General features: G+C 64.1%; 114 protein-coding genes and 1 tRNA gene (1 of these 115 running past the window's edge). 56 read left to right on the forward strand and 59 right to left on the reverse strand.

The window, feature by feature from the left end:
- Both P8Q88_RS11240 and astD read left to right on the forward strand, forming a co-directional pair.
- Positions 1–558, forward strand: the 3' end of a protein-coding gene (locus P8Q88_RS11240; protein ID WP_278324483.1) for a protein adenylyltransferase SelO family protein. The gene continues 855 nt to the left of window position 1, outside the view; only the last 558 of its 1,413 coding nucleotides appear in the window; its start codon lies off the left edge, out of view; its stop codon occupies positions 556–558.
- A gap of 63 nt (positions 559–621) precedes the next feature.
- Positions 622–2,034 (forward strand): succinylglutamate-semialdehyde dehydrogenase, encoded by a 1,413-nt coding sequence (gene astD / locus P8Q88_RS11245; protein ID WP_278323924.1) that lies wholly within the window; start codon positions 622–624, stop codon positions 2,032–2,034.
- A gap of 30 nt (positions 2,035–2,064) precedes the next feature.
- Here astD and P8Q88_RS11250 read toward each other — a convergent pair whose 3' ends face one another.
- Positions 2,065–2,775, reverse strand: coding sequence for a hypothetical protein (locus P8Q88_RS11250; RefSeq protein ID WP_278323925.1), 711 nt, complete (start codon positions 2,773–2,775; stop codon positions 2,065–2,067).
- Between the two features lie 226 nt (positions 2,776–3,001).
- Entirely contained in the window at positions 3,002–3,508 is a 507-nt protein-coding gene (locus P8Q88_RS11255; protein ID WP_278323926.1) for a glycine zipper 2TM domain-containing protein, read from the reverse strand.
- 174 nt (positions 3,509–3,682) lie between these two features.
- Here P8Q88_RS11255 and rarD point away from each other — a divergent pair, with 174 nt between their 5' ends.
- Positions 3,683–4,585 carry an EamA family transporter RarD gene (rarD, locus tag P8Q88_RS11260; RefSeq protein WP_278323927.1) on the forward strand — a complete coding sequence of 301 codons (903 nt, stop codon included), beginning with the start codon at positions 3,683–3,685 and terminating at the stop codon, positions 4,583–4,585.
- On the opposite strand, the gene pyrC is transcribed toward rarD, so the two are convergent.
- Together pyrC and P8Q88_RS11270 are read right to left on the reverse strand one after the other, a co-directional pair.
- Complete coding sequence (gene pyrC, locus P8Q88_RS11265; RefSeq protein WP_278323928.1) at positions 4,563–5,600, reverse strand: dihydroorotase; 1,038 nt, start codon at positions 5,598–5,600, stop codon at positions 4,563–4,565. The two genes, rarD and pyrC, sit on opposite strands and share 23 nt — an antisense overlap.
- 10 nt (positions 5,601–5,610) lie before the next feature.
- The gene (locus P8Q88_RS11270; protein WP_278323929.1) at positions 5,611–6,435 is read right to left on the reverse strand and encodes a patatin-like phospholipase family protein; all 825 of its coding nucleotides are present in this window, start codon (positions 6,433–6,435) and stop codon (positions 5,611–5,613) included.
- A gap of 38 nt (positions 6,436–6,473) precedes the next feature.
- Here P8Q88_RS11270 and ygfZ point away from each other — a divergent pair, with 38 nt between their 5' ends.
- Together ygfZ and P8Q88_RS11280 are read left to right on the forward strand one after the other, a co-directional pair.
- Positions 6,474–7,211 (forward strand): CAF17-like 4Fe-4S cluster assembly/insertion protein YgfZ, encoded by a 738-nt coding sequence (ygfZ, locus tag P8Q88_RS11275; protein ID WP_278323930.1) that lies wholly within the window; start codon positions 6,474–6,476, stop codon positions 7,209–7,211.
- Positions 7,212–7,270: 59 nt separating this feature from the next.
- Positions 7,271–8,365, forward strand: a complete 1,095-nt coding sequence (locus tag P8Q88_RS11280; protein ID WP_278323931.1) for a S41 family peptidase — start codon at positions 7,271–7,273, stop codon at positions 8,363–8,365.
- 9 nt (positions 8,366–8,374) lie between these two features.
- Here P8Q88_RS11280 and P8Q88_RS11285 read toward each other — a convergent pair whose 3' ends face one another.
- On the reverse strand, positions 8,375–8,974 hold the full coding sequence (locus P8Q88_RS11285; RefSeq protein ID WP_278323932.1) for a TetR/AcrR family transcriptional regulator: 600 nt from the start codon (positions 8,972–8,974) through the stop codon (positions 8,375–8,377).
- Positions 8,975–9,087: 113 nt separating this feature from the next.
- Here P8Q88_RS11285 and P8Q88_RS11290 point away from each other — a divergent pair, with 113 nt between their 5' ends.
- A complete protein-coding gene (locus tag P8Q88_RS11290) occupies positions 9,088–9,966 on the forward strand; it encodes a metal-dependent hydrolase (protein WP_278323933.1) in 879 nt (292 codons plus the stop codon).
- Between the two features lie 57 nt (positions 9,967–10,023).
- Here P8Q88_RS11290 and P8Q88_RS11295 read toward each other — a convergent pair whose 3' ends face one another.
- The 3 genes from P8Q88_RS11295 to rplU form a co-directional block, all read right to left on the reverse strand.
- The gene (locus P8Q88_RS11295) at positions 10,024–10,563 is read right to left on the reverse strand and encodes a GNAT family N-acetyltransferase (RefSeq protein WP_278323934.1); all 540 of its coding nucleotides are present in this window, start codon (positions 10,561–10,563) and stop codon (positions 10,024–10,026) included.
- Between the two features lie 200 nt (positions 10,564–10,763).
- A complete protein-coding gene (rpmA, locus tag P8Q88_RS11300; protein WP_067694900.1) occupies positions 10,764–11,033 on the reverse strand; it encodes a 50S ribosomal protein L27 in 270 nt (89 codons plus the stop codon).
- Positions 11,034–11,045: 12 nt separating this feature from the next.
- Positions 11,046–11,561 (reverse strand): 50S ribosomal protein L21, encoded by a 516-nt coding sequence (gene rplU / locus P8Q88_RS11305; RefSeq protein WP_278323935.1) that lies wholly within the window; start codon positions 11,559–11,561, stop codon positions 11,046–11,048.
- 188 nt (positions 11,562–11,749) lie between these two features.
- Here rplU and P8Q88_RS11310 point away from each other — a divergent pair, with 188 nt between their 5' ends.
- Positions 11,750–12,268: a hypothetical protein gene (locus P8Q88_RS11310; protein ID WP_278323936.1), complete on the forward strand. Its 519-nt coding sequence runs from the start codon at positions 11,750–11,752 to the stop codon at positions 12,266–12,268.
- 68 nt (positions 12,269–12,336) lie between these two features.
- Here the strand turns inward: P8Q88_RS11310 and P8Q88_RS11315 are convergent, their stop codons facing one another.
- From P8Q88_RS11315 to coxB, 15 genes are all read right to left on the reverse strand, one after another.
- Entirely contained in the window at positions 12,337–12,768 is a 432-nt protein-coding gene (locus P8Q88_RS11315) for a hypothetical protein (protein ID WP_278323937.1), read from the reverse strand.
- A gap of 77 nt (positions 12,769–12,845) precedes the next feature.
- Positions 12,846–13,259, reverse strand: a complete 414-nt coding sequence (locus tag P8Q88_RS11320; RefSeq protein ID WP_278323938.1) for a molybdenum cofactor biosynthesis protein MoaE — start codon at positions 13,257–13,259, stop codon at positions 12,846–12,848.
- A gap of 46 nt (positions 13,260–13,305) precedes the next feature.
- Positions 13,306–13,548: a MoaD/ThiS family protein gene (locus P8Q88_RS11325; protein WP_278323939.1), complete on the reverse strand. Its 243-nt coding sequence runs from the start codon at positions 13,546–13,548 to the stop codon at positions 13,306–13,308.
- Between the two features lie 3 nt (positions 13,549–13,551).
- A complete protein-coding gene (locus tag P8Q88_RS11330; protein WP_278323940.1) occupies positions 13,552–13,851 on the reverse strand; it encodes a Rossmann fold domain-containing protein in 300 nt (99 codons plus the stop codon).
- Complete coding sequence (locus P8Q88_RS11335) at positions 13,848–14,222, reverse strand: dihydroneopterin aldolase (RefSeq protein WP_278323941.1); 375 nt, start codon at positions 14,220–14,222, stop codon at positions 13,848–13,850. The genes P8Q88_RS11330 and P8Q88_RS11335 overlap by 4 nt, the downstream gene beginning before the upstream one ends.
- A gap of 67 nt (positions 14,223–14,289) precedes the next feature.
- On the reverse strand, positions 14,290–15,180 hold the full coding sequence (locus P8Q88_RS11340) for a class I SAM-dependent methyltransferase (RefSeq protein ID WP_278323942.1): 891 nt from the start codon (positions 15,178–15,180) through the stop codon (positions 14,290–14,292).
- Positions 15,180–16,571, reverse strand: a complete 1,392-nt coding sequence (gene thrC, locus P8Q88_RS11345) for a threonine synthase (protein ID WP_278323943.1) — start codon at positions 16,569–16,571, stop codon at positions 15,180–15,182. The genes P8Q88_RS11340 and thrC overlap by 1 nt, the downstream gene beginning before the upstream one ends.
- 50 nt (positions 16,572–16,621) lie before the next feature.
- Positions 16,622–17,257, reverse strand: coding sequence for an SURF1 family cytochrome oxidase biogenesis protein (locus P8Q88_RS11350; protein WP_278323944.1), 636 nt, complete (start codon positions 17,255–17,257; stop codon positions 16,622–16,624).
- A gap of 78 nt (positions 17,258–17,335) precedes the next feature.
- Positions 17,336–18,157 (reverse strand): cytochrome c oxidase subunit 3, encoded by an 822-nt coding sequence (locus P8Q88_RS11355; RefSeq protein WP_278323945.1) that lies wholly within the window; start codon positions 18,155–18,157, stop codon positions 17,336–17,338.
- A gap of 68 nt (positions 18,158–18,225) precedes the next feature.
- The gene (locus tag P8Q88_RS11360; protein ID WP_278323946.1) at positions 18,226–18,798 is read right to left on the reverse strand and encodes a cytochrome c oxidase assembly protein; all 573 of its coding nucleotides are present in this window, start codon (positions 18,796–18,798) and stop codon (positions 18,226–18,228) included.
- 7 nt (positions 18,799–18,805) lie between these two features.
- Positions 18,806–18,925, reverse strand: coding sequence for a cytochrome c oxidase system small membrane protein (locus tag P8Q88_RS15100; RefSeq protein WP_512700434.1), 120 nt, complete (start codon positions 18,923–18,925; stop codon positions 18,806–18,808).
- Positions 18,922–19,839, reverse strand: a complete 918-nt coding sequence (locus tag P8Q88_RS11365) for a heme o synthase (protein ID WP_278323947.1) — start codon at positions 19,837–19,839, stop codon at positions 18,922–18,924. The genes P8Q88_RS15100 and P8Q88_RS11365 overlap by 4 nt, the downstream gene beginning before the upstream one ends.
- A 23-nt stretch (positions 19,840–19,862) precedes the next feature.
- Positions 19,863–20,834 carry an alpha/beta fold hydrolase gene (locus tag P8Q88_RS11370; RefSeq protein ID WP_278323948.1) on the reverse strand — a complete coding sequence of 324 codons (972 nt, stop codon included), beginning with the start codon at positions 20,832–20,834 and terminating at the stop codon, positions 19,863–19,865.
- 77 nt (positions 20,835–20,911) lie between these two features.
- On the reverse strand, positions 20,912–22,630 hold the full coding sequence (gene ctaD / locus P8Q88_RS11375) for a cytochrome c oxidase subunit I (protein ID WP_278323949.1): 1,719 nt from the start codon (positions 22,628–22,630) through the stop codon (positions 20,912–20,914).
- Between the two features lie 30 nt (positions 22,631–22,660).
- Positions 22,661–23,758: a cytochrome c oxidase subunit II gene (gene coxB, locus P8Q88_RS11380; protein WP_278323950.1), complete on the reverse strand. Its 1,098-nt coding sequence runs from the start codon at positions 23,756–23,758 to the stop codon at positions 22,661–22,663.
- A gap of 209 nt (positions 23,759–23,967) precedes the next feature.
- Here coxB and pyrE point away from each other — a divergent pair, with 209 nt between their 5' ends.
- From pyrE to ruvX, 8 genes are all read left to right on the forward strand, one after another.
- The gene (gene pyrE, locus P8Q88_RS11385) at positions 23,968–24,549 is read left to right on the forward strand and encodes an orotate phosphoribosyltransferase (RefSeq protein WP_278323951.1); all 582 of its coding nucleotides are present in this window, start codon (positions 23,968–23,970) and stop codon (positions 24,547–24,549) included.
- The gene (locus P8Q88_RS11390; protein WP_278323952.1) at positions 24,549–25,628 is read left to right on the forward strand and encodes a serine hydrolase domain-containing protein; all 1,080 of its coding nucleotides are present in this window, start codon (positions 24,549–24,551) and stop codon (positions 25,626–25,628) included. Before pyrE ends, P8Q88_RS11390 begins: the two co-directional genes overlap by 1 nt.
- Entirely contained in the window at positions 25,625–26,380 is a 756-nt protein-coding gene (locus P8Q88_RS11395) for a pyridoxine 5'-phosphate synthase (RefSeq protein WP_278323953.1), read from the forward strand. Before P8Q88_RS11390 ends, P8Q88_RS11395 begins: the two co-directional genes overlap by 4 nt.
- Positions 26,381–26,514: 134 nt before the next feature.
- Positions 26,515–26,916, forward strand: coding sequence for a holo-ACP synthase (acpS, locus tag P8Q88_RS11400; RefSeq protein WP_278323954.1), 402 nt, complete (start codon positions 26,515–26,517; stop codon positions 26,914–26,916).
- Complete coding sequence (gene lepB, locus P8Q88_RS11405) at positions 26,913–27,797, forward strand: signal peptidase I (protein ID WP_278323955.1); 885 nt, start codon at positions 26,913–26,915, stop codon at positions 27,795–27,797. Before acpS ends, lepB begins: the two co-directional genes overlap by 4 nt.
- A 27-nt stretch (positions 27,798–27,824) precedes the next feature.
- On the forward strand, positions 27,825–28,925 hold the full coding sequence (locus P8Q88_RS11410; protein WP_278323956.1) for an AI-2E family transporter: 1,101 nt from the start codon (positions 27,825–27,827) through the stop codon (positions 28,923–28,925).
- On the forward strand, positions 28,915–30,156 hold the full coding sequence (locus P8Q88_RS11415; protein WP_278323957.1) for a DUF3089 domain-containing protein: 1,242 nt from the start codon (positions 28,915–28,917) through the stop codon (positions 30,154–30,156). Before P8Q88_RS11410 ends, P8Q88_RS11415 begins: the two co-directional genes overlap by 11 nt.
- On the forward strand, positions 30,135–30,620 hold the full coding sequence (ruvX, locus tag P8Q88_RS11420) for a Holliday junction resolvase RuvX (RefSeq protein WP_278323958.1): 486 nt from the start codon (positions 30,135–30,137) through the stop codon (positions 30,618–30,620). The genes P8Q88_RS11415 and ruvX overlap by 22 nt, the downstream gene beginning before the upstream one ends.
- Here ruvX and P8Q88_RS11425 read toward each other — a convergent pair.
- The 3 genes from P8Q88_RS11425 to P8Q88_RS11435 are packed head-to-tail and all read right to left on the reverse strand — an operon-like array spanning position 30,617 to position 32,636.
- On the reverse strand, positions 30,617–31,513 hold the full coding sequence (locus tag P8Q88_RS11425; protein WP_278323959.1) for a transposase: 897 nt from the start codon (positions 31,511–31,513) through the stop codon (positions 30,617–30,619). The genes ruvX and P8Q88_RS11425 overlap by 4 nt on opposite strands.
- A complete protein-coding gene (locus tag P8Q88_RS11430) occupies positions 31,501–32,469 on the reverse strand; it encodes a hypothetical protein (protein ID WP_278323960.1) in 969 nt (322 codons plus the stop codon). The genes P8Q88_RS11425 and P8Q88_RS11430 overlap by 13 nt, the downstream gene beginning before the upstream one ends.
- An 11-nt stretch (positions 32,470–32,480) precedes the next feature.
- A complete protein-coding gene (locus tag P8Q88_RS11435; RefSeq protein WP_278323961.1) occupies positions 32,481–32,636 on the reverse strand; it encodes a hypothetical protein in 156 nt (51 codons plus the stop codon).
- 133 nt (positions 32,637–32,769) lie between these two features.
- Here P8Q88_RS11435 and P8Q88_RS11440 point away from each other — a divergent pair, with 133 nt between their 5' ends.
- Together P8Q88_RS11440 and P8Q88_RS11445 are read left to right on the forward strand one after the other, a co-directional pair.
- Complete coding sequence (locus P8Q88_RS11440; RefSeq protein WP_278323962.1) at positions 32,770–33,228, forward strand: PaaI family thioesterase; 459 nt, start codon at positions 32,770–32,772, stop codon at positions 33,226–33,228.
- Entirely contained in the window at positions 33,221–33,628 is a 408-nt protein-coding gene (locus P8Q88_RS11445) for a PaaI family thioesterase (protein WP_278323963.1), read from the forward strand. The genes P8Q88_RS11440 and P8Q88_RS11445 overlap by 8 nt, the downstream gene beginning before the upstream one ends.
- A 3-nt stretch (positions 33,629–33,631) precedes the next feature.
- Here P8Q88_RS11445 and P8Q88_RS11450 read toward each other — a convergent pair whose 3' ends face one another.
- Positions 33,632–35,836: a transglycosylase domain-containing protein gene (locus tag P8Q88_RS11450; protein ID WP_278323964.1), complete on the reverse strand. Its 2,205-nt coding sequence runs from the start codon at positions 35,834–35,836 to the stop codon at positions 33,632–33,634.
- A gap of 49 nt (positions 35,837–35,885) precedes the next feature.
- Positions 35,886–36,878 carry a cobaltochelatase subunit CobS gene (cobS, locus tag P8Q88_RS11455; RefSeq protein WP_278323965.1) on the reverse strand — a complete coding sequence of 331 codons (993 nt, stop codon included), beginning with the start codon at positions 36,876–36,878 and terminating at the stop codon, positions 35,886–35,888.
- A 56-nt stretch (positions 36,879–36,934) separates the two neighbouring features.
- On the opposite strand from cobS, the gene P8Q88_RS11460 reads away from it, so the two are divergent.
- The 4 genes from P8Q88_RS11460 to P8Q88_RS11475 are packed head-to-tail and all read left to right on the forward strand — an operon-like array spanning position 36,935 to position 39,316.
- Entirely contained in the window at positions 36,935–37,780 is an 846-nt protein-coding gene (locus P8Q88_RS11460; protein ID WP_278323967.1) for an oxygenase MpaB family protein, read from the forward strand.
- 53 nt (positions 37,781–37,833) lie between these two features.
- The gene (locus P8Q88_RS11465; protein ID WP_278323968.1) at positions 37,834–38,202 is read left to right on the forward strand and encodes a DUF1428 domain-containing protein; all 369 of its coding nucleotides are present in this window, start codon (positions 37,834–37,836) and stop codon (positions 38,200–38,202) included.
- A gap of 3 nt (positions 38,203–38,205) precedes the next feature.
- Positions 38,206–38,841, forward strand: coding sequence for a glutathione S-transferase family protein (locus tag P8Q88_RS11470; protein WP_278323969.1), 636 nt, complete (start codon positions 38,206–38,208; stop codon positions 38,839–38,841).
- Complete coding sequence (locus P8Q88_RS11475; protein ID WP_278323970.1) at positions 38,834–39,316, forward strand: VOC family protein; 483 nt, start codon at positions 38,834–38,836, stop codon at positions 39,314–39,316. The genes P8Q88_RS11470 and P8Q88_RS11475 overlap by 8 nt, the downstream gene beginning before the upstream one ends.
- Here P8Q88_RS11475 and P8Q88_RS11480 read toward each other — a convergent pair.
- Positions 39,313–39,906, reverse strand: a complete 594-nt coding sequence (locus tag P8Q88_RS11480; RefSeq protein WP_278323971.1) for a J domain-containing protein — start codon at positions 39,904–39,906, stop codon at positions 39,313–39,315. The two genes, P8Q88_RS11475 and P8Q88_RS11480, sit on opposite strands and share 4 nt — an antisense overlap.
- Positions 39,907–39,966: 60 nt before the next feature.
- Here P8Q88_RS11480 and P8Q88_RS11485 point away from each other — a divergent pair, with 60 nt between their 5' ends.
- From P8Q88_RS11485 to P8Q88_RS11505, 5 genes are read left to right on the forward strand one after another with little or no spacing between them, the layout of a single operon-like run.
- Positions 39,967–40,239 carry a BolA family protein gene (locus P8Q88_RS11485; RefSeq protein ID WP_278323972.1) on the forward strand — a complete coding sequence of 91 codons (273 nt, stop codon included), beginning with the start codon at positions 39,967–39,969 and terminating at the stop codon, positions 40,237–40,239.
- A 9-nt stretch (positions 40,240–40,248) separates the two neighbouring features.
- Positions 40,249–40,710, forward strand: a complete 462-nt coding sequence (locus P8Q88_RS11490; protein ID WP_278323973.1) for an Rv1443c family protein — start codon at positions 40,249–40,251, stop codon at positions 40,708–40,710.
- Complete coding sequence (locus P8Q88_RS11495) at positions 40,707–41,597, forward strand: pirin family protein (RefSeq protein ID WP_278323974.1); 891 nt, start codon at positions 40,707–40,709, stop codon at positions 41,595–41,597. The genes P8Q88_RS11490 and P8Q88_RS11495 overlap by 4 nt, the downstream gene beginning before the upstream one ends.
- A 10-nt stretch (positions 41,598–41,607) precedes the next feature.
- A complete protein-coding gene (locus tag P8Q88_RS11500; RefSeq protein WP_278323975.1) occupies positions 41,608–42,420 on the forward strand; it encodes an SDR family NAD(P)-dependent oxidoreductase in 813 nt (270 codons plus the stop codon).
- Positions 42,420–43,319 (forward strand): alpha/beta fold hydrolase, encoded by a 900-nt coding sequence (locus tag P8Q88_RS11505; RefSeq protein WP_278323976.1) that lies wholly within the window; start codon positions 42,420–42,422, stop codon positions 43,317–43,319. Before P8Q88_RS11500 ends, P8Q88_RS11505 begins: the two co-directional genes overlap by 1 nt.
- Here the strand turns inward: P8Q88_RS11505 and P8Q88_RS11510 are convergent.
- Positions 43,316–44,380, reverse strand: coding sequence for a DUF2332 domain-containing protein (locus P8Q88_RS11510; protein WP_278323977.1), 1,065 nt, complete (start codon positions 44,378–44,380; stop codon positions 43,316–43,318). The genes P8Q88_RS11505 and P8Q88_RS11510 overlap by 4 nt on opposite strands.
- Before the next feature lie 41 nt (positions 44,381–44,421).
- On the opposite strand from P8Q88_RS11510, the gene hisG reads away from it, so the two are divergent.
- From hisG to P8Q88_RS11565, 11 genes are all read left to right on the forward strand, one after another.
- Positions 44,422–45,078: an ATP phosphoribosyltransferase gene (hisG, locus tag P8Q88_RS11515; protein ID WP_278323978.1), complete on the forward strand. Its 657-nt coding sequence runs from the start codon at positions 44,422–44,424 to the stop codon at positions 45,076–45,078.
- On the forward strand, positions 45,078–46,367 hold the full coding sequence (gene hisD / locus P8Q88_RS11520; protein ID WP_278323979.1) for a histidinol dehydrogenase: 1,290 nt from the start codon (positions 45,078–45,080) through the stop codon (positions 46,365–46,367). Before hisG ends, hisD begins: the two co-directional genes overlap by 1 nt.
- Positions 46,367–46,819 carry a transcription antitermination factor NusB gene (nusB, locus tag P8Q88_RS11525; RefSeq protein WP_278323980.1) on the forward strand — a complete coding sequence of 151 codons (453 nt, stop codon included), beginning with the start codon at positions 46,367–46,369 and terminating at the stop codon, positions 46,817–46,819. Before hisD ends, nusB begins: the two co-directional genes overlap by 1 nt.
- 32 nt (positions 46,820–46,851) lie before the next feature.
- Positions 46,852–47,670 (forward strand): thiamine-phosphate kinase, encoded by an 819-nt coding sequence (gene thiL, locus P8Q88_RS11530; protein WP_278323981.1) that lies wholly within the window; start codon positions 46,852–46,854, stop codon positions 47,668–47,670.
- 151 nt (positions 47,671–47,821) lie between these two features.
- Positions 47,822–49,978, forward strand: coding sequence for a sodium-translocating pyrophosphatase (locus P8Q88_RS11535; RefSeq protein WP_278323982.1), 2,157 nt, complete (start codon positions 47,822–47,824; stop codon positions 49,976–49,978).
- 185 nt (positions 49,979–50,163) lie between these two features.
- Complete coding sequence (locus tag P8Q88_RS11540; RefSeq protein WP_278323983.1) at positions 50,164–51,333, forward strand: GNAT family N-acetyltransferase; 1,170 nt, start codon at positions 50,164–50,166, stop codon at positions 51,331–51,333.
- Positions 51,309–52,205, forward strand: a complete 897-nt coding sequence (locus P8Q88_RS11545) for a cupin domain-containing protein (RefSeq protein ID WP_278323984.1) — start codon at positions 51,309–51,311, stop codon at positions 52,203–52,205. The genes P8Q88_RS11540 and P8Q88_RS11545 overlap by 25 nt, the downstream gene beginning before the upstream one ends.
- Before the next feature lie 21 nt (positions 52,206–52,226).
- A complete protein-coding gene (locus P8Q88_RS11550) occupies positions 52,227–53,129 on the forward strand; it encodes an acyl-CoA thioesterase (RefSeq protein ID WP_278323985.1) in 903 nt (300 codons plus the stop codon).
- Between the two features lie 308 nt (positions 53,130–53,437).
- Positions 53,438–54,223, forward strand: a complete 786-nt coding sequence (locus P8Q88_RS11555; RefSeq protein ID WP_278324484.1) for an alpha/beta fold hydrolase — start codon at positions 53,438–53,440, stop codon at positions 54,221–54,223.
- 759 nt (positions 54,224–54,982) lie between these two features.
- The gene (locus tag P8Q88_RS11560; RefSeq protein ID WP_278323986.1) at positions 54,983–55,267 is read left to right on the forward strand and encodes a hypothetical protein; all 285 of its coding nucleotides are present in this window, start codon (positions 54,983–54,985) and stop codon (positions 55,265–55,267) included.
- Positions 55,268–55,645: 378 nt separating this feature from the next.
- A complete protein-coding gene (locus P8Q88_RS11565; RefSeq protein ID WP_278323987.1) occupies positions 55,646–57,445 on the forward strand; it encodes a DEAD/DEAH box helicase in 1,800 nt (599 codons plus the stop codon).
- Between the two features lies 1 nt (position 57,446).
- On the opposite strand, the gene P8Q88_RS11570 is transcribed toward P8Q88_RS11565, so the two are convergent.
- Complete coding sequence (locus P8Q88_RS11570; RefSeq protein ID WP_278323988.1) at positions 57,447–58,274, reverse strand: universal stress protein; 828 nt, start codon at positions 58,272–58,274, stop codon at positions 57,447–57,449.
- Between the two features lie 120 nt (positions 58,275–58,394).
- Here P8Q88_RS11570 and P8Q88_RS11575 point away from each other — a divergent pair, with 120 nt between their 5' ends.
- Positions 58,395–59,099: a CDGSH iron-sulfur domain-containing protein gene (locus P8Q88_RS11575; protein ID WP_278323989.1), complete on the forward strand. Its 705-nt coding sequence runs from the start codon at positions 58,395–58,397 to the stop codon at positions 59,097–59,099.
- A gap of 80 nt (positions 59,100–59,179) precedes the next feature.
- Positions 59,180–59,917 (forward strand): EcsC family protein, encoded by a 738-nt coding sequence (locus P8Q88_RS11580; RefSeq protein ID WP_278323990.1) that lies wholly within the window; start codon positions 59,180–59,182, stop codon positions 59,915–59,917.
- An 18-nt stretch (positions 59,918–59,935) separates the two neighbouring features.
- On the opposite strand, the gene uvrC is transcribed toward P8Q88_RS11580, so the two are convergent.
- Complete coding sequence (uvrC, locus tag P8Q88_RS11585; RefSeq protein WP_278323991.1) at positions 59,936–61,894, reverse strand: excinuclease ABC subunit UvrC; 1,959 nt, start codon at positions 61,892–61,894, stop codon at positions 59,936–59,938.
- 64 nt (positions 61,895–61,958) lie between these two features.
- On the opposite strand from uvrC, the gene P8Q88_RS11590 reads away from it, so the two are divergent.
- The 4 genes from P8Q88_RS11590 to P8Q88_RS11605 all read left to right on the forward strand — a co-directional run bounded on the left by P8Q88_RS11590 (position 61,959) and on the right by P8Q88_RS11605 (position 67,029).
- Positions 61,959–63,242, forward strand: coding sequence for an APC family permease (locus tag P8Q88_RS11590; RefSeq protein ID WP_278323992.1), 1,284 nt, complete (start codon positions 61,959–61,961; stop codon positions 63,240–63,242).
- Between the two features lie 52 nt (positions 63,243–63,294).
- Positions 63,295–64,416, forward strand: coding sequence for a BaiN/RdsA family NAD(P)/FAD-dependent oxidoreductase (locus P8Q88_RS11595; protein ID WP_446532569.1), 1,122 nt, complete (start codon positions 63,295–63,297; stop codon positions 64,414–64,416).
- Positions 64,417–64,585: 169 nt separating this feature from the next.
- The gene (locus P8Q88_RS11600; RefSeq protein ID WP_278323994.1) at positions 64,586–66,229 is read left to right on the forward strand and encodes a WS/DGAT/MGAT family O-acyltransferase; all 1,644 of its coding nucleotides are present in this window, start codon (positions 64,586–64,588) and stop codon (positions 66,227–66,229) included.
- Positions 66,226–67,029, forward strand: coding sequence for an esterase/lipase family protein (locus P8Q88_RS11605; RefSeq protein WP_278323995.1), 804 nt, complete (start codon positions 66,226–66,228; stop codon positions 67,027–67,029). Before P8Q88_RS11600 ends, P8Q88_RS11605 begins: the two co-directional genes overlap by 4 nt.
- A gap of 27 nt (positions 67,030–67,056) precedes the next feature.
- Here P8Q88_RS11605 and P8Q88_RS11610 read toward each other — a convergent pair whose 3' ends face one another.
- Positions 67,057–69,636 (reverse strand): TonB-dependent receptor, encoded by a 2,580-nt coding sequence (locus tag P8Q88_RS11610; RefSeq protein ID WP_278323996.1) that lies wholly within the window; start codon positions 69,634–69,636, stop codon positions 67,057–67,059.
- 226 nt (positions 69,637–69,862) lie between these two features.
- Between P8Q88_RS11610 and infA the strand changes: the two genes are divergently transcribed.
- From infA to P8Q88_RS11635, 5 genes are all read left to right on the forward strand, one after another.
- Entirely contained in the window at positions 69,863–70,120 is a 258-nt protein-coding gene (infA, locus tag P8Q88_RS11615) for a translation initiation factor IF-1 (RefSeq protein WP_011413465.1), read from the forward strand.
- A gap of 6 nt (positions 70,121–70,126) precedes the next feature.
- The gene (locus P8Q88_RS11620; RefSeq protein ID WP_278323997.1) at positions 70,127–70,702 is read left to right on the forward strand and encodes a Maf family protein; all 576 of its coding nucleotides are present in this window, start codon (positions 70,127–70,129) and stop codon (positions 70,700–70,702) included.
- Positions 70,695–71,672, forward strand: a complete 978-nt coding sequence (locus tag P8Q88_RS11625) for an Rne/Rng family ribonuclease (RefSeq protein ID WP_446532559.1) — start codon at positions 70,695–70,697, stop codon at positions 71,670–71,672. Before P8Q88_RS11620 ends, P8Q88_RS11625 begins: the two co-directional genes overlap by 8 nt.
- Positions 71,665–71,853: a DNA gyrase inhibitor YacG gene (locus P8Q88_RS11630; protein ID WP_278323998.1), complete on the forward strand. Its 189-nt coding sequence runs from the start codon at positions 71,665–71,667 to the stop codon at positions 71,851–71,853. Before P8Q88_RS11625 ends, P8Q88_RS11630 begins: the two co-directional genes overlap by 8 nt.
- Positions 71,854–71,942: 89 nt before the next feature.
- Positions 71,943–72,017: transfer RNA gene (locus P8Q88_RS11635), tRNA-Phe, on the forward strand.
- Positions 72,018–72,022: 5 nt separating this feature from the next.
- Here the strand turns inward: P8Q88_RS11635 and P8Q88_RS11640 are convergent.
- The gene (locus P8Q88_RS11640; protein ID WP_278323999.1) at positions 72,023–72,943 is read right to left on the reverse strand and encodes a phosphoenolpyruvate carboxykinase (ATP); all 921 of its coding nucleotides are present in this window, start codon (positions 72,941–72,943) and stop codon (positions 72,023–72,025) included.
- Positions 72,944–73,003: 60 nt separating this feature from the next.
- Here P8Q88_RS11640 and wrbA point away from each other — a divergent pair, with 60 nt between their 5' ends.
- Positions 73,004–73,606 (forward strand): NAD(P)H:quinone oxidoreductase, encoded by a 603-nt coding sequence (gene wrbA, locus P8Q88_RS11645; RefSeq protein WP_278324000.1) that lies wholly within the window; start codon positions 73,004–73,006, stop codon positions 73,604–73,606.
- A gap of 143 nt (positions 73,607–73,749) precedes the next feature.
- Positions 73,750–74,553 (forward strand): phosphoribosylaminoimidazolesuccinocarboxamide synthase, encoded by an 804-nt coding sequence (purC, locus tag P8Q88_RS11650; protein WP_278324001.1) that lies wholly within the window; start codon positions 73,750–73,752, stop codon positions 74,551–74,553.
- 87 nt (positions 74,554–74,640) lie between these two features.
- Here the strand turns inward: purC and P8Q88_RS11655 are convergent, their stop codons facing one another.
- Positions 74,641–76,878 (reverse strand): TonB-dependent receptor, encoded by a 2,238-nt coding sequence (locus P8Q88_RS11655; RefSeq protein ID WP_278324002.1) that lies wholly within the window; start codon positions 76,876–76,878, stop codon positions 74,641–74,643.
- Between the two features lie 276 nt (positions 76,879–77,154).
- On the opposite strand from P8Q88_RS11655, the gene purS reads away from it, so the two are divergent.
- Together purS and purQ are read left to right on the forward strand one after the other, a co-directional pair.
- Positions 77,155–77,391 (forward strand): phosphoribosylformylglycinamidine synthase subunit PurS, encoded by a 237-nt coding sequence (gene purS / locus P8Q88_RS11660; RefSeq protein WP_278324003.1) that lies wholly within the window; start codon positions 77,155–77,157, stop codon positions 77,389–77,391.
- Positions 77,388–78,059, forward strand: a complete 672-nt coding sequence (gene purQ / locus P8Q88_RS11665) for a phosphoribosylformylglycinamidine synthase subunit PurQ (RefSeq protein WP_278324004.1) — start codon at positions 77,388–77,390, stop codon at positions 78,057–78,059. Before purS ends, purQ begins: the two co-directional genes overlap by 4 nt.
- A 19-nt stretch (positions 78,060–78,078) precedes the next feature.
- Here purQ and P8Q88_RS11670 read toward each other — a convergent pair whose 3' ends face one another.
- The 3 genes from P8Q88_RS11670 to P8Q88_RS11680 form a co-directional block, all read right to left on the reverse strand.
- Positions 78,079–80,445 carry a putative bifunctional diguanylate cyclase/phosphodiesterase gene (locus P8Q88_RS11670; RefSeq protein WP_278324005.1) on the reverse strand — a complete coding sequence of 789 codons (2,367 nt, stop codon included), beginning with the start codon at positions 80,443–80,445 and terminating at the stop codon, positions 78,079–78,081.
- A 112-nt stretch (positions 80,446–80,557) separates the two neighbouring features.
- Complete coding sequence (glmS, locus tag P8Q88_RS11675; RefSeq protein ID WP_278324006.1) at positions 80,558–82,381, reverse strand: glutamine--fructose-6-phosphate transaminase (isomerizing); 1,824 nt, start codon at positions 82,379–82,381, stop codon at positions 80,558–80,560.
- Positions 82,382–82,424: 43 nt separating this feature from the next.
- Positions 82,425–83,339: a DMT family transporter gene (locus P8Q88_RS11680; protein WP_278324007.1), complete on the reverse strand. Its 915-nt coding sequence runs from the start codon at positions 83,337–83,339 to the stop codon at positions 82,425–82,427.
- Positions 83,340–83,588: 249 nt separating this feature from the next.
- Here P8Q88_RS11680 and P8Q88_RS11685 point away from each other — a divergent pair, with 249 nt between their 5' ends.
- Entirely contained in the window at positions 83,589–85,100 is a 1,512-nt protein-coding gene (locus tag P8Q88_RS11685; RefSeq protein ID WP_278324008.1) for a TadA family conjugal transfer-associated ATPase, read from the forward strand.
- Positions 85,101–85,104: 4 nt separating this feature from the next.
- On the opposite strand, the gene P8Q88_RS11690 is transcribed toward P8Q88_RS11685, so the two are convergent.
- Positions 85,105–85,335 carry a hypothetical protein gene (locus P8Q88_RS11690; RefSeq protein ID WP_278324009.1) on the reverse strand — a complete coding sequence of 77 codons (231 nt, stop codon included), beginning with the start codon at positions 85,333–85,335 and terminating at the stop codon, positions 85,105–85,107.
- A gap of 114 nt (positions 85,336–85,449) precedes the next feature.
- Between P8Q88_RS11690 and P8Q88_RS11695 the strand changes: the two genes are divergently transcribed.
- Positions 85,450–85,578, forward strand: a complete 129-nt coding sequence (locus P8Q88_RS11695; protein WP_278324010.1) for an Entericidin EcnA/B family protein — start codon at positions 85,450–85,452, stop codon at positions 85,576–85,578.
- A gap of 72 nt (positions 85,579–85,650) precedes the next feature.
- Here the strand turns inward: P8Q88_RS11695 and P8Q88_RS11700 are convergent, their stop codons facing one another.
- From P8Q88_RS11700 to P8Q88_RS11775, 16 genes are all read right to left on the reverse strand, one after another.
- Positions 85,651–86,244, reverse strand: coding sequence for a DUF938 domain-containing protein (locus tag P8Q88_RS11700; protein WP_278324011.1), 594 nt, complete (start codon positions 86,242–86,244; stop codon positions 85,651–85,653).
- Positions 86,241–87,791: a fatty acid--CoA ligase gene (locus P8Q88_RS11705; RefSeq protein ID WP_278324013.1), complete on the reverse strand. Its 1,551-nt coding sequence runs from the start codon at positions 87,789–87,791 to the stop codon at positions 86,241–86,243. Before P8Q88_RS11705 ends, P8Q88_RS11700 begins: the two co-directional genes overlap by 4 nt.
- Positions 87,792–87,856: 65 nt before the next feature.
- The gene (locus tag P8Q88_RS11710; RefSeq protein WP_278324014.1) at positions 87,857–88,303 is read right to left on the reverse strand and encodes an ABA4-like family protein; all 447 of its coding nucleotides are present in this window, start codon (positions 88,301–88,303) and stop codon (positions 87,857–87,859) included.
- Between the two features lie 11 nt (positions 88,304–88,314).
- Positions 88,315–89,010: an NAD(P)H-binding protein gene (locus P8Q88_RS11715; protein ID WP_278324015.1), complete on the reverse strand. Its 696-nt coding sequence runs from the start codon at positions 89,008–89,010 to the stop codon at positions 88,315–88,317.
- A complete protein-coding gene (locus P8Q88_RS11720) occupies positions 89,003–90,163 on the reverse strand; it encodes a deoxyguanosinetriphosphate triphosphohydrolase (protein ID WP_278324016.1) in 1,161 nt (386 codons plus the stop codon). Before P8Q88_RS11720 ends, P8Q88_RS11715 begins: the two co-directional genes overlap by 8 nt.
- Positions 90,164–90,293: 130 nt before the next feature.
- Positions 90,294–91,427 carry a S8 family serine peptidase gene (locus tag P8Q88_RS11725; RefSeq protein WP_278324017.1) on the reverse strand — a complete coding sequence of 378 codons (1,134 nt, stop codon included), beginning with the start codon at positions 91,425–91,427 and terminating at the stop codon, positions 90,294–90,296.
- 135 nt (positions 91,428–91,562) lie between these two features.
- Complete coding sequence (locus P8Q88_RS11730; protein WP_278324018.1) at positions 91,563–92,252, reverse strand: aspartate/glutamate racemase family protein; 690 nt, start codon at positions 92,250–92,252, stop codon at positions 91,563–91,565.
- Positions 92,253–92,317: 65 nt separating this feature from the next.
- Positions 92,318–93,319: an alpha/beta fold hydrolase gene (locus P8Q88_RS11735; RefSeq protein WP_278324019.1), complete on the reverse strand. Its 1,002-nt coding sequence runs from the start codon at positions 93,317–93,319 to the stop codon at positions 92,318–92,320.
- On the reverse strand, positions 93,316–94,332 hold the full coding sequence (locus P8Q88_RS11740; RefSeq protein ID WP_278324020.1) for an SO2930 family diheme c-type cytochrome: 1,017 nt from the start codon (positions 94,330–94,332) through the stop codon (positions 93,316–93,318). Before P8Q88_RS11740 ends, P8Q88_RS11735 begins: the two co-directional genes overlap by 4 nt.
- On the reverse strand, positions 94,329–95,519 hold the full coding sequence (locus P8Q88_RS11745; RefSeq protein ID WP_278324021.1) for a parallel beta-helix domain-containing protein: 1,191 nt from the start codon (positions 95,517–95,519) through the stop codon (positions 94,329–94,331). The genes P8Q88_RS11740 and P8Q88_RS11745 overlap by 4 nt, the downstream gene beginning before the upstream one ends.
- A gap of 49 nt (positions 95,520–95,568) precedes the next feature.
- The gene (locus tag P8Q88_RS11750; RefSeq protein ID WP_278324022.1) at positions 95,569–95,907 is read right to left on the reverse strand and encodes a hypothetical protein; all 339 of its coding nucleotides are present in this window, start codon (positions 95,905–95,907) and stop codon (positions 95,569–95,571) included.
- Between the two features lie 4 nt (positions 95,908–95,911).
- Complete coding sequence (locus P8Q88_RS11755; RefSeq protein WP_278324023.1) at positions 95,912–97,387, reverse strand: NAD(P)(+) transhydrogenase (Re/Si-specific) subunit beta; 1,476 nt, start codon at positions 97,385–97,387, stop codon at positions 95,912–95,914.
- Complete coding sequence (locus P8Q88_RS11760; RefSeq protein ID WP_006833497.1) at positions 97,384–97,668, reverse strand: NAD(P) transhydrogenase subunit alpha part 2; 285 nt, start codon at positions 97,666–97,668, stop codon at positions 97,384–97,386. The genes P8Q88_RS11755 and P8Q88_RS11760 overlap by 4 nt, the downstream gene beginning before the upstream one ends.
- A 128-nt stretch (positions 97,669–97,796) precedes the next feature.
- Positions 97,797–98,345, reverse strand: a complete 549-nt coding sequence (locus P8Q88_RS11765) for a fasciclin domain-containing protein (RefSeq protein ID WP_278324024.1) — start codon at positions 98,343–98,345, stop codon at positions 97,797–97,799.
- Between the two features lie 65 nt (positions 98,346–98,410).
- Positions 98,411–99,547, reverse strand: coding sequence for an NAD(P) transhydrogenase subunit alpha (locus P8Q88_RS11770; RefSeq protein ID WP_278324025.1), 1,137 nt, complete (start codon positions 99,545–99,547; stop codon positions 98,411–98,413).
- A gap of 10 nt (positions 99,548–99,557) precedes the next feature.
- Positions 99,558–99,707: an aa3-type cytochrome c oxidase subunit IV gene (locus tag P8Q88_RS11775; RefSeq protein ID WP_278324026.1), complete on the reverse strand. Its 150-nt coding sequence runs from the start codon at positions 99,705–99,707 to the stop codon at positions 99,558–99,560.
- Between the two features lie 183 nt (positions 99,708–99,890).
- Between P8Q88_RS11775 and P8Q88_RS11780 the strand changes: the two genes are divergently transcribed.
- On the forward strand, positions 99,891–101,309 hold the full coding sequence (locus tag P8Q88_RS11780; protein ID WP_278324027.1) for a sigma-54-dependent transcriptional regulator: 1,419 nt from the start codon (positions 99,891–99,893) through the stop codon (positions 101,307–101,309).
- A gap of 19 nt (positions 101,310–101,328) precedes the next feature.
- A complete protein-coding gene (locus P8Q88_RS11785) occupies positions 101,329–102,111 on the forward strand; it encodes an SDR family NAD(P)-dependent oxidoreductase (RefSeq protein ID WP_278324028.1) in 783 nt (260 codons plus the stop codon).
- Here the strand turns inward: P8Q88_RS11785 and folP are convergent.
- The 4 genes from folP to P8Q88_RS11805 all read right to left on the reverse strand — a co-directional run bounded on the left by folP (position 102,108) and on the right by P8Q88_RS11805 (position 108,467).
- Entirely contained in the window at positions 102,108–103,232 is a 1,125-nt protein-coding gene (gene folP / locus P8Q88_RS11790; protein WP_278324029.1) for a dihydropteroate synthase, read from the reverse strand. The two genes, P8Q88_RS11785 and folP, sit on opposite strands and share 4 nt — an antisense overlap.
- Positions 103,233–103,405: 173 nt before the next feature.
- Entirely contained in the window at positions 103,406–104,374 is a 969-nt protein-coding gene (locus P8Q88_RS11795) for an HWE histidine kinase domain-containing protein (protein ID WP_278324030.1), read from the reverse strand.
- 246 nt (positions 104,375–104,620) lie between these two features.
- The gene (locus tag P8Q88_RS11800; protein WP_278324031.1) at positions 104,621–107,677 is read right to left on the reverse strand and encodes a TonB-dependent receptor domain-containing protein; all 3,057 of its coding nucleotides are present in this window, start codon (positions 107,675–107,677) and stop codon (positions 104,621–104,623) included.
- 553 nt (positions 107,678–108,230) lie between these two features.
- Positions 108,231–108,467, reverse strand: a complete 237-nt coding sequence (locus tag P8Q88_RS11805) for a hypothetical protein (protein WP_278324032.1) — start codon at positions 108,465–108,467, stop codon at positions 108,231–108,233.
- Between the last annotated feature and the right edge of the window lie 59 nt (positions 108,468–108,526).

Below are 108,526 nucleotides of genomic sequence, written 5' to 3' on the forward strand. Positions count from 1 at the left end.
GAGTTCACCGCAGCCTATTTCGACCATCAGGGCCTTTACGCCTTCGGCCGCCAGCCAGAGGCGTTGCACTGGAACTGCGGGCAATTCGCGATTGCCTTGCGACTGCTGGCTGATGCGCCGCCGCTGATTGCCGCGATGGAGCGATTTGGACCGCTTTATATGGAGGCCGTCGGCCAACGGTGGTGCTGGCGCCTTGGGGTTGCCAGTCGTGGCACCGAGGCCGATGCCGCGCTGGTCGCGGCATGCGAAGCCCATTTGCGCGATAGCGGCATGGCCCCCGACGCGTTCTTTTTCCGTCATCGAGGTGGCCGCGCGACCGACGGTGCATTGGCCGAAGCGCTCAAAGGCTATGAAAGTGTCGCAAGTAGTCATCCCTACTGGTCGGGCGATGGGCCACAGGGCATGCTGATCGAGGAAGTCGAGGCTGTGTGGGCAGCGATCGACCGCGACGATGACTGGTCACCCTTGCACGAGAAGATTGCCGCCCTGCGCGTGATGGGCGCGGCGCACGGCTCACCGCCCCCGCCCGCCGGCCACGCCGGAACAATTGGCGTTTGACCCTCACCCAAGGGTAGCACATAGGCCCCAGCATGATAACCGAAGGTCGCGGGAAAGCGTAACGTGTCGAGCAGTGAACTGGTATCCACCGAACCCGCCACCGGTGCCGAAATCTGGCGCGGGACCGCTGGCGATCCCGAACAGGCCGTAGCGCGCGGCCGGGACGCCATGCGCGATTGGGCGCGGCTGCCGCTAGCCCAGCGGATCGAACTCGTCCGCCGCTTCGCCAATACTGTGCGCAAGCATGCCGAACCCTTTGCCGAACTGATCGCGCGGGAAACCGGCAAGCCGCTGTGGGAAGCGCGCACCGAGGTGGAAGCCGTGATCGGCAAGGTCGAGATTTCGATAACCGCCTATGCCGAACGCACCGGCATGAAAAAGCTGAACAGCGCCCTCCAGGGGACGGCCGCCCTGCGCCACAAGCCGCACGGGCTGATGCTGGTGCTGGGACCCTACAACTTTCCCGCTCACCTGCCCAATGGGCACATCGTCCCGGCGCTGATCGCAGGCAATGCGATCATCTTCAAGCCGAGCGAGAAGACCCCCGCGGTCGGCGAATTTCTGACGCGCTGCTTCCATGAAGCGGGCATTTCCGAAGGCGTGGTGCAGTGCATTCATGGCGGCCCCGATGTCGGCAAGACGCTGGTCGGTCATGCCGACGTCGATGGCGTGCTTTTCACCGGTTCGGCGCGCGCAGGCATCGCGATCAATCGCAAGCTGGCGACCAACCCGGGCAAGATCATCGCGCTCGAGATGGGCGGCAATAATCCGATCGTGGTGACCGACACGCCCATCGTCGCGGATGCCGCGGCTACCATCATCCAGTCGGCCTTCACCACTGCTGGCCAGCGTTGCACAGCGGCGCGGCGGCTGATCGTGGTGGATTCGATGTTCGACAAGATCGTGGCCGAAGTGAAGAAGCTGGCCGAGCGACTGATCGTCGACGAACCCTTCGCCGACCCGCGGCCCTTCATGGGCTGCGTCATCGACAACCAGAGTGCCGATCTACTGTCGGAAAGCTTTGTTGCGCTGATGGGCCGGGGCGGCAAGCCGATCGTGCACATGAAGCGGCGCGACGAGAATCTGCCGTTCCTGTCGCCCGCCATCCTCGATGCCACCGATATCAAGGAGCGCCCGGACATCGAGCTCTTCGGTCCGCTGCTGCAGGTCATCCGCGTCACCGATCTGGATGCGGCGATCGCCGAGGCGAACGACACGCGCTATGGCCTGTCCGCTTCGCTGATCGGCGGGAGCCCCGAAGATTTCGAGCATTTCTGGACCGAGATCCGCGCCGGTATCGTCAACTGGAACCGCCCGACCAACGGGGCGTCGTCCGCCGCGCCCTTCGGCGGGATCGGCCTGTCGGGCAACCACCGTCCGGCAGCCTTCTACGCAGCCGATTACTGCGCCTATCCGGTTGCAAGCACCGAGATGGAACAGCCACGTGCCAGTATCGGAATCGGCCTCAAATCCTGATCCCACCCGGCGGCAGGGAGATTTTCTGGCCTAGTTGCTGGTGACAAGGTCGATCTGGGTCACGCCCTGATCGAGCCTGCGGCCGTAGATCACATAGGCCGACTGGCCCTTCGTGCCGCTCAGGATGTTGTCGCCACCCTTGCTCGTGTGCTCGACGTTGAAGCCTGCTTCGCGCGCGCGGGTGCTGTAGAAAGCGAAGACGTCGTTCAGCGCTACCGGCGTGTAGAAAGACACGACCCTGAGCGCGCATTCGCCCTCGTCCGTGCCTGCCGCCTCCTGCGTATTGCCGCGCGGATAGACCGGGAATGCCGTGGGGAGTTTCGCCGCCCAGGCAGAGCCGTATTCCGCGCTCTGCGCGCAATTGGTCCCGCCGGGCTGCACCGCAGCGCGGGCCGCGGCGACCATGGCGGCTGTGTCGGGCGCGTCAGCCGCGAGCTGTTTCGCTGCAGGCGCAGGCTTGAGGTTCGCGGCCCCGCCGACCATTTGCGAAGCGCGGTCGCGCGCGGCGGCAATGGCCTCCTCGCTCTTGTCGATCTGCGGGATTGCGGCGCTGCCGGTGCCGGACAATGCGGCCCCCGCCTCGTTCTGCCCGGACAGATCGGGATCGGTCGCCAGCCCGTCATTCAACGCCTGTTCGCTCGCCGGATCGACGGTGTCGCCATCCTGCCCCCCATCGGGCCCGGAACCACACGCAGCGAGCACCGCCAAGGGCGCAATAGTGGCCAGGAAACGCAAGGTCATCGAAACTCTCCGGCAAATTGAGCAGTCATCTGTGCTGCGAATACCGCTTCCACACCAGCCAGTGCGCAGCCCTTGCGTCATATCGGGACAATCGGCTGCGGAAAAGGGAAAGGGCGCCCCTCGTCTCCGGAAGGAAGACGAGAGGCGCCCTGACGGCCCCGTGTTGTTATTGCGGGTGCCGCCGTTTCACCCGCGGGTGGGCGCGGGCGAAAGTCCGGTGGTAGGCTTAGCCGCAGCGCGTGTTGGAGCGGTCGATGCTGCGTCCGAGCAGAGCGCCTGCCGCGCCGCCGAGGATCGCGCCCAACGTGCGATCGCCGCGACCGGCGACCTCGTGTCCGATCAGCGCGCCGACGCCCGCGCCGACAAGGAGGCCGGTCGTGCCATTGTCACGGCGGCAGTAATACCGCCCGTCGCGGCCGCGCCAGATCCGCGTGTCGCGGCGGACGGGCTCGCCATAGTAGCGGTCGTAGCCCATGTAATAGGGCCGCGGCGCACGCCGGTCGCGGTAGTCGCGATAGGAGCGACGATCGCTGTAATAATGGCGGTCGCGATGACGCTTCCAGTGCTTGCGCGTCTTGCCGTGCTCGTAAACATGCGTGGCCGCTGCGTCGGCATGGACGGCAGCATGCGCCGCCGGCGATGCGTGCATTGCCGGTGCGGCAGAGGCCGGAGTGGCAAGCGCGAGGCCGGTCGCGGCAAGCGCCATTGCGGGAAGCTTGAACGGGTTGGCCATGAGATATTCCTTCGATTGATCCGTGTGCGATTCGATAACGTTAAGGTTTAAGCCCCGGAAGCTGAACCGAATGCAACAGCGTGGTCAGAAACGAATTTTGCGACAGACCGACCATCTGCGGTCGATAAATTGAGCCTTGCCGCCACCTTCCGGCAGGCCTAGCGCCTGCTCAGGATGACAAAGGCCGCACAGAGTCACGATCGCACAGGCCTTGGCGCGGCGCTGGGTGCCTATGTCATCTGGGGCTTCCTGCCGTTGTATCTGATCCTGGTGAAAAGCGTGCCTGCCTTCGAATTCGTAGGCTGGCGGATCATCTGGACGCTACCGCTCTGCTTGCTGATCGTCGCCTTCCGCAAACAAGGTACGGAAATCCGCGTGGCATTGCGGAATCGCAAGGTCCTTACCCTGCTCTTGCTCAGCGCCACCCTCATTGCCGTGAACTGGGTGGTCTATGTCTGGGCGATCCAGAACGGGCAGGTCTATGCCGCCAGTCTGGGCTACTACATCAATCCCCTGGTCAACGTGCTGCTCGGCACGCTGTTGCTTGGCGAGCGGTTGACGCGGCCGCAATGGCTCGCGGTGGCGCTTGCTGGCGTTGGCGTCTCGCTGCTGCTGGCAGGTGCGCTGACGACGCTGTGGATCAGCCTGACGCTGGCACTGAGCTTCGGCACCTATGGCCTGATCCGCAAGCAGGTACCGGTCGGATCGCTTCCGGGCCTTACGATCGAATCGGCCATCCTGCTACTGCCCGCACTCGGCGTCGCCTGGTATTACGCAGGCCTGCCGGCCGGCTCGGCCTTCGCACAGGACATCGGCCTCAGCTTGGCGATCATGTTGGGCGGGGCGCTTACGGCCTTTCCCTTGCTGCTGTTTGCCATCGCTGCGCGCAAGCTGCCCTATTCGACGCTCGGCTTCATCCAGTTTCTCGCCCCGAGCATCGTCTTCATCCTCGGTCTGACGGTTTTCGGCGAAGATCTGAAACCGGTGCAAGCCGCCTGCTTCGCCTGCATCTGGGGCGCAGCGGCGATCTTCGTGTGGGACCTGTGGTCGCGGTCTAGGACGCCAGCTGCCAGCTGAGCGTTTCGCCAGCGTGGAACGGCACGATTTCCGCGGCGCCGCCATTGACAGTGGCCGGCACCTGCTGCGCCACCTTCTCCAGCATGATTTCGCCCTCGTTCAGCGGCAATCCGTAGAATTTCGGGCCGTTCTCGGACGCGAAAGCCTCGAACCGGTCGAGCGCGCCCTCCTCCTCGAATACGGTGATATAGCTTTCCAGCGCATGCGGCGCGTTGAAGATGCCCGCGCAACCGCAGTCGCTTTCCTTGTCGTGGCGATGGTGCGGCGCGCTGTCGGTGCCTAGGAAGTATTTGGTCGAGCCACCGGTCGCCGCCTCGCGCAATGCCAGCCGATGCTCCTCGCGCTTGGCGACGGGCAGGCAGTACATATGCGGGCGAATGCCACCGACGAGGATGTCGTTGCGATTGATATGCAGGTGCTGTGGAGTGATCGTCGCCCCGATATTCGCGCCGGACGCATCGACGAATTCGACCGCCTGCCGCGTTGTGATGTGTTCGAAAACGACCTTCAGTTCGGGCAACCGCTCGATCAGGGGCGCCAGGATGCGGTCGATGAACACTGCCTCGCGGTCGAAGATGTCGATATCCGAATGGGTCACTTCACCATGTACGCAAAGCGGCATGCCGATCTGCGCCATCCGCTCCAACACACCCGAGATATTCGCGACATCGGTCACCCCATGCGCCGAATTGGTCGTGGCACCGGCCGGATAGAGCTTGGCAGCGGTCAGCACGCCGTCGGCAAAACCTGCCACCAGATCATCCGGGTCGCTCTGGTCGGTCAGGTAGGCGGTCATGAGCGGAGTAAAGTCGATGCCCTCCGGCACTGCCGCAGTGATCCGATCGCGATAGGCAGCCGCCAGCGCGCTCGTGGTAACCGGCGGGGAGAGATTGGGCATCACGATGGCGCGGGCAAATTGACGCGCGGTGTGCGGCACGACCGCGCGCATGGTATCGCCGTCGCGGAAATGCAGGTGCCAGTCATCGGGCCGGCGCAGGGTGAGCGTCTGTGTCATCGCGCGCGCCTTAGCCCGCCTGCCGGCGATCTTCCAGCCACTGGCGCGCATCCGCCTCGCCCTGCTCCCAAGTACGCGTGACCTTGCTTGCATCGGAAAAGTCGATCTTGTCGGCGGCGACTTCGCGCGTCGGCTGGATATAGGTGCGGCGCGCGTCCTGCGGCAGCTTGCCGTAGATGCTCGTCAACAGAACCAAAGTCGGCCCGTGATCGTCGTCCGGCAGGGGCGCCTTGTCGAGCATGCCGCCGTCAAGCACGCGGTCGCCATCCCACTCGGGCACATCAAAGACAGGTGGTATGGTTGCCGCGGCGCAGATGAGGTCGATCAGCTTGCCGTCGCGCGCAGCCTGCCGCGCGTCCACCCGTAATTCGCTCAGCCCGGCAGCCCGCGGCCATTCGAGATGCGGGGTGGAACGCACTGCCTGGTCCAGCTTGTAGAGCAGCCCGTAGAAAACCGCCGCCAAACGCGGCGAAAGCGTGCCCGGCGGGCAGGAAAGGGTCACTTCGTACTCCGGCCCCGCAGCGATCCGCTCAATCGCTTCGGCGTCGAGCGTCGTCTCCACTACGGCGCGGTAAATTTCCTGGTGCGGCGTGAAATTGCTGCGCTTGCGGTCGAAATTCGCATCGTTGATTTCGAAGGCTTCGGTCATCAGCATCTTCAGATCCTGCTCGCGCCCGCCGATCCAGGCCGCCGCACTCAATGCCCCGCCCGACACGCCACTGATCCGCGCAGGCGACAAGCTAGCCATATCACCCAGGCCGGACAGGAAGCCGCCGTGCCAGAAACAGCGGATGCCGCCGCCGGAGAAGACCAATTGCTCGATATCGCTGAACATCGCTTTGCCTATGCCCGCGCCGCCCCTATCTGTCACCCATGACTGCGACACGATTGTTCGACCGTGCGGTGATCCGCCTGGCCCCCCGCCAAGCGGACGAGAGCGTTGCCGATTTCCTGCAAGGACTGGTGACAAACACCGTCAAAGGCTTGCTTCCCGTCTATGCCGGCCTGCTGACGCCGCAGGGGAAAACGCTGTTCGATTTCCTCGTCTGGCCCGGCGCGGCAGGCGAATTGCTCATCGATTGCGAGGCGGAAGCGGCAGAAGACCTCGTGCGGCGCCTGTCGCTCTATCGCCTGCGGCGGCCCATCGATATCGCGATCGATCCCGCGATTGGCGTCCACTGGCGACCCGAGATGGGTGACGGCGGGGCAGCCGACCCTCGTCTCGGTGCGCTCGGCCAGCGATGGCTGGCGCCGGTCGACGACAGCGACGAAGCGGCCGATGCGGTGTGGCGCCACCATCGCCTGTCGCTCGGTGTGCCCGAGGGCCGCGCGGAGCTGGGCGACATATTGTGGCTCGAAACCAACGCCATCGAGCTCAACGGCGTGGATTTCTCCAAAGGCTGTTACATCGGGCAGGAGAATACCGCGCGGATGAACTGGCGCAGCAAGATCAACCGGCGGCTGGTGGTGGTCCCGCTCGCGAAATCGGACGAGAAGCGGCGGAAGATTGCCTATGCCGACAAGGAAGTCGCGATTGACCACCTGCGAACCGATGCGATCGATCCGGATATGGCACCCGTCTGGCTGAAAGAGGCGTTAGCCGAAAGCTGACTGACAGATCTGCCGCTTCGCCTACATCTGTAGTCAGATTGTAAGCGGAGGTTGCCTCGATGATTTTCCGACTGTTCCTGAGTCTCGCCCTGGGTCTTGCTGCCGTCCAACCGCTTCTCGCGCAGGCCGAGGCGGATCCGGCAATCACAGAGGCCGACAAGGCGGATGTCGTCCGCACTTTGGCGGAAAAGCTGCGCGCGAATTACGTTTTCCCCGACATCGCCGAACGCGCCGCCGACGAACTGATCCGGCGATCCAAGGACGGTGCCTGGGCGCAATTCGAAACCGCAAAGGCCTTCGCCGATGCCCTGCGGAGCGATTTGCGCGAGCTAGGCAATGATCGCCACCTGCAGGTGCGTTACGACCCGAGCTTCGTCGAAATGTCGCCTGGCGATAGCGGAGGACCATCGGAGGAAGAGACGGCGCAGATGCGCCGCGAAATGGCCTCCAACGCCTATGGGATCCAGCGCGTGGCGCGTTTGCCCGGAAACATCGGCTATATCGACGTTCGTTTTTTCGGCCCCACCGAATTCGTCGCCCCGGCTTATGAAAGCGCCATGCGACTGCTGCAGGGTAGCGACGCAATCATCGTCGACCTGCGCTCCAATGGCGGGGGAGACCCAGACAGCGTGGCCCAGCTGGCCAGCCACTTCTTCGCGCAAGGCGACGAACGGCATCTCAACAGCATCTACAGCCGGATAGAGGATACCACGCGCGATTTCTGGACGGTCCGCTCGGTCGAGAGCCGGTTCACCGGTCCGGTGTATGTCGTCACGTCCGACTACACTTTCTCGGGCGGCGAGGAATTCGCCTACGACCTGCAGGCGCAGGAGCGAGCCACACTGGTCGGCGAGACCACGGGCGGCGGCGCCAATCCCGGCGCGCCACTATCGCTTGGCCATGGTTTCTATGCCTTCATCCCGACCGGCAGGGCGATCAATCCGATCACCAAGACCAACTGGGAGCACGTGGGTGTCGTGCCCGAACATTCGATTGAAGCTGAGCGCGCATTGCAGAGCGCCTATGCCATGGCGCTTCGCAAGCTGAGCACGTCGCACGACGACAGCGACCGGCGGGAAAAGCTCGAAAGTTTCGCACAGCCGAATAGCGATGCCATGCAGATGGTGCCTGATTGGAAGCACCCCCGCGAGTAGGCCGCGGGATCAGTCTTGCGCGTTTAGCGCGGCGATCGAGCTTACCAGCATCCGCTCCGCCCGGTCGCGGGCGGCGGTTGCCGGGAGGCCGAGCGAGCGCGACAGCGCGCTGCCGATCAGCGCGTCGCCCATCGCCATGAGGACCAGTGCGAGCGTTTCCTCGTGCACCTGCATCGGGTCGCCACCGTGCTCGGCTTCCTCCGGTGCGATCTCATCGACCAGATTGTGGATCGTCTCGACGATAGGGGTCAGCGCGTCTTCGTTTCCAGTCAGGATCATCCAGCTGGCAAGGGCGCCCGCTCCTTCCTTGTCGAAGGCGTCGAAGGCCAGGTCCACGACCTCGCGCGGGCTGCCCAGACCTGCCCGGCTCGCTCGCACGGCATCGATGATCGTGTCGCAGACGGTCCCGGCAAGATGGCCCGCAAGCGCCTTCTGCAGGCCTGCTGCGGATCCGAAATGATGCAAAAGATTCGCGTGCGTGCGGCCAATGCGCGCGGCGACCGCCTTGAGCGTGACCGCTTGCGGCCCGGCCTCGATCAACAGGCCGCGTGCCGCCTCCAGCGCGGCGAGGCGCGATTCTTCGGGCGACAATCTCTTGCGGGTAGCCATCGACAAGGCGTTAACCCATCGCGGCGAACTGGCAAAGGCATTTACCGCTGGTTATTGACAGCAATGTAAGTAGCAGCTACTTACATTGCTGTCAGTTAAACTCGGAGCCTTCCATGAACGCCCCCGCCACGATCGATACCGACACCCGCAAATCCGCACCGACGCCGAAAGACCTCACGCTGACCGTGCGTGACGAGCGCTTCAATCGCGGCACCACGCCGCGCCGCTGGTGGGCCGGAGATGCGTTCGGCACCGCCTGGCACAATGCCCTGTCCGCGACTTTTCCGCGCGGCGAGGCATTCTTCATCGAAGCGGTCAAAGCCCATCGTGAAGGAGCCGATCCCAAGCTGGAGGCCGAGATCCGCGCCTTCGTGAAGCAGGAAATCAACCACACACGCGAACACATCGCCTTCAATCGTCTGGCCGAAGATCACGGCTACGACATCAAGGCGATCGATGCACGCGTGGCGGAAATGCTCGCGCTGACGAAGGACCGCCCGGTCATCGTCAATCTCGCCGCGACCATGGCGCTTGAGCACTACACCGCGATGATGGCGCAGGAATTCCTCGCCAATCCACAGCATTTCAAGGATGCCGATCCCGAAGTGCGAGCGATGTGGGAATGGCACGCGGTCGAGGAAATCGAGCACAAGGGCGTCGCCTTCGACACCTGGAACCATGCAACCCGCGACTGGACCCCCTTCCGGCGCTGGAAGTTGCGTAGCCTGATGATGCTGATCGTCAGCTTCAACTTCTTCCGCAATCGCTGGACCGATACGCTCGAGCTGCTCGCTCAGGATGGGATCACCGGCTGGAAGGCTAAATGGGGCCTGATCAAGTACCTTACAGTCAAACCGGGCGTGGTACGCCGCATCTTCCCCGCGTGGCTCGCCTACTTCAAGCCGCGCTTCCACCCCTGGGATCACGACGATCGTCACCTGATCGGCAAGTATGAGGGCGAGTTCGAAGCAGCGCTGATGCCCGCCGAATAAACCTGACGCGAGACATGAGAAAGACCCCGCAAGCGATTGCGGGGCATTTCGTTTGAGTCACGCCGCTTTTGGGGCGGCCACTTCGCCTTCTGCGAGGTCGAGCGTGAAGAGCGCGCAATCGACGTCCTTGCCGCGCGCACAGCTGTGCCGCGGGGCGACCTTTCCGGTGGGCCTGAAGCCGATCTTGCGCAGCACTCTCCCCGACGCAGGATTGTCGGTGAAATGCCCCGCCTCAAGCCGGTCGTAGCCGAGCAGCTTGGCGATCTCGACCACGCCGCGGGCCGCTTCGGTTGCGAAGCCCTGGCCCCAATAGGGCCGCGCGATCCAGTAGCCGAGTTCGACACCAGTATCGGTTTCCCCCAAACCAGCGCCACCGATGATTCTCGAACCATGGTCACCGGGCAGGGTCAGCAGGAAACTGGGGACTTTCGAATTCACCTCGCGCATGACGAACTGGCGCGCATGTTCGGGGAGATAGGGCCACGGCGCGCGGGCAAGATTGCGGACGACGCCTTCGTCGGCGATCCCGCCAAACAGCGCTTCTGCATCTTCGGGCCAGGCAGGCCGCAGCAGCAGCCTTTCGGTAACATGGAACATCGGTATTCTCCCCATATCCACGCTCCGGGCTCCTAGGCCGGACGCGTGACAGTTGCGTGGCGGCGAAAGGATATTTCGCCAGACTGAGAGGGAGAAACGACAAGAGGGAGACGGGTCGGTCCCATCTCCCTCTTCGGTTGCCGGTGGTTATCCCGGCTGGGACCGTCCCGTCTGGACGATCCCGTTATCGGAGCGTCCGTTTATTCGGCGGCTTCCGCCAGCATGTCGACCGATACGAATTTGCGGTCGAGCTTGCCCTTGTGGAATCGCACAATGCCGTCGGTAAGGGCGAACAGGGTATGATCCTTGCCCATGCCGACATTGGCGCCCGGATAGAACTTGGTGCCGCGCTGGCGCACGATGATGTTGCCGGCGACGACGTTTTCGCTGCCGAACTTCTTCACACCGAGGCGACGACCGGCTGAGTCGCGACCGTTACGCGACGAACCGCCTGCTTTCTTATGTGCCATCGTCCGTAATCCTTACTTCTTGTCTTCGGTCTTCTTGGCGGCAGCCTTCTTGGGCGCTGCCTTCTTGGCCGGAGCCTTTTCCTCGACGGCGCCCTTCTTGGGGGCAGCCTTCTTCGCGGCCGGCTTCTTGGCTTCTGCCTTCTTGGTCTCGGCCTTCGGAGCATCGTCCGTCTTGGCTTCGGCCTTCGGGGACGCTTCCTTCTTCGGCGCAGCCTTCTTTTCCGCCTTCGAATCGCCGACGGCCGTGATGCGCAGCAGGGTCATCTGCTGGCGATGGCCGTTCTTGCGGCGATAGTTGTGGCGGCGGCGCTTCTTGAAGACGATCACCTTCTCGCTCTTCGCCTGGGCGATGATTTCCGCCGAAACGGTCACCTTGCCGGCGTCTTCGAGCTTGTCGCCTTCACCGGCGAGCAGAACGTCGCCCAGCGTGATAGTGTCGCCGGCTTCGCCAGCCAGCTTCTCAACGGCGATCTTGTCTCCGGCGGCAACCCGGTATTGCTTGCCGCCCGTGCGCACTACTGCGAACATGGTGGTTATCTCTCAATCAATTAGCTTTGCCGCATCCTTGCGAATATACGGCGCACCCGTCAGGCCGCCAATCAGCAGCCCCGGAAAGAAGCGTGCCGTTAGGCGAAAGGCGGGTCCAAGTCAACGGCCAGTGCGACGATTTTTCTTCTCCGCTGGCGCGACGCGACCTGCGTGATATGGAGACCGCGATGACCCTTCGCAAGTTCGCATTCGCCCTCTTGCTGCCGCTTACCTGCGCAGCGTGCGCGACACCCGATGCCGGGGCCTACCCCTCGCTTGCCATCCGGGATGTAGAGCGCGTGGATGGCACGTTCGAGCCCGTGCAGAGCGACCGGCTCGATGTACCCCCGGTCGAAACGCAGGGCACCGGCGATCTGCCGACCCGCCTTGCCGCTTTGCAGGCGCGGGCGCGCGATGCACACGCCGCGTTCCTCGCCGCATTGCCAATGGCGGAGCGGCGGGTTTCGGCCGCGGCCGGAAGCGCCGTTGGCACCGATGCCTGGGCCTCCGCGCAGGTTGCGCTGGCGGATCTGGATTCACAGCGCAGCCAGGCGGCCATTGCGCTTGGCGACCTCGACACCTTGTATACCGCCGCCGCGGTGCAGGCAGAGGATGTCGCAGCAGTGGCGGCTGCGCGCGACCAGGTGATCGCTCTGGTCGGCGAGGAAGACGCCGCGCTGCAGCGCCTGCGCGAGCGAATCCGATAAGCGCAAAGAAAGCGCGGGACCGGTCGCCTGGTCCCGCGCAGCGTGCAATGTCCTTTGCCGGGGAGGGGTCAGCCAGTCACGCTCCCCACGATCGTGACGACGGTCAGGCCCCAGCAGAAGATCAGCACGGGTAGGATAAGCACCTGGACGGAAGCGTCCCTGGCATTGACGCGCCCTGTGTGGGTTGCGATGCCGCGCCGCTTGAGTTCCGTCCAGCGCAGGTTGCGCTGGCCGCTTTCGGGCGCAAGCCGCGTCCAGACAAGTGGCAGTCCGAAACCCGCAACAATGAAGATCGCGAAGATCGCCATGGGAATCGCCAGGCCCGGCGTCGAGAGGCCGGTGGCCATGACAGCGAGGAAACCGAGATAGAGGCCCACCGTCGCGACGTAGAGCGGCCGCGGCAATTCGAACGTGCGATCAACAACAGTGCGCTGCGGCGCGAGGCGATCGTGGACGATGGCGGTGTCGGCAATGAGTTCGCGGGGGAGATTCTTCGACATGCTGCTTGCTCCTTTTGATGGGAGCCTTGTGCCGACGGACGAGAGCCCGTTCCTTGATCTGGATCAACTTTTGCAGATTATTTCCAGCGTTCCAGATCGGTGAGATCTTCGGGGCGCGGCGCGATCCAGTGCCAGCCATCCACGCGTCGCTCGCGCTTCCACAGCCACGTGGCACTCTTGAGATGATCCATCAGGAAGTCGACCCCTGCAAAGGCGTTGCGGCGATGCCGCGCGGCCGTCGCGACAAGCACGATCGGTTCGCCGGGCCGCATGGTGCCGATCCTGTGCCAGACCAGCGCTCCGTCGAGAGCGAAACGGGCGCTGGCGGCCTCAGCCAGCTCCTCCATGCCACGCAGTGTGAGCGGCTCGTAGTGCGTCAGCTCGAGCGCGCGTACGCCGCCATCGGGTCTCACCTTGCCGAGGAAGCTTGCGATCCCGCCCGCCTCGCCATGCGCGGCATTGAACGCCGCCAGGGCCTCCCCGACCGACATGCCTGTCTCGAACAGCCGGACATCGAGCGGGGATGCAAGAGAGAGCCTAGCCACCGCTCACCGGAGGCAGCAATGCGACTTCCTCGCCATCCTGCGCAACGAGGCTGGTCCTGTCGGCCAGCACTTTGCCCGCACATGCGACATTCACTTTCTCGTCGGCCAATTGCGCCGCTACCTGCGGCCCGACTGCTTCCAGCAGACCAGGCCAGTCTAGCGGGCCATTCGTCTTTATCTCCTGACGTTCTGCCAGGTCACGCAATGGCCCGAGCAACAGGATACGCACCGCCATTTCTCAAGTCTCCAGATACTGCCCGGTCACGCCGGGGGCTCGGGCGAGGTAGGCTTCGGTCGCATCGATTGCCGGGCCCTCGCCTGCGACCATATTGACCCGTCGCGGCGCATGTTTGCGGGCAAGCCCGGCGGTCACGGCGCGGCGCCATTCGCGATGGGTGTAATCGGCGCTGGGCACGGTGATGAGCAGATCCTCGCCAGCTTCGAGCTGGTGCTCGACATGGGCGAGCCAGTGCTGGTGGAACAATCCGGCCGCCGCCAGAGGATCGGCGGGGAGATCATCCACCGAGATACGCTTCATTCGCGACGCTCGCGATGAAGCGTGATGCCGATCTTCTCGCCCGCCTCGGCAATGGCGAGCTTGACGATCTTGACCGTCACCGCCTCGACGCGCCGGTCCTGCAGGAACAGCGTCTCGCACACATGATCCGCGACCGCCTCGATCAGCTTGAAATGCACGCGTTGGGGCAAAGCTTCGGAAGCGGCGAACTTCAGGTCCATGTAATTCTTCGAATCGTCCAGCGACGTGTCCGGATCATAGCGGTGCAGCGGCTTTATCCGCACGGTGATGGAAAAACGCAGCGGCTGCGGCTTGCCCGTCTCCTCCGAATAAATGCCGGTGAGCACGTCATGTTCGAAATCGGCGACTTCGAGGATCAGCGAATCATTCATCGGCGGTCCCTTAGAGCATCGCGCCTGGGAATGGGCACCGCTTTTCGGTCAGAGCGAGGCGACGCCATCAGCGCGGATTGGACCAGCGCGCGAAAATGGCAGTGGGAAGCAGACGCCCCGACACATCCTCCTGCACGGCGAGGTCGCCATGTTCGATCGTCCCGGGGAGGTCGGCGAATACCTCCGCGAGCAAACCGCCCAGCGCGAGACTGCTCATCCGCACGGCGTAGACGGTGAGAAACAGGAAGCTGCTCTCGGCATCGAGAAGCTGGCGGCAATCCGAAACCAGATCGGGCAGTCCTTGCTCGAGCCTCCAGACCTCGCCGTCCGGCCCGCGGCCGAATTTGGGCGGATCGAGGATGATCCCGTCGTAGCGCCGTCCGCGCCGCACCTCGCGCGCAGTATATTTCATGGCATCTTCGACCAGCCAGCGGATCGGGCGATCGTCGAGACCCGCCAAAGCGGCATTCTCGCGCGCCCGCGCCACCGACTTCTTGCTCGCATCAACATGAGTGACGCGCCCGAAACGGCTCAAGGCCTGCGTGCCTACGCCAGTATAGCCGAACAGGTTCATCGTCTCCGCATTGCTACGGCCTGCGAGCTGCGCGCCCATCCAGTCCCACACGGGCGCCATGTCGGGGAAAAAGCCGAGGTGGCGGAAGGGCGTGCACTGCGCGGTGAAACGCGCTTCCTCGCCCCAGGCCAGTTCCCAGCCATCATCCGGCACCGGCCTGGCGTATTGCCAGCGTCCGCCGCCGTCCTCGTCGCTGCCGGGGACGAATTCGCCGTGAGCATCCCATTCACTGAGGCGCGGAGCCCACATGGCCTGCGGTTCGGGACGGATGAAGCGATAGGCCCCGTACTCCTCGAACTTGCGGCCATGGCCGCTGTCGAGCAGGCGATAGGCATCCCAACCCTCGCCCACCATCAGCACTGGATCGCGCAGCAAATCCGCCATCAGTCGGCGGTTTCGAGGATGAAATCGCGCACCGCCTCATAGGTGCCGGGAAGCTCGGTATAGGCCTCTTCACGCGCGAAGAGATCGCCGACGCGACTGGGCAGCGACGGGCGCAGGCCCGTGGCGCGTTCGACCGCATCGCTGAATTTCGCGGCGTGAGCCGTGGCGAGAGTCACGACCGGGACCTGCGCCGCGAGGTCGGCGTGCCGCGCCGCGTGGAGGCCGATAGCCGTGTGCGGATCGATTACCTCGCCCCAATTCTCATAAGCCTCGCGGATCGAGCGCGCGGTCTCGTCCTCGTCCACTCGCATGCTGGTGAAAAGGCCCGCCGCACCATCGCGCTGGGCGTTGCTGAGCATCATCGCCCGGCTTGCCTCGAAGCCGCGCATCTGGTCGGCCAGCGCCGCGCCATCGCGCCCACCGACATCGAACAGCAGTCGTTCGAAATTGGAGCTGACCTGAATGTCCATGCTCGGCGCGGTGGTCGGGGTGACCGTCCCGGCGGAATAATCGCCGTTGCCGAGCGCGCGGTGGAGGATGTCGTTCACGTTGGTGGCGACGATCAGCCTGGCGATCGGCAACCCCATGCGCGCGGCGACATGGCCGGCGAAGACATCACCGAAATTGCCGGTCGGAACGCTGAAGGCAAGCTCGCGATCCGGACCGCCCAGTTGGAGCGAGGCCGCAAAGTAATAGACGACCTGCGCCATCAGTCGCGCCCAGTTGATCGAATTGACCGCGCCGATGCGATGCCGCGCGGTGACGCTCTCGTCGGCGAAGATGCGCTTCACCATGGCCTGCGCATCGTCGAAGCTGCCTTCGATCGCGATATTGTGCACATTGGGCGCGCGAACCGTGGTCATTTGGCGGCGCTGCACGTCGCTCACCCGACCTTTCGGGTGAAGCATGAATATCTCGACATTGTCGCGCCCGGCCACGGCATCGATGGCCGCGCTGCCGGTATCCCCGCTGGTGGCGCCCACGATCGTCAGGCGACTGTCCTCGCGGGCAAGAAATTCCTCGAACAGCAAGCCCAGCAGTTGAAGCGCCACGTCCTTGAAGGCCAGCGTCGGGCCATGGAACAGCTCGAGCAGCCACTGGCGCTCATCCAGTTGCACCAGCGGCGTGACGGCCTTGTGCGCGAAGCGGCCATAGGCCTCCTCGGTCAGTTCGCGCAGGCGGTCCGGCGCCAGGCTGTCGCCGACGAAGGGCTGCATGACCCGCGCCGCAAGTTCGGCATAGGGCAGGCCGCGCATGGCACGGATCTCTTCGGCCGTGAACTGCGGCCACTCCTCCGGCACGTAGAGGCCGCCATCCGAAGCGAGCCCAGCCAGCGTGACTTCGGCGAAATCGAGCGCGGGCGCGCTGCCACGGGTTGAAACATATTTCATCGGCAACGGCGGTTAGCGGGGGCGGCGCAGAGGGGCAAGCAAGGCGGCCTTTAGCCTGCTTTAGCGTCCCTGCCCCGGCGTCGAAGCACCAGGACGTAAATGACCAGCGCCGTCAGCGCGAAGAGGAACCATTGACCGGCATAGCCCCAGGACGTGTTCTCATAATCCTCGGGCCGGGATTGCTGGGACGGAAGAAGCCCTGCCCTAGGCGTTTCGGCAATGATCATCAGCGGGCGTTCCGGAGCCTGGAACGTCAGCCGCTCCCAGAAGCCGCGTTCATCCGGTGCGAGAACTGCAACGCCCTCGACCTCTCCGCCTGACCATTGCGCCACCGCTTCGGGCCGTTCGGCCACCCCGATCTGAGCCTTGAATGGACGACCTGAAGGCGAACGGCAGGTCGCGATCTGTTTCCAGCCCGTCCGGCCAGAAGCATCCCGACCGCCGACAACCTGCATGTCGACAACTTCGGCACAGGTCGCGCTCAGCCGGCGATAGAGCAAAGCCTCGCTCTGGGGATCGCTGAACGGATAGTCCGCGACCGGCATGGAAGGGCGATCGATCATGGATTGTTTCAGCTGGTCGCGTTCCGCCGCGCGGTCGAGCTGCCAGAAGCCGAGCGCGATCATCGTCGCGATCGCGGCCGCGACGATGATCGTGGGAATGATGGGAATGGTCCTGATCGTCATGTCTTTCGCCGGATACGAGAGGGGCAGCCTGGCCGAGACCGGGCTGCCCCTCCTGTTATTCCAACCTGTCCGGGGACATTAGTGGACGGCAGCGCCCCAGCCGCCCCAGACGTAAACGACGACGAAAAGGAACAACCACACCACGTCGACGAAGTGCCAGTACCACGCAGCCGCTTCGAAGCCGAAATGCTGGCGCGGAGTGAAATGGCCCTTGTAGGTACGTACGAGGCAGACGATCAGGAAGATCGTGCCGATCAGCACGTGGAAGCCGTGGAAGCCGGTCGCCATGTAGAAGGCCGAGCTATAGGTGTTGCCGCCGAATTCGAACGGCGCGGCCGCATATTCGTAGGCCTGGATCGCCGTGAAGACCGCCCCCAGCAGGACGGTGAGCCACAGGCCTTTCTTCAGGCCCTCCCGGTCGCCGTGGATCAGCGAGTGGTGCGCCCACGTCACCGTGGTGCCCGAACACAGCAGGATCAGCGTGTTGAGCAGCGGCAGCGAGAACGGGTTGATGACCGCTTCGATCGCCTTGGGCGGGAACTGGCCGCCGATGACTTCGGAAATCTCGGATGGGAACAGGGCGAAATCGAACCAGCTCCAGAACCAGCCAACGAAGAACATCACTTCCGACGCGATGAACAGGATCATGCCGTAACGCATGTGCAGCTGCACGACCGGCGTGTGGTCTCCGCGTTCGGCTTCCTTCACGATATTGGAAAACCACGCGAAGAACGTCGCGATCAGGCCCGCGATGCCGAGACCGAGCACGAGATGCGCGCTGGCCATTTCATGCATGTACAGCACCATGCCGCTGGTGAAGGTAAGCGCCGAAACCGAGCCGAGGAACGGCCAGATATCGGGTTCGAGAATGTGATATTCGTGATTGACGTTGCCAGCCATGGGTCTTCTGGTCCTGTAAGTCGCGTGTGCCGCAGCCCATAAAGCGCGATGCCGCGCGGGTCTAGGCCCTAGTCGGCGGAATCTATCGCCCGGTGGAAAGTGTAGGACAGGGTGATCTGCTCGACGCCGTCCATGTTCGGATCATCCAGGGCCGCCGGATCGACGAAATAGAGTACCGGCATACGCACCGACTCGCCCGGCTGGAGCGTCTGTTCGGTAAAACAGAAACACTGGATCTTGTTGAAATAGGCCCCGGCCTGTTCCGGCTCCACATTGAAGGTCGCAGTGCCGGTAATCGGCTGATCCGAATTATTGCTGGCGAGGTAGATCGCCATGTCGCGCTGGCCGATCGAGACCGTGTCGGTCGACTGTTCGGGCCTGAAGCTCCACGGCACGTCGCGCGCCGTCGAACCGTCGAAGCGGATCGAGATCGTCTTGCCACCGGCAGCTGCGCCCATCCGTTCGGCAATGGCAGCGTCGCTTTCGCTTGCGCGCTGGGTAGTCCCGCCAAAGCCGGTTACCTGGCAGAACAGTTCGTAAAGCGGGACAGCCGCATAGCCGAGGCCGAGCATGGCCAGCGCGCCGCCGAATGCCAGCAGTGCTGTGCGGGTCTTGCGGGTTTCGAGCGTGGCGGTGGTCATGGTCTCCTCACATGCGGGCGATGGTGATCACGTAGAACAGCACGGCGAAAAACAGCAGGATGCCGCCGAGCACGAGATTGCGGCTCTGCTGCCGGCGCTTGAATTCGGTTTCTTCTTCGGGGGTCATGCGACAAGTCCCTGATAGGCGAGTACCCGATCCACGACCAGAGCCGCGAACAGGGCGAAAAGATACACGATCGAAAAGGCGAACAGGCGCTTTTCCGGCCGCATCTTATCGGCGTCACCCGTCTGCCGGAAGGCGACGGGAACGGAAAGCGCAAGGAAGGCAAGCGAGAGTGCAAGCGCTGCAATGCCATAAACCGCGCCGGTCCCGCCGATGAACCACGGCGCGGCGGCGATGGGCACTAGAATGATGGAATACACAAGGATTTGCCGCCGGGTCGATGTCTCGCCGCGGACGTTGGGCATCATCGGAATACCGACGTTTTCGTAATCGGTCTTCACGAACAGGGCGAGCGCCCAGAAATGCGGCGGGGTCCACATGAAGATGATGGTGAAGAGCAGCACCGGCATCAGGGTGATATCGCCCGTAACCGCGACCCAGCCGATCATCGGCGGGAAGGCCCCCGCACCGCCGCCAATCACGATATTCTGCGGCGTCCGCGGCTTCAGCCAGATGGTATAAATTACCACATAATAGACGATCGCCGCTGCAAGAATGACCGCCGCAAGCCAGTTCACCGCAACACCCATGATCAGCACCGATGCGACCGACAGCAGGATGCCGAAATCGCGCGCATCCTCACGCCGCATGCGTCCTGTCGGCAGGGGCCGGTTGGCAGTGCGCTTCATGCCCCCGTCGATATCGGCTTCCCACCATTGGTTAAGAACCGCGGAGCCGCCCGCGCCCATGGCGATGCACAGGATCGCCGTGAAGCCGAGCACAGGGTTGATGTTTCCCGGCGCGGCGAGCAGCCCGCACAGGCCAGTGAAAATCACCAGCGTCATGACGCGCGGCTTGGTCAGCGCGAAGAAGTCGCGCCACTCGGCGGGAAGCTGGATGGGTTTGGTCTGGGTCATGGGATCGGGCGCCATATAGGCATTCACAGCCGCTTTAGCCAGTCGATCAGCAGGCGATTCACCGCTTCGGGCCGTTCCTGCTGGGTCCAGTGGCCGACACCCTCGAGAATGTGGCCCTCGACCTGCGGCGCGACCATGCGCATCAGCGCCACCGGATCCTCGACCGCGCCGAACAGGTAGGTGGCCGGATCGCGGGTGCCACCGATGAAGAGGGCGGGCTGTTCGATGCGCTGCCCCTGCCATTGGCGCAGCCATTCGTAATCGCGCTCGTGGTTGCGATAGCGGTTGAGCGGCCCGCGAAAGCCCGACGCCCGGAACTCCGCCTCGTAGAAATCGAGGTCGGTATCGCTGAGCCATGCGACCGGCTGCGGGTCGGGCAGGCCTTCGAGAAAGGTCGCGCCATAGGGTTTGGACCAGTAATCGCCAGGCGGCACGTCGCCGCTGATCGAATACATCATGCGCTGCACGAAATCGCGCGGGTCCTGCTCGGCCTCGGCCTCGGCGACGCCTTCGGCCTGGAAATACTCCTGGTAGAAGAACTTGCCCTGATCGGTGAAATGTTCCCGGAAGACCTCGGTGAAGGGCCGATTGGGCACCCCGGCGAAGGGGACGGAAAGGCCCGCGACGGCATGGAATTGGTCAGGATGGGTCAGCGCGCTGTTCCACACGATCGGCGCCCCCCAGTCGTGCCCGACGAGCACCGCAGGCCGGTCCGGTGAGAGTGCCTGCTTCAAGCCGACGAGGTCGCCGACGATGCGCTCCATGGCATAAGCTTCGACCGGGTGGGGCTTGTCCGAGCCGCCATAGCCGCGCACGTCGATAGCACAGGCGGTGAAACCGGCCGCGGCGACCGGGGCCAGCTGATGGCGCCAGCTATACCAGCTCTCGGGAAAACCATGCACCATGATGGCGAGCGGCGCGGTCCCCGGCGCGGGGCCCTCGATCGCGCAACGCAGGGTCAGTTCGCCGACATCGACCGTGCGCATCTCCGGCATGGCTACGCTCCTTCACCCGATATGCGAACGGCCGACCCCCAAGGGGCCGGCCGCTGCATGTACAGTCAGCCCCCGCTTCAGGCGGTTGCGGGCCTCGGATCGCTGATGTGATCGTGGTGGCTGTGGTGCTCCTCGATCACGGGCAGCTCGCTGAACTGGTGGAACGGCGGCGGGCTCGAGAGAGTCCATTCGAGCGTCGTCGCACCCTCGCCCCAGTAATTGTCTTCCGCGCGACGCCCGGCCGTGAAGGCATAGGCGAGGTTCACGAAGAAGATCACCATCGAGGCGGCCATGATGTAGTAGCCGTAAGAGCTGATCTCGTTCCAGTAGGCGTAGGCTTCCGCATAGTCCGGATAGCGGCGCGGCATGCCCTGCCAGCCCAGGAAGTGCTGCGGGAAGAAGATCACGTTCACGCCGATGAAGAAGCCCCAGAAGTGGAGATGCGCGAGCAACTCGCTGTGCCAGCGGCCGCTCATCTTCGGGAACCAGTAGTAGAAGCCGGCGAACATCGAGAACACCGCGCCCATCGAGAGCACGTAGTGGAAGTGCGCGACCACGAAATAGGTGTCGTGCACCACGTCGTCCACGCCGCCATTGGCAAGGTAGACGCCGGTCACGCCGCCCACAGTGAACAGGAAGATGAAGCCCAGCGCCCAGACCATCGGGCTCTTGAACTCGATAGAGCCGCCCCACATCGTGGCGATCCAGCTGAAGATCTTCACGCCTGTCGGCACCGCAATTACCATCGTGGCCGCGGTGAAATACATCTTCGTGTTCACGTCGAGGCCGACGGTATACATGTGGTGCGCCCACACGACGAAACCGACCACGCCGATCGCGACCATGGCATAGGCCATGCCAAGATAGCCGAAGACCGGCTTGCGGCTGAAGGTCGCGACGATCTGGCTGATCATGCCGAAGCCCGGCAGGATCATGATGTAGACTTCGGGGTGACCGAAGAACCAGAAGAGATGCTGGTACAGGACCGGATCGCCGCCGCCGGCCGGATCGAAGAAGGTCGTGCCGAAGTTACGGTCGGTGATCAGCATGGTGATCGCGGCCGCAAGAACCGGCAGCGCGAGCAGCAGCAGGAAGGCGGTAACCAGCACCGACCACACGAACAGCGGCATCTTGTGCAGGGTCATGCCCGGCGCACGCATGTTGAAAATGGTGGTGATGAAATTGGTCGCACCCAGGATCGAGCCGGCACCGGCAAGGTGCAGCGAGAAGATCGCGAAATCGACCGCCGGACCCTGCGACCCGGAGGTCGACAGCGGGGCATAGACCGTCCAGCCGACGCCTGCGCCCGGACCCGTACCGCCCGGCACGAAGAGCGAGAAGAGCAGCGAGACGAAGCCGGCCACCGTCAGCCAGAACGAGATGTTGTTCATGCGCGGGAACGCCATGTCCGGCGCGCCGATCATCAGCGGCACGAACCAGTTGCCGAAGCCACCGATCATCGCGGGCATGACCATGAAGAAGACCATGATCAAGCCGTGAGCGGTGATGAACACGTTCCACATGTGCAGCGAGGTGTCGAAATCTGGCGTGCCGCCCATGAATTCGGCCCAAAACTGCAGATACTGGATGCCAGGTTCGTGCAGCTCGGCGCGCATGATGCCCGAGATCGCACCGCCGACGATACCGGCGACGATCGCGAAGATCAGGTAGAGCGTGCCGATGTCCTTGTGGTTGGTGGACATGAACCAGCGCGCGAAGAACCCCGGCTTATGATCGGCATGATCATGCGCGTGGTCCTCGTGGTGGGCCTGGAAGCTGTCTGCAGTAGTGGCCATCGTGCTTGTCTCTCGCGTCTTTCGTATTTCTTAGGCAGCCGGATTTTCGACCGGCGGCGCGCCGGCGCCGGGGGCACCCGGGACCGCGCTTTCAGGTTCCTGGGTCGGCGGCAGCGACGGATCGGTGTCGATCCCCGCGTCTTCCTCTCCAGCCACGGTGCCGCCCTGTGCGCGAACCCATGCATTGAACTGGTCCATCGGCAATGCCTCGATCGCGATCGGCATGTAACCGTGGCGTGCACCGCACAGCTCAGAACACTGGCCGTAATACACGCCCGGCTCGTTGATGGTCAGCATCTTCTCGTTGAGGCGGCCCGGCACGGCATCGAGCTTGAACCACAGGCTCGGCACGGCGAAAGAGTGGATCACGTCGGCAGCGGTGGTCTGCAGGCGGATCGGAACGCCGACCGGCACGACCATGCGATTGTCGACCGCCAGCTGATAGGGCTCGCCCCGCTCGCGCGCTTCGGCGTCGTCGAGCATGTTGGAAACGATCTCGAAGTCGCCGTTGTCGGGATAGGCATAGCCCCAATACCACTGGTAGCCGATCGCCTTGACAGTGATGGCATCCTTCGGCGGCGTCTCATACTGCTTGGCGATGAGAGTGATCGACGGGATCGCGATGCCGAGCAGGATCAGCGCCGGAACGACAGTCCAGATGACTTCGATGGTGGTGTTGTGGCTGGTCTTGGAGGGGACGGGATTGGCCTTCTTGCGGAACCGGATGACCACATAGAGCATCAGCGCAAGAACAAAGAGGCTGATCGCCACCATGACCCAGATAAGCCCGACATGCAGGCCGCTGGCATATTCGCCGGTCGGCGAGAATTGCGGCTGCACGTCCCAGCCACCCTGGACCGGCATGCCCTTGCCTTCGGTCGGCGCCATCGGCGTGTAGGCATCGCTGCCCGCGGCCACTGCGTCGGGATCGGCCACGTCCGCCGCCTGAGCCGGATCGACACCGTCCAGCGCCTGCGCGGGTGTCGCTTCGGGCACGGGCGCGACCAGATCGTCCTGCGTCAACGCTTCCTGCGCGGTCACCGCCTGCGGTGCGGCTGCCAGCATGCCGGCCATCGCCAGACTCGCGAACGTGCGGTTCAAACCCTTGAAGAAGCCAGGAAAATTCATCGTCTGGACGCTCTTTCGTGTCTCGTTATCAGCTCGGCCAGCAGGCCATCGAGAATCGGCCGCCCAACATTCTCAAAGCCGAGAAAGGGCGGGATTTGGGACGCCTATAGGCATGGAAACCCGATGCCTCAAGCGCGTTGCCGACAAAAATATGCACCAGCGTTTGCCTCTTGCGCAATCGAACGCAAACCGCTTTGTGCCAGCGCCGTATGACAGACGAAGAAATCCTCGCCGAATTCCGCGCCAGCGAAGCCTTGCTGGAAGGCCATTTCAAACTCAGCAGCGGACGGCACAGCGGCCACTACCTGCAATGCGCCCGCGTACTCATGAACCCCGAACGCGCCGGTCGGCTTGCGCTGGCGCTCACGCAGAAAATCCCGCGCGAGGTTCGCTCCGCGATCGATGTCGTGGTCAGCCCGGCCATGGGCGGAATCATCATCGGCCACGAGATGGGGCGCGCCCTGGGCAAGGACGCGCTGTTCCTCGAACGGCCCGACGGCGAATTTCATCTGCGCCGCGGCTTCCGGCTCGAACCGGGCGCCAAGGTGCTGATGGTGGAAGACGTAGTGACCACCGGCCTTTCCAGCCGCGAGGCCATCGCTGCCGTGGCGCGCGAGGGCGGCGAAGTCATTGCCGAATGCGCGCTGGTCGACCGCAGTGACGGGTCCGCCGATCTCGGCGTGCCCTTCTTCCCGCTAATCGACATCACCTTTCCCAGCTATGCGGAGGACGAAGTGCCTGAAGACCTCGCTGCCATTCCCGTGACCAAGCCGGGTAGCCGCGCCGCTTGATGCGATTTTTCGCCGCTCTCCTGTCGCTCGCGTGGATGAGCCTCGCCAGCCAGGCGATGGCCTGTGCCCTGCAACCTGTGGTGATGTTGGACGACGGTGCCGCGGAACCCGCGCTCCCGCCCTTCTATGCCGGGCTCGACGAGGCCATTGGCGAGGATTTCCCCGGCGAAGTCCAGCTATATCGCGACGGCATGACCTATTGGGTTCGCAGCGCGCCGGACTGCGAAAATACTACCTGGCCGTGGGCCTCCATCACCAAACAGGTCGTGGCGACGCTGACCATGCAGGAGGTGGAGCGCGGCACGCTCGCGCTCGACGCCCCGGCGATCGCATATCTGCCCTTCCCGCCTGCAGGTGATCTTCCCGCCCCCACGATCCGTGACTTGCTTCAGCATCGTTCGGGTCTGCGCAATCCCGACGAGAGCCCGAAGGATGTAAACGGCGTGCCCGACTTCTACTCGGATGGGCCAAGCGGACTCGATTTTTGTCTCGATCAACGCGACGCGTCACCGGTCGAAGGCTGGACCTACAACAATTGCGACTACATCGTGCTCGGGGCGGTGCTGGAGTCTGTCACTGGCAGGCCGATCCGCGCGCTGATCGGCGAGCGGCTGCGCTCTGCCGGGGTCGACGGGCCCATGCTGGCCAGCCGCCGTCCGCGCAGCCTTGCTCGCAGCGACGCCAATTATCCGTACGATGTCTCTCGCTATGGCGCTTCCGGCGGCATGATCGGGACTGTGAATTCCATCATCGCCTTCGATCGCGCGCTTATGGAAGGCCGCCTGCTGTCATCCGAAGCGAGGGCCGAAATGTGGAAGAGCGACCCGGCGCTGGGCTACATGGCGCTGGGCCAATGGGTCTATGAGGTACCGCTCTCCGGTTGTCCAGGTCCGGTACGCATCGTCGAACGACGCGGGGCCATCGGAGACTATCAGCTGCGCAATTTCATCGTTCCGGAGGACGACATGGCGCTCGTGCTTGCCGTAAAGGATGGCGGCTTCGAATTCGGCGAACTCTGGCAGCAACAGGGGCGTTCGTTCGAGATCCTGTCTGCCGCCGTGTGTGGAGATGCAACATGAGCGATACCTCAAGCTCCGGCAAACTCCGCCTCGGCGTGAATATCGATCACGTCGCTACGATCCGCAACGCGCGCGGCGGCGACCATCCCGACCCGGTGCGCGCGGCAGAAATCGTGGCGAGCGTGGGCGGCGACGGCATCACGGCCCATTTGCGCGAGGACCGGCGGCATATCCGCGACGCCGACCTCAGGCGCATCCAGAGCGCGACCGACCTGCCGCTCAATCTCGAAATGGCGGCGACCGAGGAGATGCTCGACATTGCCCTCGCCCACAAGCCGCATGCCGCCTGCATCGTCCCGGAAAAGCGCGAGGAGCGTACGACTGAAGGCGGATTGGACGCCGCCGGGCTGCACAACACGCTGACCCCGATCGTGTGGAAACTGAAGGACAACGGCATCCGCGTGTCGCTGTTCATCGAAGCGGACGAGCGGCAGCTGGAAGCTGCGCAGCGCCTCGGCGTGCCGGTGGTCGAATTCCATACCGGTGAGTACGCTCATGCGGGCCTCGACGGCGATGCAGAGCGCGAGGCGCGCGAGCTCGAGCGGATCGCCGCGATGTCCGTCGCGGCGCGTAGTGTCGGGATCGAACCGCATGCGGGGCACGGGCTGACCTATGAGAATGTGAAGCCGATCGCGGCCATTCCGGAGCTCGCCGAGCTGAACATCGGGCACTATCTTGTCGGCGAGGCGGTGTTCGTTGGGCTGGAAGAAGCCGTGCGACGGATGCGTAAGCTGATGGATGAGGCGAGGTAGATGGCGTCTATTCGCTCCCTTTGGTCGCTGCGCCCGGCACCGGCCCACGCCCCCTCCCGGCCACCCTTAAGATACCGTGCCGTGGGCGGCCGGGAGGGGGCGTGGGCCGGTACCGCGACCTTTAGGAGAAAAACGTGATCATCGGTCTCGGCTCCGACCTCTGCAATATCGAGCGAATCCAGAACTCTCTCGACCGTTTCGGCGAACGCTTCGAGAACCGCGTCTTCACCGAAATCGAGCGGGCCAAGGCACGGCGGCGGCCCTTCACCATCGCCGGCACCTATGCCAAGCGCTTCGCGGCCAAGGAGGCGTTCTCCAAGGCGGTCGGCACGGGCTTCCGGCGCGGCGTCTTCATGAAGGACATCGGCGTAGTGAATGCCAAGTCCGGCGCCCCGACGCTGGCCCTGACCGGCGGCGCTGCAATCCGGCTTGCGGAAATGCTGCCATCCGGCCATGAGGCGCGCATTCATCTCACCCTCACCGACGACCATCCATGGGCACAGGCCTACGTGATTATCGAGGCCCTCCCCGCATGAGCACCGGCAGCCCGGCAGTGAACGACATCGCCAAGACGTCCGAAAAGAGCGACGAAAAAGTCGATTGGATCGCAGAAATCCGCGGCCTCGCGCTGATGCTTCTCGCGGTGGTCGGGTTCCACAGCTTCATCGCCAAGCCGTTCTACATCCCGTCCGAATCGATGATGCCCAATTTGCTCGTGGGCGACCGGCTGATCGTCAGCAAGTATCCCTATGGCTGGAGCTGGTCCTCGATCAGTTTCCACCTCGCGCCGCGCGGCGACTGGCGGCTGTTCCCATCGACTCCCGAATATGGCGACATCGTCATCCCCGTTCACCCGGAACGCGACGAGGATTACATCAAGCGTGTCGTCGCCCTGCCCGGTGACCGGATCGCGGTGAGAAACGGCCAGATCGTGCTGAACGGAACGCCGATCGAACAGCGCGTGGAACCTGCTCTCGACCTCCCGCTCGACGGGAATTCGCGCTGCGACGGCTTCGATTTCGACAATTTCCGCGCAACCGACGACGATGGCCAGCAGGTCTGCCGCGTCCCGGTGTTGCGCGAAACGCTGCCCAATGGCGCGACCTATCTCGTCATCGATCACACGCGCAGCCCGCTCGACAACTTCCCCGAGATTACCGTGCCGGAAGGCGAGGTCTTCGTGATGGGCGACAATCGCGATCATTCCTCCGACAGCCGCGAGCTTTCCAGTTCGCGCGGACTGATGGGTCCGGTGCCGCTGGAAAATGTCGGCGGGCGTGCCGAATTCATCACTTTCTCGCTCGACGGGACCACGACGCTGAACCCGGTGACCTGGTGGACCAGCCTGCGCGAGGGCCGTGCCTGGACAACCCTGCGGCCGGCAGTCGTGGAACGAAACACGGCCGCCGCGCGCTAATCGTCCGATAGCGAGGGGGGCAAGGCCTTGAGCGAAGACGAAGAACCCGATCTCGGCACTAGCCCGTCGCGGATCAACGACCCGCGTATCCGGCACGAGATGCACAAGGCGCTGGTATGGGTCGGCGTCGTCGGGCTCGTCGCCCTGGCGGTGCTGATTGCCAAACCGCTACTCGTCGTGTTCGGCGCCATGGTCTTCGCTGCCATGATCGATGGTGGCGCGCGGCTGCTGGGGCGCATCCTGCCGATCGCGCGCAGCTTGCGGGTGGTAATCGTCCTGCTGCTGGTTGTGGCCTTCTTTGCGTGGCTGATCCAGTTCTCCGGCGAAACGATATCGCGCGAGGCGGCGCAGTTCCCAGCAATTATCGAAACGCAGTTGCGCGAACTGGCCGGCTGGGCCCGCTCGCAAGGGCTCCAGGTGCGGCTCGACCAGGTCCAGACCTATGCCGACAATATCGGCAGCGGGATCAGCACGGTCATGGGTGCCTTGGGTGGTCTCCTCGGCGGGTTGGCGACGCTTGCGATGATCATTGTCATCGGGGTCTATGTCGCGATCGACCCCAAGCTTTATGAGCGCGGCATTGCATGGATGCTGCCGCGCCACCAGCGCCACGATTTCTACGTCACCATCGACAAGATGGCGTTCACCATGCGTCGGCTGATGGCCGGCCGCCTGCTGGGCATGGTGGTCGAGGCGATCTTCACTTACGTGATGCTGGCGATCGTCGCGCCGCTGGTCGGGATCGGCGCAGTGCCCATGGCTGCGCTACTGGCGATCCTGACAGGCCTGCTCGCCTTCGTGCCCAATCTTGGGGCGATCATCAGCGGCATCCTGATGACGCTGGTCGGATTTTCCGGCGGCGTCGAAATGGGCATCTACACCGTCATCGTTTATTTCTTCGTGCAGAATTTCGATGGCTATGTCGTGATACCCATGATCGCGAAGAAGACCGTCGACCTGGCCCCGGCACTCGTCCTGGCTTCGCAATTGATCATGGGCCTGCTGTTCGGCATTCTGGGCCTGTTCCTCGCCGATCCGCTGCTGGCGATGCTTAAGGTCGCACTGGAACGCCGGGCCGAACGGGCGGAGGCAAACCGGGCGAGAGAAGTCGAGAACAATGGCGCGTAAGTTTCTCTACATCATATCCTTTATCACCGTCGTGGTCATAGTGGGCGGCATCGCCCTGTCGATCTGGTCGCGCGAGGCGACCGAAATCGCCTTCGTGCCGCGCGGGGAATTCGTCGAGCAGCAACCGCTGGCCGAGAATGCCTATCAGGACCCAGCGATGTGGTATTCGCGCCCCGGCCTCGGCGCCAACGACCCCGCGCGCTACCAGCCGGCGGTCGCGGAAACGCCCGAGGACCCTGCGACGCGCTCGCCTTCACCAGAGGCTCCCGCCGCCGAACGCAGTCTCGACCGGCCTGCCCCACAGATCGGCGTCAATTCGCAGGCTGGCGAGATTGCCGATCCTCGCGAGCTGCCCGACTTCGCGGTCTTCTTCGTGCCACCGACCAGCTACACAAAGGGCGCGCTGGGAGACTGGAACGCCCCGCTCGACGATGCCGATACCGATCAGCTTGCGCGCGTCTTCCTGCGCGGCCTGGCCAGCCCCTTCAATCGCGCCGACGAGATCTGGGCGCCAAGGTACAGGCAGGCCGCCGTCGGCGCGTTCCTGACCGATCGTCCCGAAGCAACCCGCGCCATCGACGCGGCCTATGCCGATGTCGAGCAGGCTTTCCGCTTCTTTCTCGAGAGCGTGGGGCCGGACAAGCCGATCGTGCTTGCCGGGCACAGCCAGGGCGCGGCGCATGTCCTGCGCCTCTTGCGCGATGTCGTCGCCGGCACGCCTTTGCAGGACCGCATTGCCGCCATCTATGCGCCGGGCTGGCCGATTTCGCTGGCGCATGACCTGCCCGCCCTTCCCTTCCCCGCATGCGCCGCCCCGCAGCAGGCAGGCTGCATCGTCAGCTATCTCAGCTTTGCCGACGGGGGCGACCCGGGCCAGTTGCTGACCCGCTACAGCGCGATGCCCGGCCTCGACGGGGAACCGCGCGGCAGCGAGGATCCCGTGCTCTGTGTGAACCCGCTCACTGGCATGACCGGCGGCTCCGCCCCGGCGGCGGACAATCTCGGCACGCTCGTGCCGGAGGAAAGCCTCGCCTCGGCCGAGCTGGTTGCCGGTGCGGTTCCGGCGACCTGCGGCGAGAACGGCATCCTGTTCATCGGCGATCCGCCCGAACTCGGGCAAGGTGTCCTTCCCGGCGGCAATTATCATGTCTACGATATTCCGCTGTTCTGGAAGAACCTGCAGGAAGACGTCGTAACGCGGGTGAAGGCGTGGGCACCGGCGCAGTCGTAACCGATAATGCGCTCGATTTCGGCGATGCCCTGCCAGAGGGCGGGGCGCTGTTGGGGCTGGACGTCGGAACCAAGACGGTAGGCATCGCCACCTGCGATCCCGAGTGGCGGTTCGCGACAGCCGGCAAGACGCTCTCCCGTGGCAAGTTCGGCAAGGACAGCGAGACACTTCGGGCGCTGGCAGCCGAACGGCGGATCGCTGGGGTGGTCGTCGGCTTGCCGCGTAACATGGACGGCAGCGAGGGTCCGCGGGCCCAGGCGAGCCGTGCCTATGCGCGCAATGTTGCCGCCGCACTCGACCTCCCCGTCCTGCTGTGGGACGAACGCTGGTCCACCGCCAGCGCCGAAAACGCGATGATCGCGCAGGACATGAGCCGCGCCAAGCGTGCCGCCCGGATCGACAGCCACGCCGCGGCCATCATTCTGCAGGGCGCAATCGACACGCTGGCCGGAGGCGGGTTCTAGGCGGCAAGTCTTTCTCGCCGTGCCGTCGCCTCCCCTGCCAGCAGACGGCTGCCGCTCAATTCCGCCATCCGCCACAGCGCGTCGCGATCCTTTGCGTCCGGCAGCAACCCCTCGCGGGCTTCAAATGTCGCAAGCCGCAACCGGTCGCTCGGATGATGGCGGCCGAAATCCTCGGCGAGTGCGAGCGCATCATCGCCGCCCATGCCGATGGCACACCGCAGGAAGACTTCCGTCGAGGTGGGATTGAGCGTGCCGGTAACCACATTGCTGTCGAGATCGAAGCCATACTGGTCGAGCCAGCCCTGGCCTGCGCCAATGTGCATTATGTTGAGCGAGACCGAGGTGGCCTCCGGCGGCAATTGCGAATGAATGTCCCGGTGCGCCCGGTAATGCATCAGCCGCCCTGTCGAGAGAGCGCTGCGCTCCACGAAGCGCAGGTCGGCCCGCTCTCCCTTGATCCCGGCCACGCTCTCGTAGTCGTATTCGAAATAGTCGCTACGATAGCCCGGACCGAAATAGCCGACCGTCAGGAAATCGAAGTTGTGGTCATGCGGAATGCCATAGACGAACGTTCTCGCCCCACTCGCGGCGAAGCACGGTTCGTCCTCGCTCGGCCATATGTTGGCGCGCAAGAAGGCTGTGCCAAGGACCGGCGACAGCACGATTGCCTGCGGCCCGTAGCCGCCCGCGTCACCGTCAGTCCGCGAAAGGTCCTTCATCTGCTCGATCAGCAAGTCACCAAGGAAATGGTCATTGCGGCCCAAGCGGCCAAGATGTGCGGCAGCGGCGCGTGTGCTTTCCTCGTCACGGGGGTCGAAACCATTGCCGAGCGCCTCGACGATCTCTTCGAGCGATGCGCTGCCGGTGTCGGGATTGTCGATTATACGGGGCATGGTTCGGACTCTTTCGCTGCCAATTCGGGGTAGGTTTCGACCAGGTGCGCACGCAATGCCTGCGCTGGCGTCGCAAGCGTGTCTTCGGCGTCCCGTGCGATCCGCAAGAGCGCGTCGAAACCCGTCGCTGTATCGAGCGCAAGACATTCGCGGATAGCCTGCCAGCGCAAGTGATCGCTGCCCGAGCGGGATTGGGCGGCAAGCGCAGGCGCGGCATCCGTCCGGCCCATCCGTCCAAGGAGCGCCATCGCCAGTTCCCTCTGGCTCTCGACCCGGTCACCGCTGGCACGGTGCAGCAGTCGGCCATCACCCAGGCGAAACACGCGCGAGGGACCGGGCACAGGCGGAGTTCGCGCGATCCGCAAGAGGACGAGGCGACCATGGATGGTGCGGACCATCCGCGCCTGGTTCGGAGCGAGATGCAACGCATCTCCCGCCACCACGCGCCGCGGATGGCGGTCGATCGCCGCGCGGTCCGGCCACTCGCGCGCGATCGTAGCGAGCTCCAGGTCGGCAGCTCCGCCGAGCACGATTTCGTGCCGCTCCACGTCCGAGAAGGTGGCCGTTTCGGTGTTTCCGTTCGCTATCGATGGGTCATAGGCGAGCAACACCAGCGCCGCCCTGCCCCGTGTCGCCAGCTGCAGAATGGAGGTGCCGGCATTCTTCTGATGCCGGAAGGGAACCTGCGCCAGCGGCTCTTCGCGTAGCGCCTCCATGAGCGCATCCGTTAGCGGCTCGAAGAGGTGCCGCGCGGAAGCGAGCCTGATTGCGACCTCCGGCAGGCAGGGACCACGATCAAATGCGGCGCCTGCGCCATAAGCTGCGAGCTCGTCGAGAAACCGCACCACGTCGCTGCTCCCAAGCCACGCATCGCGCGCAGCTTCGATCCGCAATTGTGCCCGGCGCTGTGCGGACGGATTTCCGCACAGCGACTTGATGTCGTCATCGATGTCCATTCCGCGATCCGTCAGGCCGGGATCGAATGGGTGACGTCGTAAACGTAGACCATGATCACGATCAGCGTATCGTCCGTCGCGGGACCGGATGCGAGAACGCTGCCGAACAGGCCGGTGACCTGGTCGAAGCCAGGCAGGCTGCCGATGTCGATGGTGGGAAGTTTCATTCATTTTCTCCGTAATCTGCCGGCCGTGCGACCCCATGTCCCGACCGCGCGCCGCACACGCTGCCAAGCGCGGGCTGCGGCTTGAAATTAAAATATTGTAAGCCGCGGGAACTGCGCGCTATCGGGTCCGGCAATGACCGCCGAGACGCGCAAATTCGATCCCGCCCAGGCGACCAAGTTCTTCACCGGACGCGGCCATTCGGGCTGGCTCGGCCTGCAATATTCCGACCATGGCGATGACTGGGTGGAACTGGAGCTGCCGTGGCGCGAGGACCTGCTGGGCGAAGAGGGGCAGCGCGTGCTCGCCTCCGGGCCGATCCTGTCGCTCATGGACATGGCCAGCGGCATGGCCATCTGGCGGGCCATGGACGAATTCAGCGCCATCGCCACGCTCGACCTGCGGGTCGATTACGTGCGCCCGGCGCGCGAAGGCTCGAGCGTTTTCGGCCGCACGCAATGCTATCGGCTGACGCGCAGCGCGGCGTTCGTGCGCGGCCTCGCCCATGATGGCAATTCAGACGATCCGGTCGCCCACATCCAGGCTGTTTTTATGAAGATCGCTCCCAGCGCTCCGGTGGCGAACCGTGACTGAGCGCCCGGACGACGCAGCGCTCACGCCCTATGCCCGCGCGCTGGGCATCGAGCTAGATCATTGGGATGGGGACGCGCCGGTCATGCGCGTCGCGTTCGACGAAACCGTTGAGGGGCGGCCGGAGCACTTTCACGGCGGCGCCACCGGTGGTTTGCTGGAAACTGCGGGCTATGCGGTGCTGCGCAGCGTTCTGGCGGCGAGCGGACGCACTGCGACGCTCAAGCCGATCAATATCACCGTACAATATCTGGCCGCGGGCAAAAGCCAGACGAGCTATGCCAGCGGGCGCATTACCAAGCTGGGGCGCCGCAGCGCCAACATCACGGTCGAGGCATGGCAAGACGACCGCGCGCGGCCGATCGCGACGGCAGTGATGAACGTCCTGATGGCAGACGGATAGCGCCTACTGCAGTTCGAGCTCGCGCAAGCGCTCGTCTCGCGCGCGCCTGATCGCCTCGGCCCGCGCTTCGTCGGCGCGCCGCCGCGCCTCCTCGATCGCCGCCTCGTCCACGTCGATCCCGTTCTCGCCCAGCGTGATATCGATCGGCACGCCGTCGACCTCGGTCGAAAAGACCGCCTCGCCGTCGCTAATGCGAATGCGCGAGTTGCCGTCGCCGATCGGAATGTCGCCGATGTCCGGCACATCGAGTGGCTCCACCGGCGTACCGGGATCGCTCTGTTCGCGCGGGGCCGGCTGTCCGGTCGCCTGCACGCCCAATGCGCGGTTCATGAAATCGCGCCAGATGCGCGCGGGAAGCCCGCCGCCCGAGATATTGCCCGCCAGCGGGGAATTGTCGTCATTGCCGATCCAGACGCCGACGACGAGGTCGCCCGCATAGCCGACGAACAGCGCATCGCGATTGTCCTGCGTGGTTCCGGTCTTGCCGAAATTGGGACCGCTGAGCATCGCCGCCCTGCCCGTTCCGCGATTGATTGCGGCCCGCAACATACCTTCCATCTCGCGATGCGTGGACGAGGAAAAGCTCGACGGCCCGTCCCAAAGATTTTCGAAGAAGCCGCGCTCGGGCCTGGCGAATGCGTGAGCATCTACCGGAAAGGCGTTGGCCGCCACGGCTGCGTAAGCCGACGTCAGCTCGAGCAGCGTCATCGTGTTGGTGCCAAGCGCCAGGCTGGGATCACCCTTCGTCAGCGGCGAAGTCACACCGAGATCCCGCGCCAGCTTGATCACCTTCTCGCTCCCGACATCCTGCAGCAGGCGCACGGCCGCTACATTGCTCGACTGGGCAAAAGCATCGACCAGCGTCAGACTCTCGGAATAGCGGTCGCGCGAATTGCGCGGGCGATAGCTTCCCTCGGTGAAAGCCGTGTTGGCGATCCGGTCCTGCGGCTCCCACCCTGCACGCAGCGCGGCGAGATAGACGAACAGCTTGAAGGTGGAACCCGGCTGTCGTTTGGCCTGCGTCGCGCGGTTGAAGGACGACTGCGAATAATCCTTGCCGCCAATCATGGCGACGACTTCGCCATTGGGCCGCATGGCCACCAGCGCGACCTGCGCCTCGCCTAGCGGCGCACGGCTCGTCACATCGCGCGCGATGTTCTGCAAGCGGCTGTCGAGTGTGGTGGTCAGCGTCTGGCGGGCATAACCACCATCCACCTCGTTGCGCGCTTCGGGCAAAGCCCAGTCGGCGAAATAGGTGCCGGTCGGAAGGTCGCTCTTGAGGCGAACATCGAGCGTCGGCGGGCGCATGGTGCGCGCTTCGGCCTCGGTAATGTAGCCGGCGGCCACCATCGACTGCACCACCAGCTGCATGCGCTTTTCCGCCCGTTCGTAATGCCGCGTGGGCGCATAGCGTGACGGCGCTTGCAACAGGCCAGCCAGCATGGCCGCCTGATTGGGTTTCAGGTTTTCCGGCTTGCGATAGAAATAGTGCAAGCTGGCCGCGCGCAGGCCATAGACATTGTCGCCGAAGTAGGCGTTCGAAAGATAGCGTTCGAGGATCTCGTCCTTGGTCAGCCAGCTTTCCAGCCAGAAGGCGATCAGCGCCTCGCGCGCCTTGCGGGTCAGCGTGCGCTCGGGCGTCAGGAACGTGAACTTGGCCAGCTGCTGCGTGATCGTGCTGCCCCCACCCGTGCCGGTGAAGGCGGCACGCGCAATGCCGCGAGGGTCCACGCCCCAATGATCATAAAAGCGCCGGTCCTCGATCGCGAGGAATGCTTCGACGACGTGTGGTGGCAAGGTGTCGATATCGACCGGCTCGTCGACGATCGCCCCATTGCGCGCGATCGGTGTACCATCGGCAGCAAGCAGGGTGATCTGTGGCGGCGCGATGGGCTCGAGCGACTTGGAGAGCGGCGCAGTGATCGCCAGCCAGCCAACCAGCACGATAAACAGGGCGAGCAACCCCAGCGCGATGCGCCCTGCCCACCAACGCTTGCGGCGGCCAAGCCAATAGGCCCGCTGCCACCAGCGTAGGCGGCGGCGCTCTTCTGCTTCGAGCGCAGAATCGAGACTGGAGAGCCGGTCGTCCCAATCGTCGTAGGGTGACTGATCGTAATCGAACGCGTCATGCGTCGCATAATAGCCGCTATGGCCCGACGGCTCGGGCTCGGCCCGTGGCCTGCGCCTGAAGGAATCGAATACGCCCATTGCCTACTGTATTAAACGAATAACACAGTCATGGATAGAGGACGCAGGCTTAACCCTTGCCAACGACGCTTTCCGGCAGGTCCTCACCAAAAACCCGCTGGTAATACTCGGCCACCAGCATCCGCTCTTCCTCGTCGCACTTGTTGAGGAAGGACAGGCGGAAGGAAAAGCCGACGTCCTTGAAGATCGCATAGTTCTGCGCCCAGGTGATGACCGTGCGCGGGCTCATCACGGTCGAGATGTCGCCATTGATGAAACCCTGCCGGGACAGGTCGGCCACCTTGATCATGTCGGCAAGAACCTCGGGATCGATGTCGGGGTTCTTGGCCTCGACTATCTTCTGTTCGGTCTCGGCGGGCAGGTAGTTGAGGCCAACAACGATATTCCAGCGGTCCATCTGGCCCTGGTTGATCTGCTGCGTGCCGTGATAGAGCCCGCTCGTATCGCCAAGGCCGACCGTATTGGCGGTGGCGAATAAGCGGAAGTTCGGATCGGGTCGAATCACGCGGTTCTGGTCGAGCAGGGTCAACTTGCCTTGCTGTTCGAGCACGCGCTGGATCACGAACATCACGTCCGGGCGGCCTGCGTCATATTCGTCGAACACCAGCGCCACCGGGTGCTGGAGCGCCCAGGGCAGCAGGCCTTCGCGGAATTCGGTAACCTGAAGCCCGTCGCGCAGCACGATGGCATCGCGACCGACCAGGTCGATACGGCTGATATGCGCGTCGAGATTGATGCGGATACAGGGCCAGTTGAGGCGCGCGGCGACCTGTTCGATATGGGTCGACTTGCCGGTGCCGTGATAGCCCTGCACCATCACACGGCGGTCGTGCGCGAAGCCGGCAAGGATCGCGAGCGTGGTGTCCGGATCGAAGACATAGGCTTCGTCGAGATCGGGCGTGCGCTCGTCCGGTTTCGAGAAGGCCGGCACTTTCCAGTCGATGTCGATCCCGAAGGTCTCGCGCACATCGACTTCGGTGTCGGGAGCCGCCAGAACGGTCTTGGCGGCGGCGTCGAAGGTCTTGTCGGTCATGTCGTTCATCGCGCTTGGCGACCTAGGCATTTATATCCGCCGCGCCAAGCCTATATTGGCTGGCAATGCCGCAAGAGCCGCTATCAGAGAAACTGCGTTTGAAGCTGGTGGAGCGTGTGCGCGGTGTCTTCAACGACGTCGAGGGCGGCGAACAGCCGGTCCCGGTGTCGGACGAAGCCTTGTTCGAGAAGGATTCGCCGATCCGTCTCGTCCACGCCGATATCGTCGGAATGATGGTCGGCGGCATTCGCGGTCTGCTGCTCCAGATGCTCCACCCGCATGCGCTGCAGGGGGTTCTCGACCACTCCAATTTCCGCAGCGACATGCACGGCAGGTTGCGGCGAACCGCGCGCTTCATCGCGGTCACCACCTTCGGCCATCGCGACGATGCGCAGGCAGCCATCGAGCGGGTCAATCGCATTCATTCCGCCGTGGGCGGTACCCTGCCTGACGGAACCCGCTACGAGGCGACCAATCCGCGTACCCTCGCCTGGGTCCATGTAGCGGAGGCGACGAGCTTTCTTGCGGCCTATCTGCGCCATGTGCGCCCGGATTTGCCGGGTCACGAGCAGGATGAATATTACCGCCAGTTCGCTGTCATCGCTCGCGCGCTGGGCGCCGACCCGGTACCGGTCGACCGGCGCGAAGCCGAGGCGCTGTTCCGAGAATTGCGGTCCGACCTGCAGGCCACGCCGCAGGCGCGCGAGGTGGCGCAGCTTGTATTGAGCCAGAAGTCGGAAGGCGCACCGCCCGCGGTACAGGCCCTGTTGGGAGCGGAGGCCGTGGCGCTGCTACCGCCCTTCGCCCGCTCGATGCTGGGACTGGAGCGCCCGGGGCTCGCCGCCTTTCCTGCCCGTGCGGCGACCTGGGGCATGGGCAAGACGCTGCGCTGGGCCTTCCGCCAGAATTGAGGGGGTCGATACCGCGGAACGGTGCTATTCTCCAAAGCGAGAGGAGAAGCAGCATGTATATCGACGGTTTCCTGATTCCCGTCCCCACCGCTCGCAAGGACGAATTTATCGCACACGCCCGAAAAGGCGACAGCGTATTCATGGATTTCGGCGCAACGCGTGTCATCGAATGCTGGGGCGACGACGTGCCCGATGGCCAAACCACGGATTTCCGCAAGGCGGTGAAGGCCAAGGACGACGAGACGGTCGTCTTCAGCTGGATCGAGTGGCCCGACAAAGCGACCCGCGATGCTGGCATGGCGAAGATGATGGCCGACGATTTCGACGACGAGCGCATGGACATGGAGAAAAACCCCATGCCCTTCGATGGCAAGCGCCTGATCTACGGCGGGTTCGCCCCGGTCCTCGAACTGGAGGGCTGACCAATGGCCGATTACACCTTTTTCACGAACCCCATGAGCCGCGGCCAGATCGCGCGCTGGGCACTGCACGAAGTCGGCGCCGACTACGACACCGAGATCGTGGAATGGGCGGCGAAGTCAGAAGCGTTCCTCTCTGCCAATCCGCTAGGCAAAGTTCCCACGCTGGTCCATCACGACGGCGATCACATCCATGTCGTGACCGAGGCGGCGGCCATTTGTCATTACCTCGCCGAAATGCACCCGGACGCGGGCCTGCTGCCCGAGCGGCACGAGAAAGCCGCCTATTTCCGCCGGCTTTTCTACGGCTCCGGCCCTGTCGAGCAAGCGATTGTCGCGCGCAGCATGGGCTGGGGCGTCGACGATGCCCAGAAAGAGGCAATGGTCGGGTTCGGCAGCTACGAACGGGCGATGGATACGTTCGAGACCTTGATGGCCGACCGCGACTACGTGTGCGGCCACCGCTTCACGATGGCGGACGTCTATGTGGGCAGTCAGGTCGACTGGGGACTGCAATTCGGCTCGATTCCCGCGCGAAAGGTGTTCGAGGAATACGCCGCACGCCTGCGCGAACGCAGCGCGTATAAAGCTGCCAAGAAGATCGATATGGACCTGATCGCGGAGGCCGAGAACAATGGCTGACGAGAAGCTGGCGCTCTGCCTATGGTTCGACAGCGGCGCAGAAGACGCTGCGCAATTCTACTGCAAACTGTTTCCCGATAGCGAAATCCACGCCATCAACCGCTCGCCCACGGACTGGCCCGGCGGCAAGGCGGGCGATGTGCTCACCATAGACCTGACGTTGCTCGGCACACCGGCGATGGCAATGAACGGCAACACGGACGACACCTTCTCCAACGCGCTGTCGCTTCAAGTCTTCACCGAAACGCAGGAGGAGACCGACCGCTATTGGGAGGCGCTGCTTGGTGACACCGGATCGCCGATGGCTTGTAGCTGGCTGACGGACCGCTTCGGGATTCGCTGGCAGGTCGTGCCGCGCATACTGTCAAAAGGCCTTTCTCACGAGGACCCAGAAGTGCGGGGCCGCGTCTTCGCTGCCATGATGCCGATGGTGAAGATCGATCACGCTGCAATCGAGGCAGCCATCGCCGGCTAGGCGATCGTGCGTGATTTCCTGAGCAGCTGGTACGCCTCGACCACGCGGCCCAGGCGCGCTTCATGGCGGCGGTCCCCGCCGTTGCGGTCGGGATGGTAGCGACGAACAAGTTCGGAATAGCGCCTGCGCAGGCGTTGGCGATCGACATTGCTGCCCAGCCCCATGGTCTCCAGCGCCTCGGCTTCCTCGCGGCTGAAACGACCGTCCATCGCCATTTCCGCTTCGCGACGGGCGCGGCTCTTGATGCCCGCGGCGCGGGCGGAGATCGCATCGAGGGGATCATCATAATCGGCCCAGCGCGGCATGCCGTCGACGCCTGCCGTCGGGCGGAACGCCGGCTGCTCGGTCCGCCAGCCCGCGCCGGGAGCTTGCGCATGATAGATTTCCTCGGCGCTCATGCCCTCGAACCAGTCGTAGCCGGCGTTGAATTCGCGTACATGGTCGAGGCACAACCACTGCCATTCGCCCGGTCCGTCAAAGCCGTGACCACGACTGCTCGGCGCACGGAACTCCCCTGCTTCCTGGCAAGAGGGATGTGCGCATACCTTGCCGGTATCTTCGTATCGTCCGTGAAACCTTGTCGGGCGCATTCGTTGTAGAATGGGGAGCGTGACGCGCTATGCAAACCCCCACAAAGGAGATTTCGACCGATGGCAGGCCCCGTCCAGCAGGAAATGGAACAGCTCTTGACCGATGCATTCGCGCCCTCGCGGCTCGAGGTTATAAACGACAGCGCGAAGCACCACGGCCATGCAGGCGATGACGGCAGCGGAGAGTCGCATTTCACGATCGTGATCGAGGCTGCTGCCTTTGCCGACAAGTCGCGGCTCGAACGCCAGCGAATGGTCAACAGGGCGCTGGGCGACATCCCGGGAGAGCGCGTCCATGCTCTTGCCATCCAGGCCTCCGCACCGACGGCGTGAGGCCCGGCGATGGAACGGCTGGATTTCCATTCCAAACTTGCTGCCGGGGCCGACCAGGTCTGGAGTACCCTGGTCAGGATGAGTGGGATAGAACAGGAAATGCGGCCTCTGCTCAGGATGACTTCGCCGTCTACGATCGATGACCTGCGGGAAATCTCGCTAACCGACGGCAGGCCCTTGTTCACCAGCACCCTCCTGGCCTTCGGCGTGGTGCCCATTGGTCGCACCAAACTTCGCCTTTGCGAAATTTTGGAGAACGCGTCGGATGGGCACTATCGCTTCGTCGAAAACTCGGAAATGACCGGCATGCAGTCCTGGCGCCATGTGCGCGAGGTACGCCGCGCGCCACGCGGATGTCTCATCTCGGACTGGCTCGCTTTCGAGCCGATTGCAGCACCGGGCGTTGTGAAGCTGGCAGTCGGATGGTTTTTCCGCCATCGTCACCACAGGCTGAAGGAAATGTTCGGATGAGCCAGATCGATCTCACGCTGACCCCGACCACCCATGACCTCGGTCAGTTCGAGGTGCGCCGGGTCCTTCCCGCAAGGCAGCGCAGCATGGTGGGGCCATTCATTTTCGTCGACCAGTTCGGCCCGGCGCAGCTCGATCTGGGCAGCGGCATGGATGTGCGCCCGCATCCGCACATCAACCTCGCCACCGTCACCTGGTTGTTCGAAGGGGCAATCGACCATCGGGACAGCCTAGGCAGTTTTTCCACCATCCGGCCGGGGCAGGTGAACCTGATGACGGCCGGCAGGGGGATCGTACATTCGGAACGCTCGCCTGCGGCTGAACGCGAGGCTGGTCCGAAGCTCTACGGCATGCAGACCTGGCTCGCCCTGCCCGACGGCCGCGAGGAGATCGATCCGGCCTTCGAGGCGATCGACGACTTGCCGGTGATCGAGGATGGCCGCGCCAAAGCGGTGGTGATCATGGGGGAATTGTGGGGCGAGCGCGCGGCCACGACCACCTATGCCGACACCATCTATGCGGAGATCGTGCTCGAGGCTGGTGGCGCGATCCCGCTAGAAGACGAAGCGGACGAGCGGGCGATCATGCTACTCGGTGGCGAGGCCAGCGTCGATGGTCACAAGCTCGAGAAATTCCAGCTGAACGTGCTCCAGCCGGGCCGCGACATGACACTTGCGAGCACGAGCGGCGGGCGAGTTATGCTGCTGGGCGGGGAGGCCTTCGATACCAAGCGCCATGCCTGGTGGAACTTCGTCAGCTCCAGCCGCGAACGGATCGAGCAGGCCAAGGCCGACTGGCGCGAAGGGCGCTTTCCGGAGGTGCCGGGCGATAGCGAGGAACATATCCCGCTACCCGATGGCGCCCCCAAGACCGTGACCTATCCATGAAAGGAATGCGATGAGTTTCGAGGGCAAGACCGCGTGGATCACCGGGGCAAGCAGCGGTATCGGCGCAGCACTGGCACGCGAATGGGCAAGTCGCGGCGCCAGGATAATCCTGTCCGGTCGCGATGAAACCCGCCTCGCCGACGTCGCCGACAGTATCGCTACCGAAACGCTGGTGCTGCCCTTCGATGTGCGTGACGACGACGCGATGCAGAGCGCGACCGAGAAGGCCATCGCCTGGCACGGCGTCGACATTTTCGTGGCCAATGCCGGCATCTCGCAACGCAGCGCGGCGGTCGATACCGACATCAAGGTCTATCGCGACATCATCGACATCGATTTGACCGCCCAGATCGCCGCGACGCAGGCGCTCCTTCCGCATGTCACCGAACGTGGCAGCGGGCATCTGCTCTTCATCAGTTCGATCGCAGGCAAGGTCGGCGTGCCGATGCGAACCGCCTATTGCGCCGCCAAGTTCGGACTGGCCGGTTATGCCGATGCACTGCGCGCCGAGCTGTCGCAAAGCGATGTGCAGGTCCACGTTATCTACCCCGGTTCGGTCGCCACCGACGTCAGCCGCAACGCGCTGACTGCCACTGGGACCAAGCGCGGGCGTAGCGACAAGGTTATCGACGGCGGCATTCCCCCCGCGGAAGCGGCAGGGCGCATCATCGATGCCGTCGCTGCGGGTCAGCGCGAAGTCATAGTCGCCGAGGGAATGGAACAGGTCATGGGCGAAGCGCGGCGGACGCCCGACCAGCTCTTCGACCAGGTAGCGGCCATGGTCGCGTCGGGTTATATGGAGAAGATGAAGGCAGACGGGTGATGGACCAGAAACGGGTCAGCCTCGCCAATGGGATCGAGCTTGATGTCGTCGATGAAGGTCCGCGCGACGCGCCAGCTCTGATCTTTCTTCATGGCTTCCCTGAAAGCCACCGGACATGGCGCAACCAGATTCCCGTTTTCTCCGACCGCTATCGTTGCGTAGCCCCCGACCAGCGTGGGTATCGCGGATCATCAAAGCCGCAAGAGATCGATGCCTATACGCCCGACAAGCTGATCGGCGACGTCTTCGCGCTGGCCGATGCGCTAGGTATCGAGCGCTTCACCATCGTCGGCCACGACTGGGGCGGCGCGATTGCATGGGGTGTGGCCTACGCCGGCATGATGAACGGCCGCGTGACACGCGCTGCGATTGCCAATGCCCCGCATCCTGTGCTGTTTCCCAAACTGCTCTACACCAACCGCGCCCAGCGCGAGGCGAGCCAGTATTTCCTTACCTTCCGCGACCGTGCCAACGATCCGCTGATCCGCGAGCACGGTCTTGCGCCCGTGCTGATGAAGGCCTTTGAAGGCCGCGAGGTCGGCACTTCCATGGAGCCGGAAGAACAGGCTCGCCTGTTGCAGGACTGGTCCGATCCCGATGCGGCGATCGGCATGCTCAACTATTACCGCGCGAGCCCGATGGAGGTTCTGCCGCTCGACGCGCCTTACGAGCTTCCGGACGACTACCAGCCCTTCCCGCTACCTCGCCTCACCCTTCCGACGCTCGTAATCTGGGCGATGGACGATCAGGCGCTGCCGCCGGCAAATCTCGACGGGCTGGAGGAGGTCATCGAGAATCCCGAAGTGGTTCGCATCCCCGATTGCGGTCATTTCGTGCAATGGGAGGCGCCCGAAGCCTACAATGAGGCATTGGCCAGCTTCCTCGACCGAACCGACTAGCCAAGCCACTCCACCCATTCGCCATGGGCGTGGGCACTGGCGAGATGTACCGCCTCCTCGCCGCCGGGCCAGTATCGTACGCGCAATTCATGGGCGAAAGTTTCGCGGTTGGTTTCGAGGGCGATCCATGCCAGCGGTCGCTCCGTATCGGCCCTTCCCCCGGCCTCGGCCATCGCTGTCTCGATCCGCTCCTGCGTGAAGTCGGGCAGATATTGCCACATGATCGAGTGCATAAGCACGCGGGTGACGCCCTGCTCCTGGGGTTTGGCAAGCTCCTGTTCGACCCAGTCGCCGGCATCCATCCGCTCGATTTCCGGGGGCATGCGCTCGGCCAGGGCGATGGCGGCATCGATGCGCGCCATGCGCTGGAACGCCTCCGGCCAGACATAGCTCTTGAGGCGCAGCGCCTGTGCTTCGTCGGTCAGGTCGACCGGGGCAATGTCACTGCCGCGCGCGTAGATCAGCATCGGCTCGCTGTCCGGCGGCGGAGATCCGCGCCAGTCGGGTTCGATCTTCATGCGGCTCGCGGAAGGACCGACCGCAACGCCGCCCAGATTGTAGCGATAGCGGCCCATCATCGTGTTGATCCCCGCACTCGCGCCGATCTCCAGCACTTCGAATTGCGGCGCGACGCGGCCGTCTGCGAGCCAGAGCAGCGCCGCCATCAAGCTGGCCGAACGGCCCGCTTCGTTGGTCTGCGGCGGACCGTCGAGCCAGGGCATCAGGCGCGCATCGTAAGTCTCGACGATCTCGCGCACCAGCGCATCGACTTGCCCCTGATCTGCCATGCGTCCGGCGTAGACATCTTCCAGCCGCGGCTCTTCGCCGGTCAGCAGCAGATTGTGGATGCCGCCCGCAATCCGCAGCGGCATCGCGTCGCGCAGGCTCAGGCCCTGCCAGCCGTGGATGCGCCGCGCGGTTGCGACTTGGCTATCCTCCAGCGCCAGCAGTGCGCGAATGATCCGCGCGGTCCCGGGAGCCCCGTTTTTCTCCGCGTGCTCCGCCTGCCATGCAATGGCTTGCGGAACCGAAACCATATCCATGACCGCCTCGTCTGCCATTCGTGTTGCCCTTTGTCCCGTGGCTGCCTATCTGCGCGGCCATGAGCGACAGCCTGACTTTTGCCGTCCCCAAGGGACGGATTCTCGACGAGGCCCTGCCTGTCATGGCGCGCGCCGGCGTGGTGCCCGAAGAGGCGTTCCACGACAAGGCCAACCGCTCGCTCACCTTCGGCACGATGCGCGAAGACATGCGCCTGATCCGCGTGCGCGCGTTCGACGTGGCGACCTTCGTGGCCCACGGTGCAGCGCAGATGGGGATCGTCGGCTCCGACGTGATCGAGGAATTCGACTATGCCGACCTCTACGCGCCAGTCGATCTGGATATCGGACACTGTCATCTCGCGGTGGCCGAGCCGAAGGAAGGTGCGGCCAGCGTGGACGGTGCGAGCCACGTTCGCGTGGCGACCAAATACCCCAATCTCACCCGCCGGTACTTCGAACGGCAGGGCGTGCAGGCGGAGTGCGTCAAGCTGAATGGCGCGATGGAAATTGCCCCGTCGCTCGGCCTGTGCGGCCGGATCGTCGATCTCGTCTCCTCAGGCCAGACGCTCAAGGAGAATGGTCTGGTCGAAACCGGGCACATCATCGACATCACTGCGCGGCTGATCGTGAACCGTGCCGCGCTCAAGACCGATCCGCGGATCGCCGCGCTAGTCGAGGCCTTTCGCAGCGACGCCAGCGAGCGGAAGGCAGCCTGATGCAATTGCTCCGCACTTCCGATGCCGATTTCGAGGCGAAGTTCGACAAGGTCGTGCGCGACAGGCGCGAAAGCGACGCCAATGTCTCGCGCGATGTTGCGACCATTCTGAACGAGGTGAAGGAGCGCGGCGATACGGCGCTGGTGGACTACACCGCCCGCTTCGACCAGCACCGCCTGACCTCCGACAGCGACTGGCGCATTTCTGCCGAGGACTGCGAGGCCGCCTACGACGCGCTCGATGGCGAGCTGCGCGATGCGCTCGAACTCGCGGCCGATCGCATCCGCGCCTATCACGAAAGTCAGCTTCCAGAGGATCGCGATTACACCGACGATCTAGGCATGCGCCTCGGCGCGCGCTGGCTGCCGGTCGATGCCGCGGGGCTATATGTCCCCGGCGGGCGCGCGGCTTACCCGTCCTCGCTGCTCATGAACGCCGTCCCGGCCAAGGTCGCGGGGGTCGAGCGGCTCGTGATCGTCACGCCGACACCAAAGGGCCAAAGCAACGCCCTCGTTTTGGCCGCAGCGCATGTCGTGGGCGTCGATGAAATCTGGCGCGTCGGTGGCGCGCAGGCGGTTGGCGCGCTCGCCTATGGTACCGACCGGATCGCCAAGGTCGATGTCATCACCGGCCCCGGCAACGCCTGGGTCGCGGAAGCAAAGCGCCAGCTTTACGGTGTCGTCGGCATCGACATGGTCGCAGGACCCAGCGAAATCCTCGTCATTGCCGACAAGGACAATGATCCGGACTGGATTGCCGCAGACCTCTTGAGTCAGGCCGAACATGACCCGACCAGCCAATCGATCCTGATCACCGACGACGCGCCGCTGGCCGGGATGGTCCGCGACAGTATCGACCGCGCGCTTCTTTCCTTGCCCACCGGCAAGACCGCGCGCGCCAGCTGGGATGCGCACGGCCTGATCGTGATCGTCGACAGCCTCGACCAGGCCCCTGCCCTCGCCGATCGGCTCGCTGCCGAACATGCCGAATTGATGGTGGCCGACCCCCAGGCCATGTTCGACAAGTTGCGCCATGCCGGCAGCGTCTTCTTGGGCAAGCATACGCCCGAAGCGGTCGGCGATTATGTGGCCGGCCCAAACCACGTCCTTCCCACCGGGCGCCGTGCGCGCTTTGCGAGCGGGTTGTCGGTGCTCGATTTCATGAAGCGCACCAGCTTCATCGACGCCTCCGATGCGGCGCTGGCCGCCATTGGCCCCGCCGCCGTCAAGCTGGCCGAGGCCGAGGGCCTTCCCGCGCACGCCCTGTCCATTTCCGTGAGATTGAAATAATGAACCAGCCCAAGCGCAGCCAAGCCCGCAGCGCGGCCCGCCTGGGCGCCGTACAGGCGCTCTACCAACAGCAGATGGAGGGCACGAAGCTCGCCAAGCTGCTCGACGAATTTCACCAGCACCGCCTCGGCCGCGTGATCGAGGACGAGGAATATGCCGAGGCCGACGTCGATTTCTTCGACGACGTGGTGAGCGGTGTCGATGCGCGTCGCGAGGAAATCGACGAGAAGCTGACCGCGCGCCTCGCCGAAGGCTGGACGCTGGCGCGCCTTGACAAGACGATGCTCCAGATCCTGCGGGCCGGGACCTACGAGCTGCTCGCGCGACAGGACATCGGCAAGGCTGTGACGATCAGTGAATATGTCGATGTCGCCAAGGCCTTCTTCGACGATCGCGAAGCGAAATTCGTCAACGGCATCCTCGATGCGGTGGCCAAAGAGGCGGGGCGCTGAACGAAAGCGCCTTCGTCGCCGCGCTCAAGGCGTTGGCTGGCACACCCGCAGCGCGCGGCCTTGATGACGACGCAGCGGTTCTCGAACTGGGCAGCGAGACGCTTGTCCTCACCCACGATACGATCGTCGAAGGCGTTCATGTTCGCGAAGCCGACAATCTGGCCGACATTGCCTGGAAACTGGTCGCAGTGAACCTGTCCGACCTCGCGGCAAAGGGAGCCGAACCGGTCGGCGTCTTGGTGTCGCATATGCTTGGCGAAGATGACGACGGATTTATCGCCGGGCTCGAGGAAGTCCTGCAAACTTATAATGTGCCTCTGCTCGGCGGAGACACGGTTTCCGCAAAGGGCCGCCGCGTCTGGGGCTGCACGGCTATTGGCCGCGCGACCGCCACGCCGGTCCCCGACCGGCGCGGGGCCAGGCCCGGCGACGCGATCTTTGTGACCGGCACCATCGGGCAGGCGATGCTGGGCTTCGAAGGGGCCGCCAAATTTGCGCAAGCCTATCTCCGGCCAGAGCCTCTGCTGGCCGCAGGACAGGCCCTTGCCCCGCTGGTCAGTGCGATGATGGATGTCAGCGACGGCCTGCTCCTCGACGCCGACCGGATGGCGCGGGCGAGCAACACAACTTTTGCGCTCGCCGGGTCCAGTATTCCGGTCGCCGATGCCTCCCGCTTCGCCGACTGTATCCGGTGGGGCGACGACTACCAGCTCCTGTTCACCGCCGCGCCTGAAACGGACCTGCCTGTCGAGGCGACACGCATCGGCAGAGTCCACGAAAAATCGGGCCAGTCGCTGCTTCTCGATGGCACAAGTCCGGGCGAGAACCGACCGCTCGGCTACCAGCATTGAACCATTGCGCGACAAGCGGTCGATAAGCGCCAATTGCTGCGCTTTTCGGCCTTGTCACGCAAGACATGGCCCTTATACCCTCCCCTCACGGCCGCCCTCGTTTCCCGCGATGGGCGGCAAATGACATAAACATCGGGAGGGGAAATTTTTCGTGGACCTTGTTCTCATAGCAATCGTGCTGGGACTGCTCGCCGTCGTGTACGGCTTCGTCACCAGCCGCCAGGTGCTGAATTCCGGCGCCGGCACTGAAAAGATGCAGGAAATTGCCGGAGCAATTCAGGAGGGCGCCCAAGCCTACCTGCAGCGCCAGTACACCACCATCGGCATGGTCGGGGTGGTCGTCGCCGTTCTGGTATTCGTGTTTCTCGGCCTGATGCCGGCGATCGGCTTCGTTATCGGCGCGGTGCTGTCGGGCGTTGCCGGATTTATCGGGATGAACATCTCGGTGCGCGCCAATGTTCGCACCGCGGCTGCGGCACAAAGCGGCTTGCAGCAGGGGCTGACGCTGGCTTTCCGTGCAGGTGCGATCACCGGCATGCTCGTGGCAGGCCTCGCTCTGCTCTCGATCGCGGTCTTCTTCTGGTATCTCGTCGGTCCGGCAGGCTTCGCCGCCGATAGCGACGAAGTGGTCTATGGCCTCGTCGGTCTCGCCTTCGGTGCCTCGCTCATCTCGATCTTCGCGCGCTTGGGCGGCGGTATCTTCACCAAAGCTGCCGACGTTGGCGCCGACCTCGTCGGCAAGGTCGAGGCGGGCATCCCCGAAGACGATCCGCGCAACCCGGCCGTGATCGCGGACAATGTGGGCGATAATGTCGGCGATTGCGCCGGCATGGCTGCCGATTTGTTCGAAACCTATGTAGTCACTGTGGGCGTCACTATGGTGCTTACCGCACTGCTGTTCAGCGATGTGCTGGGCGACCTGCTGCTGCCGATGATGGCGCTTCCGCTGCTGATCGGCGGTGCCTGCATCGTCACCAGCATCATCGGGACCTATTTCGTAAAGCTCAGCAAGGGCGGCACGAATGTAATGGGCGCGATGTACAAGGGCTTCATCGTCTCGGCAGTGCTCGCAATTCCGCTCATCTACTTCGTCATAAGCTATGCGCTGGGCGGCATGGGCACGGAAATCGGCGGCGCAGTGGCCGGCATCGACCCGGGGGCACCGCTGGCCGAGGAAGGAACGGCGGAGCAGGTAACGTCCTTCACCGGCATGGACCTGTTCTGGTGCTCCCTCATCGGCCTGGCTATAACCGGCCTGATCATCTGGATCACCGAGTATTACACAGGCACCAACTATCGCCCGGTGCGCTCGATCGCCAAGAGCTCGGAAACGGGCCATGGCACCAATGTAATCCAGGGCCTTGCCATCAGCCTTGAATCGACCGCGCTTCCGACGATCGTGATCGTGGCGGGCATCATCGCCACCTTCCAGCTCGCAGGTCTTATGGGCATCGCCTATGCAGCCACCGCCATGCTGGCGCTGGCGGGCATGGTCGTGGCGCTCGACGCATATGGTCCGGTCACGGACAATGCGGGCGGTATCGCCGAAATGGCCGGTCTCGACGACAGCGTTCGCGAGAAGACCGACATGCTCGACGCCGTGGGCAACACCACCAAGGCCGTGACCAAGGGTTATGCGATCGGTTCGGCGGGCCTCGGCGCGCTCGTGCTGTTTGCCGCCTACACGACCGATCTGGCGAAGCTGTTCCCGGATGCTGATGTCGATTTCAGCCTCGAGAACCCCTATGTCATCGTTGGTCTGCTCCTGGGTGCACTGCTCCCCTACCTATTTGGTGCGATGGGCATGACCGCCGTGGGCCGCGCCGCTGGTGACGTGGTGGTCGACGTGCGTGAGCAGTTCGCCAACGACAAGGGCATCATGGCCGGTACCAGCAAGCCGAACTATGCTCGCACGGTGGACCTCGTGACGAAGGCCGCAATCAAGGAAATGATCCTTCCTTCGATGCTACCCCTGCTGGCACCGATCGTGGTCTACTTCGCGATCCTGTTCCTTGCAGGCCAGGAGAACGCCTTTGCCGCCGTCGGGGCACTGCTCCTCGGCGTGATCATCGGCGGTATCTTCGTGGCCCTGTCCATGACCGCAGGTGGCGGCGCATGGGACAATGCGAAGAAGTACATCGAAGACGGCAATCACGGCGGCAAGGGCTCCGAGGCCCACAAGGCTGCCGTGACCGGCGACACGGTCGGCGATCCCTACAAGGACACTGCCGGCCCGGCCGTAAACCCGATGATCAAGATCACCAATATCGTCGCTCTGCTGCTGCTCGCAGCTCTCGCAGCAGGCTGATCGCCTCCAACCTTCGTGGGAAAAGACCCCGTCCGGAGCGATCCGGGCGGGGTTTTTTGTTTCTCGGACACGGTCATTGCCCCGGGATGGAACGCCGCGTTTCGAAGAGTGAAAATTAATCTTCCCGATGGTATGCCAAGCAATCTTGGACAAGCGGTCGCACGCATGTCGAAGGGGCAACAGGGATGAATCGCTTTAATCTGGCTCGGGCCGATGAACGGCAGGTCTTGCCGCATTCGCCAGGCTCTGCCTTGGCCGAAGGGTTTCATTATTGCAGCTGGAGAAGCATCGATATCGGAGCGATCGAGCCGTCCTGGCTGGCGCTCGCCCATAGGGCATCAACTCCCAATGCCTTTTTCGAGATGGGATTCCTGCTCCCGTCCCTCGCAATTTTTGATCCGGAAGGCTCTGTAACGCTCGCTCTGTTGGTCGACGAGGGCGAGCTGCGTGGTCTGATGCCTTTGATCGACCGCGAAAGCTACCATGGCCGAGCCACGCCGCATCGATCGAGCTGGCTGCACGCCAACATGTTCTGCGGAGCGCCGCTGATCGAGAAGGGCTATGAGGAAGCGTTCTGGTCCGCCTTCCTGCTCGCGACGGATCGCAATCCGGGCACCGCCTGGTTCCTCAATCTTCCCCAGATGCCGCTTCATTGCGCCGCCACGCGCGTATTGCGAAAGACCTGTCGCCGAGAGGGTCGACCGCTGCAGATCGTCCATCGCCACTTTCGCGCCATTCTCAACACCGGCACCACGCCACAGGACTACCTGTCGCAGGCGATGCCCGCCAAGAGCCGCAAGGAATTGCGACGACAGCGCAGACGGCTGGAAGAGCTCGGCGCTGTCGAGATCGTTCGCACGAGGTCCTGCACAGGGCTGGTCCGCTGGATCGATGATTTTCTCGTGCTCGAAGCGAAGGGCTGGAAGGGTGCAGGCGGCTCCTCACTCGCCTCAGACACGCACACGGCGGCGCTATTCCTTGCCGCGATGCGAAGGATAGCGGAGGAAGGACGGCTCGAGCGTCTGACGCTCACGCTCGACGGACGGCCTATCGCGATGCTTGCAACCCTTCTCGCACCGCCGGGCAGCTTCGCCTTCAAGACTGCCTTCGATGAGGATTACGCGCGCTTTTCCCCGGGAATGCAGCTGCAAGTCGAGAATCTCGCTTTGCTGGAGGATCATGCGCTCGAGTGGTGCGATAGCTGTGCCGCGCAGGGGCATCCCATGATCGAGCGTATCTGGAGCGAGCGCCACGAGGTCGTCTCCCTCAGCATCGCCGTGGGCAGAGGCTGGCGTCGCTGGGTCGGTGCACTCTGGGCGCGAGCGGAGGCATGGCGGATGGAGCGCCGGCAGTGACGCTGCAAGCTCCCCTCCGGCACCGGCACCAGGCGCTCGAAGTGTTCCCCTCACTATCGAGGACGCAGTTCGCTGCCGCCTATCCGGAAGCGCCGCATCGCCTCGCACACCGGCTCGAGCAGGATCATCGGCTGACCCTCGACGCGCTGGCCCAGCTTGCGGGCCAGCTGCCTGCCGCCAGTATCGAGTACAATCGCGGCGACGTGCCGATTGGCGTTGCAGGCAAGCCCGGCGGCACCGGCATGGGCATCGAGGAGACCATCCGCCACATCGCCACCAGCAACAGTTGGGCGGTGCTCAAGAACATCGAGCAGGTGCCCGCCTATCGCACTCTCCTGCTCGACCTGCTGGAGGAGCTGCGCCCGGCGATCGAGGCCAGGACCGGCGCAATGCTGACGCCGCAGGCCTATGTGTTCATCTCCAGCCCCGACGCCGTCACTCCCTATCACTACGACCCGGAGCACAACATCCTGCTCCAGCTGGTGGGCTCCAAGACCATGACCCAGTTTCCAGCCGGGAACCCCCGTTTCGCGCCCGACACCTGCCACGAGAGCTACCACCTTGGCGGCGCACGCGAACTGCCGTGGTCCGGCGACCTGCTTACTGGCGGCACCCCCTTCACGCTTCAACCCGGCGAGGCGGTCTATGTCCCCGTCATGGCCCCGCATTTCGTCCGCAACGGACCGGCGAGCTCGATCTCGCTCTCCATCACCTGGCGCAGCGCCTGGAGCTATGCCGAGGCGGAGGCACGTTGCTTCAACGCCGCGCTGCGCCGCATCGGCCTCAGCCCCCGCGCGCCCGGCCGCTGGCCCGCCGCCAACCGCGCCAAGGCGACCGGCTGGCGCATCATCCGCCGCTTGACGCGAGCGTAAGGTCCACGCAAAGCCGCGCGGGTGAGCGACACCAAGACCCCCGAGCAACTCGTCGCAGGCCTCGTCCGCCTGCTCACCGTCACCCGCGATGGCGAGGACGCGTTTAGCGCCCCGCAGCAGCCCGGCGGCGTTGGCCGCGTATTCGGCGGCCAGGTCATCGCCCAGGCGCTGCAGGCCGCGCAGGCCACCGCCCCCGAGGGATTGGAGGCCCACTCGCTGCACGCCTATTTCCTGCGCGGCGGCAAGGAAGGCGTCGACATCGCCTATGCCACCGCGCGCGACTTCGACGGGCGCAGCTTCGCCAACCGCCGCGTGGTCGCCACGCAAGAAGGCAAGCCGATCCTCAATCTCACCGCCAGCTTCCAGCGGCCCGAGGACGGCCTCTCCCACGACGACACCACCATGCCCGACGTGCTGCCGCCGGAAGAGCTCAAGCCCGACATGGAGCAGCGCCGCGCGATGGTGGAGCGGATGGGCGACCGCATGAGCGAGGACCAGCGCAAGTTCGTCCTGCGCCCGCGCCCGATCGACATGCGCACCAACGACAAGCTGCACTGGATGAACAGCGAGCCGCGCCCGCCGCGCGCGCACAGCTGGTTCCGCACGGTCGCGCCGCTGCCTGACGACGCCGCGCTTCACCGCGCGGTGATCGCCTATGCCAGCGACTACACCCTGCTCGGCACCAGCGCCCTGCCCCATGGCCTATCCTGGATGCGCGGCGAGCTTGTCGGCGCCAGCCTCGACCACGCGATCTGGTTCCACCGCCCGGCGCGCGCCGACGAATGGCTCCTCTACGCCACCGACGCCCCGTGGAGCGGATCGGGCCGCGGTTACAACCGCGGCCGCATCTTCAACCGCGCCGGCGAGCTGGTCGCCAGCGTGGCGCAGGAAGGGATGATGCGGAAGCGCGTCAAGAAGACCTAGCCCGCCAGACCCCATGTAGGACAATTGTTGGACCGCCCGAGGGCGAGCACCCCGACATGGACCGCATGTTACACAGTCTAGGGCGTAAAAACCTCAGGGTGCGCGAAAGGCGTGCCGACGATGGAAAGAGCGGCGCGGGGATAGCAGCGGGTGGAGATGTAGGAAAACCAGTTCGCTAACGACAGGACGCTCTCATGCGCATGTCCGTGTTTGAGCCGGAAACCGACCGTCCGCTCTTGGCCTCGCCCTCGGCAATATGGACATCCACGGGCCTATAAGTCGGTGCGAGACGTTACCATTACATGACCATGCACTTTACGCGCGCAGGGCGCGGAAAACCCCTTCTCCTTGTCCACGGACTAGGGGCTACTTCCGGCTCGTGGGACACGATCGTGCCTGCGCTTTCTCAAGTCAGGGAGGTGATCGCCATAGACCTACCCGGCCATGGGAAGACACGCGAAGAGGCCGACAGCGGCACGTTCGAAGGTCTCGCGCGCAGTCTGGACGAATGGCTTGGCGCGGAGAATTTCACAGGTGTTGATATGGTTGGCAGCTCGCTGGGTGCGCGCCTAGTACTCGAGATGGCGCGGCGCGGCCGAGCGGGCGCGGTTGTCGCACTGGACCCGGGCGGCTTCTGGCAGGGGTGGGAGCGGACCTTCTTCAAGACCACCATAACGCCTTCGGTTGCACTGGTTCGCGCACTGCGACCGGCGCTTTCTGCCATCACCGGGAATGTCGCAGGCCGGACCGCGCTCATGGCCCAGCTTTCTGCAAGGCCGTGGGCGCTCGACGGGGCATTCGTCGCACGTGAACTGAAGTCATTGGCGAATACGCGCACCGTCAATTCGCTTGTGAAGGACCTCGCCAACGGCGCAATGCAGGAGGGCCCTGCGAAAACGGCTGCGCCCGTTGTCATCGGCTGGGGACGGAAGGATCGGTTGTGTCTACCGCAGCAGGCGGATCGCGCGATCAAAGCCTTCCCTGAAGCGACTATGCACTGGTTCGAGCGTAGCGGACACTTCCCGATGTGGGATCAGCCAGAGGAGACGGTTCGCGTGATTCTGGATGCAACGAGCATTTCGGAATCAAAATAATACTGCAACTGGGCGATTAGCAAAACGAGGGCCTTTGAAGGGGCGGCCCCATTGTAGGGCCCTTTCTGGGGCCGTTGGCGGAAATTCAGCCTTGCGCGCACAGGGTGTCACAAGAAGACTCTTTAGCATCGTCCCGTTGCGAGCGATCATTCCGTTCGCCAGAGCGAAGAAATGCCTATCCAATTCATCGAAACTGAAGACCTCGCGAATGCATTTCGAGGCAGAGCCGGCGGCGCTGGGATAATCGGGATCGACGGCTGGACGGGCGTCGGCAAAACGACACTGGCAAGAAGCTTAGGGAGAGAGCTGAGCGGTGCCTTCTATGATCTGGATGATGCACTGACGCGTGATCGGAACGCGTACGTGTCGGCTCTCCAGCTATCCAAGAATTCAAAAGCTTTAAGGGAGTAACGCCTTCCGCTCTTCGTCGCCGGAATATGTCTGCTTGAAGCCTTTGCAGGAATTGGATCGCAGCCCGATATTCACGTCTATCTAAAGCGCATGACGACATGGGGGTGGGCCGACGAAGACGAAATAGCAGGCGCCGAGTTCGAGATACCTGGATCACGCGGTGAAGCTATCCGCCACGAATTACGCCTTTATCACCAAAAATGGCAGCCGCATCTGCAGGCCGACTATGAATTCCATCGAGGCGACTAGCTGGGTTAGATGTCTCAGTCTTGCGAGAAATTGCTAGAAGCCGACGTTCCGCTAACGACCCTGATTGCGGACATTGGACGGCAGGCCTAAGTCCTGCGGATGGAAAAGCCTGAATACCGAGGGATGACGCTAAACGAGCGGCTATTTGCGGCAGACCTCTTGAGTGATTTCGATGCAGCCTTGGTAGGCGGTGACGCGGAGAAATTGAAGCACCTGTTAGTGCAAGTCGATGCAGACCCAAGCCTTGCAAACGCTCTCTTGAACGAAGGTTACGATTGCTGGTTTTGCGGCAAGGGCTTAGACCGCGAAAGTAACGACGCACTGCGTATCGTGATTGGGAACTTGTGGGAAATCGACACCGACAGCCCCGCTCAAGAAATCTAATCGCATTTCGCTTGCGCCGCTGAACACATGGCGGGAGCGAAAATGACATTGGAAAGAGAAACATTCGCGCCGGACGACAGTGAAGGATAAGCGTCAGCTTTCCACCCATAATCGGACATTCGAAATGCTCATTACCGAAGCAAAGCTGCCGGTCCGCTTTCAGGCATCCGCAGGGAATGGCTGAACGTCCGGAATGAGGGCGCGAAGCAGACGTTTTTTAAACATCCCGAAAATTCAGCTTCTCGACTTCCCCCCCCCTTCGCACCTGCACAAAAAACCACAAGCCAAACGCGTCGCTTTGCGCTATGGGGCCCGCACTACCCGCGCGCCCAGAGCCGTGCCCCATGCACCGCAGCGCCGTACAACACACGAGATTCCATGTCCTTCGAAACCCTTCCGCCGGTCATCGGCGATGCGCTCGCCGCACGCGGCTATGATGCGCCCACCTCCGTCCAGGCTGCCGTTATCGAACCGCAGGCCAAGGGCCGCGACCTCATCGTTTCGGCGCAGACCGGCAGCGGCAAGACGGTCGCCTTCGGCCTCGCACTGGCAGACGAGCTGCTGGCCGAGCTCGGCGGTACGCCGCTCGCCGAAAAGCCCCTCGCCCTCGTCATCGCGCCCACGCGCGAACTGGCGCTGCAGGTCAGCCGCGAGCTCGGCTGGCTCTATGCGGGCGCCGGCCTGCGCATCGCGACCTGCGTCGGCGGGATGGATGCGAGCAAGGAGCGGCGAAACTTGCGCGGCGGCCCGGCGATCGTCGTCGGCACGCCAGGGCGCCTGCGCGACCATATCGAACGCGGGGCGCTGGACCTCTCCGGCCTGATCGGCGTGGTGCTCGACGAGGCGGACGAGATGCTCGACATGGGCTTTCGCGAGGACCTGGAAGAGATCCTCGACGCGACGCCTGATGCGCGCCGCACGCTGCTGTTCTCCGCCACTATGCCCCGCCCGATCGAGCGGCTGGCCGAACGCTACCAGCGCGATGCGCTGCGCCTCAGCCTCGTCGGCGAAGACCGCGGGCATGGCGACATCGCCTATCAGGCGATCACCGTCGGCCCGTCGGAGATCGAGAATGCCGTGGTGAACCTGCTGCGCTTCCACGAGGCGGAGACGGCCATCGCCTTCTGCGCCACGCGCGAGAGCGTGCGGCGACTCCACGCGACCTTGCAGAACCGCGGCTTCGGCGTGGTAGCGCTGTCGGGCGAGCATTCGCAGAGCGAGCGCAATGCGGCATTGCAGGCCTTGCGCGATGGCCGCGCGCGCGTGTGCGTGGCGACCGACGTTGCGGCACGCGGGATCGACCTGCCGTCGCTGAGCCTCGTGATCCATGTCGAGATCCCGCGCGATGCGGAAACGCTCCAGCACCGCTCGGGCCGTACCGGGCGCGCTGGGCGCAAGGGGACCGCGGCCATCGTGGTGCCCTACAACCGCCGTCGCCGGGTCGAAGGCATGCTGCGCGGTGCCGGGATCGATGCGCAGTGGATGGATGCGCCGACTCCGCAGGCCATCCGCAAGAAGGACCGCACGCGCCTGATCGAGGCGATCACCGAACCCCGCGAGTTCGAGGATGACGACCGCGAGCTAGCCGCCGACATCATGAGCCGCATGACGCCCGAGGACATTGCCGCCGCGCTGGTCCATGCGCATCGCGCGGAAATGCCGGTGCCCGAGGAACTGCTCGCCAACACCCCCGAAGCGCGCGAGAAGGCCAAGGCCGAGAAGCACCGCCCCGGCTTCGAGGATGTGGTGTGGTTCAAGATGGACATCGGCCGCCGCCACAATGCGGAGCCGCGCTGGATCCTCCCGCTGATTTGCCGCCGCGGCCACATCACCCGCAACGAGATCGGCGCCATCCGCATCGGCCAGCACGAAAGCTGGTTCCAGGTGCCGCGCGCCGTCGCAGGCAAGTTCGCCGACGCCGTGGCGCGCACCGCCTCGCCCGACGACGAGCAGGACGCCATCGCCATTGTCGAATCGCCTGAGGGTCCGCGCATCGAGGCGCGCCAGAACCGCAAGCATGGCGGGGCGAAGGTCCACGCCCGACCTTTCGGCAAAGGCGGCAACGGCGGGCCCGGCAAGCGTCCCGCCGGCAAACCGCCCTTCAAGAATGGCAAACCCGGTGGCGACAAGCCCTTCGCAGGCAAGCGCAAAGCCGGGAAGGCGAAGACTCCTCGTTGACCTAGTGCGTCATCAGCAGCGGTATCTCCACCTCCGCCAACATGGTGTGGGTGGTACCGCCGAAGATGCGCTCGGCAAGGCGCGTGCGGCCATAGGCTCCCATCACCACCAGCCCTGCCTTGCGCGCCTCGGCGGCCTTGCGCAGGGCCTCGGCCACACCGCCTTTCTCGGCGTTTAGCTCCACCATCTCGCAAGCGATGCCGTGGCGCGAGAGATAGTCCGCGCCGCCGACGGGCGGCAGGTCCGGCAGGGAATCCTTCGGCTTGCGCTTCGTTTCCTCCTTCACCGTGACGAGATACACCGCGCTCGCGTGGCGCAGGAACGGCACGGCCGCCTTCAACGCATGACTCGCTTCCGCAGAGCCGTCCCACGCGACCAGGGCGGGCGCATCCAAGGCGAAACGCGTGCATCCGGTCGGCAGGACCAGCACCGGGCAATCGGCCGTCACCGCCAGCTCTCCGGCGGTGAAACTCGCGCCGCGGACCGTGCCGCGGTTTTCCTGCGCGCTGACGATGACGAGATCGTGCAGCGAGGATTCGTGCAGCAGGGCGAGAGCGTTGGGCCCCGCGGCCTCCACCCAGTTCCACGAGACACCCTCGTTCGATAAATCTTCCAGCGTTGTGTCGCGCAGCTTGGCCGCCTGCTCGCGCCAGACCGGGACCATGGCGGCGAAGGCCGCGCCATAGGGATCGATCGCGCCCGCCGCCTCGTAGGGAATGGCATGCAGCAGCGTGAGATGCGCATCGAAGGCGCGCGCGATATCGAGGACCGCGTCGAGGCGACCGGAAAAGCCGTCGTCGCCGCTGGCGTTGAACAGGATGGATTTCATGGGGCGTCTCCTCCACCGGTGGTTGCTGGGGCAACGCTATACACTATCCGCCCCGCGGTCCTTGATCTGGCGCAAATCCGGCGCGCGGAACCGTCTGGTCTGCAGATGGATTGATCTGCCATGGCAGAGAGCAAAAGCAGCGAACCCGTCATCACGGTGACGAAAGACGGACCTTACGAGATCAAGGGCCGCGTGCCTTTCATCGAACAGAGCATCGCTGTGAACGAGGCCGGGGAATCGCTCGCATGGCAGACCACCGGCGAGTTCGATAGCAAGGACACAATGTATCTGTGCCGCTGTGGCAAGAGCGGTAACAAGCCCTTCTGCGACAACAGCCACGAGCGCGAGGGCTTCGACGGCAAGGAGGTCGCCGACCGAGCGCCCTTTGCCGAACAGGCCGAGGTGCTGGACGGCCCGCGCTTCAAGCTGATGGACCAGGAGGACCTGTGCGCCCTCGCCCGCTTTTGCGACACGCACCAGACCGTATGGGACGAGGTCGAGAAGACCGACGATCCGGAAGTCGCTGCAATCTTCCTCGACCAGATCAAGAACTGCGTTTCCGGCCGCCTCGTCGCCATCGACACGCAGACCGGCGAGCCGGTCGACGCGCCCCGCCCGATGCGGATCAGCACCACGCAAGACCCTGCCGAGGAATGCTCCGGCCCGCTCTATATCGAAGGCGGCATCCGCGTCCTGAGCGCCGACGGCGAAGAATACGAACGGCGCGCCCGCATGGCGCTGTGCCGTTGCGGTCAGAGCGGCAACAAGCCCTTCTGCGACGGCACTCACACCAAGATCGGATGGAGCGACGGCAACCCTGCCTGAGATGTAACCCTGCCTGAGATGTAACCCCGCTTGAGATCGGGCAAATTGGAACAGGCGCGCATGCCGCCCATTGCCTCAGTATGGACATCCAACGCGAGCAGCGGAAATTCCGCAATAGCAAGCCGTCGCGCCTCGGCAGGGGTATCGAGCGGCTCACCCACCCGCTGGGAAAGACACTCGCCGATCTGGTGCCCAAGCGCATGGTCGAGATGCTTCTGAAGGGTCTCGACAGGGCCGTCGATGCGCCACAGCTGGTCCGTTTCGATCACGATCCCAGAAACATGGATGAGGCCCATCGCGCCGCCAGGAAGGTTACCCGCGCGGCGCGGAGTGTCAGCGCAACGACCGGTGCGGCCGCGGGCTTCGGCGGTGCGCTGTCGATGAGTGCGGATATTCCCGCGACCATTGGTATTGCGCTGCGCGTCATCCGCGACACCGGTCGCGCTTATGGCTTCGACGGCGATGGACCGGCTGAAAAGCTGTTCCGCCTGCAGATCCTCGAGCTTGCCGCGCTGAACGATCCGGAAGAGCGCACTCGCCGCATCGCCGAGCTGGAGGCAGGCATCGGCGAGGACGGCGCGCTGATCCATGCCGACCATGACCGCATCACCCCGATCGTCGATCAGGTGGTCGAGCGCATCAGCCGCGCACTGGCCTTCGCCTCGGTCCGCAGCCGGATGGGCATGGTCGTCCCGCTGGTCGGCTCGGTGGTTGGCGGGGTCGTCAATTCCTCGTTCCAGAACGATGTCGGCAAGGCCGCGCGCTTCGCCTTTCAGACCCGCCGCCTTCGCGCGGACGAGCATGTGATCGAGAGCTGACCCCTCGGGCGGTTTCGCTCACCCACCCGCGTGATAAAAATCGTAGATCTTCTGGGCGACCGCCTCGCTGATGCCGGGCGCGCGTTTCAGGTCGTCTAGCGCCGCCGCCCGCACCTTCCCAGCCGTGCCGAAATGCAGCAGCAACGCACGTTTGCGGCTGGGGCCGATGCCGGGGATTTCGTCCAGCGGGCTGGCAGTGATGGCGCGGCTGCGCTTGGCGCGGTGGGCGCCGATGGCATAGCGGTGGACTTCGTCGCGCAGGGTCTGGAGATAGAATAGCAGCGGCGAATTGACCGGCAGCGTCTTCTCGCGACCGTCGGGAAAGTGGAACACCTCGCGCCCTTCGCGGCCGTGGTGCGGACCCTTGGCGATGGCGATCAGCGGAAGGTCCTCGATCCCCATTTCCGCCAGCGTATCGCGCACGCTCGACATCTGGCCCTTGCCGCCGTCGATCAGGACGAGGTCGGGCCAGACGGTCTCGTGGCTGTTTTTCTTGCCTTCGTCGCCATCCGGGTTCTCGGCGAGATTGCGGAAGCGGCGGCTCATCACCTCGCGCATCATGCCGAAATCGTCGTTGGTCTGCGCGGTCTTGATGTTGAACTTGCGGTACTGGCCTTTCTCGAACCCTTCCGGCCCGGCGACGACCATCGCACCCAGCGCCTTGTCGCCCTGGATATGGCTGTTGTCGTAGACCTCGATGCGCTGCGGCACGTCCTCCAGCTCGAGGAATTCGGCCAGCTCGCGCTGGATTTTCGCCTTGGCACCGCTCTCGGCCTGTCGCCGCTCCAGCGCCTCCACCGCATTGCGTTGCGCCTGTTGCATCAGCTTGCGCCGCGTGCCGCGCTGGGGGATGGAGATGGCGACGGCGTGCCCCGCCTTCTCGCAAAGCGCCTCGGCGATCAGCTCCTGCTCGGGCAATTCGCGATCGACGAGTATCGTCTTCGGCGGCGGAACTTCCTCGTAGAATTGCAGCAACACATCGGCGAGCACCTCTGCCTCCTCCACATCGCCCGTATTGCGCGGGAAGATCGCGCGATGGCCCCAGTTCTGGCCGCCGCGGATGAAGAAGGCCTGCACGCCCATCTGCCCGCCCTTGGCGGCCAGCGCGAAGACGTCTGCATCGCCGACGCCGCTGGCGTTGATTGCCTGCGACCCTTGGATGAAAGTCGCAGCGCGCAGCCGGTCGCGCAGGATGGCGGCTGTTTCGAAGTCGAGATCCTCCGCCGCCTTCGCCATCTTCTTTTCGAGGTCGGATTGCACCGCGCTGGACTTGCCGCCGAGGAAGTCCTTCGCCTCGCGCACCAGCGAAGCATAGCCCGCCTCGTCGATCCGGCCCACGCAGGGCGCGGAGCAGCGCTTGATCTGGTAGAGCAGGCAGGGACGGTCGCGATTGTTGAAGAAGCTATCGGTGCAGCTCCTCAACAGGAACAGCTTCTGCAGCGCATTCAGCGTTTTGTTCACGCTGCCCGCGCTGGCGAAGGGGCCGTAGTAATTGCCCTTGGCCCGCCGCGCGCCGCGATGCTTCTGGATGCGCGGATAGGCATGATCGGCGCGCAGCAGGATGAAGGGGAAGCTCTTGTCGTCGCGCAGTAGCACATTGAACGGCGGGCGGTAGCGCTTGATCAGCTGCGCTTCCAGCAGCAGCGCTTCTGCCTCCGAATTGGTGACCACGATCTCCATCCGGCGGCACTGGCTGACCATGCGCTGGAGGCGGTTGGTGAGCGCCTTTACCTGCGTGTAATTGGCAACCCGCGCCTTGAGGCTGCGGGCCTTGCCGACATAGAGCACGTCGCCCCGCGCATCGAGCATGCGATAGACGCCGGGGCGGGGTTTCAGCGTCTTTACCGTCTCGCGGATCGCGGTGAGGCCGGCCTCCAGATCGGGCTGCGCGCTGGCGACGGTATAGGTCGCGCGTTCCTCGTGGAAACGCTCCTTGCCTCTCGGGTCGTGGGGGGAACCGGCTTTCGTGCGCGACATGGGTCGCAGATAGTGCGCGCACTCCGCTTGTGCAAAGCCGCGTTTCGCGCCATCCCCACCCGCCATGGACGGGACACATATCACGCCGCCGCGCACGGTCGGCTTTTGGGGGACAGCGCTGTTCCCGCTTAACGGGATGATCGGGGCCGGCATCTTCGCCCTTCCCGCCGTGCTGGTGGCGGCGGTCGGCAATTTCGCGCCGTGGATGATGCTGGTGGGCGGCGTGCTCTTCCTGCCGCTGGCGCTGTGCTATGCCTGGATGAGCGCCCGGTTCGAACATAGCGGCGGTTCGGTGCTCTATGGCGAGGCGGCATTCGGGCGCTTCGTGGGCTTCCAGGCCGGCTGGGCACGCTATGTCAGTGCGATCGTGACCGCGGCGGCTAACATGCATGTGATGGTCGCCTATCTCGCCGTGCTGTTCCCAGCGCTCGAAGGGCCGGTGGCAGCACCTATCGCAGTGGCGGTCGGGCTGGCGCTGATCACCATCATCAACCTCTACGGCATGCGCGCTTCCGTCGGGACGCTGGGTGTCATGACCGCGATCAAGCTGGTGCCGCTGGCCGCGTTGGTCGTCTCGGCTTTCTTCGCCGGAGGCGAGCTGGGCGCTGTCTCGCTGCCCGAGTTCAGCCAGGTCGAGACGGTGATCCTGCTTACCTTCTACGCCTTCATCGGCTTCGAGGGCGTCATCGAGGCGGCGGGCGAATTCAAGAACCCCAAGCGCGACGTGCCGCTGTCGATCGTCACCATGGTGAGCGGGGTGACGCTGATCTACATGGCGGTGATCTGGGCCTTCATCCTGATCGGACCGGAATTTGCGGGCGAGAACAATGCGCTGGCCGGATCGGCGGAGGCCGCGATGGGCCAGATCGGTTCGCTCGCCATCGTGATCGCGGCCAGCTTCAGCATCGGGGCGAACAATTTTGCCAGCGGCGTCGCCCAGCCGCGGCTGATGTACGGCATGGCGCGGCGCGGCATGCTCCCGAAGTGGTTCGAATATGTTCACCCGCGTTTCCTGACGCCGTTCAACGCGATCCTGTTCTATGGGGTGGCGGCCATCCTGTTCGGGCTGTGGGAGGGCTTCACCGTCCTCGCCGTGGCCGGCACGCTGATCCGGCTGGTGACCTATATCGTGACCAGCTGCGCCCTGCCCGTGCTGGAGCATCGCGAGGGGCGGATCGTGCCACTGCACCTCGCCTGCGTGATCTTCGCGGTCGGCAGCTCGCTATTCATTGCCAGCCAGACCGCGCTGCAGGCGTGGCTGGTCTTGGGCGGTATCCTGGTGGTTGGCACGGTGCTGTATTTCGTCGCCGCGCGGCAGCAGCCGGACTACGCGCTCGACGAGGCCTGACGTGGCGGAACGCTCCGATGCGATCGTGCTGGGCGCAGGGGCCGCCGGGCTGATGTGCGCGGCTTGCGCCGGACAGCGGGGCAAGCGCGTGCTGGTGCTCGAACGCGCGGAGAAGCCGGGGAAGAAGATCCTCATCTCCGGCGGCGGGCGGTGCAATTTCACCAATATCGGCGCGGGTCCGGCGAACTACCTTTCGCAAAACCCGCACTTCGCGAAGAGCGCGCTGGCGCGGTATACGGCGCGCGATTTCCTCGAATTGGTCGAGAGTTACGGCATCGCCTGGCACGAAAAGACGCTGGGCCAGCTATTCTGCGACGGGTCGGCAAAGCAAATCGTAGAAATGTTGCTGGAGGAATGCGCGAGGGGCGGAGTGGACGTGCGATGCGGCGAGGAGGTCGCATCGGTCGAGCATGATGGCGAGTTCACCGTCACTACGCAGAACGCGACCTACGAGGCCAAGACCCTGATCATTGCCACCGGAGGGCCGTCGATCCCGAAGATGGGTGCAACCGGTTTTGCCTACGACCTCGCCCGCCAATTCGGCCTCAAGTTGGTCGAGCCGCGCCCTGCCCTCGTCCCGCTCACGCTCGGCGGCGAAGAGGTGCTGTTTCGCGAGATCTCGGGCGTCTCCGCGCCGGTCGTCGCCAGCGCGGGCAAGGCCAGCTTCCCCGAAGCGGCGCTGTTCACCCACCGCGGCCTGTCCGGCCCGTCGATCCTGCAGGCCAGCAGTTACTGGTCGCCGGGCGAGCCGGTGGTCGTGAACTTCCTGCCCGGCCACGCCGATGGCTGGCTGCTCGAGGCCAAGCGCGAAACGCCGCGCGCCACGCTCAAATCGCTGCTGCGCGAAGCGCTCCCCGACCGGCTGGCCGACATTCTCGCCTACAAACTGGCCATATCGACCGAACTGGGCAATGCGCCCGACAAGGCGCTGCGCACCGCGGAAGAGCGGTTGCGCCGCTGGGCCTTCCGCCCCAACGGTACGGAGGGCTTCGCCAAGGCCGAGGTCACGGTTGGCGGCATCTCGACCTCCGAACTGTCCAGCAAGACCATGGAAGCAAAGCGAATTCCCGGCCTCTATGCCATCGGCGAAGCGGTCGACGTGACCGGCTGGCTCGGCGGCTACAACTTCCAGTGGGCCTGGGCGAGCGGCGTCGCGGCGGGGGAGGCGCTCTGACCCGGCGCCGTTGGGGGAGCCGTTAGGGAAGGCGTTGACGGGCGCGGCAAGTTGACCGGAACCGCACAATCGCTAGCTTCCCATGTTACGGATCCGTGAAAACACGGGCCAAGCAGGGGATGCCGCCACACGCTCGCAACGGGTCTGGGGTGGTGCGGAAAGGAACCACATGCGCCAACTCCAGGGCATGGATGCGAGCTTCGTCGCGCTGGAAACGCGCAATTCGCCGATGCACATCGGCTCGATCCTGATCTACAACCCTGAAACGGCGCCCGGCGGCTTCGTGCGCTTCAAGGACATTCTGAACTTCTTCGAAAGCCGCATGCAGCTCAGTCGCACGATCCGCCAGCGGCTGGTGCGCGTGCCCTTCGATCTCGACTATCCCTACTGGATCGAGGACCCGGACTTCGACCTCGAATATCACGTCCGCCATGTCGCCCTGCCCAAACCCGGCGACTGGCGCCAGCTGTGCATTCAGGCGGCCCGAATCTTTGCCCGCCCACTCGACCTGACGCGCCCGCCATGGGAATTCACCGTGGTCGAGGGGCTGGAGAACGTCCCGGGCGTCCCCAAAGGCAGCTATGCCATGGTGACGAAAGTCCACCACGCAGCGATCGACGGAATGAGCGGAGTGGACCTGCTGGAGGCGATGCATACGCTCGATCCGAATGAGCCGCCGCCCAACAGCCCTGACGAATGGCAACCGGAAAAGGTGCCCAATCCCGTCGAACTGCTGGGCAAGAGCTACTTCAACGCGATCACCAATCCGATGAAACAGCTGGAAGTCGCCGCCAAGGCTGCCCCCGGCCTCGCGAAAGCGCTCAAAGGGATGGTCGCCAAGGAATTCGACCTGTCGCGCGAGATGATTGCGCCCAAGACCCGCTTCAACCGCAAGATTTCGGGTCATCGTGTTGTCGAAGGCCGCAGCGTGCCCCTCGCCGATATCAAGATGATCCGGCAGGCGGTCGATGGAGCCAAGGTCAACGACGTGTTCCTCGCCATCGTGGGCGGCGCGATGCGCAAGTACCTGCTCGCCAAGGACGACCTGCCGAAGAAGACGCTGACCGCCATGGCCCCGATCTCGGTCCGCACCAAGGACGAGAAGGGCGACATGGGCAACCAGGTCGCGGCGATGGTCGCGCCGCTCGGTACGCATATCGAGGATCCACTCGAACGCCTCCAGTATTGCCACGATCGCACGAAGAAATCGAAAGCGATGACCGAGGCCATGGGCGCGCGCAACATGACCGAAGCGAGCAAGGTCAGCCCGGCCTTGTGGATGAGCCTCGGCGCGCAGCTCTACACCCGCCTCGGCCTTGCCAATCGCGGGGTCGGGCCGATTTTCTCGACCGTGGTCACCAATGTTCCCGGCCCACCGGTGCCGATCTACTCCAGCGGCGCGCGGCTGGAGAGCCAGATGGGCCTCGTCTGCCTGACCGACGGCATGGGCCTCGGCCACGTGGTGCAAAGCTACACCGACGAAGCGACAATCAGCTTCACCGCCTGCCGCGAACTGTTGCCCGATCCGGAATTCTACATCCAGTGCATCGAGGACAGCTTCAACGAATTGCGCGATGCCGCCGCCGAAGCCGCCGCCAAACCTGCCTCCAAGCCCGCGGCGAAAGCCAAGCCGAAGCCGGCACCGAAGGCGAAGGCATCAGCCCCGAAAAAGGGCCCGACAAGGATAACAAAGCCCGCCGCCAAGAGCGGAGCAGCGAAGAAAACGACAGCAAAAGCGCCTGCAAAAGGCACGAAAGGGGCCGCCAGCCGTTCGACGGCTGCCCGTAAAGGGAAAGGAACATCCAAAAAGTGAACGCCATCTCCACCATAGAAGCGCAGAAGGCCCAGGCCGACGCGCGCCCGCCGCACACCTTGCTTGCGCTTACCGAACCAGGGCGCGCACTCGGCGAATATGCGAGCTTCCTAGCGCTGCGCCCCCTGCTCTCCCGCCTGCCGCAGGGTGACGGGCACGGAGTGCTGGTCCTGCCCGGCTTCATGGCGTCGGATTATTCCACCGGGCCGCTCCGTCGCATGCTCGAGCGGCTGGGATATGATGCGGTCGGCTGGAACCTCGGTCGCAACGTCCGGGTCGACAATGCCCGGATCGAAGCGATGATGGCCTGCGTAGACGAAATCCATGATCGCACCGGCGCGAAGATCTCGATCGTCGGTTGGAGCCTGGGTGGGGTCTTCGCGCGCGAGTTGGCCAAGCTGGCGCCAGAAAAGGTGCGCATGGTCATCAGCCTCGGCAGCCCGATCAGCGACGATCGCAACCACACCAATGCCCGCCGCTTGTTCGAACTGCTCAACGGACGCGAGCCCGAGCCCATGCAGGAGGGCAACTTCCGCGATCTCGCCAAGGCGCCGCCGGTTCCCACCACCTCGATCCTCACCAAGGCCGACGGCGTGGTGCACTGGCGCGGCTCCGTCCAGGCAGACGATCACGCCGAATGCGAGAATATCGAGGTCATCGCCAGCCATGTCGGCCTCGGCGTGAATCCGGCGGTGGTCTATGCGATCGCAGATCGGCTTGCCCTGCCCGAAGGTGAGTGGCGCAGGTTCAGCCCGCGCGGGTTTGCCAATATCGCCTTCCCGCGCTCGCGCCTTCATTAGAACGCGCCCGACCCGGCGCTCACGTCCTCAAAACTGCTTGCGCAGGTCGATCCCGATATAGCGACCGACGGGGTCGATCCGGCGCGGGTCGAAGGCGTCGGGGGTGTTGCCATCCTCGTCGACAACATTGCGCTTCGCATCGAAGACATTGTCGAGCGCGAAGGCGACGCGCAGCCCCTTCATCCAGCCTTCGTTACGGTCGAGGACTTCGCCCAGCGTCGCCCAGATGCGCAGATCGAATGTCGCAAGATCACCGTAGAACAGGTCGCTGCTGCCCGGCAGGCCTGCGCCCCGGACCACAGCCTCGCCTTCATAGCGCCCCGTTAGGCGCAGGCCGTAGCCGCCCCAGAACAGACCGCCTTCGAGCCGCGTCACATGCTGCGAGATGGGCGCGCCCCCGATAAGCTCCCCACCGATCTGGTCGAACTGCGGGCCGCCCGGGGCGAGCAGGATTTCGTTCTCGAGTGCGATGGTGTGATTGAGGCTGATGAAGTAGCGCCCCTGTCCCCCGCGGTCTCGCGCGAAGGGATTCATGCCGCCCGCGCCGCCGCCTCCGGGCCCGCGTCGATTCTCGCCGCGGGTTTCCGGGCGGGCTGCGCAGAACCTCTCGCGTGCAGCGGCGATCCTGTCGGGGTCGGCATTGCCGTCATCGTCAAGCAAGCGGGCACGGAATTGCTCCGGCAGCTGTGACAGGTCGGGCATTTCGCCTTCTGGCGCGGCGCAGAAGGCTTCGCGTATCTGCCGGAACCGTTCGGGGTCGGCGCCCTGGGGCGGACCCCGGCGCTCGCCTCCGCCCCTGCGTTCGCCGCGCCGTTCGCCGCGTTCGCGATTACCACCGCTATCTCCGCCCACCGTGCCGCGCGTGTTAAGGCCGAAGCTCAACGTGCGGCTGCGCGTTTCGAACAGGGTCACCGGCCTCCGGTCGATAGCCAGCAAATCTCCCGCCGCATCGCGCAGCACCCGTTCCGGAAAAGCGCTTTCGAAGGCAGCGGTATAACTCGGGCTGGACAGCGTCACATCGTCTGAGCGATTGATGGCGTAATCGACCTGAAGGCGCGTATTGTCCCAGAACGGCAGTTCCCAGTTCGCGCCAAATTTCCAGTCCGCCTGGGTTTCGGCAGCAAGGTTCGGATTGCCGCCCGAAATCACGGTCACGAGCGCATCACTTCCGGTCGCGAAATCGAACACCGGGACATTGAAGGTTTCGACCCGGGGGCTGCCAAGACTGGTGAGACTCGGCGCCACCTCACGCCAGATACGCGTCGCCTGAATGTTGAGATTGTCGAAAGGAGACCAGTTCAGTCCCGCGGTCCAGTCGGTCAGCGCCCCGAAGTCCGACAGGTCTTCCGCGCCCGCCGACAGGTTCAGGCTGAGCCCGCCGATCGCACCCCAATGCCCCCCGCGCTCGGCAATCGGGACATTGACGTTGAGGCCGGTCTCGAAGCGGCGGCGCGTGCCTGAAAACTGCTCCAGGGCACGACTGTCCTCGCTCGTGATGCGGCGCCAGTCGAGGCCGAGATCGATCGTCGCCGACAGCTCGCCTGCCGGCAATTCCAGCGGATAGCCGACGAAGGTCGCCTTGTTCGAAATGGTCCAGGTCTGGCTGTCCGCCGTGTCGAACCCCGCCCCGTCGCGCTGGTCGATCTCGGTATCGGTGAGCGCGCGGACGGTTTCGTTGGTGAAGGTTGCCTGCCAATCGCCGATCGTGCGATTGTGTGTCGCGCCGAAGGCATAGGTATCGGTCTTACGACGCGTTTCCAGAGGATCGATTTGCCCACCGACCAGGCGCAGGCCGGACAGGCTGCGATCCTCGGCGCGCGTCACCGTCCCGCTCAGGCTGATGGACGAGCCGCTGCCGATGAAGGCGCGAGCATAATTTGCGCTGCCTTCGATCTGCTGCGTGTCGGATACAAGGCTGCGGAACGGCGCTTCATCCGCCACCCCCGGGATGGCCGATGGGACCACCAGTCCGCGTTCCGCTTCGGTGAGGAGGCTGCCATCCTCGACATCGAGGTTGAAATTGAGCCGCGCGCCATCTGCGATCTTGAGATAGCCGACCTCCTGCTCGTTGCGCCAGAACCCGCCATCGGCCGGCGCTTCCGCTTCGACCTCAAGCGTGAGCGAGCCATAATCGTTCTTGAGGATGATATTGACTACCCGCTGGTCCGGCGAGAAACCGAAGCGCTGGGCGACCTCCTCGGAAAACACCTCGACCTTCTCGACCGATTCCGGAGGATAGCGGCGGAACTCGCGCCAGCCCGAAACACGAATGCCGTTGATCAGGAAGATCGGCCGCCCGCCCCCACGATCCCCGCGCGCGCTGCCGGTGGCAGGCTCTATGGCAGCGAGAATGTCGGCGATGGAGCTGCCGCCGAAGGCTGCGATGTCTTCCGCATCATATTCCGCCACCGGGGGCTGGTCGACGATCAGCTGGCCGCGAACGCGCGTGCTGGTGACCACGATCGTGCGCGGATCGAGGGTGGGATCGTCTGCAGGCTCAGCCTGGGTATCGTCGGCCTGGCCTGCTTGCGCGATATCCTGCGCAAAGGCACCCTGTGCGAACGCCAGCGCGGCGAGTGAGACGGCAAGCGCAAAGCTGGATTTCAAGACTTTAAGCCCTTTTCATGGGGAGTGTTGGCCTGCCCCCGGCAAACCCTTTGCCCAAGCAAATCATCACCGCAAGCGGGGTTCCTGTATCCGATTGTAACAGGTGGATGCCCTTCGGCAGTTCGTCGGAAAGCGCGGCTGCCGTGCGGAAGGCTTCCCTTTTTGCTGCACTGCCGCTAAAGGCCGCGGCCACCGAACTTCAAACCTTCACGGATAGACAGACTGCATGGCCAAAGAAGAACTCCTCGAAATGCGCGGCAAGGTAGTCGAGCTGCTGCCGAACGCGATGTTCCGGGTGGAGCTCGAAAACGGCCATGAAGTGCTCGGCCACACCGCCGGCAAGATGCGGAAGAACCGCATCCGCGTGCTCGTGGGCGACGAGGTGCTGTGCGAACTGACACCGTACGACCTTACCAAGGCGCGCATCACCTATCGCTTCATGCCCGGCCGTGGTGGCCCGGGTCAGGGCCCCGGCCCGCAGTAAGCCCGCGTGAGCTCGCCACGGCTCATCCTCGCATCGGCAAGTCCCCGCAGGCGCGAACTGATCGCGCGCCTCGGCGTGTCGCCCGACGCGATAAACCCTGCCGATATCGACGAGACGCCGCACAAGGCCGAGCTGCCGCGCGACTATGCCAAGCGCATGGCCCGCGAAAAGGCCGAGGCTGCCGCATCCGATGATGGCTTCGTGCTGGCAGGCGACACGGTCGTCGCTGCCGGTCGTCGTATCCTGCCCAAGGCCGAAGACGAGGCGACCGCGCGCAAGTGCCTCAAACTGCTCTCCGGCCGCCGCCACCGCGTGCTTTCCGCCATCGCCCTGCGCGCGCCCGACGGAACAATGCGCGAGCGGTTGAGCGAAACGGTCGTGCTGTTCAAGCGCCTCTCCGCTGAAGAGATCGACGCCTACCTCGCCAGCGGAGAATGGGACGGCAAGGCGGGCGGATACGCCATCCAGGGCATCGCCGAGGGGCTCATCAGCCGCATCCAGGGCAGCCATTCGGGCGTCGTCGGGCTGCCGCTCTACGAAACACGCGCGCTGCTCGAGGCGGCAGGGTTCGACATTGCCTGAGACCGGGCCTGAGTGGCTCGTCGAGCACGGCATCGCCGAACAGCGCGCGTTGCTGATGCACGGCGGCACAGTGCTCGCAGCGAAAATGCGCTGGCCGGGCGACCTACCGGTAGGTGCGCATGCCCTCGCAAAGCTCGTGTCCAAGCCTGCCGGTCGGACACGCGGGCTAGCCCGGCTCGAAAACGGGACCGAAATCCTGCTCGACCGCATCCCGGCCCGCGCAACCGAAGGCAGCCACCTGCCGCTCGTCATCACCCGCGCAGCAATTGCCGAACGTGGCCGCTTCAAGCGGGCGCAGGCACGGGTGATTGAAAGCGAGAATGACGGCGGACCGCCCCCCGACCAGACCATGTTGCTCGGCGATACCGTCCGCCGCCTTCCAACTGGCGCGTGGGAAGACCTCTGGGATGCCGCATCCTCGGGCGAGATTGCCTTTGCCGGCGGGTCGCTCCTATTTAGCGTGACGTCGGCGATGACCCTGGTCGATATCGACGGCGATTTGTCGCCGCGCGAGCTTGCCCTAGCGGCCGTCGAGCCGCTGGCGCGGTCCTTGCGACAATTCGACCTCGGGGGCTCGATCGGGATCGACTTTCCCACCCTCTCCGCCAAGGCCGATCGCAAGGCTGTCGACGCGGCGCTGGAGGCTGCTCTCGCCGACTGGCCGCACGAGCGCACCGCGATGAACGGCTTCGGCTTCGTCCAGATCGTCGCGCGGCTCGAAGGTCCCTCCTTGCTCCACCGCTTTGCCACATCCCGCGTCGGCATGGCCGCGCGCATGGCGCTACGCCGGGCGGAAATGGTCGAGGGGCCGGGCATCACGTTGCTGACAGTGCACCCCGCGCTCAAGGCGAAGCTCAAGGCGGAATGGCTCGCGGAGCTTGAACGCCGCACCGGCCGCCCGACCCGCATCGAAACCGATCCCGGCCTTGCGATCGAGGCGGCGCAGGCCCAGATCGTGCCGCATGACTAAATCTGCCAAGCCCTGCCCGATCTGCAAGAAAGCGCGCAGCGAGGAGTTCAGCCCGTTCTGCTCCAGCCGTTGCCGCGACCGCGACCTGTCGAAATGGTTTGGCGACGGCTATACCGTGCCTGGCCGCGCGGCCTTGCCCGAGGAAATCGCGGCGGAGGTGACGAGCGGGCATGAAGACTGAATTCCCCCCTTGCCAAGGCGCGCCAGCTTCGCCATAGGCGCGCTCTCATTGCTCGCGGGGCCGGACGGCTCCCTTCGCCGAAGCAGTGTGCCCGGGTAGCTCAGTGGTAGAGCAGACGATTGAAAATCGTCGTGTCGGTGGTTCGACTCCGCCCCTGGGCACCACTTCGCTACCCGAGCGAATCCAGCATTGCCGATACTTCGTCCACACTGTGCTGCAGTGCGCCGAGATCGCGTGGTCTTGTCAACTTCCATACCGATAGTTGCGACACGATCCGCGCTGCCAGTGCACCCTGCTCGCCCCACCGGCCCATCGCCTCCAGCGCTTCGGGCCGGTAGATCGTACCGGCAAGTACCTCGGTCAGCGCCGCGCCTCCGCCGAGAGGCTGCAGTTCAATGTCTTTGCCCGACTGCAGCACCACCACGGCATCAAGTTTCACCGGCCCTGCGCCGGCGCAGTGGGAGGGGACGGAACAGTGATACTTGTCATCGCGCATCCAGTCGCGTTCGATGATCCGGTCCTCCCAGCCGAACTCGTCGATCGCCTCGCGCCACAGCTTGATACGGCTGCTCGACGGGAAAATGCGTGGACCAGTCCTATCCGGCACGATCCGGCTGAGGTCGTCGGCGACCAGCCGTGCGCCCGCGGCCAGCATCGCCGCCGCCATGGTGCTCTTGCCCTCGCCTGCTTCGCCGCAAAACAGCACGCACCTGCCATCCAGCTCGACCGCGCTGCCGTGCCACATCGCTTGCCCGCGCTGATATCCCAGCAGCCCCCAGGCGCTGCCTAGCGTAAACAGCTGCAATTCGCGCGGATGGGCACTTAGCGAGGGATGCAGCAGGATGCGCCGCCCTTCCTGCACCTGCCATCCGCCGACCCCCTCCACGGCGAACCGTATGCCCTGGTTGCCGACCCCGGTGAGCGCGTCGCTTGGGCAGTCGGGGCACGGCTCGTCGGAAAGCGTTATCGCGACCTCCGGCTCGCCTTCATTCTCGGTGCGAAACGCTTCCCAGGCGGCAAGCTCGATCTGCGAGGCCACCAGCAGTCCAGAATGGTGATAGCGCCAAGGGAGGATCGGCTGGTCCGTCATGTGGAACCCCCGCAGGCGTCAGGCGCTAAGACCATCGTAACAAACAAGAAGGAATTCTCCATGACCCGCATCCTCGTGCTCTATTATTCGTCTTACGGCCACACTGCCAAGATGGCAGAAGCGGTTGCCGAGGGCGTGCGCGATGCGGGCGCCGAGGCGGTGGTTCGCCACGTGCCCGAAACCGCGCCGCAGGAGGTGGTCGAAAGCGCCGGCTTCCAGACCATGGACGGCCACGAATGCATCGGCAGCCCGGACGAGCTGGCCGAATATGACGGCATCGTCGTCGGCAGCCCGACCCGCTATGGTCGGATGAGCAGCCAGATGGCAGCCTTCTGGGACCAGACCGGCGGTTTGTGGCAGAAAGGCGCGCTGATCGGGAAGGTCGGCGCGGCCTTCACCTCCACCGCCAGCCAGCATGGCGGGCAGGAGACGACCCTGTGGTCGATCCTCAACAATTTGCTGCACATGGGCATGACGGTGGTCGGGCTGGACTACGGTTTCGAAGGGCTCACCGGCGTGGACGAGGTCAAGGGCGGTGCGCCCTACGGCGCGACCACGATCGCCGATGGCGACGGTTCGCGTCAGCCGAGCGAGGTCGAATTGGACGGCGCACGCTATCTCGGCAAGCGCGTCGCGAATACGGCGGCGAAACTCGCCAATTGACCGCCTGCGCGGTGCGGCTTCCGCAGGACTAATTGCTTTCGTCGGGGCGCTTCTGTATGCGCGAGGCGAACGCCCCGGGCAGCGGTCGCCTTTCGATTCCGCCACCGGGGCGCAAGCTTTTGAAGCGCGAAGGAATGCAGCCCATGGCACGTCGCCGCCAGATCTACGAAGGCAAGGCCAAGATCCTTTACGAGGGTCCCGAACCGGGCACGCTGATCCAGTATTTCAAGGACGACGCGACCGCCTTCAACGCCCAGAAGAAGGGCACGATCAACGGCAAGGGCGTGATCAACAACCGCATCAGCGAGTTCGTGTTCACGCGCCTCAGCCATATCGGCATCCCGACGCACTTCATCCGCCGCCTCAACATGCGCGAGCAGCTGATCCGCCAGGTCGAGATCATCCCGCTCGAAGTGATCGTGCGCAACGTCGCCGCCGGTTCTCTTTCCAAGCGCCTGGGGATCGAGGAAGGCGAGCTGTTGCCGCACACGCTGCTCGAATATTGCTACAAGGACGACAGCCTCGGCGATCCGCTGGTGTCCGAAGAAGAAATCGCCTGCTTCAACTGGTGCAGCCACGAAGAGCTGCAGGACATGGCCAGCATGGCGATCCGCATCAACGATTTCCTCTCCGGCATGTTTGCCGCGATCGATATCAAGCTGGTCGATTTCAAGCTGGAATTCGGCCGCATCTGGGACGGCGACTACAGCCGCGTGATCCTGGCCGACGAGATCAGCCCGGACGGGTGCCGGCTGTGGGACATCAACACCGGCGAGAAGCTCGATAAAGACCGCTTCCGCCGCGATCTCGGCGGGGAGAGCGAAGCCTATCAGGAAGTCGCCCGCCGGCTGAAACTGCTGCAGGACGACGACAATGGCCCCGGCGAAGTGCTCGACATGAGCGCGCATCGCAGCCGCCTGCGCAATCCGGTCAAACCGAAGAAGTAATTCGGCTCGCGAGCGGCAATGGCAAAGGGGCCGAACCTCGCGGTCCGGCCCCTGCTCCGTGGCCCTTCGGCCCCGTGACGATTCCGATCAGTAGCGAACGCGCGCCGACACGCCGAATACACGCGGGTCGTTCACGAAACCGGTATTATTGTTGAAATCGATGCCGCCCTTCACATTGTCGGCATCGGTGATGTTGCGCACGAAGGCGGCAACTTCGAAGCTGCCGTTGGTACGGGCATAGCCGATGCGCAGGCCGCCCTCGATCTGGTCGTCGGCGTTGAACTCCTCGCTTTCGTAGAGGAAGAAGTTGGTCGCGCCCTGATAGGCCCAGTCGGTGAACACGAAGATTTCGCCATTCGCGCCGATCGGCACGCCATAGCGCGCAGTCACGTCGGCGATCCATTCGGGTGCGTTGGGGAACGGATTGCCGTCCACCAGCGCGCGGGTGGTGCCCGAGAGAACGACGGTCGGATCGACGACGGTGCACTGGGCGCAGATGCCCACGGCGAGGTTTTCGTCCTGGATCTTGGTGTCGTTCCAGCTCAGGCCCGCAGTGACGAGGAAGTCGGGTGATACCTGAAAGGCGCTGTCGATTTCGAAGCCGAAACCGCGGCCTTCTTCTGCATTGACCAGCTGGACGAGGTTGTTCGCGCCGCCAACTGCGGTGAACTGCGGGTCCTCGATCGTGTAGTAATAGACCGCGCCGTTCAGGCGGACGCGGCGATCGGCCAGCTCCGACTTGAAGCCGATCTCGTAGCTGGTGATCTTCTCCGAGGTGGCGATCGACGGCGGTGCGCCGAAGGCGACGTCGCGGCCCTGAATGGTCGGGGCGCGGAAGCCATTGGCGGCGCGGGCAAACACGCTGGCTTCGTCACTGACATCATAGAAGGCCGACAGGTCCCAGCTGAGGCGGTCGTCCTGTACGAAGCGGTATTGCGCCCCGGGGCCGGAGATGAAGGATGGCGAGACGACCGCGAATTGCTTTTCGTCGTCGGTCCAGCGCAGCCCCCCGGTCAGCTTCAAGACGTCGGTGACCTGCGCCGACAGCTGGCCGAACACCGCCCAGCTATCGTTCGTGTGACGAACGGTGACGGGCGGCGGGAAATCGAAGCCCACCGTGGTCACGTTGAAATCGCTTTCGAACACGAACATGCCGACCTGCCAGTTGATCGTGCTCGCCGGATCCGACGCGAGCCGCACCTCGTGAGTGAATTGGTCGAGCTCGATGGAGTCCTGCGTGTCGGAGGGGAAAGGAATGAAGCCCGGACCGCTCACCGGCAGGAAAGCCGCGCCGAAGCCGCCGTCGATATCGCCGCGGCTCGAACCTTCACTGTTCGCCCAGGAGGTAATGCTGGTGACGGTGGCGAAATCGGCATCGTAATCGACGCGAATGGTCGCGATGTCCGCCTCGTACTGCGCCTGGTTGCCCGCGCCGGCATCGTAGAACACGGTGTCGCGATCGTAATTTTCGTTCAGCTCGTTATTGCCCGGGCCGAGGATGTTCGCGCGGAAGAGAGTCGATGTCCCCTCCAGGTCGCGCAGCTGGTACGAGCCAAGAATGCTGAGCCGGTCGGTCGGGGTCAGCAACAGCTGGATACGGCCGGCCAGTTCGTCATAGGCGCCATAGGCGTCTTCCTCGCCGGTGAAGCCATTGTCGATCCAGTCGCCGCGGCTCTGCCACAGGCCCGAAACGCGCAACGAGGCGATGTCCGGCGCGATCGGTACGGTGATGCCCGCATCGAGCGAGATCGAATCGAAGCTGCCGTAGCTGACGGAACCCTGGGCGGTGAATTCATTGCCCGGCCGCACGGTATCGATCTTGACGATGCCAGCGGGCGTGTTGCGACCGAACAGCGTGCCCTGCGGCCCGCGCAGAACTTCGATGCGCTCGATATCGAAGATCGGGAAGCTCTTGAGAGTGACGTTCTCGAGTACGACTTCGTCCATCACCACCGAAACCGGCTGCGATGCAGCTAGATCGAAATCGGTATTGCCGAGGCCGCGGATGTAGAAGCGCGGGGCCGCGCGGCCGTTCGAGCTTTCGACGAACAGGCCCGGGACACGGGCGGCCAGCGCGGTGACTTCGGCACCGGCGTCGAAGATGGTCTTGACCGTGTCCGCGTCCAGCGTGGCGGCGGAAACCGGGACATCCTGCAGGTTTTCTTCGCGGCGGTTGGCAGTGACGACGATCGTGTTGAGCTGGCCGTCGCCCTGTTGTTCGGCTCCGGTCGGTTCATCCTGCGCGAAGGCAGGCTGCGAAGCAGCAGCGGCGAGCGCGACGAGGCTGGTCCCGAGAAGGCGGCGGGCGATGGTGCGATGAGTCATGGGGATATCCTGCTTGATCCCCGCCGGGCACGGGCGGGGCATTTGGAGGGAGCGGTCGAATTGACGCGCACCCTATAGCCGATTCGCACCCCCACGGCGGCTGGAAACCCGAAACCCGATGTCGAATCGCAACTTATGTTGCATTGCGGTTACAAATATCCAGCAGTCGTCCGACGGCCTTGAGCGAGCCTGTCGCGAAATCCGCTCCCGGCTTGAACGCGCCGGCGCTTCACGGCATAGGCGCGCACAACGCCGCGACAGCGAAAGGCAGGCCCCATGAAAATCCGCGTTCTCGTCAGCTTGAAGCCCGGCGTGCTCGACCCCCAGGGCCGTGCCGTCCACCATGCTCTGGAAGGGCTTGGTTTCAAAGGCGTGGAAGACGTTCGGATCGGTCGCACCATCGAACTCGATGTCGATGACAGTACCAGCGACGCAGCGCTCGACGAGATGTGCCGCACCCTGCTGGCCAACACGGTGATCGAGAATTACCGCATCGAGAAGCTCGACCGATGAGCTTTCGCGCCGCCGTCGTCACCTTTCCCGGCTCCAATTGCGACCGCGACATGGCGGTGGCGCTGGAACAGGCGTCCGGGACCAAGCCATTGCGCGTCTGGCATGGCGATGCCGACTTGCCTGACAATCTCGATTTCATCGCTCTGCCTGGCGGTTTTTCCTATGGCGATTACCTGCGCTCGGGCGCGATGGCTGCGAACAGTCCGATCATGCGCTCGGTCAAGCGTGCCGCGGAGCGCGGCGTCCCGGTGCTGGGCGTATGCAACGGTTTCCAGGTGCTGACCGAGGCGCGGCTCCTGCCCGGCGCGCTGATGCGCAACTCAAGTCAGCATTTCATCTGCCGGACGGCCGCTCTGACGGTGGAGAACGCCCATTCGCTTTTCACCAGCGGCTACGCCTCGGGCGAGACGGTCCAGATCCCCGTTGCCCATCACGATGGCAATTACTTCGCCGACGATGAAACGCTGGACCGACTTGAAGGCGAAGGGCGCGTCGCCTTCCGCTATGTCGAAAACTTCAATGGATCGCGCCGCGACATCGCCGGCGTGCTCAATGCCGCCGGCAATGTGCTGGGCATGATGCCGCACCCTGAACGTGCGGTCGATGCCGCGCATGGCGGCACCGATGGCAGGCGCTTGTTCGAGGCCGCGATCAAGGCGCTTGCCTGAACCGGACCGCTCGTGCCGGTCAGGCGCTCTTGCGCAAGTTTTCTACCGCACCGCGGAGGAATACCTTGCGGGCTTCCGCGGCGGGCATCGGTCGGCCGAAGTGAAAGCCCTGGATCTTGTTGCAACGCAGGCTGCGGATCATCTCCGCCTCTTCCTCGGTCTCGACACCTTCCGCGGTTGTGGTCATGTCGAGGCTTTCCGCCATGGCGACCACGGCACGGATGATCGCAAGGGACTCACGGCTCTGCTGCGCCGCGCCCTGAACGAAGCTGCGATCGACCTTGATGGTCGAGAACTTCAGCTTGCGCAGGTAGCCGAGCGAGGAATAGCCGGTGCCGAAATCGTCGAGGGCGACCGAGCAGCCCAGCGACATGCATTGCTCCAGCGCCTTGCGGGCGATGCTCGCGTCACGCAGAAAGATGCTCTCGGTGACCTCGATTTCGAGCCGCCGCGGGTCGAGCCCGCTGTGCGATAGAGCCCGCACCACGGTGGAGGCGAACTCGGGCTCGAGCAATTGCTCGGGCGAGACGTTGATATTGACCTTTACGTTGCGCGGCCAGTTGGCAGCGGCTTCCTTGCACGCTTCCTGCATGACCCAGGTACCGATCGGCACAATCAGGCGGGTATCCTCGGCCAGCGGGATGAATTTGCCCGGGCTGACGAAGCCGTGGTCGCTGCTGTTCCAGCGCACCAGCGCCTCGAAGCTGACGACTTCCTCGGTAGTGGCATCCACCACCGGCTGATAGTGCAGCAGCAGCTCTTCGCGCTCCAGTGCCTTGCGCAGCGAGAATTCCAGCTGCCGCTTCTCTTCCGCATTGGCATGCAACGAGGGCTCGTATTCACAATGCTCGCCGCCGCCCAGATCCTTCGCCCGATATAGCGCGAGGTCGGCATTGCGGAGCATTTCCTCTACGCTCTTGCCATCGCGCGGACCGATGGCCGACCCGACGCTCGCCCCGACATAGAGGATCTGATTGTCGATCTGGTAGGGTTCGGACAATTGCTCGATCACCGCGCGCGCCAGCGCGTCCACCCGCTTGCGGTTGGAGGCATCGCGGATGACGATTGCAAATTCGTCGCCACCGAGGCGCCCACACAATTCGCCTTCGCCCATCAGACTCTTCAGCCGCCCGGCGACCTGCGCGAGCATCTGGTCGCCGATCAAATGGCCGAGCGAATCATTGACCGCCTTGAACCTGTCGAGGTCGATCATGAGAAAGGCGCAGCGGGTCCGCCAGTGCGCGGCATATTCCAGTGCCTCGCCCAGCGACTCATTGAGCATCAGACGGTTGGGGAGTTGGGTCAGCGTGTCATAGCGGGCCAGATAGGCAATCTTCTCGGACGATTCGCGCTGTTCGGTGACGTCCGAGCCAACGCCGCGGAAGCCGATGAACTTGCCCGCATCGTCGAGCATGGGCGTACCGGAAATCTCCCACCACCGGTCCAGCCCGCGAATGTTGACCCGCACGATGAGCTCGGAGAACGGCTCCTTGCGCTTCAGCTTCTCCGCGAATTCCCGCATGCCGTCCGTATCGGCATTGGTCGACCAGTCGCGGCCGGAGATAAGGTCGAAGAACAGCTTGCCTTCCGCCTCGCTTGCCTCGCAACCGAGCGCATAGGCAAAGCGCGGAGAGACCGCCTTCAGCCGACGGCGCGGATCGATCTGCCACAGCCAGTCGGCCTGGTTTTCCTCGAACTCGCGCAGCAGCATGGAGACCACTTCGCTCTTTTCCTGCATCACGGTCTCGTGGACCCGCCCGGCCACTGCAACGCGGGCGTTCTCGATCGTGCCGAACACCGCGAAGAGGACGGTGAAGGTTATGACAACGACCAGCATCCAGTCGGCGGCCAGCGTGGCGGCAAAGAGCCCACCGATGCCTGCGGCGATGGTAAAGGAGATCGATCCAAGCGGCGCGCTGTAGCGGCTGGCCGCTGTCGCCAGGATCAGCAGCGCCGGAACGCTCCACACAATGGCGAGTTGGCTCGCACCGCCAGATTCGGCGAAAAGCATCAGTCCGATGCCCCAGACCGTGCCCTTCGCGGCGCTGGCCACGGCATGGCGACGCATCTCGTGAATGCCATAGTGGACCGTCTCGGCAGACTGCGCGATCCGATCTTCGCGCATCGACAGGATCACGGCAAATCCCAATGCCAGACCCCAGGCGCCGATCAGTGCCAGGTCGACCGAGTTCCACAGGATCAGTACGACGAGAAGGAAAGCGACCGCGTGGGACGCCGCGCGCACCGCAATGCGCTTGCCCAGCCGCGCATATTGATGGCCATGGACTCGCGACCATACCGTCCCCTCGGGCGTCGATAGGCCGATGGCCTGCCCGATGGACAATTCCGCGTTACCCGCCGCAACTTCTTTATCCAGGTCGCTCACCGTGGCGGCGATAGCGCGCAAACCTTATCCGCCGGTAAAGACCGACCAAATTTTCGGCCATATCAAATGTTAAGCTAGTCGTTGAGATTACTGATCTTTCGCGCGCGCAGTTTTACTCGACCGTAACCGATTTCGCCAGGTTGCGCGGCTGATCGACATCGGTACCTTTGACGCAAGCTACATGGTAGGCGAGCAACTGAACTGGGACGGCATAGACCAGCGGCGCGATCAGCGGATGGACCTTGGGCATCTCGATCGTGGCGAGACAGCCCTCGCCAGCTTCCTCGAGCCCACTAGCATCCGATATCAGCACCACCTGCCCGCCCCGTGCGCGGACCTCTTCCATATTCGACACGGTCTTCTCGAACAACGGACCCGAGGGAGCAATGACCACGACCGGGACGTCGTCGTCGATCAGCGCGATGGGGCCGTGCTTCATCTCGCCACTGGCGTAACCCTCGGCATGGATGTAGCTGATTTCCTTGAGCTTCAGAGCACCTTCCAGCGCCATGGGAAAGTCCGGCCCGCGCCCGAGATAGAGAACGTCCCGCGCCGGGGCGATGAGGTGCGCCATGGCGGCAATATCATCGTCATGATCCAGCGCCGCATTCAGACAGGCGGGCGCTTCGAGCAGGTGTTCGACGACCTCCTGTTCCTCCACGCGGCTCATTAGCCCCTTGCGGACCGCCATATGTGCGGCAAGCGCGGCAAGTACGGCGAGCTGGCAAGTGAAGGCCTTGGTCGAGGCAACGCCGATTTCCGGGCCGGCGTGGGTCGGCAGCAGCAGGTCCGCCTCGCGCGCCATCGAACTGGTGGGCACGTTGACGACGGCCGCGATGGTTTGCCCGGCGTCCTTGCAATGGCGCAGGGCGGCCAGTGTGTCCGCCGTCTCCCCGCTCTGCGAAATGAACAGCGAGAGGCCGTTCTCTTCCAGCACGGGCTCGCGATAACGGAATTCGGAGGCTACATCGATGTCCACCGGAATACGAGCGAACTGCTCGAACCAGTATTTGGCAACCATGCCGGCATAGTAGGACGTGCCGCAGGCGACGATGGTGACGCGCCGGATGCTGGAAATATCGAAATCGAACTGCGGAAGCGCGACCGAATTGTCCGAACGCCGCAGGTAGGAGCTCAGCGTCTGGGCAACGACCGTCGGCTGCTCGAAGATCTCCTTCTGCATGAAGTGGCGGTAATTGCCCTTCTCGACCGCAGCGGCCGAAGCGCCGGAGGAACGGACCTCGCGCTCGACCACAGCGCCAGTCTCGTCATGAATCTCGGCGCCGTCGCGCGTGACGACGACCCAGTCGCCCTCTTCGAGATAAGCGATCTGTTGCGTCAGCGGTGCGAGTGCCAGAGCGTCCGACCCGAGATAGGTCTCGCCCTCGCCATAGCCTACCACCAAGGGCGAGCCGCGGCGGGCGCCGATCAACATGTCGGGATGGTCGCGGAAGGCGATCGCCAGCGCGAATGCGCCGCGCAGGCGTGGCAGCACGTTGGCTACGGCCTCTTGCGGGGTTTCTCCATTCTCGATCCGGCGCGAGACGAGATGGGCCACGACCTCGCTGTCGGTGTCGCTTTCGAGCGAGCGGCCATCCTCCTGCAGCTCGGCGCGCAACTCCTTATAATTCTCGATGATACCATTGTGCACGAGAGCAAGATGATCGGTCGCATGCGGGTGGGCGTTCTTCGCCGTCGGGGCCCCGTGAGTGGCCCAGCGCGTATGGGCGATGCCCACTTCTCCGGGCGCAGGCTCTTCGGCGAGAACACCGATCAGATTGGCGAGCTTGCCTTCGGCCCGCCGGCGGACCAGCTGGCCGTCGTCGATCGTGCAGATGCCGGCGCTGTCATAGCCGCGATATTCCATCCGCTTCAGGCCGTCGACCAGCCGATCTGCGACTGACTCGCGTCCGACGATTCCGATAATTCCGCACATAGCCTGATAACCCCGCGATCGCTTGAGGTGCCGGACTTAACGACTATCGCCCTACTTTCAATCGCCTTCCCGCATCCTTGGGGCGCGGAGCGCTGCGCCAGAGGATCAAACCCGCGCCGATAATGATGCTGGCGCCGGCCAGTGTAGCGAGGTCGGGAACGTCACCGAACCACCACCAGCCAAGTGCAGTCGCTACCAGCATCTGCACATAGGTCGTCGGCGCGATCGTTGCCGCTCCCGCGCGCATCGTCCCGAGATAGGTCAGCCAGTGCGCCGTACTGGCCGTAAGCGCCACGACCGCGCAACGCGCGACCACCGTCCAGTTGGGCATCGTGACGCGCAGTTCCGGCACGCCGGACAGATGCCCGCCAAGCATCGCCAGCACCAGCCAGGGCATGGCGGCAGTCGCGATGTAGGCCTGCATAGACAGCGCGCTGCCCTGCCCGGCGCTAGCCCGATTGGCGATCACCATCAGCGCAAAGAAACTGGCCGAGGCGAGCGGCAGCAGCGCGACCCAGCCAAGCTCTACCAGATTGGGCCGCAGGACCAGGGCCACGCCACCGAGAGCAACCAGCGAGGCGAGCCAGACCGCCGGGCGGACCTTCTCGCCGAGCAGTGGGCCGCTGAGCAGTGCTACCAGGACGGGCGAAACGAAGGCCAGCGCCATCGCCGAGGCGAGCGGCATGACGTAGATGGCAGAGAAAAAGCAGAGCGAGGCAGCGGCAAGGCAAAAGCCGCGCGCCGCCTGCAGCCAGGGGTGGCTCGGTCGGAAGCCAGACCGACCCTCGCTGCGCCAGAGCAGGGCCGACAGGGCAACCGCCCCGATCAGGAAGCGCAAGGTCGCGACCGCCAGCGGAGACCATTCGCCGGCCATCGTCTTGATCACCGCATCGCCCACCGACAGCGTGGCAAAGCCGAGCATGGCCAGCAGGATCCCGCTCCGCTCGTCTTCCCGCATAGTCGTTCCCCGTCTCGGCCTTTCCCCGCCGCTAGACAAAGGCGGGGTCGGTGACCAGCCGTTAACTACCCACAGGGCACAGGGTTCGCACACGAGGCGGCAACAGAGAGCTCGACCGGGCTCCGGGGCGGCTCATTAGGGAAAAATCAAGGTTTCCAAAGTATTCACCACAATCATATTCGCATCTCCCGACCCTGTCGGGCAGGGCGAATGCGTCGATTTTGAACAGCGTTTTCGGGGGTTTAGGCAATGAGCGCATTCGGACGAAAGAACGGGCAGGCAGGCATGGCCTCCGGTGCACGTCCGAAATTCGGCAGCGCACGGCCGATGCAGGGCGGATCCCCCGCCCCCTCTCCGGTCGAGGAGAAGACCGCGGAGCCAGGCGGCGAGCAGTTTCCGCCTTTGCCCGGTGATGGCGCGGGCAAGAACGACGACGCGATGGCGCGCCTGTCGGAACGCATGAATTCCAGCCATTCGGGCCAGTCGGAAGTCGGCGGCTTCGAAGCGAGCGTCCACAAGATCAAGGAACAGGTTCTTCCGCGCCTGCTCGAACGCGTCGACCCGGAAGCGGCTGCCACGCTGACCAAGGACGAGCTGTCGGAAGAATTCCGTCCAATCATCATGGAAGTGCTGGCCGAACTCAAGGTCACGCTCAACCGCCGCGAACAGTTCGCCCTCGAAAAGGTTTTGGTCGACGAATTGCTCGGCTTCGGTCCGCTCGAAGAGCTGCTGAACGATCCCGACGTGTCCGACATCATGGTCAACGGTCCCGACCAGACCTATATCGAAAAGAAGGGCAAGCTGCAGATCGCGCCGATCAAGTTCCGCGACGAAAGCCACCTCTTCCAGATCGCGCAACGCATCGTGAACCAGGTCGGCCGCCGCGTCGACCAGACCACACCGCTGGCCGACGCACGCCTCAAGGACGGCAGCCGCGTAAACGTGATCGTTCCGCCGCTCAGCCTCAAGGGCACGGCAATCTCGATCCGTAAGTTCTCCGAAAAGCCGATCACGCTCGACATGCTCAAGGACTTCGGTTCGATGAGCGAGAAGATGTGTACCGCGCTGAAGATCGCGGGTGCTTGCCGCATGAACATCGTCATCTCGGGCGGTACCGGTTCGGGTAAGACCACCATGCTCAACGCCCTGTCGAAGATGATCGACCCGGGCGAGCGCGTGCTGACCATCGAGGACGCGGCCGAACTCCGCCTGCAGCAGCCGCACTGGCTGCCGCTGGAAACGCGTCCGCCGAACCTCGAGGGCCAGGGCGCCATCACCATCGGTGACCTCGTGAAGAACGCCCTGCGTATGCGTCCTGACCGCATTATCCTCGGCGAAATTCGCGGCGCGGAATGTTTCGACCTTCTCGCCGCCATGAACACGGGCCACGACGGTTCGATGTGTACGCTTCACGCCAACAGCCCGCGCGAATGCCTCGGCCGTATGGAAAACATGATCCTGATGGGTGACATCAAGATCCCGAAGGAAGCCATCAGCCGCCAGATCGCGGAATCGGTCGACCTGATCGTACAGGTGAAGCGCCTCCGCGACGGTTCGCGCCGCACCACCGACATCACCGAGGTGATCGGCATGGAAGGCGACGTGATCGTCACCCAGAACCTGTTCAAGTTCGAATATCTGGACGAGAGCGAGGACGGCAAGATCCTCGGCGAATTCCGCTCTTCGGGTCTGCGCCCCTACACGCTGGAAAAGGCCCGCCAGTTCGGCTTCGACCAAGCCTATCTCGAGGCGTGCCTGTAGGGTCCTAGCTCTGCATTATGGCCGGCAGGGCGACGGCCAGCATGCCGCCGCCAAGCACAGCGAAAGTCACGAATAGCCCGGTCCACGGGACCCAGCCCACGCGGTTGATCTGCGCGCGTTTGAGCCTGCGCCGCTCCATCAGCGAACACAGTGCAGCCACGACCAGAAACGCTGCGCCCCACATGGCGAGGATTTCCGCATCGCTGGCGAACAGCAGGAAGTCCGGCTCTTTCATCGCGGGCCATATGGTCGCGGAGCATACGGCCTGCAACTTTTTCGGGAACCGACCCTGAAGCCCTCCGTTATCCCCATCAAGCTCGCTTCAGAGCTCTTTGGGAAAGGACAGGACATGATCAAGAAGATCCTGCTTGCATTTGGCATTACGACGATGGCCCTCACGGCGACGGCCTGCAACACCGTTCGCGGCGTTGGCGACGACCTCGAATCGGCAGCAGACGCCGTAGACGAAGAAACCTGACTTCGGAAAAAGACCCCCCTCGAACGCCCGCCAAGCAATTGGCGGGCGTTTGTTTATCTACCGGCCACACCATTAGTTTCGGCGATAGACGAGCGAAAGATTATTGGCGGGCATGGCGTAACGCCGGCTCGGCGCGAAATTCGCTTCGCCCGCAATCCTATCCACCTGCGAGCGTTCGCGCAGGCCCCACTCAGCATTGCGGAACCTGAGATCGGCGTCGAAGGCACGGTTCGAGCGCGTGGTTTCAACCTCGTCCTCCAGAAACGGGCCGTAGAGGATCAAAGGTGCCCCTGCGCCAAGAATCTGCGCCGCGCCTTCGAACAGACCAACGGTCGCGCTCCATGGACTGATATGCGCCATGTTGATGCAGACGACCGCGTCGGCGCGGGTCACGGGCCAATCAGGCGCGCGCGCGTCCAGCGCAACCGGCGCGCGCAGACTCGCGAGACCCGCCTCCGCACGCCATGCCTGGATCGACGCGCGTGCCTCCTCGTCGGGATCGCTCGGCTGCCATTCAAGCGCCGGGAACCGCGCCGCGAAGGCCACGGCATGCTCGCCCGTTCCGCTGGCGATCTCGAGAACCATACCCTTTTCAGGCAATTCCTGCTCGAGAACGTCTCCGATCGGCCGCACATTGCGCGCTGTCGCGGGGGCGTGCCGCTTCAATTGACCTGGCGCTCGCGGCCTTCCCAGAAGGGTGCGCGCAATTCGCGGCGCAGGATCTTGCCGCTGGCATTGCGCGGCATGACCTCGATCACGTCGACGCTCTTGGGCACCTTGAATCCGGCCAGCCGCTCGCGCGTGAAGGCGATGATGTCATCCGGGTCGACCGAGGTGCCGGGCTTGGGCACCACGCAGGCTTTCACCGCCTCTCCCCAAGTGTCATCGGGCACGCCGATCACCGCGACCTCGCCGACCGCGGGATGGCCGTAGATCGCGCTTTCCACCTGCGCCGGATAGACGTTTTCGCCGCCGGAGATGATCATGTCCTTTATCCGGTCCTGGATGAAGACATAGCCGTCCTCGTCCATATACGCGGCATCGCCGGTGTGCATCCAGCCGTCGATCAGTGAGGACGACGTTGCCTCGGGCAGGTTCCAATAGCCCGCCATATTCGATGGGCTTTTGCAGATGAGTTCGCCCACCTCGCCGCGCGGCAGTTCCCTGCCATCCTCGTCCACGACCTTCAGCTGTGCTCCGGGTACAGCCCTCCCGGCCGATTTCATGCGCTGGTTGCCTTCGAGGCTGTGGTCGTCGGGCGGCAGCATCGCGATGGTACCGGTTGTCTCGGTCATCCCGTAGCATTGCAGGAAGCCTGCATCGGGGATCGTCTGCACCGCTTCGCGTAGCAGGTCGAGCGGTATCGGCGCGGCGCCGTACATCACGTATTTCACGCCCGACATGTCGGTTGTTTTCGCCCGCGGATGCTGGATGACCATCTGCAGCGCAGCCGGCACGATGAACAGCCGCGTGATGCCCTGTTCAAACCCGTCGAGCACGCCATCTGGCGTGAACTCCGACTGCACGATCGCCCGGATGCCCGCGGCCATTGCCATGATACCGAGGCCGGTGCCGCCGATATGCGCGCAGGGCATGCAGACCAGAATTGCCTCGTTCTCGTCCCAACTCGACCAGGGCTGTGCCGCTTCCTCGGCCGGCTGACGCAGCGAGAACAGGTTTGCATTGGTCAGCACCGCGCCCTTGGGATTGCCGGTGGTGCCGGAAGTATAGAGCTGAAGGACAGCATCCTCCGGGCCGGCGGGCGCGAAATCGGCCGGTTCCGCCGCCTCGATTTGCGCAAGCGCAGTCGACGTGTCGATCACCTCCGGCGCGGCGTCCATCTGCCCCGTCGCCTTCGCCGCCAGTTCTTCGAAACCCTCGCCGATAAACAGCACCTTCGCACCCGTATCGCCAAGGATATAGGCAATCTCTGGCGCGGCAAGCCGCCAGCCGACCGGCACGGTCACCGCACCCATGCGGGCCGCGGAATAGAACAGTTCGAAGTAATGTCGCGCGTTCTTGCCCAGCCACGCGATCCGGTCGCCCTTGCCGACGCCGTGGTTGGCCAGCATGGCGATGATCTTGCGCGAGCGGTGTTCGAGCTCGCCGAAAGTCAGCGCAGCGCCGTCCTGTTCGAGCGCGACGGCATCCGGCCGTTCAGCAGCCCAATGGCGAATGAGCTCGTCGAAAGTGAGCTTTTCGTTGTCCGACATATGTCCTCTCCGCTGTTTTCAGCTTCGAGAGACATCATGCCATATCGGTTTCGGCAAGCAACCTGCTATTGCCAGCGGCCCTGCTTGCGCGCGCGTCCCTCTCTGATCAGAAGCCAGAGGATAAGGCCGAGCGGCCCGGCGAGAAATGTCGCCAGCAGGATCGGGGCTTGGGCGAAGCGTGAGAACGCCTTCGTATCTGCGTCGCGCGCGATCCAGAGGCCGACGAAAAGGTCGAAGGCAAGATAGTGAATCCAGCCCACGGTCACGCCCGCATCGGTGGCGAAGATGGCCGCAACACCCTCCAGCGTTGTGAAATCGGCCCCGCCCTCGCCCCCACCGGGTATCACCCCGCTAACGAGCCCGATGACGCAAACTGCATAGGTGAGGCAAAGCAGGCCGACGCCCAGATAAAGTACAGCCGCCAGCAACGCCGGCCAGCGGGGCAGCAGGATGAGCGCGGCCCACATGATCAGCGCCAGCGTATTGGCGATACCGAACAGAGTCTCCCACATCGCTTGCGCCCCTATTGCTCGTCGAGCCGCGCAAGGGATTTCGCGGCGCGGATTATTGCATCATTGTCATGGACAAACCGGCCGCGCGCGGCTCGCTTGGCCAGGCTCAGCGCAGCGTCGGCGACCGTCTCTGCCTTGATCGCCCGGTACTTGCGAAACTGCCCTTGCAGCATGAGATTGACGAAGGGCGCGGCGGCGATGCCCATTCGCTCTGCCACGCGTCGGTCATTGGTGCGCCGGCCGCGCAGCAGGCCGGGACGCAGGATGTCGAGCCTGCCGAACCGCAGCTTGGTGAGGTCACGCTCCACCTCGCCTTTTACGCGCAAGTAAAAACTTTTCGCGCCGATCGCGGCACCGACCGAACTTACATGGACGAAGCGTTCGACACCTTGCGCTTTTGCGGCCTCGGCGACTGCGAGGACGAGATCATGGTCGACTGCCCGGAATGCCGCCTCGTCCTCGCCGGACTTCTTCCATGTCGTGCCCAGCGCGCAGATCATCGCCTTTGGCCGGACCGCCTCGATCACCTCGACCCAATTGGCAGGATCGGCCACGAACAGCTCCATGCGCGCACCCTGCGGCAACGGCGCTTCGCGGCGGGCAATGGCCGACAGACGCACGTCCTCGCGCCCGACGCAGGCTTCCATGACCTTTCCGCCGATCAAGCCGGTCGCGCCGACCAGCAATAGGCGCAGCGCGTCAGACATTGCTCAGACCCTCGGGCGCGCGGCCATAGATGCGACGCACCTGGTCGATGGCAAAGCGGTCGGTCATGCCGGCGATGAAATCGGCGATATGGCGGCTGCGCTGCGGATCGGTGTCGGGATGCTTCGCTCGCCAGTCGTCCGGCATGGTTGCCGGGTCCTGACTATAGGCGACATAGAGGCGCGAAATAACGTCGCGCGCACGCTCTGCCGTCGCCAGCTGTTCAGGGTGATAGTAGAGCCGGTCGTACATGAATTTCTTCAGCCGTCGTTCCTGCTCCGCCATCGAGGGGGAAAAGGCCGCCATGGGCTTACCCGCTGTCCGGATGTCGTCGACGTCCCGCGCGCCTTTCACGCGATCGCGGGTCTCGGTCAGCAAATCGTTGACCATCAAGCCGATCTGCGTGCGCACGAGTTCGCGCAGCTTGCGCTCGTGCGGGGCATGGGGAAAGCGCCTCTCGACCGCGCGCCACTGGTCCGCCAGCAGGTCCAGCGTCAGGAGATCGTCGAGTTCGAGGAAGCCGGCGCGCAAGCCATCGTCGATATCGTGATTGTCATATGCGATGTCGTCGGCCAGCGCTGCGACCTGAGCCTCCAGCGATGGCCAGCTGTCGAGCTGGAGCGAGAAGTCCGCGTCGATGTCCGCCAGCGCCCAGTTCGGAGCCGCCACCGGGCCGTTGTGCTTGGCGAGGCCCTCCAGCGCTTCCCACGTGAGGTTCAGCCCCTCGTGGTCGCAATAGGGGCTTTCCAGCCGCGCCAGCGTGCGAATACCCTGGGCGTTGTGGCAATAGCCGCCCGCATGGACCATCGCTTCCTCAAGCGCGGTTTCCCCGGCGTGACCGAAGGGCGGATGGCCGATATCATGGCCAAGGCACAACGCTTCTGTGAGATCTTCGTCCAGCCCCAATTCGCGCGCGATGACCCGCCCGATCTGCGCAACCTCGAGGCTGTGCGTCAGACGCGTGCGATAATGGTCGCCGTCGGGCGCGATGAAGACCTGCGTTTTGGAGCGCAACCGGCGGAAGGCGATAGAATGGACGATCCGGTCCCGGTCGCGCTGGAATTCGCTGCGCGGGCCGCGGGTGCCTTCCCTCTCCTCGGCAAATTCGCGCCCGCGCGAGCGCTGGGGGTCGGCGGCGTAGGGTGCTCTTGTCATTGTCCACGCGGCACTAGGCCAGCCCATGGCGGGCGACAACGTGAACGAAGCGCGAACTCCTTGGCTTTTCGTCAAAAAGAAAGGGCCGCACGACCAGTGCCGCGCGGCCCTTTCCCATTTATCGGGTCAATCAGTTGATGCCGATCGTATCGGCATTGCCGTCAGGATCACCCTTCACCGAACCGCCCGAGCGGATCGCGCCGAGCAACAGCAGGCCTGCCGCGTGCGGGCTGGCCATCGAGGTGCCCGACAGCGTGGCATAGCCGCCGTTCAGGTAAGTCGAGGGAATCGCCGAACCCGGCTCGGCGAAATCGACCGGCGGATTGCCGTAGTTGGAGAAGCTAGACCAGTTGTCGCCCTGTGCGAACGAGCTGATCGTATAGATGTTGGGACCATTGGCAGAAGCGGGCGACTTGGTTGTCGCGCTCGTGCTTTCGTTGCCCGCCGCAAGCGCGAACTTGAGGCCCTTGGCAGCTGCCGCCACGACCGCATCGTTCAGCGCCTGACTGAAACCGCCGCCGAGGCTCATGTTCGCCACATCGCCATTCGAAAAATTGGCCGCTGCGTAGTCGACACCGGCGATCACGCCGCTGTTCGAGCCCGAACCGCTGCGGGTGAGCACCTTGATCGCGACGACCTTAGTCCCGGGTGATACGCCTACGACGCCAATGCCATTGCCCTTGATCGCGGCGATCGTGCCGGCGACGTGCGTGCCGTGGCCATTGCCGTCATCGCCGTTCTTCTCGCGCGTGAAGCTGGCGGAACGAGCGGTGTCGACATTGAGATCGGGATGGTCGTAATCGATACCGGTATCGATGACCCATGCGGTCGCGGTCGAACCCGACAGGCCACCACCGACGCGCAGGACGCCCCAGGGCGTGCTTTCGGGGGGCGGTGTGCTGCCACCCGGCTTGCCCTTGCCCTTCTGGACCACGGCCATGGTCTGATCCTGCTCGCAGAAAGCGATGCGCGGGTTCTTCGCCTGCATCTTCGAAACACCCTGGGCCGATGCGTTCACCGCAAAGCCGCGAATGGTGTTCTCGTAGGTTTGCGCGACGGCGCCGCCCGCAGCGTTGGCCGACCGATTGGCTTCCGCTTTCACTTGGCCCTTATTCACGAGGCCGGGATTGAACACACAAATATACGAATTCTCGATTTTCGCTCCCTTTGCGGGCTGCGATTGGGCAGTGCCGGTATTGGCAATGCCAGCAGCCGCAAGCGCAACGAGGCTTGCGGCCGCGATGCGACCGTACGTAATTTTCATAAAGTGAGTCCCTTCCCTTCCTTGAGAGAAAGGGCAGCATGGCGGCAAAAACCATGCGATCAATGTCGCGGTGGTTAATATCTGCGGATAGCTGCGGAACTGTCGCCAAAAAGTCGCAAAGGCGGCGCGATTATATCAATTGAGAATGAAGTCCGCGGCTGCACGACAATGGATCTCGGTGGAGTCGAACACGGGCAGCACATTGGCGCGCGTGTCGACGACCATCTCCAGCTCCGCGCAGGCGAGCACGATGGCCTCCGCTCCTTCCTTGTCCTTGCTTGTGATGATGGTCTTGAGCGCGCGCTCCGCATCGCGGGTGACCCGGCCAAGCATCAATTCCTTGTAGATGATGCCATCGACCATCTCCACGTCCTCGGGCTTGGGCGGAAGGAGATCGACGCCATAACCGATCAGCCGCTGACGATAGAAGCTTTCGGTCATCACGAAGCGGGTGCCCAGCAACGCGGCATTGCTGCATTCCGCCTTTTGCATCGCCTCACCCACGTGATCGGCGATGTGCAGGATCGGAAGGCTGACCGCCTCGGCAAGCTGGTCATAGACCTTGTGCATCGTGTTGGCAGCGATCACCAGGCCTTGTGCGCCGGCGGTTTCCAGCCGCCGGGCTGAATCGGTCAGGATCTGGGCGACGCGGTCCCAGTCATCGGCCTGCTTGGCTTCATAGACTTGCGAATAGTCGAGGCTCTCGATCAGCAGTGGCGCGCTGGCCATGGGCGGCGCCTGCTTCTGTACGAAACGGTTGATCCGTTCGTAATAGGCGCGCGTCGACACCCAGCTCATGCCTCCGATCAGCCCCAAAGTTCGCAAATTCCGGCCCCTTCATGTCCCTGTTGCTGCGAGTTCTCACGGCCCCGCAAAGACTTGCTTATGGTTCAGGGGTTCAGAACGGACGGGCCTTGTGCGGGTTCCGCCGGATCGGGATTGCCGCCCGTGGTAAGGCTATCAAGCCATTGGCGCAGGTCCTGCGCTGAGCGATCGGGTGCCTCTTCCATCGGGAGATGCCCAATGGCTGGATACGCGGCCAGGGTCGCCTGCGGGAGGTGGTCCATGTACCAGCCCGCCGCGGCATAGGGGATGAGCGCGTCCTCTTTCCCCCACATCACCAGCGTGGGCACTTCGACTTCGGCGATCTGTTCGGGCGTGAACGGTACGCGCCTGGTGGAAAAGCGCGCCCGTGTTGCGCCGCGATTGCCGGGATAACGGGCCATCTCCCAATAGCGATCGATAGCCTGCGGGGTCACCACCTCGTGGTTGGAAACGCTTTGCGACAGGCTGCGCGCAACCAGCGAACGCGGCAAGACCTGGCTCGCGGCATCGCCGACAACCGGCATGGCCGCGACCGTGAAGGCCAGGTTTCCGCCACGTTCACGGCGGATCGGCGCCCCGCCCGCATCGACCAGCACCAGACCCCGGAGCCGCTCGGGATGGGCGATGGCATAGCCCATGGCGATACCGCCCCCCATCGAATTTCCCGCGAGCACGAACCGATCGAGATCGAGCGCGTCGGCCACCCGGTCGACGTCCGCAACGAATGCCGCGAGCGAATAATCATTGTCCGGTGCGGGTCCCGTAAGGCCATGCCCGCGCTGGTCGAAGCGAATGACCCTGTAATCCTCGCGCAGGCGCTCCACCCATGGTTGCCAGGTCGCGAGATCGGCGTTCGAACCATGGAGCAGAACGATGGCTGGCGCATCGCGCGGTCCCTCGTCGCGCAGATGGACCGTGCGGCCATCCGCGAGCTCGAAGCGTTGCGACGGCGCCGCACCGTATTTCGCCCACATCTCTTCTGGATCGGTGTCCGGCACCCGGAAGATGAAGAACGCGGCGATGAGCACTAGCAAGAGCCCACCGAGGACGCGCAGCACCCATTTCACGGGGCCATCCCCTCGATCCAGCGCCGCACGATCGCGAGGCCGTCCTCGTCGACCGTTTCCTTGCCCAGTTCGGGCATGGCGACGCCCGGTTCGGTGGAAGCCATCCGATAGACTGTGATCGACTTGTCGGGCGCGCCGGGCACGATGTCGAACAGATGCCCGCCGGCGCCTCTGCCAGCGGCCACCGGGCGCTTGCCGATGCCGAGTGCTTCAGGATCGTGCTGCTCCCATCGCAGATCGAGCCCGCTGTTCGAGGCTGTCGCACCGGGCCGATGGCAATGGGCGCAATTCACGTCCAGATAGGCGCGCGCGGCGGCCGTCACATCGGCAGTCTCGCGCGTTTCCCACGCGGGAAGCCTGTCGGCACCCTGCGGGAACCGGTCGAGATGACCGCCCTCCACCATGGCCGTGAGCCATTCGCTCGAAAGGTTGCGTGCCTTGGGACCGATTGGGACCACCGCGCCCTGGAGGCCGTGGCATTCCTTGCACTGGTTCTTGTTCGGTACGCGATAGCTGATTGCCTCGCCCTTAGGTGTCGTCAGCTCGATCCGCGCGCCTGCGACGGCCAGTTTCGCATCGCTCTGATCCTCGTTCCAGAGATAGGGCAGCGCGACCCAGCCATCCGCGCGGTGCAGCAGGACACGAGTCTCGATCAACCTGCGATCATCTCCCTCACCGAAAGCGAAAGTCTTGATCAGCGCCGTGCCGACCGGCATTTCGAGCAGCCCTTCGCCATCGGCGCGGAGCTGCGTTCCTGCGGCACGATAGACGAAGCGCAACTTGTCCGCCCCATCCGAATACAGCGGCGTGTTGAGGCGGTAAGGATAGACATGCCGAACCGGCACTTGCGCCCCCAAATCCGCGAAGAAGCCGTAGTCCGAAAGCAGACGTGGCATGCCGGCGGCCACTATAGCTTCATCATTGACATGCTGGAGCGGAGGAGGTGTCGCGCGCACGGCCATGGCGCCTGCGAATGCAAGCGCTGCGGCGGCAAGGAGCGCGCCGTGCCTCATCCCGCCAGCCTGGCGTCGAGGGCGGCAGGCGCACCGATGCCGCTGCGGTCGAATTCGGCTGCGGGTTCGGGGACCGCCAGCGGTCCGGGTTGCGCTGCGCCGAGGCCCTTGCCGGCCTCGGTGAGATTGAGGCTCCACCCCGCCGTGCCCTCGACCGCGGCGAGCGAGCCGAGCCCGTCCCACAGCACTGGAGGAAGCTCTCCGCCGAAGGCCGCGAGTAGCATTTCCGCCCCATCGAGCTGCGGATCGTAGCCACCACCGTCATAGAGATTCTCGCCTATCACCACCTGCCGCGGGAGCGGGTCGTAGCGTTCGTCCTCGAAAGGCTGCGTATAGGCGATCACCATCACCGGCGCGGTCGGATTGCCGGACAGAATGTTATTCTCGACCAGCACATTGTCGTTCGCCATCACCATGATGCCAGTGCCGCGCCGCACGCCGGCGACGATATTGCCGGCGGGGGCAAAATTGGGCGTGTCGTTCGCGACCACCAGATTGTTGGCCACGATCACGTTTCCGCCGCCCATCACCGGCAAGTCGGGCAGGTCGAACACCAGGATGCCGCCAGTGTTGCGGGTGGCGATATTGTGTTCGACCAGCGCGTTGCGGCTATTCTCGATCTCGATCCCCGCAACATTGGCCTCGGCGATCGAATTGCGCACGGTGATGCCGTTGGACTGGCCCACGTAGATGCCTGCATCGCTGGCGCCGGTAACCTTCACGCCATCGATCAGGACGCCCGCGCTCTCGACCGGATAGATGCCGTAAGCGCCGTTGCTCTCGTGCGGTCCGCGCGTCCAGGTCACGCGGATACGGTGATAGACGATATTGTCCGCGCCCTTGGACTTGATCCCGTCGCCCTTGGGGTTTTCCAGCGCGAAGTCGCGCACCGTCACATTGTCGCTGGTGATGAGGAAGCCCTCGCCTGCGCCTTGCTGACCGGTGAAGTCGAGTACGGTGCCGTCCATCCCCGCGCCGCGCACAGTCACATTGTCGACATCGAGACTGAGCCCGTCGGTCAGTGCATAGCGGCCCGCCTCGAGAACAATCTCGTCGCCCGGTTGGGCGAGGATCAGGGCCTCCTGCAGTCGCTCCTGCGCGCCTTCGCCGGGCGCCACGGTGTGAGTTTCCGCCAACACGGGCGATGCACATGCCAGAAGAATGGCAGCAGCAGTCAGTCGGATCATGAGTCTCTCCCTTGCAACCTATTCTGACGCAAGGGGAAAGGATTGCAAGCTAGCGCGCGGTGAAAGCGCACACCGCAGCGGCCGTGCCGGTCACCTCGATCACCTCGGGATCATCGACCCGGCGCAGCCGCTCGAGCAATTCGGCGACCGATAGCGGCACTTGCGCCTCGCCCTCCTGAGGCTCCAGGCGGCGCAGCTTGGCGAGTTGCGCAGGGCTCAGCCTTTCGACCATCCGGCCCGCCATGCACTCTGCCATCGGCGCAGGCATGCCGCGCGCGACGAGCGTTGCGGTAATGCGCTCCTCGCTCCAGCTGTCGAGATTGAGGTAGAACACCAGCGCGCCCACGCCCATGGCCAGCAGCGCCAGGATGATGACGACCTTGCGCATCGCCTCAGTCGAGCGCCTTCACGATTTCCTCGACCATCTTCTTCGCATCGGACAGCAACATCATGGTCTGGTCCATGTAGAAGACATCGTTGTCGACGCCGGCATAGCCCACGCCGCCCATGGAGCGCTTGATGAAGAAAACCTGCTTGGCCTTGTCCACATCGAACACGGGCATGCCGTAAATGGGCGATGACTTGTCGGTCTTGGCCGCCGGGTTAACCACGTCGTTCGCACCGATGATAAAGGCGACATCGGCCTGCGAGAACTCGGAATTGATGTCCTCCAATTCGAAGACGTTCTCGTAAGGGACCTGCGCTTCGGCCAGCAGCACGTTCATATGGCCCGGCATGCGCCCGGCGACGGGGTGGATGGCGTATTTCACCTCCACGCCCTTCTCCTCCAGCATGTCGGCCATCTCGCGCAGGGCGTGCTGCGCCTGCGCCACCGCCATGCCGTAGCCCGGGATGATGATGACCTTTTCCGCCTGTTCGAGCATGAAGGCCGCATCGGCCGCGCTGCCCTGCTTGTAGGGGCGTTGCTCCTTCGCCTCGCCGCCGCTTGAGCTGTCGTCCGCGCCGAAGCCGCCCGCGATCACGGAAATGAAGCTGCGGTTCATAGCGCGGCACATGATGTAGCTGAGGATCGCGCCCGAGGACCCGACCAGCGCGCCGGTGATGATCATCGCCGTATTGCCGAGCGTGAAGCCCATCGCCGCCGCCGCCCAGCCCGAATAGCTGTTGAGCATCGAGACCACGACCGGCATGTCCGCCCCGCCGATGGGGATGATCAGCAGGAAGCCGATGAGGAACGCCAGCACCGTCAGCGCAATAATCAGCGGCATTGTCTCGGCAGGACCGGCCATGGCGAAAAGCGCGGTCAGCACGATGATCGCCGCCAGCGTGCCGAGGTTGATGAGATGGCGCGCGGGCAGGAGGATCGGCGATCCGCTCATCCTGCCCGAGAGCTTGGCAAAGGCGATGACCGACCCGGAGAAGGTGATCGCCCCGATGGCGATGCCGAGCCCCATCTCGACCTTGGAAACGGCGCCGATGCTGTCGCCCACAAGCAAACCGAAAGCGCCCGGATTGAGATAGGCCGCCCAGCCCACCAGCACCGCGGCAAGGCCCACCAGCGAGTGAAACGCCGCGACCAGCTCGGGCATGGATGTCATGGCAATGCGACGAGCGATGACAAGGCCGATCGCGCCACCGACCGCGATCGCAATCAGGATTTCGACGATATTGGCGATGTCGTGCGTCACCAGCGTCGTCACCACCGCGATCAGCATGCCGATCATGCCGAAGCGGTTGCCCGTCCGGCTCGTCGCAGGCGAGGACAGCCCGCGCAGCGCGAGGATGAAGAACACGCCCGACACAAGATAAGCGAGCGCGACCCACGGATTCACCGCCTCGCCGGTTGCGGCATGGGCGGGCGCGGCCAGCGCCGCAATGGGTGCGGCAAGGAGAAGGCGAAGCATCATTTCTTTTCCTTCTTCTTGTACATCGCGAGCATTCGCGCGGTCACCGCGAACCCGCCGAAGATGTTCACGCTGGCAAGCACGATGCCGAGCAGCCCCAGCCACTTCGCCCCCGGCACATCCGCCGCCGCGGCCGCGATCAGCGCGCCGACGATGATCACGCTCGAGATGGCATTGGTCACCGCCATCAGCGGCGTGTGCAGCGCGGGCGTGACCGACCAGACCACGTAATAGCCGACGAAACACGCCAGCACGAAGATCGACAGGATCGAAATGAAGTCCATCGCGCGCCCCCTCTATACCCGGCGGGATCTTTTATCCTCGACACAGGGCCTATCGAGTTTCGCGTCGCAAAGAAAGAGGCCGCGCCCTCTTGGACACGGCCTCAAACTTTCGAGAGATTAGGTGGTCCTCAGTTGCGGGGCATCAGCACCGAATTTATCGAGTGGATGACACCATTCGAATTGAGGATATCGGCAGTCTCGACATAGGCCGTACCGCCAACTGCATCGGTCAGCTTGACGTAGTCGCCTTCGACCGTGGCTGTGAGCCGGGTGCCTTGGACGGTCGTGAGAACGGCAGTGCCGCCGGCATTTTCAATGCGCGTAGCGATGTCGGCCGCGGTCAGTCGGCCCGGCACCACGTGGTAAGTCAGGATGCCGCGCAGCATTTCCCGATTGCCGGGCTGGGTGAGCGCGGTGCGCGTCGCGGCGGGGACTTTCTGAAAGGCTGCGTCCGTCGGCGCGAAGACGGTGAACGGGCCGGCGCCTGAAAGCGTGTCGACCAGTCCGGCCGTGGTCACGAGAGATTCAAGCGTCGTATGGTTCGGCGAGTCCACGATGGTTTCAACGACATTCACCGAAACGGCGGCAGGCGTGTCCTCCATCCCATCACCGTACATGGCGCAGGCCGATGTGGCGAGCGCAGCGGCGGCGGTCATAGCGAGGGTGAGCTTGTTCATTTGAGCGACTCCAGATTTGTGAAGGGTTTCAGCTTAACAACCTTCCGGAGTGGTGCCCGTTCCGATTAGGTGCTTTCCTTAATCGGCAAGAGCCTCTCGTTGACCACCTTGCCGCCCTGCGTCAGCCGCACGGCCTCGCCGATTTCCGCGTCGAGTACCGGCTTGCCAGCTTCCTCGTCCCAGAAGGCGGAGAGGAAATTGTAGAGGTTGCGCGCGAACAGCGCGGATGCGTCGGCGGCCAGGTGCCCGGCGGTATTCGAATAACCAACGATCTTGACCCCGTGCTTTTCAACCGTTTCGTCCGGCTGCGACCCTTCCACATTACCGCCCTGCGCAACGGCCAGGTCGAAGATGACGCTGCCCTGCTTCATGCTGGCAATCTGCGCGTCGGATATCAGGCGCGGCGCAGGCTTGCCCGGGATCAGAGCCGTGGTGATGACGATGTCCTGCTTGGCGATATGCGAGCTCACCAGTTCGGCCTGTGCCTTCTGGTATTCCTCGCTCATCTCGGTGGCATAGCCGCCGGAGCCTTCGCCCTCGATCCCCTCCACATCCTCGACAAAGACCGCTTTCGCGCCGAGCGACTGGATCTGTTCCCTCGTCGCCGAGCGCACGTCCGTGGCAGAAACCTGCGCGCCGAGGCGCTTGGCCGTCGCGATTGCCTGCAGCCCTGCCACACCCACACCCATTACGAATACCTTTGCCGCCTGCACCGTGCCGGCGGCGGTCATCATCATCGGGAAAGCGCGGCCGTATTCGTTCGCCGCCGTAATCACCGCCTTGTAGCCGGCAAGGTTCGACTGGCTGGAGAGCACGTCCATGCTTTGCGCACGCGTAATGCGCGGCATGAACTCCATCGCCAGCGCCTCGAAGCCGCCTTTCGCATAGGCGTCTACCCGATCGCGTTCGCGAAAAGGATCGAAGGTCGCCGCGACCCAAGCGCCCGGCTTCGCGCCCTCCAACGCCGCCACATCGGGCGCTTGCACGCCCATGACGATATCGGCGTTTTCCACCGCTTTCGGCCCGGGCAGGACCTCTGCCCCAGCCTGCGCATAGTCGTCATCGGCGATCGAGGCGCCAAGCCCTGCGCCCTCCTCCACCGCGACACCCGCCCCCAGAGCGATGAATTTCTTCGCCGTTTCGGGGGTCAGCGCGACCCGGCTTTCACCGGGCGCACGCTCTTTCAGTACCGCTATGCGCATCAAGCGGCGCTTATTCGGAGATCATGACGACGATGATGAGGGCGATGATTGCGATCAGCGGCACGGACCACTTCAGGTTCGCAATGAAGGAGGAATAGGTGCTGCTGTGCGCTTTCATGTCGTTAGCGCTGTGTGCCTTCATGTCGTCGGCGGAATCCATGGCGATACCTCTGATAGGATTTTGATGTTGGAACCGGTCTATCGCGAGGCCGGGGCGTGCTCAAGCCCCCGCGCGCACTCGCCGAGCACAACAGGCTTAATCAGGTCTTTACCCAGACGCGCTATATCGCGATGATACCGGCTCGCAACGGGCCGCAACTCTAAGGGAGTGTTGCAGGAAATCATGGCAAGCGAGGCAACACGTCTGCTGATGCTCATCGATGACGATGCGGCACAGAGCCGTCTGGTCAGCGCGCTTGCCACACGCGAAGGCTGGCGCACGCTGACGGTCGCTTCGGGTGACGAGGCGAAGAAGGCGCTCGCTTCCAAGGACGGAGCCGACGTGCGCGGCATCCTGCTCGACCAGCGCGTGCCCGGCGATGCGGCGAGCGAATTGATCCGCGACATCCGCAGCGCCCGGCCCGACGTGCCGATACTCATGCTCACGGCAAGTACATCCCCGCTTCTCGCGGTGGAGGCGATGCGGGCCGGAGCCACCGACTATCTCATCCAGCCGGTCGATCCCGATCGCCTGATGGCTGCATTGCGCAGTGCGACCCGTGCAGAAGCTCCGCGCAACGAACTGCAGCCAATGACGGAGAAACTGGCCGCCGATCTCGATTTCGACGCGATGGTCGGTACAGCCGCCCTGTTCCGCACCGCACTGGCCAAGGCAGCCACCGCAGCGCGCGGCCATGGCCATGTGCTGGTCGAAGGTGAAAGCGGGACAGGCAAGGAAATGCTGATGCGCGCGATGCATGCCGCATCGACCCGCTCGAAGGCGAAGATGAAGCTGGTGGGTTGCGGCGCGATGCCTGCGACCTCGCTGGAATCGCTGGTCTTCGGGCACGAGAAAGGCGCCTTCGCCGGTGCCTTCGACCGGCAGACCGGGCTGCTCGAGCACTGCGACGGGGGCACGTTGATCCTCGACGATATCGACCGCATGGATCTGCCACTTCAGGAACGGCTGGCAAACGTCCTCGAAACCGGGATCGTTCGCCCGACCGGCGCCGCGCACGGCTTCAAGATCGATGTGCGTATCTTCGCCTCGATCGAACCGATGGCCGACGAGGAGCTGGACACCGGCCGCTTTTCCAAACGCCTGTTCGACGTTCTTTCGACCACCCGGATCGCCTTGCCGCCCCTGCGCGAGCGGATGGGGGATATTCCCGCGCTGACGCGCCACTTCCTGGCCAAGATCGGCGAACAGCCCGGCTTCAGCCATCACTCCATCGCCGATAGCGGGCTGATCCTGCTCGAAGGCTACGATTGGCCAGGCAATGTCAGACAGCTGCAGTCGGTGCTCTACCGCGCTTGCGTGCACGAACAGCGCGAGGCGCTGACGGCACACAGTTTCCCGCAACTCGCGGAATTGCTGGGCGACAGCGCCGACCGGGGCGAAAGCCGTGCGCGCGGTCTGGGCGTCCTGCTTTACACCGACGACGGCAACGTCCGTCCGCTCGAGGAGATCGAGGCCGACATCATCCGCCTCGCCATCGGGCATTATCGGGGCCGCATGACCGAAGTCGCCCGCCGGCTCGGCATCGGCCGCTCGACCCTGTACCGCAAGTTGTCCGAGCTCGGCATCGACAACGCGGCCTGAGCCGCCTAGCCCTAAACCCATGGCAAGACTGGACGGCATGCTGTGCGTCGTGACCGGCGGTGCGCGCGGGATCGGCAAGGCCGTGTGCGAAGCATTTCTGACCGAAAGTGCGCGAGTCGTACTCACCGATATCGACGAAGGCGCAGGTAGGAAAGCAGCCGATGACCTTGGCTGCACCTTCCACCGGCTGGACGTCGCCAGCGAGGCGGACTGGGATGCTTTCGCGCAGGTCTTTCCCGCGATCGACGTGCTGGTCAACAACGCCGGAATCACCGGCTTCGAGGACTCGCCCGGCCCGCACGATCCCGAGCATGCCAGTCTCGCCGAGTGGCACCGGGTCCATGCGGTCAATACCGACGGCTGCTTTCTCGGGTGCCGCTATGCCTTGCGCGCGATGCGGCCCAAAAAGGCCGGCTCGATCATCAACATGTCCTCGCGCTCCGGCATCGTCGGCATTCCCGGCGCGGCGGCCTATGCCGCCAGCAAGGCGGCGATCCGCAACCATTCCAAATCCGTCGCGCTCTACGCCGCGCAGAACGGCTGGGCGATCCGCTGCAACTCGGTCCACCCCGCCGCCGTGCTCACCCCGATGTGGGAGACGCTGCTTGGCGACGGACCGGACCTCGAGGAGCGCAAGGCCGCCATGGTCAAGGACACGCCCCTGAAGCGCTTCGGCACGGTCGAGGAGGTCGCCGCGCTGTGCGTCTACCTCGCCAGCGCCGAGAGCGGCTACATGACCGGCGCCGAACTCACGCTCGACGGGGGCCTGCTGGCCGGGAGCGCAGCCTCGCCGGGAGACTAGCCCGGCAGGTCCGCGAAGTCGGTCAGCGCCGCATCGCGCAGGCCCCGCCACACGTTTCTCGCCTGGACGGTTTCCGGCACATCATGAACGCGGTGGAGCTGGACCCCGGCGTCCATGCCCTTCACTGCCAGCGTCACGCTGCCGCCCAGGCGCGCATTGGTCTCGGCCTCATGCGAGAGCGCGCCGATCATCCGTTTGCGGCTCGCGCCGAGCAGCAGCGGGTGGCCGAGTGCGTGGAACAGCGGCAGCGCGTTGATCAACGCAAGGTTCTCGGCGAGCGATTTGCCGAAGCCGATGCCGGGGTCGAGCAGGATGTTGCGGGCCTCGATGCCTGCCTCGAGCGCCGCATCGCGGCGGCCACGCAGTGCATCGAACACGTCGAACACCACATTGGCATAGTCCCCGCCCTCATGCAGGTCCTCGCCGCTGCCGGGCGCGTGCATCAGCACCACCGGCACGCCGGCGCGCGCGACCACTTCGGCAGCGCGCGGATCGTGGGTCAGGCCGCTGACGTCGTTGACCAGCGTCGCGCCTGCATCGAGCGCCGCCTCGATCACCGCCGCCTTGCGCGTGTCGACGCTGACGGCCGCGCCCATCGCCGCGCAGGCCTCGATCGCCGGGACGACGCGCGCGATCTCGTCGCCTTCCCACACGGGCTTGGCACCGGGTCGCGTGCTTTCCCCGCCCACGTCGATGATCGAGGCGCCCGCCTCCACCATCGCCGCGGCGTGCTCGCGTGCGGCTTCCGGACTGTCATGTGCGCCACCGTCGCTGAAGCTGTCGGGCGTCATGTTGAGGATGCCCATCACCTGCGGCTGGTCGAGGCGGATCGTGCGCGCACCCAGCTCCAGCGCCGGATGCGCGAGCGTGAGGTTGGCCCATTGCGCTTCCGCATCACCCGCCACGTCGTCGGGCAACTGTCCCAGCACCTCGGCCATCGTATCGGGCGCAGCCAACCAGCGGTCGACCACTTCGCCGCCCCCCTGCTTGTCGACGCGCCGCAGGATGACCGCAAAACGGCTGGCATAGACCATGCTTCCGGCAAGCCGGATGGCATTGCCATGCTCGGCCTGCGGACCGGATACGAAGCCGATGGGGCGGATGTAGGCATGTTGGATCATTGTTGGAAAGCCTCAGGGCAAGCACCGCGACATGGACCGCATGTTACACGGTCCTGGGGAAGAAAAGTTGAATTGCAGCGCGGTGGTCGCATGGTGAGGGGGAGAAGGAAAGCAGCTCTGGAGTTCATGCCCGCCTGACTAGGCCAGGCAAGCCCTGTAGGACAGCCCGGCTGTCAGGCACCGATCACGATATCGCATTCGACACCCGTTCGCGGGTAGCGCATGTCCACTCGCCCCATAGTTCCGAGAGCATCGGAAATCAGCAACGACCCGAAGCCGCCCGCATTCCTGTTCTCGACCGGCGGACCGTCGATCTCACGCCACTCGATCTGCAGCGCACCTTTCTGCTGGTCTATCCGCACCGTCACGCGTCCGGCGTCGTTCGACAGCGCCCCGTATTTCAGCGCATTTGTGATCAATTCGTGGAAGACCAGCGCCAGGCCCTGTCCGGTCGTGCCGGACAGGGAATGTTCGCCGATGATATCGACCGAAATGCGGTCTTCCAGCTCGGGAAAGGCGGCCAGCTCGGCCTCCAGTATCTCGCTCGGACACAGGGCAGCGGAATCGTCGCTCACGAGCAGTTTGTGACTGCGTGCCAATGCCCCTACCCGACCTTCCAGCGCATTTGCGAAAGTCGCAATATCGCCGGCCTTGCGCGACGATAGCCGCACGATCGACTTGATGATCGACAGCATGTTCCGCACGCGGTGGTTGAGCTCGTCGGTCAGCAGCCTCAGCCGCGACTCCCGCTGCTTGGTATCGGTAATGTCGATGACGTGACCAATCAGCTTGTACGGTTCGCCATCGTCCCCCAGAAGCGGGCGCCCCGCAGCACTGATCCATCGTTTCTCGCCGGCAGCCGTGACGATAGCACAGTCGAAGGCCCATTCCGTTCCCGACGCGATCGCCTCTTGTTGAAGCTGCGCAATTCGCTCGCGTTCGTCGGGGACGACGTGATCGAGAAATCTCTCGTAGGTCCACTCGACGGGCGACTGGTCATACCCGAAAATCTGGTCGTGATGAAAGTTTCGGATGGCCCGCCCCGAAGCGAGATCGAGCTCCCAGATCCCTATGTGCGCCGTATTTAGAATCAGGCGAAGGTGATCGGCGCTTAAATTGTCGAATGGCCTGAGGTCCGTCATTGCCGGCGTTCTAACACGGGCACAGCGAGTGTCACCCGCTCAAACGACCCTGCGTATTTGTCAGCCGTCCTGCGCGAGCAGATGCGCGGCGAAGGCTCGCGCCGCAAAAGTGGTCTGGCCGGCCAGGCAGATCGCTTTCCCATTGGAAAAAGCCGGGCAAGAGGCGCTTTTAGACCGAAGGTTGCCCAATGAAAAAAGCCCCGGCGCAAACCGGGGCTTTTCTCGTTCAGGCAGTCGGTGCGACGATCAGAAGCCGAGCTGGTCGCCCGTGATACGCACACCGGCGTAGAAGAACCGGCCAAGAGCGCTGACCGGATAGAAGGTCAGGCCGACATCGGGTTCCTGGTCGAAGATGTTGTTCACCCCGACGTAGAAGCTCATGTCGTCTTCGGTCGTCCAGCGCAGCTGCATGTCATGCTGGAACTTCGCATCGATCTTGATGAATTCCGGTGCCACGATGTCCGGATCGGCCTCGATCGTGCGACGAGCAAAGCGCAGCGTCTCGTCCCAGTAGTTGATGCCGTAGTTGAAGTTGAAGTTGTCGAGCGTCCAGTTGAAGTCGAAGTTCACCTGCCATTCCGGCGCGCCCTGCACCCCGGCATTCTCGATGATGTCAGCTCCCGGTGTGCCCTGCGTCTTCAGCTCGATCAGGTGGTTGCCCACCACGCTGAAGTTGAACGTCCCGAGATTGTCCGTCGGCTGACGATAGCGCAGCGAGAAGTCGATCCCCTTGGTGGAGAACGCGGCCACGTTCTGCGGACGCAGGGTGAAGCCGCTGACGATCCCGGCATCGTTCGGGTCGAAGCCTGCACCGACCGGCGTACGATCGATATTGTCGCAGAATTCGTTGTCGAGCGTTGCAGCATCCACGCACAGTTCAAGCAGCGTGTTGGCCGACGGGGTGGAGATCGCATCCTCGATTTCCACGTCGTAGTAGTCGGCGGACATCACCAGGCCCGGAATGAAGCTCGGCTGGAAGATCGCACCCAGAGTGATCGTCTTCGCGGTTTCCTCGCTCAGGTCGAGATTGCCGGTGCTGAGGCCCGGCAGGCTGACCCCGGCGTCGCCGGTGAACGTCGCGATCTGCGCATCTGTCAGGCCGAGACCCGACAGCAGCGCGACGCAGTTGGCTTCGCGCGTGGCGCTGCCATTGTCGCGATTGTCGAATGCACACGGATCGTCGATGAAGGCGAAGGTCTGGTTCGACGGCGAGAACAGTTCGCCGATGTTCGGCGCGCGAACCGCCTGCGCATAGGTGCCGCGGACGCGGAAGTCGGCGATCGGCGCGTAGACCAGGCCGCCCTGGTAGGTGAAGGTCGTGCCGACGGTCGAGTATTCCGATACGCGCGCCGCACCGTTGACGGTCAGTTCGTAGAAGCCCGGGCGGTCCTGCACGATCGGCACGCGCACTTCGGCGAAGCCCTCGTAGACGTCGAACGAGCCGGTTTCCGGGAACAGGGCGTTACCGAAGGTCAGGCCGGTGGTGTTGACCGGATCGGGAATGCTTTCGCTGATTTCCTTGCGATATTCGGCACCGAGCGCGAAGCCGATCGGATCGCCCCAAAGTGCGAAACCGTCACCGAAATCGCCGCTGAATGCCGCGGTAGCGACATGCTGCTTGATGGTGCTGGTATCGACCGCCGTGGTGTTGATGAAGGCGAGCGATGCCGGATCCTGATTGTTCGAGAACAGGTTGAAGGGCACGCAGCCGCTGTTCGCACCGGGCGTGAAGGACAGGGTGTCGAAATCGTCGAAGAAGAAAGCGCCGGTGACGTTCTGGTTGGAACTGGTCGCATCGCCGGTCAGGTTCGAACGGCAGACGATGTTGCCATTGGGCGTGCCGGTCAGGAATTCCCCTTCGTCGACCGCGTCGAGCGCCGCAAAGAAGCGGTCATTGAAGCGGGTGTTCGTCTGGCGAATGACATTGTCCGACTGGCCATAGACATAGGAAGCGTCGAAGCGGATCGTGTCGGTGATGTCGGCTTCGATGCCGGCAACGCCGCGATAGGTCTCACGGCGGTTGTCTTCACCGCGACGGCCAAGATCGAGGTTGTCGCGGCCGGTCACCAGCACGATGTCGAGGAAGTCGAACGCGTTCACTGCCGGGTCGTTGATGTTGGCGGGGATGAACGGGTTGTCGGTCGGCACGCCGATGAAGAAGTCGAAGGTCGGCTGGCCGAAGGATTCGGAATCGACCCGGGCGTACTTGCCCTCGGCAAAGAAGCGAACGCTGTCGGTCAGCTCGTAGCTGAAGAGCAGGTTGCCGATGTAGCGATCGAGGTTCGGCAGGATTTCGCCGCTATAGGTCGACACCGGGGTACCCGAGCCGCCGCTCTCGAAGAAGCTGCCGAGGAAGGTGCCCGGGATATAGGGACGGCCGTCACCGAGGAAATCGGGCAGGAAATCGAAATCGGTGTCGATCGCGCTGATCGGGCTCGAGTCGAGATAGTTCACGTCCGACGCGAGAATCCGATCGGGGATGTTGGGATCGTCGGCCAGATCGTCCTGATTGTCGAAGAAGGCCCGGAAGCTCGGCCCGAACGCACGGCGATCCGACAACAGCAGACGGTCGTCATGGCCATACTCGACATTGGCAGCGATATTGCCGCGGCCGCCGGCGAAGTTGGTGCCGATGGTTGCCGAAACGAAGCTGGAATTGCCGTCACCCTTTTCCGAAATGCCGGTCTGGGCCCGGACGGTGAAGCCTTCGAAGTCGCGCTTGGTGACGAAGTTCACGACGCCGCTGACAGCGTCCGCGCCGTAAATCGCCGATGCACCGCCGGTAACGATGTCGATCCGTTCAATCAGGTCGATCGGGATCGAGTTCGTATCGACCGAGGACGAACCGGGGACTGCCGCAACGTGACGGCGGCCATCGATCAGCGTCAGCGTCCGCTGCGTGCCGAGGTTGCGCAGATCGAGCAGGTTGAGACCAACGCCGCCGATCCCGGCATTGGCACCGGAACCGTCGTTGGAGTTGTACGATCCGGTAAGCGCCGGAGCTTCGGTGAGGAAGTCGGTGAGGTTGGTCACGCCGCTGTTCTGGATGGCGGTGTCGTCGATCGCGACCACGGGGCTTGCGAAGTCGTATTCGCGTGTGCGGATGCGCGTTCCGGAGACGACGATGGCATTCTGCTCGACTGCACCAGCGACATCGTCGCAATCACCGTCAGCGTTTTCGTCGAGGCAGGTTTCGTCCTCTGCAACATCCTGCGCCTGCACCGTCATCGGAGCAACCAGTGCGAGCACGGCAGCGCTTGCCAGCATCGCGCGCTTGCCCTGGTGAATCGACGTGAATTTCATAAAGCGTCCCTCATCAGCTAATCGGAGAATTTGATCGCCGCCCGCTAGCATGTGTGAAGGACGTGACCACGATTTCTTGACTGTGCCGAGGCAACTGGCCGACAAGTGTGGCAGTTTCGCCACGGCAGAAAGCCGCGGATTTGCAGCGCAGCTGCGCGCGATGGAGCTTGCGACCGCCGCCAAGCAGATCGCAAAATTCCATTAGTCACACTGGGAAAAAAGCCCCCGGCACCTTGCAGATGCCGAGGGCCAAAGTCGAAGTCACCCTACGGATTTGCAGGGTGCCCTTCGGGTCGCTTCTGAATTCTTTCAGATATTCGGGATTCTCATTCGCGCGGCCCGGAGGCGGTTCGCAGAGCGCCCTCGACGAGCGCCCTGCCGGCTTCGCTTTCTGCCGCAAGATCGATGGGCCTCTGTTCGAGCGCGGAATGATGGCTGTTCATGAAGCTGATCCCCTCGTCGCGGCCAAGGGCCAGAATCGCGCTGCGGGTGATTTCGCGTTGCCTTAGAGTGGCGGAACGAGAAAGGCCGCAAGGCCCTTCGCCGCTTGCGTTCACGACCCCTGGCCGGCAGTCCGCGCGGAATTCAGGCTTGCCAGGAGCGCATCCTTGCTCGCCCTGGCGGTCCATGCGAGAGCAGCGGCGGCCCCGAGGGTGGTCTGGAATTGCGCGATTTCGTCTGCAAGCCTTGCAGCGTCGGAAAGGCAACGATCGCGGAACCCGTCCGAAATCGCCGTGTCCGCGCGCATCTGCGCAGCCTGATGGTCCGAATAAAGCTTGTTGAGGTCCATGATCGTCTCCCGGAAGATAAGCGGGAGCGCGGTTCGTCTCTCAGTCGCAGCTGCTATGA

The sequence above is a fragment of the Qipengyuania marincola genome (genome assembly GCF_029688625.1).
Taxonomy (GTDB): Bacteria; Pseudomonadota; Alphaproteobacteria; order Sphingomonadales; family Sphingomonadaceae; genus Qipengyuania.

What these genes read in the sequence shown, in the direction of transcription:
- P8Q88_RS11250 (WP_278323925.1), bottom strand. Translation starts at nt 2,775, where the DNA reads ATGACCTTGCGTTTCCTGGCCACTATTGCGCCCTTGGCGGTGCTCGCT.
- P8Q88_RS11255 (WP_278323926.1), bottom strand. Translation starts at nt 3,508, where the DNA reads ATGGCCAACCCGTTCAAGCTTCCCGCAATGGCGCTTGCCGCGACCGGC.
- rarD (WP_278323927.1), top strand. Translation starts at nt 3,683, where the DNA reads ATGACAAAGGCCGCACAGAGTCACGATCGCACAGGCCTTGGCGCGGCG.
- pyrC (WP_278323928.1), bottom strand. Translation starts at nt 5,600, where the DNA reads ATGACACAGACGCTCACCCTGCGCCGGCCCGATGACTGGCACCTGCAT.
- P8Q88_RS11270 (WP_278323929.1), bottom strand. Translation starts at nt 6,435, where the DNA reads ATGTTCAGCGATATCGAGCAATTGGTCTTCTCCGGCGGCGGCATCCGC.
- ygfZ (WP_278323930.1), top strand. Translation starts at nt 6,474, where the DNA reads ATGACTGCGACACGATTGTTCGACCGTGCGGTGATCCGCCTGGCCCCC.
- P8Q88_RS11280 (WP_278323931.1), top strand. Translation starts at nt 7,271, where the DNA reads ATGATTTTCCGACTGTTCCTGAGTCTCGCCCTGGGTCTTGCTGCCGTC.
- P8Q88_RS11285 (WP_278323932.1), bottom strand. Translation starts at nt 8,974, where the DNA reads ATGGCTACCCGCAAGAGATTGTCGCCCGAAGAATCGCGCCTCGCCGCG.
- P8Q88_RS11290 (WP_278323933.1), top strand. Translation starts at nt 9,088, where the DNA reads ATGAACGCCCCCGCCACGATCGATACCGACACCCGCAAATCCGCACCG.
- P8Q88_RS11295 (WP_278323934.1), bottom strand. Translation starts at nt 10,563, where the DNA reads ATGTTCCATGTTACCGAAAGGCTGCTGCTGCGGCCTGCCTGGCCCGAA.
- rpmA (WP_067694900.1), bottom strand. Translation starts at nt 11,033, where the DNA reads ATGGCACATAAGAAAGCAGGCGGTTCGTCGCGTAACGGTCGCGACTCA.
- rplU (WP_278323935.1), bottom strand. Translation starts at nt 11,561, where the DNA reads ATGTTCGCAGTAGTGCGCACGGGCGGCAAGCAATACCGGGTTGCCGCC.
- P8Q88_RS11310 (WP_278323936.1), top strand. Translation starts at nt 11,750, where the DNA reads ATGACCCTTCGCAAGTTCGCATTCGCCCTCTTGCTGCCGCTTACCTGC.
- P8Q88_RS11315 (WP_278323937.1), bottom strand. Translation starts at nt 12,768, where the DNA reads ATGTCGAAGAATCTCCCCCGCGAACTCATTGCCGACACCGCCATCGTC.
- P8Q88_RS11320 (WP_278323938.1), bottom strand. Translation starts at nt 13,259, where the DNA reads ATGTCGGTCGGGGAGGCCCTGGCGGCGTTCAATGCCGCGCATGGCGAG.
- P8Q88_RS11325 (WP_278323939.1), bottom strand. Translation starts at nt 13,548, where the DNA reads ATGGCGGTGCGTATCCTGTTGCTCGGGCCATTGCGTGACCTGGCAGAA.
- P8Q88_RS11330 (WP_278323940.1), bottom strand. Translation starts at nt 13,851, where the DNA reads ATGAAGCGTATCTCGGTGGATGATCTCCCCGCCGATCCTCTGGCGGCG.
- P8Q88_RS11335 (WP_278323941.1), bottom strand. Translation starts at nt 14,222, where the DNA reads ATGAATGATTCGCTGATCCTCGAAGTCGCCGATTTCGAACATGACGTG.
- P8Q88_RS11340 (WP_278323942.1), bottom strand. Translation starts at nt 15,180, where the DNA reads ATGGCGGATTTGCTGCGCGATCCAGTGCTGATGGTGGGCGAGGGTTGG.
- thrC (WP_278323943.1), bottom strand. Translation starts at nt 16,571, where the DNA reads ATGAAATATGTTTCAACCCGTGGCAGCGCGCCCGCGCTCGATTTCGCC.
- P8Q88_RS11350 (WP_278323944.1), bottom strand. Translation starts at nt 17,257, where the DNA reads ATGACGATCAGGACCATTCCCATCATTCCCACGATCATCGTCGCGGCC.
- P8Q88_RS11355 (WP_278323945.1), bottom strand. Translation starts at nt 18,157, where the DNA reads ATGGCTGGCAACGTCAATCACGAATATCACATTCTCGAACCCGATATC.
- P8Q88_RS11360 (WP_278323946.1), bottom strand. Translation starts at nt 18,798, where the DNA reads ATGACCACCGCCACGCTCGAAACCCGCAAGACCCGCACAGCACTGCTG.
- P8Q88_RS15100 (WP_512700434.1), bottom strand. Translation starts at nt 18,925, where the DNA reads ATGACCCCCGAAGAAGAAACCGAATTCAAGCGCCGGCAGCAGAGCCGC.
- P8Q88_RS11365 (WP_278323947.1), bottom strand. Translation starts at nt 19,839, where the DNA reads ATGACCCAGACCAAACCCATCCAGCTTCCCGCCGAGTGGCGCGACTTC.
- P8Q88_RS11370 (WP_278323948.1), bottom strand. Translation starts at nt 20,834, where the DNA reads ATGCCGGAGATGCGCACGGTCGATGTCGGCGAACTGACCCTGCGTTGC.
- ctaD (WP_278323949.1), bottom strand. Translation starts at nt 22,630, where the DNA reads ATGGCCACTACTGCAGACAGCTTCCAGGCCCACCACGAGGACCACGCG.
- coxB (WP_278323950.1), bottom strand. Translation starts at nt 23,758, where the DNA reads ATGAATTTTCCTGGCTTCTTCAAGGGTTTGAACCGCACGTTCGCGAGT.
- pyrE (WP_278323951.1), top strand. Translation starts at nt 23,968, where the DNA reads ATGACAGACGAAGAAATCCTCGCCGAATTCCGCGCCAGCGAAGCCTTG.
- P8Q88_RS11390 (WP_278323952.1), top strand. Translation starts at nt 24,549, where the DNA reads ATGCGATTTTTCGCCGCTCTCCTGTCGCTCGCGTGGATGAGCCTCGCC.
- P8Q88_RS11395 (WP_278323953.1), top strand. Translation starts at nt 25,625, where the DNA reads ATGAGCGATACCTCAAGCTCCGGCAAACTCCGCCTCGGCGTGAATATC.
- lepB (WP_278323955.1), top strand. Translation starts at nt 26,913, where the DNA reads ATGAGCACCGGCAGCCCGGCAGTGAACGACATCGCCAAGACGTCCGAA.
- P8Q88_RS11415 (WP_278323957.1), top strand. Translation starts at nt 28,915, where the DNA reads ATGGCGCGTAAGTTTCTCTACATCATATCCTTTATCACCGTCGTGGTC.
- P8Q88_RS11425 (WP_278323959.1), bottom strand. Translation starts at nt 31,513, where the DNA reads ATGCCCCGTATAATCGACAATCCCGACACCGGCAGCGCATCGCTCGAA.
- P8Q88_RS11430 (WP_278323960.1), bottom strand. Translation starts at nt 32,469, where the DNA reads ATGGACATCGATGACGACATCAAGTCGCTGTGCGGAAATCCGTCCGCA.
- P8Q88_RS11435 (WP_278323961.1), bottom strand. Translation starts at nt 32,636, where the DNA reads ATGAAACTTCCCACCATCGACATCGGCAGCCTGCCTGGCTTCGACCAG.
- P8Q88_RS11440 (WP_278323962.1), top strand. Translation starts at nt 32,770, where the DNA reads ATGACCGCCGAGACGCGCAAATTCGATCCCGCCCAGGCGACCAAGTTC.
- P8Q88_RS11450 (WP_278323964.1), bottom strand. Translation starts at nt 35,836, where the DNA reads ATGGGCGTATTCGATTCCTTCAGGCGCAGGCCACGGGCCGAGCCCGAG.
- cobS (WP_278323965.1), bottom strand. Translation starts at nt 36,878, where the DNA reads ATGAACGACATGACCGACAAGACCTTCGACGCCGCCGCCAAGACCGTT.
- P8Q88_RS11460 (WP_278323967.1), top strand. Translation starts at nt 36,935, where the DNA reads ATGCCGCAAGAGCCGCTATCAGAGAAACTGCGTTTGAAGCTGGTGGAG.
- P8Q88_RS11465 (WP_278323968.1), top strand. Translation starts at nt 37,834, where the DNA reads ATGTATATCGACGGTTTCCTGATTCCCGTCCCCACCGCTCGCAAGGAC.
- P8Q88_RS11470 (WP_278323969.1), top strand. Translation starts at nt 38,206, where the DNA reads ATGGCCGATTACACCTTTTTCACGAACCCCATGAGCCGCGGCCAGATC.
- P8Q88_RS11475 (WP_278323970.1), top strand. Translation starts at nt 38,834, where the DNA reads ATGGCTGACGAGAAGCTGGCGCTCTGCCTATGGTTCGACAGCGGCGCA.
- P8Q88_RS11480 (WP_278323971.1), bottom strand. Translation starts at nt 39,906, where the DNA reads ATGCGCCCGACAAGGTTTCACGGACGATACGAAGATACCGGCAAGGTA.
- P8Q88_RS11485 (WP_278323972.1), top strand. Translation starts at nt 39,967, where the DNA reads ATGGCAGGCCCCGTCCAGCAGGAAATGGAACAGCTCTTGACCGATGCA.
- P8Q88_RS11490 (WP_278323973.1), top strand. Translation starts at nt 40,249, where the DNA reads ATGGAACGGCTGGATTTCCATTCCAAACTTGCTGCCGGGGCCGACCAG.
- P8Q88_RS11495 (WP_278323974.1), top strand. Translation starts at nt 40,707, where the DNA reads ATGAGCCAGATCGATCTCACGCTGACCCCGACCACCCATGACCTCGGT.
- P8Q88_RS11500 (WP_278323975.1), top strand. Translation starts at nt 41,608, where the DNA reads ATGAGTTTCGAGGGCAAGACCGCGTGGATCACCGGGGCAAGCAGCGGT.
- P8Q88_RS11505 (WP_278323976.1), top strand. Translation starts at nt 42,420, where the DNA reads ATGGACCAGAAACGGGTCAGCCTCGCCAATGGGATCGAGCTTGATGTC.
- P8Q88_RS11510 (WP_278323977.1), bottom strand. Translation starts at nt 44,380, where the DNA reads ATGGCAGACGAGGCGGTCATGGATATGGTTTCGGTTCCGCAAGCCATT.
- hisG (WP_278323978.1), top strand. Translation starts at nt 44,422, where the DNA reads ATGAGCGACAGCCTGACTTTTGCCGTCCCCAAGGGACGGATTCTCGAC.
- hisD (WP_278323979.1), top strand. Translation starts at nt 45,078, where the DNA reads ATGCAATTGCTCCGCACTTCCGATGCCGATTTCGAGGCGAAGTTCGAC.
- nusB (WP_278323980.1), top strand. Translation starts at nt 46,367, where the DNA reads ATGAACCAGCCCAAGCGCAGCCAAGCCCGCAGCGCGGCCCGCCTGGGC.
- P8Q88_RS11540 (WP_278323983.1), top strand. Translation starts at nt 50,164, where the DNA reads ATGAATCGCTTTAATCTGGCTCGGGCCGATGAACGGCAGGTCTTGCCG.
- P8Q88_RS11545 (WP_278323984.1), top strand. Translation starts at nt 51,309, where the DNA reads ATGGCGGATGGAGCGCCGGCAGTGACGCTGCAAGCTCCCCTCCGGCAC.
- P8Q88_RS11555 (WP_278324484.1), top strand. Translation starts at nt 53,438, where the DNA reads ATGCACTTTACGCGCGCAGGGCGCGGAAAACCCCTTCTCCTTGTCCAC.
- P8Q88_RS11560 (WP_278323986.1), top strand. Translation starts at nt 54,983, where the DNA reads ATGGAAAAGCCTGAATACCGAGGGATGACGCTAAACGAGCGGCTATTT.
- P8Q88_RS11565 (WP_278323987.1), top strand. Translation starts at nt 55,646, where the DNA reads ATGTCCTTCGAAACCCTTCCGCCGGTCATCGGCGATGCGCTCGCCGCA.
- P8Q88_RS11570 (WP_278323988.1), bottom strand. Translation starts at nt 58,274, where the DNA reads ATGAAATCCATCCTGTTCAACGCCAGCGGCGACGACGGCTTTTCCGGT.
- P8Q88_RS11575 (WP_278323989.1), top strand. Translation starts at nt 58,395, where the DNA reads ATGGCAGAGAGCAAAAGCAGCGAACCCGTCATCACGGTGACGAAAGAC.
- P8Q88_RS11580 (WP_278323990.1), top strand. Translation starts at nt 59,180, where the DNA reads ATGGACATCCAACGCGAGCAGCGGAAATTCCGCAATAGCAAGCCGTCG.
- uvrC (WP_278323991.1), bottom strand. Translation starts at nt 61,894, where the DNA reads ATGTCGCGCACGAAAGCCGGTTCCCCCCACGACCCGAGAGGCAAGGAG.
- P8Q88_RS11590 (WP_278323992.1), top strand. Translation starts at nt 61,959, where the DNA reads ATGGACGGGACACATATCACGCCGCCGCGCACGGTCGGCTTTTGGGGG.
- P8Q88_RS11595 (WP_446532569.1), top strand. Translation starts at nt 63,295, where the DNA reads ATGTGCGCGGCTTGCGCCGGACAGCGGGGCAAGCGCGTGCTGGTGCTC.
- P8Q88_RS11600 (WP_278323994.1), top strand. Translation starts at nt 64,586, where the DNA reads ATGCGCCAACTCCAGGGCATGGATGCGAGCTTCGTCGCGCTGGAAACG.
- infA (WP_011413465.1), top strand. Translation starts at nt 69,863, where the DNA reads ATGGCCAAAGAAGAACTCCTCGAAATGCGCGGCAAGGTAGTCGAGCTG.
- P8Q88_RS11630 (WP_278323998.1), top strand. Translation starts at nt 71,665, where the DNA reads ATGACTAAATCTGCCAAGCCCTGCCCGATCTGCAAGAAAGCGCGCAGC.
- P8Q88_RS11640 (WP_278323999.1), bottom strand. Translation starts at nt 72,943, where the DNA reads ATGACGGACCAGCCGATCCTCCCTTGGCGCTATCACCATTCTGGACTG.
- wrbA (WP_278324000.1), top strand. Translation starts at nt 73,004, where the DNA reads ATGACCCGCATCCTCGTGCTCTATTATTCGTCTTACGGCCACACTGCC.
- purC (WP_278324001.1), top strand. Translation starts at nt 73,750, where the DNA reads ATGGCACGTCGCCGCCAGATCTACGAAGGCAAGGCCAAGATCCTTTAC.
- P8Q88_RS11655 (WP_278324002.1), bottom strand. Translation starts at nt 76,878, where the DNA reads ATGACTCATCGCACCATCGCCCGCCGCCTTCTCGGGACCAGCCTCGTC.
- purS (WP_278324003.1), top strand. Translation starts at nt 77,155, where the DNA reads ATGAAAATCCGCGTTCTCGTCAGCTTGAAGCCCGGCGTGCTCGACCCC.
- purQ (WP_278324004.1), top strand. Translation starts at nt 77,388, where the DNA reads ATGAGCTTTCGCGCCGCCGTCGTCACCTTTCCCGGCTCCAATTGCGAC.
- glmS (WP_278324006.1), bottom strand. Translation starts at nt 82,381, where the DNA reads ATGTGCGGAATTATCGGAATCGTCGGACGCGAGTCAGTCGCAGATCGG.
- P8Q88_RS11680 (WP_278324007.1), bottom strand. Translation starts at nt 83,339, where the DNA reads ATGCGGGAAGACGAGCGGAGCGGGATCCTGCTGGCCATGCTCGGCTTT.
- P8Q88_RS11685 (WP_278324008.1), top strand. Translation starts at nt 83,589, where the DNA reads ATGAGCGCATTCGGACGAAAGAACGGGCAGGCAGGCATGGCCTCCGGT.
- P8Q88_RS11690 (WP_278324009.1), bottom strand. Translation starts at nt 85,335, where the DNA reads ATGAAAGAGCCGGACTTCCTGCTGTTCGCCAGCGATGCGGAAATCCTC.
- P8Q88_RS11695 (WP_278324010.1), top strand. Translation starts at nt 85,450, where the DNA reads ATGATCAAGAAGATCCTGCTTGCATTTGGCATTACGACGATGGCCCTC.
- P8Q88_RS11705 (WP_278324013.1), bottom strand. Translation starts at nt 87,791, where the DNA reads ATGTCGGACAACGAAAAGCTCACTTTCGACGAGCTCATTCGCCATTGG.
- P8Q88_RS11710 (WP_278324014.1), bottom strand. Translation starts at nt 88,303, where the DNA reads ATGTGGGAGACTCTGTTCGGTATCGCCAATACGCTGGCGCTGATCATG.
- P8Q88_RS11715 (WP_278324015.1), bottom strand. Translation starts at nt 89,010, where the DNA reads ATGTCTGACGCGCTGCGCCTATTGCTGGTCGGCGCGACCGGCTTGATC.
- P8Q88_RS11720 (WP_278324016.1), bottom strand. Translation starts at nt 90,163, where the DNA reads ATGACAAGAGCACCCTACGCCGCCGACCCCCAGCGCTCGCGCGGGCGC.
- P8Q88_RS11725 (WP_278324017.1), bottom strand. Translation starts at nt 91,427, where the DNA reads ATGAAAATTACGTACGGTCGCATCGCGGCCGCAAGCCTCGTTGCGCTT.
- P8Q88_RS11740 (WP_278324020.1), bottom strand. Translation starts at nt 94,332, where the DNA reads ATGAGGCACGGCGCGCTCCTTGCCGCCGCAGCGCTTGCATTCGCAGGC.
- P8Q88_RS11745 (WP_278324021.1), bottom strand. Translation starts at nt 95,519, where the DNA reads ATGATCCGACTGACTGCTGCTGCCATTCTTCTGGCATGTGCATCGCCC.
- P8Q88_RS11750 (WP_278324022.1), bottom strand. Translation starts at nt 95,907, where the DNA reads ATGCGCAAGGTCGTCATCATCCTGGCGCTGCTGGCCATGGGCGTGGGC.
- P8Q88_RS11755 (WP_278324023.1), bottom strand. Translation starts at nt 97,387, where the DNA reads ATGATGCTTCGCCTTCTCCTTGCCGCACCCATTGCGGCGCTGGCCGCG.
- P8Q88_RS11760 (WP_006833497.1), bottom strand. Translation starts at nt 97,668, where the DNA reads ATGGACTTCATTTCGATCCTGTCGATCTTCGTGCTGGCGTGTTTCGTC.
- P8Q88_RS11765 (WP_278324024.1), bottom strand. Translation starts at nt 98,345, where the DNA reads ATGAACAAGCTCACCCTCGCTATGACCGCCGCCGCTGCGCTCGCCACA.
- P8Q88_RS11770 (WP_278324025.1), bottom strand. Translation starts at nt 99,547, where the DNA reads ATGCGCATAGCGGTACTGAAAGAGCGTGCGCCCGGTGAAAGCCGGGTC.
- P8Q88_RS11775 (WP_278324026.1), bottom strand. Translation starts at nt 99,707, where the DNA reads ATGGATTCCGCCGACGACATGAAGGCACACAGCGCTAACGACATGAAA.
- P8Q88_RS11780 (WP_278324027.1), top strand. Translation starts at nt 99,891, where the DNA reads ATGGCAAGCGAGGCAACACGTCTGCTGATGCTCATCGATGACGATGCG.
- P8Q88_RS11785 (WP_278324028.1), top strand. Translation starts at nt 101,329, where the DNA reads ATGGCAAGACTGGACGGCATGCTGTGCGTCGTGACCGGCGGTGCGCGC.
- folP (WP_278324029.1), bottom strand. Translation starts at nt 103,232, where the DNA reads ATGATCCAACATGCCTACATCCGCCCCATCGGCTTCGTATCCGGTCCG.
- P8Q88_RS11795 (WP_278324030.1), bottom strand. Translation starts at nt 104,374, where the DNA reads ATGACGGACCTCAGGCCATTCGACAATTTAAGCGCCGATCACCTTCGC.
- P8Q88_RS11800 (WP_278324031.1), bottom strand. Translation starts at nt 107,677, where the DNA reads ATGAAATTCACGTCGATTCACCAGGGCAAGCGCGCGATGCTGGCAAGC.
- P8Q88_RS11805 (WP_278324032.1), bottom strand. Translation starts at nt 108,467, where the DNA reads ATGGACCTCAACAAGCTTTATTCGGACCATCAGGCTGCGCAGATGCGC.